This window comes from Pseudomonas sp. NPDC096925, assembly GCF_044762545.1.
Taxonomy (GTDB): domain Bacteria; phylum Pseudomonadota; class Gammaproteobacteria; order Pseudomonadales; family Pseudomonadaceae; genus Aquipseudomonas.
On sequence record NZ_JBIWEM010000007.1, the window covers coordinates 1 to 113,545 of the forward strand.

103 protein-coding genes and 1 pseudogene (1 of these 104 cut by a window edge) are annotated in these 113,545 nt (G+C 63.5%); 57 read left to right on the forward strand and 47 right to left on the reverse strand.

Features of this window, described 5'->3' with window-relative positions; translation table 11 throughout:
• Together ACIQYU_RS18950 and ACIQYU_RS18955 are read right to left on the reverse strand one after the other, a co-directional pair.
• Window positions 1-6,575, reverse strand: a 6,575-nt coding sequence (locus tag ACIQYU_RS18950) for an Ig-like domain-containing protein (protein WP_402801473.1), incomplete at its 3' end; no start/stop codon positions are given.
• Between the two features lie 355 nt (window positions 6,576-6,930).
• A complete protein-coding gene (locus tag ACIQYU_RS18955) occupies window positions 6,931-7,275 on the reverse strand; it encodes a hypothetical protein (protein WP_207834881.1) in 345 nt (114 codons plus the stop codon).
• 756 nt (window positions 7,276-8,031) lie between these two features.
• Here ACIQYU_RS18955 and ACIQYU_RS18960 point away from each other — a divergent pair.
• Window positions 8,032-8,289, forward strand: a complete 258-nt coding sequence (locus ACIQYU_RS18960; protein ID WP_207834883.1) for a hypothetical protein — start codon at window positions 8,032-8,034, stop codon at window positions 8,287-8,289.
• A 73-nt stretch (window positions 8,290-8,362) separates the two neighbouring features.
• Here the strand turns inward: ACIQYU_RS18960 and ACIQYU_RS18965 are convergent, their stop codons facing one another.
• A complete protein-coding gene (locus tag ACIQYU_RS18965) occupies window positions 8,363-10,174 on the reverse strand; it encodes a DAHL domain-containing protein (protein WP_402801477.1) in 1,812 nt (603 codons plus the stop codon).
• On the reverse strand, window positions 10,171-11,097 hold the full coding sequence (locus tag ACIQYU_RS18970; RefSeq protein WP_207835127.1) for a cytochrome-c peroxidase: 927 nt from the start codon (window positions 11,095-11,097) through the stop codon (window positions 10,171-10,173). Before ACIQYU_RS18970 ends, ACIQYU_RS18965 begins: the two co-directional genes overlap by 4 nt.
• A gap of 171 nt (window positions 11,098-11,268) precedes the next feature.
• Between ACIQYU_RS18970 and ACIQYU_RS18975 the strand changes: the two genes are divergently transcribed.
• The 4 genes and pseudogenes from ACIQYU_RS18975 (at window position 11,269) to ACIQYU_RS18990 (ending at window position 15,954) form a co-directional block, all read left to right on the forward strand.
• Window positions 11,269-12,636 (forward strand): HD domain-containing phosphohydrolase, encoded by a 1,368-nt coding sequence (locus tag ACIQYU_RS18975; RefSeq protein ID WP_207834900.1) that lies wholly within the window; start codon window positions 11,269-11,271, stop codon window positions 12,634-12,636.
• Between the two features lie 63 nt (window positions 12,637-12,699).
• Window positions 12,700-12,906, forward strand: a pseudogene (locus tag ACIQYU_RS18980) (site-specific integrase); the annotation flags it as partial.
• 20 nt (window positions 12,907-12,926) lie between these two features.
• Window positions 12,927-14,513 carry an ABC-F family ATPase gene (locus ACIQYU_RS18985; RefSeq protein WP_075045122.1) on the forward strand — a complete coding sequence of 529 codons (1,587 nt, stop codon included), beginning with the start codon at window positions 12,927-12,929 and terminating at the stop codon, window positions 14,511-14,513.
• A gap of 247 nt (window positions 14,514-14,760) precedes the next feature.
• A complete protein-coding gene (locus ACIQYU_RS18990) occupies window positions 14,761-15,954 on the forward strand; it encodes an MFS transporter (RefSeq protein ID WP_207834913.1) in 1,194 nt (397 codons plus the stop codon).
• On the opposite strand, the gene ACIQYU_RS18995 is transcribed toward ACIQYU_RS18990, so the two are convergent.
• Window positions 15,916-16,962 carry a dienelactone hydrolase gene (locus ACIQYU_RS18995; RefSeq protein WP_233687402.1) on the reverse strand — a complete coding sequence of 349 codons (1,047 nt, stop codon included), beginning with the start codon at window positions 16,960-16,962 and terminating at the stop codon, window positions 15,916-15,918. The two genes, ACIQYU_RS18990 and ACIQYU_RS18995, sit on opposite strands and share 39 nt — an antisense overlap.
• Window positions 16,963-17,162: 200 nt before the next feature.
• On the opposite strand from ACIQYU_RS18995, the gene yghU reads away from it, so the two are divergent.
• From yghU to ACIQYU_RS19025, 6 genes are all read left to right on the forward strand, one after another.
• A complete protein-coding gene (gene yghU / locus ACIQYU_RS19000; protein WP_402801484.1) occupies window positions 17,163-18,005 on the forward strand; it encodes a glutathione-dependent disulfide-bond oxidoreductase in 843 nt (280 codons plus the stop codon).
• Window positions 18,006-18,274: 269 nt separating this feature from the next.
• On the forward strand, window positions 18,275-19,978 hold the full coding sequence (locus ACIQYU_RS19005; protein WP_063914811.1) for an amidase: 1,704 nt from the start codon (window positions 18,275-18,277) through the stop codon (window positions 19,976-19,978).
• A 184-nt stretch (window positions 19,979-20,162) separates the two neighbouring features.
• Window positions 20,163-20,837, forward strand: a complete 675-nt coding sequence (locus ACIQYU_RS19010; RefSeq protein WP_207834933.1) for a transcriptional regulator — start codon at window positions 20,163-20,165, stop codon at window positions 20,835-20,837.
• The gene (locus ACIQYU_RS19015; RefSeq protein ID WP_402801488.1) at window positions 20,834-21,751 is read left to right on the forward strand and encodes a pyridoxal-phosphate dependent enzyme; all 918 of its coding nucleotides are present in this window, start codon (window positions 20,834-20,836) and stop codon (window positions 21,749-21,751) included. Before ACIQYU_RS19010 ends, ACIQYU_RS19015 begins: the two co-directional genes overlap by 4 nt.
• Window positions 21,752-22,094: 343 nt before the next feature.
• The gene (locus ACIQYU_RS19020; protein WP_063914814.1) at window positions 22,095-23,192 is read left to right on the forward strand and encodes a carboxynorspermidine decarboxylase; all 1,098 of its coding nucleotides are present in this window, start codon (window positions 22,095-22,097) and stop codon (window positions 23,190-23,192) included.
• Window positions 23,193-23,223: 31 nt separating this feature from the next.
• Entirely contained in the window at window positions 23,224-24,468 is a 1,245-nt protein-coding gene (locus tag ACIQYU_RS19025) for a saccharopine dehydrogenase family protein (protein WP_402801492.1), read from the forward strand.
• A 142-nt stretch (window positions 24,469-24,610) separates the two neighbouring features.
• Here ACIQYU_RS19025 and ACIQYU_RS19030 read toward each other — a convergent pair whose 3' ends face one another.
• Window positions 24,611-25,657: a class I SAM-dependent methyltransferase gene (locus ACIQYU_RS19030; protein WP_207834936.1), complete on the reverse strand. Its 1,047-nt coding sequence runs from the start codon at window positions 25,655-25,657 to the stop codon at window positions 24,611-24,613.
• A 119-nt stretch (window positions 25,658-25,776) separates the two neighbouring features.
• Window positions 25,777-26,640: a type 1 glutamine amidotransferase domain-containing protein gene (locus tag ACIQYU_RS19035; protein WP_241106696.1), complete on the reverse strand. Its 864-nt coding sequence runs from the start codon at window positions 26,638-26,640 to the stop codon at window positions 25,777-25,779.
• 118 nt (window positions 26,641-26,758) lie between these two features.
• Between ACIQYU_RS19035 and ACIQYU_RS19040 the strand changes: the two genes are divergently transcribed.
• Genes ACIQYU_RS19040 through ACIQYU_RS19070 form a run of 7 tightly spaced genes read left to right on the forward strand, consistent with a single transcriptional unit; the run spans window position 26,759 to window position 33,605 of the window.
• The gene (locus ACIQYU_RS19040; RefSeq protein WP_333956577.1) at window positions 26,759-27,694 is read left to right on the forward strand and encodes a LysR family transcriptional regulator; all 936 of its coding nucleotides are present in this window, start codon (window positions 26,759-26,761) and stop codon (window positions 27,692-27,694) included.
• Window positions 27,695-27,742: 48 nt separating this feature from the next.
• The gene (locus ACIQYU_RS19045; protein WP_402801498.1) at window positions 27,743-29,080 is read left to right on the forward strand and encodes a UDP-glucose dehydrogenase family protein; all 1,338 of its coding nucleotides are present in this window, start codon (window positions 27,743-27,745) and stop codon (window positions 29,078-29,080) included.
• Window positions 29,068-30,042, forward strand: a complete 975-nt coding sequence (locus tag ACIQYU_RS19050; RefSeq protein ID WP_207834951.1) for an NAD-dependent epimerase/dehydratase family protein — start codon at window positions 29,068-29,070, stop codon at window positions 30,040-30,042. Before ACIQYU_RS19045 ends, ACIQYU_RS19050 begins: the two co-directional genes overlap by 13 nt.
• Before the next feature lie 34 nt (window positions 30,043-30,076).
• The gene (locus ACIQYU_RS19055) at window positions 30,077-30,820 is read left to right on the forward strand and encodes a glycosyltransferase family 2 protein (protein ID WP_207834953.1); all 744 of its coding nucleotides are present in this window, start codon (window positions 30,077-30,079) and stop codon (window positions 30,818-30,820) included.
• Window positions 30,817-31,089, forward strand: a complete 273-nt coding sequence (locus ACIQYU_RS19060; RefSeq protein ID WP_201201464.1) for a lipid-A-disaccharide synthase N-terminal domain-containing protein — start codon at window positions 30,817-30,819, stop codon at window positions 31,087-31,089. Before ACIQYU_RS19055 ends, ACIQYU_RS19060 begins: the two co-directional genes overlap by 4 nt.
• A 3-nt stretch (window positions 31,090-31,092) precedes the next feature.
• The gene (locus tag ACIQYU_RS19065) at window positions 31,093-32,649 is read left to right on the forward strand and encodes a glycosyltransferase family 39 protein (RefSeq protein ID WP_233687405.1); all 1,557 of its coding nucleotides are present in this window, start codon (window positions 31,093-31,095) and stop codon (window positions 32,647-32,649) included.
• On the forward strand, window positions 32,646-33,605 hold the full coding sequence (locus tag ACIQYU_RS19070; RefSeq protein WP_233694177.1) for an SdiA-regulated domain-containing protein: 960 nt from the start codon (window positions 32,646-32,648) through the stop codon (window positions 33,603-33,605). Before ACIQYU_RS19065 ends, ACIQYU_RS19070 begins: the two co-directional genes overlap by 4 nt.
• Window positions 33,606-33,807: 202 nt before the next feature.
• Here ACIQYU_RS19070 and ACIQYU_RS19075 read toward each other — a convergent pair whose 3' ends face one another.
• The 9 genes from ACIQYU_RS19075 to ACIQYU_RS19115 form a co-directional block, all read right to left on the reverse strand.
• A complete protein-coding gene (locus tag ACIQYU_RS19075) occupies window positions 33,808-34,065 on the reverse strand; it encodes a PAAR domain-containing protein (protein WP_207834959.1) in 258 nt (85 codons plus the stop codon).
• Window positions 34,062-34,877 carry a DUF6708 domain-containing protein gene (locus ACIQYU_RS19080; protein ID WP_325176032.1) on the reverse strand — a complete coding sequence of 272 codons (816 nt, stop codon included), beginning with the start codon at window positions 34,875-34,877 and terminating at the stop codon, window positions 34,062-34,064. The genes ACIQYU_RS19075 and ACIQYU_RS19080 overlap by 4 nt, the downstream gene beginning before the upstream one ends.
• Window positions 34,874-38,092 carry a T6SS effector BTH_I2691 family protein gene (locus ACIQYU_RS19085; RefSeq protein ID WP_402801506.1) on the reverse strand — a complete coding sequence of 1,073 codons (3,219 nt, stop codon included), beginning with the start codon at window positions 38,090-38,092 and terminating at the stop codon, window positions 34,874-34,876. Before ACIQYU_RS19085 ends, ACIQYU_RS19080 begins: the two co-directional genes overlap by 4 nt.
• The gene (locus ACIQYU_RS19090; RefSeq protein WP_233687407.1) at window positions 38,089-39,012 is read right to left on the reverse strand and encodes a hypothetical protein; all 924 of its coding nucleotides are present in this window, start codon (window positions 39,010-39,012) and stop codon (window positions 38,089-38,091) included. Before ACIQYU_RS19090 ends, ACIQYU_RS19085 begins: the two co-directional genes overlap by 4 nt.
• On the reverse strand, window positions 39,012-41,090 hold the full coding sequence (locus ACIQYU_RS19095; protein WP_207834971.1) for a type VI secretion system Vgr family protein: 2,079 nt from the start codon (window positions 41,088-41,090) through the stop codon (window positions 39,012-39,014). The genes ACIQYU_RS19090 and ACIQYU_RS19095 overlap by 1 nt, the downstream gene beginning before the upstream one ends.
• A 14-nt stretch (window positions 41,091-41,104) precedes the next feature.
• Window positions 41,105-41,980, reverse strand: a complete 876-nt coding sequence (icmH, locus tag ACIQYU_RS19100) for a type IVB secretion system protein IcmH/DotU (protein ID WP_207834974.1) — start codon at window positions 41,978-41,980, stop codon at window positions 41,105-41,107.
• 275 nt (window positions 41,981-42,255) lie between these two features.
• The gene (locus ACIQYU_RS19105; RefSeq protein WP_207834976.1) at window positions 42,256-43,227 is read right to left on the reverse strand and encodes a biotin-dependent carboxyltransferase family protein; all 972 of its coding nucleotides are present in this window, start codon (window positions 43,225-43,227) and stop codon (window positions 42,256-42,258) included.
• Window positions 43,224-44,111 carry an allophanate hydrolase subunit 1 gene (locus tag ACIQYU_RS19110; RefSeq protein ID WP_402801511.1) on the reverse strand — a complete coding sequence of 296 codons (888 nt, stop codon included), beginning with the start codon at window positions 44,109-44,111 and terminating at the stop codon, window positions 43,224-43,226. Before ACIQYU_RS19110 ends, ACIQYU_RS19105 begins: the two co-directional genes overlap by 4 nt.
• Window positions 44,112-44,169: 58 nt before the next feature.
• A complete protein-coding gene (locus ACIQYU_RS19115; protein WP_402801513.1) occupies window positions 44,170-44,928 on the reverse strand; it encodes a 5-oxoprolinase subunit PxpA in 759 nt (252 codons plus the stop codon).
• A 120-nt stretch (window positions 44,929-45,048) separates the two neighbouring features.
• Here ACIQYU_RS19115 and ACIQYU_RS19120 point away from each other — a divergent pair, with 120 nt between their 5' ends.
• The 3 genes from ACIQYU_RS19120 to ACIQYU_RS19130 all read left to right on the forward strand — a co-directional run bounded on the left by ACIQYU_RS19120 (window position 45,049) and on the right by ACIQYU_RS19130 (window position 47,459).
• Complete coding sequence (locus ACIQYU_RS19120) at window positions 45,049-45,966, forward strand: LysR family transcriptional regulator (RefSeq protein ID WP_063914826.1); 918 nt, start codon at window positions 45,049-45,051, stop codon at window positions 45,964-45,966.
• 152 nt (window positions 45,967-46,118) lie between these two features.
• Window positions 46,119-46,748: a riboflavin synthase subunit alpha gene (locus ACIQYU_RS19125; protein WP_207834989.1), complete on the forward strand. Its 630-nt coding sequence runs from the start codon at window positions 46,119-46,121 to the stop codon at window positions 46,746-46,748.
• A 9-nt stretch (window positions 46,749-46,757) separates the two neighbouring features.
• The gene (locus tag ACIQYU_RS19130) at window positions 46,758-47,459 is read left to right on the forward strand and encodes a YoaK family protein (RefSeq protein ID WP_233687409.1); all 702 of its coding nucleotides are present in this window, start codon (window positions 46,758-46,760) and stop codon (window positions 47,457-47,459) included.
• A 52-nt stretch (window positions 47,460-47,511) separates the two neighbouring features.
• Here ACIQYU_RS19130 and hemB read toward each other — a convergent pair whose 3' ends face one another.
• The 5 genes from hemB to glaH form a co-directional block, all read right to left on the reverse strand.
• Window positions 47,512-48,486: a porphobilinogen synthase gene (hemB, locus tag ACIQYU_RS19135; protein ID WP_013972900.1), complete on the reverse strand. Its 975-nt coding sequence runs from the start codon at window positions 48,484-48,486 to the stop codon at window positions 47,512-47,514.
• Window positions 48,487-48,693: 207 nt separating this feature from the next.
• Window positions 48,694-49,587: a PA4780 family RIO1-like protein kinase gene (locus tag ACIQYU_RS19140; protein ID WP_063914830.1), complete on the reverse strand. Its 894-nt coding sequence runs from the start codon at window positions 49,585-49,587 to the stop codon at window positions 48,694-48,696.
• Window positions 49,588-49,674: 87 nt separating this feature from the next.
• Window positions 49,675-51,066: a GABA permease gene (gene gabP, locus ACIQYU_RS19145; RefSeq protein WP_063914831.1), complete on the reverse strand. Its 1,392-nt coding sequence runs from the start codon at window positions 51,064-51,066 to the stop codon at window positions 49,675-49,677.
• Window positions 51,067-51,217: 151 nt separating this feature from the next.
• Entirely contained in the window at window positions 51,218-52,468 is a 1,251-nt protein-coding gene (gene lhgO, locus ACIQYU_RS19150; protein ID WP_207834993.1) for an L-2-hydroxyglutarate oxidase, read from the reverse strand.
• A 114-nt stretch (window positions 52,469-52,582) separates the two neighbouring features.
• The gene (gene glaH, locus ACIQYU_RS19155) at window positions 52,583-53,560 is read right to left on the reverse strand and encodes a glutarate dioxygenase GlaH (RefSeq protein WP_013972903.1); all 978 of its coding nucleotides are present in this window, start codon (window positions 53,558-53,560) and stop codon (window positions 52,583-52,585) included.
• A gap of 197 nt (window positions 53,561-53,757) precedes the next feature.
• Between glaH and csiR the strand changes: the two genes are divergently transcribed.
• The 3 genes from csiR (at window position 53,758) to ACIQYU_RS19170 (ending at window position 56,703) form a co-directional block, all read left to right on the forward strand.
• The gene (gene csiR, locus ACIQYU_RS19160; RefSeq protein ID WP_063914834.1) at window positions 53,758-54,453 is read left to right on the forward strand and encodes a DNA-binding transcriptional regulator CsiR; all 696 of its coding nucleotides are present in this window, start codon (window positions 53,758-53,760) and stop codon (window positions 54,451-54,453) included.
• A 200-nt stretch (window positions 54,454-54,653) separates the two neighbouring features.
• Window positions 54,654-55,334 carry a response regulator transcription factor gene (locus ACIQYU_RS19165; RefSeq protein WP_025338946.1) on the forward strand — a complete coding sequence of 227 codons (681 nt, stop codon included), beginning with the start codon at window positions 54,654-54,656 and terminating at the stop codon, window positions 55,332-55,334.
• Entirely contained in the window at window positions 55,312-56,703 is a 1,392-nt protein-coding gene (locus ACIQYU_RS19170) for a HAMP domain-containing sensor histidine kinase (RefSeq protein WP_207835002.1), read from the forward strand. Before ACIQYU_RS19165 ends, ACIQYU_RS19170 begins: the two co-directional genes overlap by 23 nt.
• Before the next feature lie 36 nt (window positions 56,704-56,739).
• Here ACIQYU_RS19170 and cysS read toward each other — a convergent pair whose 3' ends face one another.
• Window positions 56,740-58,122, reverse strand: a complete 1,383-nt coding sequence (gene cysS / locus ACIQYU_RS19175; protein WP_112253490.1) for a cysteine--tRNA ligase — start codon at window positions 58,120-58,122, stop codon at window positions 56,740-56,742.
• Between the two features lie 9 nt (window positions 58,123-58,131).
• Window positions 58,132-59,835, reverse strand: coding sequence for a glutamine--tRNA ligase/YqeY domain fusion protein (locus tag ACIQYU_RS19180; RefSeq protein WP_087500591.1), 1,704 nt, complete (start codon window positions 59,833-59,835; stop codon window positions 58,132-58,134).
• 248 nt (window positions 59,836-60,083) lie between these two features.
• On the opposite strand from ACIQYU_RS19180, the gene ACIQYU_RS19185 reads away from it, so the two are divergent.
• Entirely contained in the window at window positions 60,084-60,584 is a 501-nt protein-coding gene (locus ACIQYU_RS19185) for a peptidylprolyl isomerase (protein ID WP_087500592.1), read from the forward strand.
• A complete protein-coding gene (locus ACIQYU_RS19190; RefSeq protein ID WP_207835006.1) occupies window positions 60,581-61,303 on the forward strand; it encodes a UDP-2,3-diacylglucosamine diphosphatase in 723 nt (240 codons plus the stop codon). Before ACIQYU_RS19185 ends, ACIQYU_RS19190 begins: the two co-directional genes overlap by 4 nt.
• A 113-nt stretch (window positions 61,304-61,416) precedes the next feature.
• Here the strand turns inward: ACIQYU_RS19190 and ACIQYU_RS19195 are convergent, their stop codons facing one another.
• On the reverse strand, window positions 61,417-63,729 hold the full coding sequence (locus ACIQYU_RS19195) for an acylase (protein ID WP_402801528.1): 2,313 nt from the start codon (window positions 63,727-63,729) through the stop codon (window positions 61,417-61,419).
• A 196-nt stretch (window positions 63,730-63,925) separates the two neighbouring features.
• On the opposite strand from ACIQYU_RS19195, the gene ACIQYU_RS19200 reads away from it, so the two are divergent.
• Window positions 63,926-64,300 carry a fe2+ zn2+ uptake regulation protein gene (locus ACIQYU_RS19200; protein WP_207835010.1) on the forward strand — a complete coding sequence of 125 codons (375 nt, stop codon included), beginning with the start codon at window positions 63,926-63,928 and terminating at the stop codon, window positions 64,298-64,300.
• A 36-nt stretch (window positions 64,301-64,336) separates the two neighbouring features.
• Here ACIQYU_RS19200 and ACIQYU_RS19205 read toward each other — a convergent pair whose 3' ends face one another.
• Window positions 64,337-64,525, reverse strand: a complete 189-nt coding sequence (locus ACIQYU_RS19205) for a hypothetical protein (RefSeq protein ID WP_003248064.1) — start codon at window positions 64,523-64,525, stop codon at window positions 64,337-64,339.
• Between the two features lie 151 nt (window positions 64,526-64,676).
• On the opposite strand from ACIQYU_RS19205, the gene ACIQYU_RS19210 reads away from it, so the two are divergent.
• The 4 genes from ACIQYU_RS19210 (at window position 64,677) to ACIQYU_RS19225 (ending at window position 67,167) form a co-directional block, all read left to right on the forward strand.
• Window positions 64,677-65,135 carry a hypothetical protein gene (locus ACIQYU_RS19210; RefSeq protein WP_207835013.1) on the forward strand — a complete coding sequence of 153 codons (459 nt, stop codon included), beginning with the start codon at window positions 64,677-64,679 and terminating at the stop codon, window positions 65,133-65,135.
• Window positions 65,136-65,386: 251 nt separating this feature from the next.
• Window positions 65,387-65,728, forward strand: a complete 342-nt coding sequence (locus tag ACIQYU_RS19215) for a transcriptional regulator (protein WP_402801533.1) — start codon at window positions 65,387-65,389, stop codon at window positions 65,726-65,728.
• A 100-nt stretch (window positions 65,729-65,828) separates the two neighbouring features.
• Window positions 65,829-66,542, forward strand: a complete 714-nt coding sequence (locus ACIQYU_RS19220; RefSeq protein ID WP_402801536.1) for a DUF2589 domain-containing protein — start codon at window positions 65,829-65,831, stop codon at window positions 66,540-66,542.
• A 70-nt stretch (window positions 66,543-66,612) separates the two neighbouring features.
• A complete protein-coding gene (locus tag ACIQYU_RS19225; protein ID WP_233687412.1) occupies window positions 66,613-67,167 on the forward strand; it encodes a DUF2589 domain-containing protein in 555 nt (184 codons plus the stop codon).
• 18 nt (window positions 67,168-67,185) lie between these two features.
• Here the strand turns inward: ACIQYU_RS19225 and ACIQYU_RS19230 are convergent, their stop codons facing one another.
• The 3 genes from ACIQYU_RS19230 to ACIQYU_RS19240 are packed head-to-tail and all read right to left on the reverse strand — an operon-like array spanning window position 67,186 to window position 73,302.
• Complete coding sequence (locus tag ACIQYU_RS19230) at window positions 67,186-70,860, reverse strand: translocation/assembly module TamB domain-containing protein (protein WP_402801540.1); 3,675 nt, start codon at window positions 70,858-70,860, stop codon at window positions 67,186-67,188.
• Entirely contained in the window at window positions 70,857-72,599 is a 1,743-nt protein-coding gene (locus ACIQYU_RS19235) for an autotransporter assembly complex family protein (protein ID WP_135002720.1), read from the reverse strand. The genes ACIQYU_RS19230 and ACIQYU_RS19235 overlap by 4 nt, the downstream gene beginning before the upstream one ends.
• A gap of 52 nt (window positions 72,600-72,651) precedes the next feature.
• Window positions 72,652-73,302 carry an N-acetyltransferase gene (locus tag ACIQYU_RS19240; protein WP_196188811.1) on the reverse strand — a complete coding sequence of 217 codons (651 nt, stop codon included), beginning with the start codon at window positions 73,300-73,302 and terminating at the stop codon, window positions 72,652-72,654.
• A gap of 133 nt (window positions 73,303-73,435) precedes the next feature.
• On the opposite strand from ACIQYU_RS19240, the gene xthA reads away from it, so the two are divergent.
• Window positions 73,436-74,248 carry an exodeoxyribonuclease III gene (gene xthA, locus ACIQYU_RS19245; RefSeq protein WP_063914848.1) on the forward strand — a complete coding sequence of 271 codons (813 nt, stop codon included), beginning with the start codon at window positions 73,436-73,438 and terminating at the stop codon, window positions 74,246-74,248.
• 118 nt (window positions 74,249-74,366) lie between these two features.
• Here the strand turns inward: xthA and ACIQYU_RS19250 are convergent, their stop codons facing one another.
• Entirely contained in the window at window positions 74,367-75,119 is a 753-nt protein-coding gene (locus tag ACIQYU_RS19250) for an anti-sigma factor (protein WP_207835023.1), read from the reverse strand.
• Window positions 75,116-75,637, reverse strand: coding sequence for a sigma-70 family RNA polymerase sigma factor (locus ACIQYU_RS19255; protein ID WP_233694185.1), 522 nt, complete (start codon window positions 75,635-75,637; stop codon window positions 75,116-75,118). Before ACIQYU_RS19255 ends, ACIQYU_RS19250 begins: the two co-directional genes overlap by 4 nt.
• A gap of 124 nt (window positions 75,638-75,761) precedes the next feature.
• On the opposite strand from ACIQYU_RS19255, the gene ACIQYU_RS19260 reads away from it, so the two are divergent.
• From ACIQYU_RS19260 to ACIQYU_RS19275, 4 genes are all read left to right on the forward strand, one after another.
• The gene (locus tag ACIQYU_RS19260) at window positions 75,762-76,814 is read left to right on the forward strand and encodes a catalase family peroxidase (protein WP_207835130.1); all 1,053 of its coding nucleotides are present in this window, start codon (window positions 75,762-75,764) and stop codon (window positions 76,812-76,814) included.
• Entirely contained in the window at window positions 76,811-77,344 is a 534-nt protein-coding gene (locus ACIQYU_RS19265) for a cytochrome b (protein WP_241106636.1), read from the forward strand. The genes ACIQYU_RS19260 and ACIQYU_RS19265 overlap by 4 nt, the downstream gene beginning before the upstream one ends.
• Window positions 77,345-77,429: 85 nt before the next feature.
• Window positions 77,430-78,635: an MFS transporter gene (locus tag ACIQYU_RS19270; RefSeq protein WP_241106635.1), complete on the forward strand. Its 1,206-nt coding sequence runs from the start codon at window positions 77,430-77,432 to the stop codon at window positions 78,633-78,635.
• A gap of 81 nt (window positions 78,636-78,716) precedes the next feature.
• Window positions 78,717-79,262: a cupin domain-containing protein gene (locus ACIQYU_RS19275; protein ID WP_046616603.1), complete on the forward strand. Its 546-nt coding sequence runs from the start codon at window positions 78,717-78,719 to the stop codon at window positions 79,260-79,262.
• Window positions 79,263-79,356: 94 nt separating this feature from the next.
• On the opposite strand, the gene ACIQYU_RS19280 is transcribed toward ACIQYU_RS19275, so the two are convergent.
• Window positions 79,357-79,968, reverse strand: a complete 612-nt coding sequence (locus tag ACIQYU_RS19280; protein WP_207835027.1) for a 2-hydroxychromene-2-carboxylate isomerase — start codon at window positions 79,966-79,968, stop codon at window positions 79,357-79,359.
• Window positions 79,969-79,997: 29 nt separating this feature from the next.
• Window positions 79,998-80,729 (reverse strand): SDR family oxidoreductase, encoded by a 732-nt coding sequence (locus ACIQYU_RS19285; RefSeq protein WP_207835040.1) that lies wholly within the window; start codon window positions 80,727-80,729, stop codon window positions 79,998-80,000.
• 89 nt (window positions 80,730-80,818) lie between these two features.
• Between ACIQYU_RS19285 and ACIQYU_RS19290 the strand changes: the two genes are divergently transcribed.
• Both ACIQYU_RS19290 and ACIQYU_RS19295 read left to right on the forward strand, forming a co-directional pair.
• Window positions 80,819-81,382, forward strand: coding sequence for a TetR/AcrR family transcriptional regulator (locus ACIQYU_RS19290; RefSeq protein WP_241106634.1), 564 nt, complete (start codon window positions 80,819-80,821; stop codon window positions 81,380-81,382).
• Window positions 81,369-81,962 carry a DUF4157 domain-containing protein gene (locus tag ACIQYU_RS19295; protein WP_402801552.1) on the forward strand — a complete coding sequence of 198 codons (594 nt, stop codon included), beginning with the start codon at window positions 81,369-81,371 and terminating at the stop codon, window positions 81,960-81,962. Before ACIQYU_RS19290 ends, ACIQYU_RS19295 begins: the two co-directional genes overlap by 14 nt.
• A 139-nt stretch (window positions 81,963-82,101) precedes the next feature.
• Here the strand turns inward: ACIQYU_RS19295 and ACIQYU_RS19300 are convergent, their stop codons facing one another.
• Window positions 82,102-83,091, reverse strand: coding sequence for a bile acid:sodium symporter family protein (locus ACIQYU_RS19300; protein WP_207835046.1), 990 nt, complete (start codon window positions 83,089-83,091; stop codon window positions 82,102-82,104).
• A 119-nt stretch (window positions 83,092-83,210) separates the two neighbouring features.
• Between ACIQYU_RS19300 and ampC the strand changes: the two genes are divergently transcribed.
• Both ampC and ACIQYU_RS19310 read left to right on the forward strand, forming a co-directional pair.
• Window positions 83,211-84,353 (forward strand): class C beta-lactamase, encoded by a 1,143-nt coding sequence (ampC, locus tag ACIQYU_RS19305; RefSeq protein WP_402801556.1) that lies wholly within the window; start codon window positions 83,211-83,213, stop codon window positions 84,351-84,353.
• A gap of 301 nt (window positions 84,354-84,654) precedes the next feature.
• Window positions 84,655-84,987: a hypothetical protein gene (locus ACIQYU_RS19310; RefSeq protein ID WP_003253895.1), complete on the forward strand. Its 333-nt coding sequence runs from the start codon at window positions 84,655-84,657 to the stop codon at window positions 84,985-84,987.
• 46 nt (window positions 84,988-85,033) lie between these two features.
• Here ACIQYU_RS19310 and ACIQYU_RS19315 read toward each other — a convergent pair whose 3' ends face one another.
• The 4 genes from ACIQYU_RS19315 to ACIQYU_RS19330 all read right to left on the reverse strand — a co-directional run bounded on the left by ACIQYU_RS19315 (window position 85,034) and on the right by ACIQYU_RS19330 (window position 87,149).
• Window positions 85,034-85,345: a hypothetical protein gene (locus tag ACIQYU_RS19315; RefSeq protein WP_343582637.1), complete on the reverse strand. Its 312-nt coding sequence runs from the start codon at window positions 85,343-85,345 to the stop codon at window positions 85,034-85,036.
• A gap of 140 nt (window positions 85,346-85,485) precedes the next feature.
• Window positions 85,486-85,674 carry a hypothetical protein gene (locus ACIQYU_RS19320; RefSeq protein ID WP_003253897.1) on the reverse strand — a complete coding sequence of 63 codons (189 nt, stop codon included), beginning with the start codon at window positions 85,672-85,674 and terminating at the stop codon, window positions 85,486-85,488.
• A gap of 139 nt (window positions 85,675-85,813) precedes the next feature.
• Window positions 85,814-86,134, reverse strand: coding sequence for a YbjQ family protein (locus ACIQYU_RS19325; protein ID WP_207835052.1), 321 nt, complete (start codon window positions 86,132-86,134; stop codon window positions 85,814-85,816).
• 130 nt (window positions 86,135-86,264) lie between these two features.
• Window positions 86,265-87,149, reverse strand: coding sequence for an EamA family transporter (locus ACIQYU_RS19330; protein WP_233687418.1), 885 nt, complete (start codon window positions 87,147-87,149; stop codon window positions 86,265-86,267).
• A 235-nt stretch (window positions 87,150-87,384) separates the two neighbouring features.
• On the opposite strand from ACIQYU_RS19330, the gene ACIQYU_RS19335 reads away from it, so the two are divergent.
• Window positions 87,385-88,782 carry a cytosine permease gene (locus tag ACIQYU_RS19335; protein WP_233687419.1) on the forward strand — a complete coding sequence of 466 codons (1,398 nt, stop codon included), beginning with the start codon at window positions 87,385-87,387 and terminating at the stop codon, window positions 88,780-88,782.
• Window positions 88,783-88,866: 84 nt separating this feature from the next.
• Here ACIQYU_RS19335 and ACIQYU_RS19340 read toward each other — a convergent pair whose 3' ends face one another.
• Together ACIQYU_RS19340 and ACIQYU_RS19345 are read right to left on the reverse strand one after the other, a co-directional pair.
• Window positions 88,867-89,622 (reverse strand): class II aldolase/adducin family protein, encoded by a 756-nt coding sequence (locus tag ACIQYU_RS19340; RefSeq protein WP_207835071.1) that lies wholly within the window; start codon window positions 89,620-89,622, stop codon window positions 88,867-88,869.
• A gap of 23 nt (window positions 89,623-89,645) precedes the next feature.
• The gene (locus ACIQYU_RS19345) at window positions 89,646-90,689 is read right to left on the reverse strand and encodes an ABC transporter substrate-binding protein (protein WP_207835073.1); all 1,044 of its coding nucleotides are present in this window, start codon (window positions 90,687-90,689) and stop codon (window positions 89,646-89,648) included.
• A 176-nt stretch (window positions 90,690-90,865) separates the two neighbouring features.
• Here ACIQYU_RS19345 and ACIQYU_RS19350 point away from each other — a divergent pair, with 176 nt between their 5' ends.
• From ACIQYU_RS19350 to ACIQYU_RS19360, 3 genes are all read left to right on the forward strand, one after another.
• Entirely contained in the window at window positions 90,866-92,818 is a 1,953-nt protein-coding gene (locus ACIQYU_RS19350) for an FAD-dependent oxidoreductase (protein ID WP_207835082.1), read from the forward strand.
• Window positions 92,819-92,857: 39 nt separating this feature from the next.
• Window positions 92,858-93,457, forward strand: a complete 600-nt coding sequence (locus tag ACIQYU_RS19355) for a helix-turn-helix domain-containing protein (RefSeq protein WP_063914864.1) — start codon at window positions 92,858-92,860, stop codon at window positions 93,455-93,457.
• A 69-nt stretch (window positions 93,458-93,526) separates the two neighbouring features.
• Window positions 93,527-94,729: an NAD(P)/FAD-dependent oxidoreductase gene (locus ACIQYU_RS19360; RefSeq protein WP_207835084.1), complete on the forward strand. Its 1,203-nt coding sequence runs from the start codon at window positions 93,527-93,529 to the stop codon at window positions 94,727-94,729.
• Between the two features lie 54 nt (window positions 94,730-94,783).
• On the opposite strand, the gene ACIQYU_RS19365 is transcribed toward ACIQYU_RS19360, so the two are convergent.
• Window positions 94,784-95,395 (reverse strand): FMN-dependent NADH-azoreductase, encoded by a 612-nt coding sequence (locus ACIQYU_RS19365; protein ID WP_049277030.1) that lies wholly within the window; start codon window positions 95,393-95,395, stop codon window positions 94,784-94,786.
• A gap of 133 nt (window positions 95,396-95,528) precedes the next feature.
• Here ACIQYU_RS19365 and ACIQYU_RS19370 point away from each other — a divergent pair, with 133 nt between their 5' ends.
• Both ACIQYU_RS19370 and ACIQYU_RS19375 read left to right on the forward strand, forming a co-directional pair.
• Entirely contained in the window at window positions 95,529-96,431 is a 903-nt protein-coding gene (locus ACIQYU_RS19370; protein ID WP_207835094.1) for a LysR substrate-binding domain-containing protein, read from the forward strand.
• On the forward strand, window positions 96,424-96,783 hold the full coding sequence (locus ACIQYU_RS19375; RefSeq protein WP_207835096.1) for an MmcQ/YjbR family DNA-binding protein: 360 nt from the start codon (window positions 96,424-96,426) through the stop codon (window positions 96,781-96,783). The genes ACIQYU_RS19370 and ACIQYU_RS19375 overlap by 8 nt, the downstream gene beginning before the upstream one ends.
• Window positions 96,784-96,841: 58 nt before the next feature.
• Here ACIQYU_RS19375 and ACIQYU_RS19380 read toward each other — a convergent pair whose 3' ends face one another.
• Window positions 96,842-97,255, reverse strand: a complete 414-nt coding sequence (locus tag ACIQYU_RS19380; protein WP_063914868.1) for a DUF1294 domain-containing protein — start codon at window positions 97,253-97,255, stop codon at window positions 96,842-96,844.
• A complete protein-coding gene (locus tag ACIQYU_RS19385) occupies window positions 97,248-98,078 on the reverse strand; it encodes an undecaprenyl-diphosphate phosphatase (RefSeq protein ID WP_003258998.1) in 831 nt (276 codons plus the stop codon). Before ACIQYU_RS19385 ends, ACIQYU_RS19380 begins: the two co-directional genes overlap by 8 nt.
• A 299-nt stretch (window positions 98,079-98,377) precedes the next feature.
• On the opposite strand from ACIQYU_RS19385, the gene mcpP reads away from it, so the two are divergent.
• From mcpP to ACIQYU_RS19440, 11 genes are all read left to right on the forward strand, one after another.
• A complete protein-coding gene (gene mcpP / locus ACIQYU_RS19390) occupies window positions 98,378-100,012 on the forward strand; it encodes a methyl-accepting chemotaxis protein McpP (RefSeq protein ID WP_207835106.1) in 1,635 nt (544 codons plus the stop codon).
• A gap of 259 nt (window positions 100,013-100,271) precedes the next feature.
• Window positions 100,272-100,838, forward strand: a complete 567-nt coding sequence (gene pnuC, locus ACIQYU_RS19395) for a nicotinamide riboside transporter PnuC (RefSeq protein ID WP_402801575.1) — start codon at window positions 100,272-100,274, stop codon at window positions 100,836-100,838.
• Entirely contained in the window at window positions 100,835-101,404 is a 570-nt protein-coding gene (locus ACIQYU_RS19400) for an AAA family ATPase (protein WP_402801578.1), read from the forward strand. Before pnuC ends, ACIQYU_RS19400 begins: the two co-directional genes overlap by 4 nt.
• A gap of 297 nt (window positions 101,405-101,701) precedes the next feature.
• Entirely contained in the window at window positions 101,702-102,136 is a 435-nt protein-coding gene (locus ACIQYU_RS19405) for a hypothetical protein (protein WP_233687424.1), read from the forward strand.
• A 1-nt stretch (window position 102,137) separates the two neighbouring features.
• On the forward strand, window positions 102,138-102,716 hold the full coding sequence (locus tag ACIQYU_RS19410) for an adhesin (RefSeq protein ID WP_233694195.1): 579 nt from the start codon (window positions 102,138-102,140) through the stop codon (window positions 102,714-102,716).
• A 49-nt stretch (window positions 102,717-102,765) separates the two neighbouring features.
• Window positions 102,766-104,076, forward strand: a complete 1,311-nt coding sequence (locus tag ACIQYU_RS19415) for a heme utilization protein (protein ID WP_207835116.1) — start codon at window positions 102,766-102,768, stop codon at window positions 104,074-104,076.
• A gap of 62 nt (window positions 104,077-104,138) precedes the next feature.
• A complete protein-coding gene (locus ACIQYU_RS19420) occupies window positions 104,139-104,819 on the forward strand; it encodes a C39 family peptidase (protein WP_144173672.1) in 681 nt (226 codons plus the stop codon).
• A 45-nt stretch (window positions 104,820-104,864) separates the two neighbouring features.
• Entirely contained in the window at window positions 104,865-105,617 is a 753-nt protein-coding gene (locus tag ACIQYU_RS19425; protein WP_207835119.1) for a hypothetical protein, read from the forward strand.
• Between the two features lie 46 nt (window positions 105,618-105,663).
• Window positions 105,664-106,944 (forward strand): hypothetical protein, encoded by a 1,281-nt coding sequence (locus ACIQYU_RS19430; RefSeq protein ID WP_207835121.1) that lies wholly within the window; start codon window positions 105,664-105,666, stop codon window positions 106,942-106,944.
• Between the two features lie 135 nt (window positions 106,945-107,079).
• Entirely contained in the window at window positions 107,080-109,281 is a 2,202-nt protein-coding gene (locus ACIQYU_RS19435) for an LTA synthase family protein (protein WP_402801586.1), read from the forward strand.
• 95 nt (window positions 109,282-109,376) lie between these two features.
• A complete protein-coding gene (locus ACIQYU_RS19440; RefSeq protein WP_233687427.1) occupies window positions 109,377-110,105 on the forward strand; it encodes a thioredoxin family protein in 729 nt (242 codons plus the stop codon).
• A gap of 145 nt (window positions 110,106-110,250) precedes the next feature.
• On the opposite strand, the gene ureG is transcribed toward ACIQYU_RS19440, so the two are convergent.
• The 5 genes in view from ureG to ureC are tightly spaced (at most 17 nt apart) and all read right to left on the reverse strand, a layout consistent with a single transcriptional unit that may run on beyond the window.
• Window positions 110,251-110,874 carry an urease accessory protein UreG gene (ureG, locus tag ACIQYU_RS19445; RefSeq protein WP_010953755.1) on the reverse strand — a complete coding sequence of 208 codons (624 nt, stop codon included), beginning with the start codon at window positions 110,872-110,874 and terminating at the stop codon, window positions 110,251-110,253.
• Between the two features lie 11 nt (window positions 110,875-110,885).
• Window positions 110,886-111,560: an urease accessory protein UreF gene (locus tag ACIQYU_RS19450; RefSeq protein WP_241106630.1), complete on the reverse strand. Its 675-nt coding sequence runs from the start codon at window positions 111,558-111,560 to the stop codon at window positions 110,886-110,888.
• Window positions 111,560-112,105 carry a HupE/UreJ family protein gene (locus ACIQYU_RS19455; protein WP_207838014.1) on the reverse strand — a complete coding sequence of 182 codons (546 nt, stop codon included), beginning with the start codon at window positions 112,103-112,105 and terminating at the stop codon, window positions 111,560-111,562. Before ACIQYU_RS19455 ends, ACIQYU_RS19450 begins: the two co-directional genes overlap by 1 nt.
• 17 nt (window positions 112,106-112,122) lie before the next feature.
• Complete coding sequence (gene ureE, locus ACIQYU_RS19460) at window positions 112,123-112,620, reverse strand: urease accessory protein UreE (RefSeq protein ID WP_207838012.1); 498 nt, start codon at window positions 112,618-112,620, stop codon at window positions 112,123-112,125.
• Window positions 112,621-112,630: 10 nt separating this feature from the next.
• Window positions 112,631-113,545: the 3' portion of an urease subunit alpha gene (gene ureC / locus ACIQYU_RS19465; RefSeq protein WP_063913453.1), read on the reverse strand. The gene runs 789 nt beyond the window's last position; the window shows 915 of its 1,704 coding nt (coding positions 790-1,704); its start codon lies off the right edge, out of view; the stop codon is at window positions 112,631-112,633.

The window sequence follows — 113,545 nt, forward strand, 5'->3', positions numbered from 1 at the left end:
GGGGTCGCAGGCGTGAAGGCCCAGTTGCCGCTGCCGTCGGCGGTCGTCTCGCCGATCGGATTACCGCTGCCGTCGGTAAGGATCACCTTGGCCCCCGCTTCAGCGGTACCACTGATCACCACCCCGTTGCTCGGGTTGATGATGGGTGCGGGCGGCGCGACGGCGTCAACAGTGACACTGGTCGGGCCGCTGGTATTGCCGGCCGGGTCCTGGGCCACGGCATTGATCACCGTGCCATTGGCCAGCGGGGTCGCAGGCGTGAAGATCCAGTTGCCGCTGCCATCGGCGGTGGTCTGGCCGATCGGGTTGCCGCCGCCGTCGGTGAGAATGACCGTCGCGCCGGCTTCGGCGGTACCGCTGATTTCCGTGCCATTGCTCGGCTCGACCACTGGCGCCGCCGGCGCCACGCCGTCCACGGTAATGACCGCCGGTGCACTTTCGGTCCCACCGGGGTTGCGCGCCACCGCGTTGACCACGGTGCCATCCGGCAGCGGTACGCCGGGGGTAAAGCTCCAGTTGCCGCTGCCATCGGCGGTGACCTGGCCGATCGGGTTGCCGTTGCCATCGGTGAGGATAATGGTGTTGCCCGCATCGGCGGTGCCGCTGATCACCGAGCCGTTGCTCGGCTCGACCTGCGGAATCGACGGCAGCGACGAGTCCACGGTAGTGCTACCGGGGTTGCCGGTATTGCCGGCGGCATCGGTCGCCGTGGCGTTGACCACGGTGCCATTGGGCAGCGGCGTGCCCGGGGTGAACGTCCAGTTGCCACTGCCATCGGCCGTCACCTGGCCAATCGGATTACCACTGCCGTCGGTGAGCGTCACCGTGCTGTTTGGCTCGGCGGTGCCGTTGATCACGGCGCCATTGCTCGGGTTGACCACCGGCGCAGCGGGTGCGAGCGCATCCACCGTGGTGCTGCCCTGCGGGCCGGTATTGCCGGCCGGGTCCTGGGCCACGGCGTTGACTACCGTGCCGTTGGCCAGCGGCGTACCGGGCGTGAAGGTCCAGTTGCCGCTGCCGTCGGCGGTGGTCTGACCGATCGGGTTGCCGCTGCCATCGGTCAGGATGACGGTGCTGCCTGGCTCGGCGGTGCCGCTGATTTCCGTGCCGTTGCTCGGCTCGACCACTGGAGCAGCCGGAGCCACCGAGTCCACCGTGGTGCTCGACGGCGCGCTGGTGTTGCCGGTCGGGTCGGTTGCCGTGGCGTTGATGACGGTACCGTTGGCCAGCGGCGTGCCGGGGGTAAAGCTCCAGTTGCCGCTGCCGTCGGCGGCGGTCTGGCCGATCAGGTTGCCGCTGCCATCGGTCAGGGTGACGGTGCTACCCGGTTCTGCGGTACCACTGATCGTGGTGCCATTGCTGGCGTTGACCACTGGTGCGGCCGGGGCCTGCGAATCCACTGTGGTGCTCGACGGAATACTGCTGTTGCCGGCTGCGTCCTGGGCCACCACATTGATTACTGTGCCATCAGCAATCGGCGTGGCCGGGGTGTAGGTCCAGTTGCCACTGCCATCGGCCGTCACCTGGCCGATCGGATTACCGCTGCCATCGGTGAGGGTCACCGTGCTGTTTGGCTCGGCGGTACCGCTGAGGCTGCTGCCGTCACTCAGGCTGACGGTGGGCGCGCCTGGCGCCACAGCGTCCACCGTGGTGCTGCCCTGCCCGCTAGTGTTGCCAGCTGAGTCGGTCGCCGTGGCATTGACCACCGTGCCATTGGCCAGCGGCGTACCAGGAGTGAAGCTCCAGTCGCCGTTGCCGTCGGCAGTAGTCTGGCCAATCGGGTTGCCGCTGCCATCGGTCAGGGTCACGGTGCTCCCTGGCTCGGCGGTGCCGCTAATCATGCTGCCGTTGCTCGGCTCGACCACCGGCGCAGCTGGAGCCACCGAGTCCACCGTGGTACTCGACGGCGCGCTGGTGTTGCCGGTCGGGTCGGTTGCCGTGGCGTTGACCACGGTACCGTTGGCCAGCGGCATGCCGGGGGTGAAGCTCCAGTTGCCGCTGCCGTCGGCGGTGATTTGGCCGATCGGGTTGCCGCTGCCATCGGTCAGGGTCACAGTGGCGCCCGCTTCAGCCGTACCGCTGATGGTTACGCCGTTGCTCGGATTGATAATCGGCGCAGCCGGCGCGCTGGAATCGACGGTGACCGTCGCTGCCGGGCCGGTATTGCCCGCCGGGTCGCTCGCCGTGGCATTGACCACCGTGCCATTGGCCAGCGGCGTCGCTGGAGTGAAGCTCCAGTTGCCACTGCCATCGGCCGTCACCTGGCCAATCGGATTACCGCTGCCATCGGTGAGCGTCACCGTGCTGTTTGGCTCGGCGGTACCGCTGAGGCTGCTGCCATCACTCAGGTTGACGGTGGGCGCGACTGGCGCCACAGCGTCCACCGTGGTGCTGCCCTGCCCGCTGGTGTTACCAGCTGGGTCGGTCGCCGTGGCGTTGACCACCGTGCCATTGGCCAGCGGCGTACCAGGAGTGAAACTCCAGTCGCCGTTGCCGTCGGCGGTCGTCTGGCCGATGGGGTTGCCGCTGCCATCGGTCAGGATGACGGTGCTGCCTGGCTCGGCGGTGCCGCTGATTTCGCTGCCGTTGCTCGGCTCGACCACCGGCGCAGCCGGGGCCACCGAGTCCACCGTGGTGCTCGACGGCGCGCTGGTGTTGCCGGTCGGGTCGGTTGCCGTGGCGTTGACCACGGTACCGTTGGCCAGCGGCGTGCCGGGGGTGAAGCTCCAGTTGCCGCTGCCGTCAACGGTAGTCTGGCCGATCGGGTTGCCGCTGCCATCGGTCAGGGTCACGGTCGCGCCCGGTTCTGCGGTGCCACTGATCGTGGTGCCATTGCTGGCGTTGACCACTGGTGCGGCCGGGGCCTGCGAATCCACTGTGGTGCTCGACGGAATACTGCTGTTGCCGGCTGCGTCCTGGGCCACCACATTGATTACTGTGCCATCAGCAATCGGCGTGACCGGGGTGTAGGTCCAGTTGCCACTGCCATCGGCCGTCACCTGGCCAATCGGATTACCACTGCCATCGGTGAGGGTCACCGTACTGTTTGGCTCGGCGGTGCCGTTGAGTACGGCGCCATTGCTCAGGTTGACCACCGGCGCAGCGGGTGCGAGCGCATCCACCGTGGTACTGCCCTGCGGGCCGGTATTGCCGGCCGGGTCCTGGGCCACGGCGTTGACCACCGTGCCATTGGCCAGCGGCGTACCAGGAGTGAAGCTCCAGTCGCCGTTGCCGTCAGCGGTGGTCTGGCCGATCGGATTGCCACTGCCATCGGTCAGGATGACGGTGCTGCCCGGCTCGGCGGTACCGCTGATTTCCGTGCCATTGCTCGGCTCGACCACCGGCGCAGCCGGGGCCACCGAGTCCACCGTGGTGCTCGACGGCGCGCTGGTGTTGCCGGTCGGGTCGGTTGCCGTAGCGTTCACCACGGTACCGTTGGCCAGCGGCGTGCCGGGGGTGAAGCTCCAGTTGCCGCTGCCGTCAACGGTAGTCTGGCCGATCGGGTTGCCGCTGCCATCGGTCAGGGTCACGGTCGCGCCCGGTTCTGCGGTGCCACTGATCGTGGTGCCATTGCTGGCGTTGACCACTGGTGCGGCCGGGGCCTGCGAATCCACTGTGGTGCTCGACGGAATACTGCTGTTGCCGGCTGCGTCCTGGGCCACCACATTGATTACTGTGCCATCAGCAATCGGCGTGACCGGGGTGTAGGTCCAGTTGCCACTGCCATCGGCCGTCACCTGGCCGATCGGATTACCGCTGCCATCGGTGAGGGTCACCGTGCTGTTTGGCTCAGCGGTACCGCTGAGGCTGCTGCCGTCACTCAGGTTGACGGTGGGCGCGCCTGGCGCCACACCGTCCACCGTAATGCTGCCCTGCCCGCTGGTATTGCCAGCTGGGTCGGTCGCCGTGGCGTTGACCACCGTGCCATTGGCCAGCGGCGTACCAGGTGTGAAGCTCCAGTCGCCGTTGCCGTCAGCGGTGGTCTGACCGATCGGGTTGCCACTGCCATCGGTCAGGATGACGGTGCTGCCCGGCTCGGCGGTACCGCTGATTTCCGTGCCATTGCTCGGCTCGACCACCGGCGCAGCCGGGGCCACCGAGTCCACCGTGGTGCTCGACGGCGCGCTGGTGTTGCCAGTCGGGTCGGTTGCCGTGGCGTTGACCACTGTACCGTTGGCCAGCGGCGTGCCGGGGGTAAAGCTCCAGTTGCCGCTGCCGTCGGCGGCGGTCTGGCCGATCAGGTTGCCGCTGCCATCGGTCAGGGTGACGGTGCTACCCGGTTCTGCGGTACCACTGATCGTGGTGCCATTGCTGGCGTTGACCACTGGTGCGGCCGGGGCCTGTGAATCTACTGTGGTGCTCGACGGAATACTGCTGTTGCCGGCTGCGTCCTGGGCCACCACATTGATTACTGTGCCATCAGCAATCGGCGTGACCGGGGTGTAGGTCCAGTTGCCACTGCCATCGGCCGTCACCTGGCCGATCGGATTACCGCTGCCATCGGTGAGGGTCACCGTGCTGTTTGGCTCGGCGGTGCCGTTGAGTACGGCGCCATTGCTCGGGTTGACCACCGGCGCAGCGGGTGCGAGCGCATCCACCGTGGTGCTGCCCTGCGGGCCGGTATTGCCGGCCGGGTCCTGGGCCACGGCGTTGACCACCGTGCCGTTGGCCAGCGGTGTGGCCGGGGTAAAGGTCCAGTCACCGTTGCCGTCGGCAATAGTCTGGCCGATCAGGTTGCCGCTGCCATCGGTCAGGGTGACCGTGCTACCCGGTTCTGCGGTGCCGCTGATTTCGCTGCCATTGCTGGGGTTGACTGCCGGTGCCGCCGGGGCCTGCGAATCCACTGTGGTGCTCGAGGGCATGCTGGTGTTGCCGGCTGCGTCCCGAGCCACCACGTTGACCACTGTGCCATCAGCAATCGGCGTGGTCGGGGTGTAGGTCCAGTTGCCACTGCCATCGGCCATCACCTGGCCGATCGGATTGCCGCTGCCATCGGTGAGGGTCACGGTGCTGTTCGGCTCGGCGGTGCCGCTGATCACGGTGCCGTTGCTCGGATTGACCGAGGGGGCCGACGGCGCCACGCCATCGATAATGGTGCTGGCGGGCGGGCTGCTGTTGCCGGCGGCATCCTCGACCACCGCGTTGACCACCGTGCCATCAGGCAGTTGGCTATCCGTGGGATACGACCAGTTGCCATTGCTGTCGGCTGTAGTGTGGCCGATGGGATTGCCGTTGCCATCGGTGAGGACCACAGTGCTGCCTGGTTCGGCGGTGCCGCTGAGGCTGCTGCCATCGCTCAGGTTGATGGTGGGCGCGCCCGGGGCCACGCCGTCCACGGTGGTGCTGCCCTGTCCGCTGGTATTGCCGGCCAGGTCGGTCGCAGTGGCGTTGACCACGGTACCGTCAGGCAGCGGTGTCGCGGGGGTGAAGCTCCAGTTGCCGTTGCCATCGGCGGTCGTCTGGCCGATCGGATTGCCGCTGCCATCGGTGAGGGTAACGCTGCTGCCCGGCTCGGCGGTACCGCTGAGTTCGGTACCGTTACTCGGGTTGATCACCGGTGCCGACGGCGCCACGCCATCGATGATGGTACTGGCGGGCGGGCTGCTGTTACCGGCGGCATCCTCGACCACCGCCTTGACCACCGTGCCATCTGGAAGCCGGGTGTCCGGGGTGTATGACCAGTTACCGTTGCCGTCGGCGGTAGTCTGGCCGATAGGGTTACCGTTGCCGTCGGTGAGCACCACGGTGCTGCCCGGCTCGGCGGTACCGCTTAGGCTGGAACCATTGCTCGGGTTGATCTGCGGCGCATCAGGAAAGTCAGGGGCCTGCACGGTCACGGGCGGGCTGCTGTTGCCGGCCGGATCGGTCACCACTACAGAAACCGTTTCGCCGTTGGTCAGTGGCGGGTTCAGCGGAATCTGGAAGTTGCCATCAGGGCCGACCACCACGCTTACATCCGTTTGCCCGTCGCCGTTGCTGTCGACGCCCACGGTGGCGCCCGGCTCGGCCTTGCCGCTGATGCTGCTGCCATCCGTGGCAATCTGCAGGCCGCTAGCCGGGGCCGGGGCCGTGGTGTCAGGCGGCACGCTGCCTTCACCACTGCCACCGCCACCACCACCATCGTTGCTATTGGCGATCGCAACGCCGCCACCGATGATCGCTGCGCCGGCCAGCAGTGCACCGCCAGGGCTCAGCCCGGCAACGGTGCTGTCGGCAGCAGTGAGCGAGTCGAACCCGGCAAGGCTTTCCTGGGGCACATAACCCGCCACCAGCGGCCCATCGGCAGCAACCGGCGGCAAGTCGACGGCCAGTAGTTTGTCCCGGTCAACCAGGTACAACTGGCTTGCAGGCTGCCCCTCGACATAGAAGTTGGCAATGCGCAGGCTTTCGCCGGACTTCAGTTGTACGATCAGATCGGGACCGCTTTTTGTGTAGCCCGTCACGCTTTCAGGAGCAATATCCAGAACAACGTTACTGCTCTGGGTGAGTGTCAGTATTCCGTTGTTGGGGATTGCGATGGGGGCGGCAGAAGAAACACTTTGAGCGAGGGGAGATACCTTGGCCTGAATCGACATACCTGACAGTCCCTTTGTCAACAGCACGACCGAGCAGTCGCACTCGTATATCCAGAAATAGCATGCCCTCCCTAAAACGCCAGTCGGTTTTCTATAAATAACTCGGAAAGACTTACAACGCTGACGACTACACCAACACGGCGACCCGAGTGTCCTGCTATTCCGAATTAAATAGTCACAAATAGTTTCTTGATCAATAAAATAAAGTTGACCTTATTTGGGAAAGCGTACGTAAAAGTACCTTCGGCCATGTTGATGGATGCAAACGGATGGCACTTCCCGGTCAGACCCACTCAACTGGACGCAGGCAAAAAATTGGCAGTCTCCTGGCCAAACTTGAGTTTGGCCACTTTGTTCAGAGACCAGCCACTGGTTTTGAACACATCAGCGCGGCGTCCAGCAGCCTGCCGTGGTCGTACCAGGCATCGCGTTGATAAGCCCTGAACTGTTGCCGGGCTCCCGTGCCCCGCACCTCGACCAAGCCACCCGCCTTGTTGGGGTCGGTGCTATCGACGAACAGTTTGACCGAGTTGTCACCATCGACCTGGTAGGTTTTCACACGCCCTGGAAGTTCGCTTTTGACGCACCCCAGGTACGCCGGCGTACTTCTTTCCGTGGCTCCGGACGCATACCCATGGCCCTCACGCACATCGGGGTCATGTGCGCAGCCTGCCATGAACAGTGTGGCGAAAGTAGACATCAGTATTGCGCCTGCTACCGACCTTGAGCTCTTCACGCGACACACTCCTGCTACCCCATCGAGTAACCTGGTAAAGTGTTGCCAAGCCGCATGCCCTTTTTTTGTTTTGGTTTGCCCATGTTACTGCTCAATGTCACCCGGGCATTAGGCTTGTTTGCTATATCGGTTCAAGGGGCGGGCTCTCCCCGCGAAGATAACCTGGTTCGTGGGTTACTCGGCATGTTCCAGATCGGCCAGCCTGGGCGAGCTTCCCTTGTTTTCCAGTGGGCTCGCACAGGCATGGCCGCAAGCGCATGGTCTTCTTGCGCGAGATTTCAGCTGGCGCTCGACTCGGGGCCTGCAGTGCCGTGTGGCCATGAACCCGACAGAGAGCGGGCAAGGCTTGCCCGAGCCGGGTTGTCACCCTGCCGAAGCCCCCGATTTCGGGTGCAACTGGGCCCACAAACGGGGATCAGGCGATGGCCTTCAGAAACACAAACGTCGCTGCCAGATCCAGGACCAGCACAGCAACCACAACGAAGATCATGTAGTAGCGGTCATTCTGAGTCATTTCTGCGTACCCCGCATGATCGATGCCTCAGGGTCGCAGCAATTCCCGTTCCAACATCCTGACACTGGACTGTCCCGCAAAGCGCTACATACAAGCTAAGCTCCACGTTCGGGCGCTTTTTCGATGGCCTCAGTACCCTGCATCTGCATCGTCGCTCTAGCGATCCATACCATCTGGCCAGAACCGGCCTTGAAGAGGATGCACCCATGGCGACAATCGAGACTCAAGCCCTAGCACAAGGGCTCTCGCAAGTAGAAAACAGCTGGCAAAAATATGTAGTTTCCCAAAAAAAAGCTGAAGGCCTGAACGGAGACGAGCTGAAGGCAGCCCTGAAAGCAAGTGCGCAGAACTATAAAAGATTCCAGAATCACAGCCAGCAATTTTATGCCGAGGTTCGCAAACGGGTGACGGATGCCGAAAAGCTGGAACACGACATGAAGCTTTATCCTCACCACTACACTTAAAGGGTTTGTTTGCGCTTATGTCCCAGGGGGCACAGCATTTTGCATTCCCTCCCTGGTGCCCTCGGGGGCGGGTTCAGGCCGACCTGGCCTGACGGATGGGCAGTTCGACCCTGAATGTCGTACCGACACCCACCTCGCTGTCTACGCGGATCTCGCCACCATGACGCTTGATGATTCCGTACGAAAGTGACAATCCCAGCCCGGTGCCCTGGCCGATGGGCTTCGTCGTGTAGAACGGATCGAAGATCTTTTGCAGGCTTTCGGCAGGAATGCCACACCCATTGTCTGCAACTTCGATCCACACCCAATTGTCACTGGCGCCGGTTCGCAGGGTAATTCTGCCACGCTCGGCGCCCATCGCCTGGGTGGCATTAACCAGCAGATTCATGATTACCTGATTGATCTGCGAAGGCAGGCACTCGACCTGCGGCAATGCGCCGTAATTCTTGACAAGGTCTGCCTTGTGCCTGAGTTCGCTGGCAACAATGTTCAATGTTGACTCTATGCCTTGATGCAGGTCTGCCAGTTGCCAGTCATGGCTGCTGTCTACTCGTGAAAAGTCCTTGAGGTCCTTGACGATCCGCGCAACGCGGCTGATACCGTCCTTGGATTCGCGGATCAGCGCCGGAATGTCCTCCAGCAAGTAGTCCAGCTCGATTTCCGTGCGCAATTTCGCCAGCTCCGCGCTGAGCCCGTTCGGAATCAGGGTATTTTCCGCGTCAGCATATGCCTTGAGCATGTCCTGCAAACGGTTGAAATAATCATCCAGTGCGCCGAGGTTGGACGAGACAAAACCAATCGGGTTATTGACCTCATGGGCGACGCCGGCTGCCAGCTGACCGAGCGAGGCGAGCTTTTCCGACTGGACCAACTGGTTTTCGAGTTGCCGGCGTTCATCCACCTCGCGCTGCAGTGCAGCGCTGGCTTGGGTGAGTGCCTGGGTGCGCCGTTCAACCCGCTGTTCCAATTCGTCGTTGGCGCTCACCAGCGCTCGGTTTACACGGTTAATTTCGGCATAGCTGCGCATTAGCCATATCCCCATGTACAGCAACAGCAACACCAGCAGGGTGGAAAACACCAGCAGGTAGAAATGGTATCGCTGAGCCGTTAGCGCTGCTGCTTGCTCGTCGCGGTCCAGCATCAGGGCAATGGCGTCCAGGCGCTCGGCGATCGGAACCGCCTCGATCGCTTCAAGCAGCTGATCGACCTTGGGTTGCTCACGAAGAATCAACTCTATGTGTTTGCTGATGGTATCGATAGGCACCTGAAAGTCGACAGACAAGCGCTCCTTGTTGACCGAAAGATTGTTGAGTCCAACCAGGATGTCGGCAGCTTTTTCATCGGTTGTGGTCTGGGCAAACTCAAGGCTGCTTAGCATCAAGTCATAGGTATCGCTGGTGATTCTGCGCAGGCGCAGTGTATCGGCATCGACCAATTGACGAAGGTGCACCTGTATTACATCCGCTGCAGCCGGGAGAAAAGCCAGGGAGTTTCGCAGGATCGCATTGTGCGACTTGAAGCGCGAGACCAGCAGCACCTTGTCGTCGAAGGCTTGTTGGTAATCGCGAAAGGCCGTTTGCCAGGCAAGCATATCTGTTTGCGGGTGACGCCCCTCCAGCGTGCCGAATTCCCGCCAAAGACGTTTCATTTCCAGCAGCGGCAGCACCAGCGGGTCATAGTTGTAATTGGTAGTGGTGCGCGACTTGAGCACTGCGCCTTCCCACTGGGCATCGTACTGCTTGATCTGGCGAATCAGATCACGCGCCTGGGCGTAGGTACCATTCTCATCGGATTTGGACATCCAGTACAAATAGACCAGCACCGACGCCAGCGACATGGCACATGTAGCCAACAGCAGAAGACTGCGCCGCGCGTTCAATCTCATAGCGGCTTACCCTCCCACTGGCCAGTGAGCGTCCGCAGAAACTTGATGATCAGCGCTTTATCATCGTCGCTCGGATTACGTCCCAACTGATAATGAAACATGGCATCGACAGCGGCTTCCAGGGTAGGCGCCGAACCGTCATGAAAGTAAGGGGCAGTGACCGCTACGTTTCGCAGGCTGGGAACTTTGAACAGATAGAGGTCATCCGGATCACCGGTCACGTTGTAGTGCCCCCGATCCGCCTCGGCAACATTGCCACGGTTGGCGAAGTAGTCATCGAAAACACCGAACTTCTGCAGCATATTGCCGCCGATGTTCACGCCCTGATGGCAGGCTATGCAACCGTATTCCTGGAAGCGCTGATAGCCATGCTTCTCTTCCAGGCTGAGGCTGCTGGTATCTCCCTTCAGATAGCGATCGAAGCGTGAATCGGGTGTCAGCAAGGTACGCTGGTACGTGACGAGGGCATCCCTGGCATCGAGGGTAGTCACTGGCTTGCCATAGGCTTGGGCAAAACCAGCCTGGTAGGCCGGATCGCCAGCAATTCGTTGAACCACGGCAGACCAGCCATCTCCTTTGTCGTCCGCACTACCGGTTGCCAGGTGCACCAGGCCGTCAAACGATTGCGCACGCCCATCCCAGAACTGCAGGAAGTTCAGGCTGGCGTTGAAAACGCTGGGGGTGTGAACTGCCAAGGGCTTGCCATCTACACCAGGCGAGCGCACCTGCCCGTCCGCGCCACCACGGTCCAGGCGATGGCAATCAGCACAGGACTGGCTGTTATCAGGGGACAAACGCGGGTCATTGAACAGTTTGCGTCCCAGCTCCACCCGGGCAGGGTCAAGCTCAGGCACCGCCGGCAATGGCGTCAACGGCCCACCGATGCTCTGGGCAAACGCCAATGCTGGCAAAACCACAAGCATCGCGGAAACGATGCGAACCTGCAGACAGATCGGCACAGCGCAACCCTCCCTGGCGAGAAGCACCTGTCTCCGAGCATAGTGAGGCCAACCGACAAAAGCTAACAGCCGGGGCAAATATCATCTAGGCTGTGGCCAGGGACTAGTCTGGCTGAGACCGGCAAGGAGGGACCCATGGAGCTACCCGTTACCGATGGCACAGCAGACAAAGCCGTGATACTTCTGGTTGACGACGAACCCTCGATTCTCAACAGCCTTCGACGTCTGCTACGCAACCAACCCTACGAACTCCTCCTCGCTGAAAACGGCGCCGATGCCCTGCAGTTACTCCAGCAGCGCCCGATCAACCTGGTGATGAGTGATGCACGCATGCCAAACATGGACGGGGCCACGCTATTGGCGCACGTACATGAGCGTTTTCCCGACACGTTGCGCATTCTGCTTACGGGTTACGCTGACACGGACACCATCGCAAAAGCCATCAATGATGGGCATATCTATCGTTACATCAGCAAACCCTGGAATGATGAAGAGCTGGTGGTCACCTTGCGCCAGGCGTTGGCCCACCAACATTCGGAAAGCGAACGTAAGCGCCTGGAACAGCTCACTCAGGTTCAGATCAAGCAGCTCAAGGCGCTTAACGAAAGCCTTGAACAGCGTGTAGCGGCGCGCACCGCCGAGCTGCAACAAACTGCCGACATGCTTGACCTTGCCTATGAAGAACTCAAGCGCAGTTACGTGACCAGCACCGAGTTCTTTTCGCAGTTAGGCAACATGCGCCTGCCCAAGGCCAAGCAGACCAACCGGCAGGTCATAGAATTGATACGGGTGTATTGCGCCAGCCATGGGCTGGACGAAGGTACCTGTCGCAACCTGACCATGGCTGCAGCCCTCTACAACATCGGCAAGATGAGCTGGACCGACAGCATGCTCACCTGCCCTGCCGATCTCATACCTCCACAAGAGCGCGAACTATACCGGTCATACCCGAAACAGAGCGAAGCGCTGGTCATGACCCTGGAGCCAATGAAGGAGGCCGCACAACTCATACTTCACCACCAGGAACGCTGGGACGGCAGCGGTTTTCCGGGCCACCTGAAAGGCGCGGCAATTCCACTGGGCGCCCGCTGGCTGAAAATGGCCGTGGATTTCATCGAATTGCAGCGCGGACTGGTCCTGGATCGCCAGCTCAACAGCGATGAGGCACTGCTCTACATACGCAAATATTCTGGAAAGCTGTATGACCCAGACCTCGTGGAAGACTTCGTCAATGTCTGTGCCGAGTACATGCGTGACATTACCTTGACCGACCCGGCGATCAAGGTATTGAGCACCCACGAGCTGGCAGAGGGCATGATACTGGCGCGCAACCTCAATGCCGACAACGGCATGCTGTTATTGAATGCCGGCAAGGTACTGAGCGGTCTGCTGGTAAAAAAACTGATTGCCTTCGAAGAAATGGAAGGTGGCAAATACAGCGTGTTCGTCAGGATTCCCGAGCAGTCAGCCAGCCTGCAGCCGGCGCCCGCAGCGGCGGGCTGACCCGGTTGCGGGCAGGCGCTGAATCCGTTTGACCAGCATCGTGGCAAGCGCGGTGCCTGGCCGCCCCCGTATGACTGCCGTCTCACATATGCGACAATAGGTTCAATGTCTGGTCTCAACCCCCGCATTTATCGCCCAACAGCTCGGGCATGGCGTGCAGATGCTCTATCGACTTATGCGCGCTGGATTAACTCGTCCAACGACTGGCAGGAGCCGGAAAAGCTCCAGATTGGTCCGAAATTGGTCCGCAGCTGCGAAGAAGCCACGTAAGTTATTGATAGGTAAGCTCCTTGATCTCCACCGCCAACATCACCATGCAGTTCGGCTCCAAGCCGCTGTTCGAAAACGTTTCCGTCAAATTCAACAACGGCAACCGCTACGGCCTTATCGGCGCCAACGGTTGCGGCAAGTCGACCTTCATGAAGATCCTCGGCGGTGACCTGGAGCCGTCCGGTGGCCAGGTCATGCTCGAGCCAAACACTCGCCTGGGCAAACTGCGCCAGGACCAGTTCGCCTACGAGGAATTCACCGTGATCGACACGGTGATCATGGGCCACGGCCAGCTGTGGAAGGTCAAGGCCGAGCGTGACCGCATCTACTCGCTGCCGGAAATGACCGAGGAAGACGGCATGGCCGTCGCCGAGCTGGAAACCGAATTCGCCGAGATGGACGGCTACACCGCCGAATCCCGCGCCGGTGAACTGCTGCTGGGCCTGGGTATTCCGCTGGAACAGCACTTCGGCCCGATGAGCGAAGTGGCACCGGGCTGGAAGCTGCGCGTGCTGCTGGCCCAGGCGCTGTTCTCGGACCCGGACGTACTGCTGCTCGACGAGCCGACCAACCACCTGGACATCAACACCATCCGCTGGCTGGAAACCATCCTCACCGCGCGTAACAGCACCATGGTGATCATTTCCCACGACCGGCACTTCCTCAACAGTGTCTGCACCCACATGGCCGACCTGGACTACGGCGAGCTGCGCGTGTTCCCGGGCAACTACGACGAGTACATGACCGCTGCCACCCAGGCCCGCGAGCAACTGCTGTCGGACAACGCCAAGAAGAAAGCCCAGATCGCTGAACTGCAGACCTTCGTCAGCCGCTTCTCGGCCAACGCCTCCAAGGCCAAGCAGGCCACCTCGCGGGCCAAGCAGATCGACAAGATCCAGTTGGCCGAGGTCAAGCCGTCGAGCCGGGTGAGCCCGTTCATCCGCTTTGAACAGACCAAGAAGCTGCACCGCCAGGCCGTTACCGTCGAGAAAATGGCCAAGGCCTTCGACGACAAGGTGCTGTTCAAGGACCTGGGCTTCACCATCGAAGCTGGCGAGCGCGTGGCGATCATCGGCCCCAACGGTATCGGCAAGACCACCCTGCTGCGCACCCTGGTCGGTGAAATGACCCCGGACAAGGGTGAAGTGAAGTGGACCGACAGCGCCGAAGTGGGCTACTACGCCCAGGACCACGCCCACGACTTCGAAGACGACATGACCTTGTTCGACTGGATGGGCCAGTGGACCTCCGGCGAACAGGTGATCCGCGGCACCCTCGGGCGCATGCTGTTCTCCAACGACGAGATCCTCAAGTCGGTGAAGGTGATTTCCGGTGGTGAGCAAGGCCGCATGCTGTTCGGCAAGCTGATCCTGCAGAAGCCGAACGTACTGGTGATGGACGAGCCGACCAACCACCTGGACATGGAATCGATCGAGGCGCTGAACCTGGCGCTGGAAAACTACCCGGGCACCCTGCTGTTCGTCAGCCACGACCGTGAGTTCGTGTCGTCGCTGGCCACGCGCATCATCGAGCTGTCGGCTGATGGCGTGGTGGACTTCAGCGGTACCTACGACGATTACCTGCGTAGCCAGGGCGTACTGGTCTGATTGACAGGGCGGCCTGGCCATGTTGTATGGCAGGGCCGACCTCTTCGCGGGTAAACCCGCTCCCACAGGGACTGCGTAGCATTTGAGGCCTATGCAAATCCTGTGGGAGCGGGTTCACCCGCGAACAATCCACCGTCAATCCCACAGTCTGGCACTGCCCGACGAATAATTCGTTAGCCTGCTTTCATTTCCTTCACGCAACGGCCATGATGGGACCACGCCCAACCGCCCGCCCGCGAACGAGCCCATGACCGCGCAACAGCCCGTCCCCGCCAGCAACACGCTGCAAATCACCCTGCAGATCCTGTCGATCGTTTTCTACACCTTCATTGCCTTCCTCTGCATCGGCCTGCCCATCGCCGTGCTGCCCAGCCATGTGCACGACCAGTTGGGCTATGGCGCGGTGGTCGCCGGGCTGACCATTGGCCTGCAATACCTGGCCACCCTGCTCAGCCGCCCGTTTGCCGGGCGCGTGGCGGATACCTTGGGGGGCAAGCGGGCCATTCGCTTCGGCTTGCTGGGGATTGCCGGCTGCGGGGCGTTGACCCTGCTATCGGCCTGGACCCTGACGCTACCGCTGCTGAGCCTGGCGCTGTTGCTCGGCGGGCGCTTGCTGCTGGGCATCGCCCAAGGGCTGATCGGCGTGGCCACGCTGAGCTGGGGTATCAGCCAGGTCGGGCCCGAGCACACCGCCAGAGTGATTTCCTGGAACGGTATCGCCTCCTATGGCGCCATCGCCATCGGCGCACCGTTGGGCGTACTGGCCGTGGACGGACTGGGCTTCAGCGTGCTGGGGCCGGCATTGCTGGTGCTGGCGGTATCGGCCCTGCTGGTGCTGCGCAGGCGGCCAGACGCGGTGGTGGTGCGCGGCGAGCGCCTGCCCTTCTGGTCGGCCTTCGGCCGCGTCGCACCGTGCGGCCTGGGCCTGACCCTGGCTTCTATCGGCTACGGCACCCTGACCACCTTCGTCACCCTGTATTACCTGGAGCGCGGCTGGGTGGGCGCGGCCTGGTGCCTGAGTGCCTTTGGCGTGTGCTTCATCATTTCGCGGCTGCTGTTCGTCAACGCAGTCAACCGTTTTGGCGGCTACAACGTCGCGGTCACGTGCATGGCCACTGAAGTGCTCGGCCTGAGCCTGCTGTGGCTGGCACCGTCGCCATCGTGGGCGCTGATCGGTGCCGGGCTTACTGGGTTCGGGCTGTCGCTGGTATACCCGGCGCTGGGGGTGGAGGCGATCAAGCAGGTGCCTAGCAGCAGTCGTGGCGCAGGGCTGGGCGCCTACGCGGTGTTCTTCGACATCGCCCTGGCCATCGCCGGGCCGGTGATGGGCGCGGTGGCCGTGCACCTGGGCTATGCCTCGATCTTCTGTGTGGCGGCCCTGCTCGCCCTGGCCGGTGTCGGCCTAACGCTGTTGCTGGCGCGGCGCGCTGGTCGCGGCTGAACGCTCGGCCGGCTGCGGCGCGCCCAGCGCCTGGCTGAAGAACGCCGCGGTTTCACGCTGCAGTGAATGATGGATATGACGGCGGTCCACGCCTTCGGCGTCCTTGCACAGCGCTGGCATCCGCATGTACTGCTCGGCATCGCAATGGGCCATGAACACGAAGTGCCCGGCACCGGCCAACAAGCGGTAATCCGGTGTGACAGGCAGCTTGCGGGCCAGGGCTTCGGCGTTACGGTCCACAGCCACCAACTGGTCACTGTCGCCACTGTAGATCAGCGCCGGCACCTGCACTCCCGCCAGGGCATGGCGCCCGAACAGCAGGCTCAGCGGTGCCATCAGCATCACCGCCCCCACCCGCTGGTCGGCTTCGGGCACCAGTTCGCTGCGATCGGCAATCAGCACACCGTGGGTCTTGCAGGCGTCGGCGTCATTCGGGCGCTCCAGGCAATACTGACGCAGGCGGTCCAGGTCAGGGCGCGCGCCGGAGAGAATCAAAGCGGTTTCACCACCGGCCGAGTAGCCGATCACCCCCACCTTGCCGTCGTTCAGGTAGGGCCCCAGCAAGGCATCAGCGCGAGCGGCCGTGATGGCGGCACTGACTTGCAGCGGCCGGCCATACAGGTTGCTCAGGGTGCCCAGGCGACTGTGGTCGCGGGCGTTGTCCCCGGGGTGTACCACCGCCACCACGATAAAGCCCTGGCGCGCCAGCGACGTCGCCAGGTAGTGCAAGGCCAGCGGGCTGCCAGTGTTGCCGTGGGACAGCACCAGCAACGGGAACTGGCCCAACGCTACCGGCGCCTCTTCAGTCACGTTGACCGGGTAGCCGTCGATGCGGCTGGTGCGGGTTTTGCCAATGGCCGGGTAGAACGCCAGTGCCTGCATGGGCCGGGCGTCGACCGGGTCGGCCAGGGTCATGTAGTGCAGGCCGGCAACCCAGGGCGCGGCCTCGGCGTGGGCCAGCAGGCCGCCGAGCAAGGCCAGCGCCAACACGCAGCGTGCAAGAGTCATCGGCCGGCGGTTCCTTGCAGGGCGAAGAGATAGCCCAGCATAGAACCGGCCTGGCCTGCGCCGGATGAAACCTGGATGAAACCGAAGTCATGCACTTCACGCTCGCACCCTATGCATTTGCGCTATTCGTCGAACCCGTGGCATAGATGCAGACCCACGTTCTTACGTGACCGTTTCGCGCCATTGAAGGAGATTCATGCATGAGCAAGCCCGCCTACGTACCACCCAAGGTCTGGCGCAACGACGCAGCGTCCGGCGGCCAGTTCGCCAGCATCAACCGCCCGGTTGCCGGCCCGACCCACGACAAGGACCTGCCGCTGGGCAAGCACCCGCTGCAGCTGTACTCCCTGGCCACGCCCAATGGCGTCAAGGTCACCATCGCCCTCGAAGAGCTGCTCGCGCAGGGCCACCAGGGTGCCGAATATGATGCCTGGCTGATCCGCATTGGCGAGGGCGAGCAGTTCTCCAGCGGCTTCGTCCAGGTCAACCCCAACTCGAAAATCCCCGCCCTGCTCGACCGCAGCGTCGAGCCGCCGGTGCGGGTGTTCGAGTCGGGTTCGATCCTGCTGTACCTGGCAGAAAAATTCGGCGCCTTGCTGCCGAAAGCGCCAGCTGCACGCACCGAGAGCCTGAACTGGCTGTTCTGGCAGATGGGGGCGGCGCCTTACCTGGGCGGTGGCTTTGGCCACTTCTATGTGTATGCGCCGGAAAAGTTCGAGTACGCCATCAACCGTTTCACCATGGAAGCCAAGCGCCAGCTGGATGTGCTCGACCGGCGCCTGGCCGAAAGCCGCTACCTGGGCGGCGAGGAATACAGCATCGCCGACATCGCCGTGTGGCCGTGGTATGGCCAGCTGGTGCGCGGCAACCTGTATGGCGCGGCGGAGTTCCTGGCGGTGGACGAGTACCGACATGTGCAGCGCTGGGCCGAGGAGATTGCCTTGCGCCCGGCGGTACAGCGCGGCACCCGGGTGAACCGGACCTGGGGGGATGGAGCCAGCCAGGTGCCGGAGCGGCATGCGGCGGCAGACCTGGACGGTTGACGCGCCCCCTTGTGGGAGCGGCCTTGCGTCGCGAAAGGGGTGCGAAGCGCCCCCAGGGTCTTCGTATCACTGTGAAATCGCCGGGGCCGCTCTGCGGCCCTTTCGCGACGCAAGGCCGCTCCCACAAGAGTCCGTGCAGTGCTTGGGAAGGCCCCGACAATGCCCGCCTGCAAAAAACCATTTGCCCCCGCGCAAACCTGCGCCCGGCAAGCCCTTCTTGTACACTCCTCGCATTAGCCCCCACCTGCACATTTTTTTTTGGTGAACGCATGATCGAGGTAACCGAGGTTTCCATTGCCGAGCTGCGCGACGCGCTCGAATCGGGTCGCACGACGGCGGTCGAGCTGGTCCAGGCCTACCTGGCACGCATCGACGCCTACGATGGCGCCGACACCGCCACTGCCCTGAACGCCGTAGTGGTACGCAACCCCGAGGCACTGAAAGAAGCAGAGGCCTCCGACGCCCGTCGTGCCAAAGGCCAGGTCCTGAGCCCATTGGACGGCATCCCTTACACCGCCAAGGACAGCTATCTGGTCAAGGGCCTGACCGCTGCATCGGGCAGCCCGGCCTTCAAGGACCTGGTGGCCCAGCGCGACGCCTTCACCATCGAACGCCTGCGCGCCGCCGGCGCCGTGTGCCTGGGCAAGACCAACATGCCGCCCATGGCCAACGGCGGCATGCAGCGCGGCGTATATGGCCGCGCCGAAAGTCCGTACAACGCCAACTACCTGACCGCACCGTTCGCCTCGGGCTCGTCCAACGGTGCCGGCACTGCCACCGCCGCCAGCTTCAGTGCCTTCGGCCTGGCCGAAGAAACCTGGTCCAGCGGCCGCGGCCCGGCGTCCAACAACGGCCTGTGCGCCTATACCCCGTCGCGCGGGGTGATTTCGGTGCGTGGCAACTGGCCGCTCACACCGACCATGGACGTGGTGGTGCCCTATGCCCGCACCATGGCCGACCTGCTGGAAATTCTCGATGTAGTCGTAGCTGACGACGCCGACAAGCGTGGCGACCTGTGGCGCCTGCAACCCTGGGTGCCCATCCCGGCGGCTTCGACGGTGCGCCCGGCTTCGTACCTGGACCTGGCCGTTGATGCCAGCGCGCTCAAGGGCAAGCGCTTTGGCGTGCCGCGCATGTACATCAATGCCGATGCCGAAGCCGGTACTTCCGAAAAGCCTGGCATTGGCGGCCCGACCGGCCAGCGCATCAACACCCGCGCCACGGTGATCGACCTGTGGCAGCAGGCTCGCCAGGCACTGGAAGCGGCCGGTGCCGAAGTGCTGGAAGTGGACTTCCCGCTGGTGTCGAACTGCGAAGGTGATCGCCCGGGCGCACCGACCGTGTACAACCGCGGCATCGTCAGCAAGGAGTTCCTGCATGACGAACTGTGGGAGCTGTCGGGTTGGGCCTTTGACGACTTCCTGCGCGCCAATGGTGACCCCAGGCTCAACCGCCTGGCCGACGTCGACGGGCCGCAGATTTTCCCCCACGACCCGGGCACCCTGCCCAACCGTGAGGACGACCTGGCTGCCGGCATGGACGAATACGTCAACATGGCCAAGCGTGGCCTGAAGACCTGGGACCAGATCGAGACCCTGCCCGACGGCCTGCGCGGTCTGGAGCAGACCCGCAAGATGGACCTGGAAGACTGGATGGACAAGCTGGGCCTGGATGCGGTGCTGTTCCCCACCGTGGCCGATGTGGCCCCGGCTGACTCCGACGTCAACCCGGTATCGGCCGACATCGCCTGGAGCAACGGAATCTGGGTGGCCAACGGCAACCTGGCGATCCGTCACCTGGGGGTGCCGACCGTGACTGTGCCGATGGGCGTGATGGCCGATATCGGCATGCCAGTGGGGTTGACCTTTGCGGGCCGGGCTTACAGCGACAATGCGCTGCTTAGCTTCGGTGCAGCCTTCGAGGCGACCGGGTCGCGGCGGATGATCCCGCCGCGTACCCCGGCCCTGAGCTGAGGTCTGAAGGGGCTGCTTTGCAGCCCATTCGCGGGTAAACCCGCTCCCACAGGGCCCCCACAGTACTCAAGACCTGTGGTGAACCTGTGGGAGCGGGTTTACCCGCGAATAGACCTGAAAAAGCAAATCGCAAAATTCAACTTCATGTGTAAAAATACACAAAACGTTGATTTTGCGATCTGCCATGCCTATCACCCCCAGCGAAGAACGCCAGCTCACCCTCACCGTCCTCAAGGCCGCCATCCAGGCCCTGGGCAGCGTTGCCGCGCGCAACATGGAAATCCTTTTGCACGACCTCGACCACCCGGAACACTCCGTGGTGGCGATCGTCAACGGCCACCTTTCCGGCCGCAGCGTCGGTAGCCCGATCCTCGCCGCCCCGGAACAGGACCAAGGTTTCAAGGCACTGATGCAGGCGTCGGCCGACCAGCACGGCTGCGCGCCGGTAGTGCTGCCCGACTACCCTACCACCCTCAAGGGCCGCACCCTGCGCAGCGCCACGGCGATCTTCCGCGACCGCAGCGGGCACCCCTTCGCCAGCCTCTGTGTCAACACCGACGTCACCGGCCTCGACGCCGCCATGAGTTTTCTCCAGCAGTTCCAGCCGCTGGGGGCGGCGCCTGCCGTCAGTGAACCCGCCGACATGGAACTGCTGATGAGCGAGATAATCCAGGCATCCCTGCAGCGCAGCGGCCAAGGGCGGATGAACAAGCAGGCCAAGGTCGAGGCCGTACGAGTGATGCAGGAGCGTGGCCTGTTCATCGTCAAGGGCGGCGTGGAAAAGGCCGCCAGCGCCCTTGGCGTGACCCGCTACACCGTTTACAACTACCTTGAGCAACTGCGCGGAGCCAGCCAATGACCTTGCATATTCATACCCCCCTGATCGAATCCCGGCCGCTTTCGCTGGCCGCTGGCCGCAACGTCTGGCTCAAGCTCGAGGCCCTGCAGCCCTGCGGCTCGTTCAAGTTGCGCGGCGTAGGCCACGCCTGCGAGGTGCACCATGCCCGTGGCGCTCGGCATTTCGTGTCTTCCTCGGGCGGCAACGCGGGCCTGGCAGTGGCCTATGTCGGGCGCAAGCTGGGCGTACCAGTGACCGTGGTGGTGCCCGAGACCACCACTGAGCGGGCCAAGGAACTGCTGCGCCTGGAGGACGCACAGGTAGTGGTGCATGGCAGCTCCTGGCAAGAAGCCAACGCCCTGGCGCAGACCCTGGTCGGCCCGGATGACGCCTTCATCCACCCATTCGACGATCCGCTGCTGTGGGCCGGGCATGCCAGCCTGGTGGATGAAGTCGCCGAGGCCGGCGTGAAGCCGGATGCCGTTGTGTTGTCGGTCGGCGGTGGCGGTTTGCTCAGTGGCGTGGTCGAGGGGCTGCAGCGCAACGGCTGGGGCGATGTGCCGGTGCTGGCAGTGGAAACCGAAGGCGCTGCATCGCTGCATGCGGCCATCCAGGCGGGGCATTCGGTGGAGCTGGAACGTATTGCCTCGGTGGCGACGTCGCTGGGGGCCAAGCGTGTGGCTGACCAGGCGCTGGTGTGCGTGCAGCAGCATCCGGTGCACAGCCATCTGGTCAGTGACCGCGCTGCCCTGGAAGCCTGCGAGCGGTTCCTGCGAGACCATCGCGTGCTGGTGGAACCTGCCTGTGGGGCGGCGTTGGCACTGGCCTATGCACCAGGCGCCCTGGCGCAGTACCAGAATGTGCTGGTGGTGGTTTGTGGCGGGGCTACCGCCACGCTGGAGCAGATCCAGGCGTGGTTGAAGCAGGTTGATTGAGGTTACCTGTACCGGCCTCCTCGCGGGTAAACCCGCTCCCACAAGTACTGTATTGGCATCAAGGGTTGTGTAAGCTGACGCGGTTCCTGTGGGAGCGGGCAAGCCCGCGAACACCGGCGAAGCCGGTGCCATCCAATCCAACGCTCATCGGATTCTCCTTGAGACACACGGTTGCTGATTACGATAGTCACATGCCGCTGTTCTACTAAGCCCGCCGCAACCGGAAAAATCCCCTCGCAACGGCGTCAACCACGACGAAATGCGTAACCCACCCTTTCGGTCTGCGGCAAGTGAAGGCACAATGCGTGTCCTTTTTTTGGCCGGCCTGGCCGGGGGCCTTTAAATGATCAAGACGCCGTACTACCTCATCGATAAAACCAAGCTGCTGGGCAACATGGAGAAGATCGCCTACGTGCGCGAACACTCCGGTGCCAAGGCGCTGCTCGCCCTCAAGTGCTTTGCCACCTGGTCGGTCTTCGACCTGATGCAACAATACATGGACGGCACCACCTCTTCGTCGCTGTACGAGCTCAAGCTCGGCCGCCAGAAATTCGCCGGCGAAACCCACGCCTACAGCGTGGCCTGGGCCGACGACGAGGTCGAGGAAATGCTCGAGAACTGCGACAAGATCATCTTCAACTCGATCGGCCAACTGCAACGCTTTGCCGCTCAGTCCGAAGGCAAGGTCCGCGGCCTGCGCGTCAACCCGCAGGTCAGCAGCTCCGACTACCTGCTGGCCGACCCGGCCCGCCCGTTCAGCCGCCTGGGCGAATGGGACCCGGCCAAGGTCGAACAGGTGATCGAGCAGATCTCCGGCTTCATGTTCCACAACAACTGTGAGAACGGCGACTTCGGCCTGTTCGACAAGATGCTCACGCACATCGAAGAACGCTTCGGGCACCTGCTGCACAAGGTCGAGTGGGTCAGCCTCGGTGGCGGCATCCACTTCACCGGTGAGGACTACGCGCTGGACGCCTTCTGTGCGCGCCTGAAAGCCTTCTCGGAAAAGTACGGCGTGCAGGTGTACCTGGAGCCGGGCGAAGCGGCCATCACCAACAGCGCTTCGCTGGAAGTGACCGTGCTCGATACCCTGTACAACGGCAAGCACCTGGCCGTGGTCGACAGCTCGATCGAAGCACACATGCTCGACCTGCTGATCTACCGCCTCAACGCCAAGATGGCCCCCAACGACGGCGCGCATACCTACATGGTCTGCGGCAAGTCGTGCCTGGCCGGTGACATCTTCGGCGAGTACCAATTCGATCGTCCGCTGGCCATCGGTGATCGCCTGTCGTTCGTCGACGCGGCGGGTTACACCATGGTCAAGAAAAACTGGTTCAACGGTCTGAAAATGCCATCCATCGTGGTCAAGCAACTCGACGGCAGCGTCGAAGTGGTGCGCGAGTTCGGTTTCGAAGACTACGTTTCCAGCCTGTCGTAAGACCGGCTTTCAGTAAGGAGCAAGTGACAAATTGAAGAAGAACGTTCTTATCATTGGTGCAGGAGGTGTCGCCAAGGTGGTGGCCCACAAGTGCGCGCAGCATAACGACGAACTGGGTCGTATCGCTATTGCGTCACGGAACATCTCCAAATGCCAGGCCATCATCGACAGCGTCAAGGCCAAGGGTAGCCTCAAGGTACCCGCAGACATCCAGGCCTTCTCGCTCAATGCCCTGGATGTCGAGGCAACCAAGGCGCTGATCCGCGAGACCGAATCGCAGATCGTGATCAACGTTGGTTCCGCCTTCCTCAACATGTCGGTGCTGCGTGCCTGCATCGATACCGGTGCCGCCTATCTGGACACCGCCATCCACGAAGAGCCGGGCAAGATCTGCGAGACCCCGCCGTGGTACGGCAACTACGAGTGGAAACACCTCGAAGAGTGCCAGGCAAAGAACATTACCGCCATTCTCGGCGTCGGTTTCGACCCGGGTGTGGTGAACAGCTACGCCAAGCTGGCGCAGCAACAGTATTTCGACAGCATTGACTCGATCGACATCCTCGACGTCAATGCCGGTTCGCATGGCAAGTACTTCGCCACCAACTTCGACCCGGAAATCAACTTCCGCGAGTTCACCGGGCAAGTGTGGAGCTGGCAGAACAGCCAGTGGACCAGCAACACCATGTTCGAGGTCAAGCGTACCGACGACCTGCCGGTGGTAGGTTCGCAGAACCTGTACCTGACCGGCCACGATGAAGTTCACTCGATTTCGAAGAACCTCAACGTACCGAACGTGCGTTTCTGGATGAGCTTCGGCGAGCACTACATCAATGTGTTCACCGTGCTGAAGAACCTGGGCCTGCTCTCCGAGCAACCGGTGAAAACCGCCGAAGGCCTGGAAGTGGTACCGCTGAAAGTGGTCAAGGCCGTGCTGCCGGACCCAGCCTCGCTGGCCCCGGGCTACACCGGCAAGACCTGCATCGGTGATCTGGTCAAGGGCACCAAGGATGGCCAGCCGCGCGAAGTGTTCATCTACAACGTGGCCGACCACGAAGAAGCCTACGCCGAGACCGACAGCCAGGGCATTTCCTACACCGCCGGGGTACCGCCAGTGGCTGCCGCCCTGCTGGTTGCCCGTGGCGAGTGGGATGCCAAGCGCATGGTCAACGTCGAGGAGCTGCCAGCCGAGCCGTTCCTCAAGGCGCTGGACGTGATGGGCCTGCCGACCCGCGTCAAGGATGAAAAAGGTGATCGTCCTTGGGACGCTGAACCCTAAGCAGCAAGACAGAGGGGCGCCATCAAGGCGCCCCTTCTGTTTTTGCAGGCCCGGCCTCTTCGCGGGTAAACCCGCTCCTACAGACCTGTGAAATGCCTGTGGGAGCGGGTTTACCCGCGAAAGGGCCGGCACAGGCTTACCTCTATTTCCGAGCCTCCAGGATCAGGTTGAACGGCGTCTGCGTCGCTCGCCGGAACCGGCTGAACCCCGCCTCCTCGAACACCGCCCGCAACCGCGCTTCCCCGGCCTGCGCGCCCAGCCCGAGCCCCACCTCCTGCGACAACGAATTCGGCGTGCAAATAAACGTCGATGCCGCATAGAACAAGCGCCCAACCGGTGTCAGGTTGCCCTCCAGCGAATCCTCGGCGTAAGGCTCCACCAGCATCACCGTGCCGTCGGCCTTCAACGCGCGGTAAGCATGCTTCGCAGCCCCCACCGGGTCGCCCATGTCGTGCAGGCAATCGAAGAAGCACACCAGGTCATGGTCATGCCCCGGGTAGTCCTTGGCGCTGGCCTGCTGGAAGCTCACCCGTCCCGCCAACCCCGCCTCGCGCGCACGCTCGTTGGCGGTGGCGATGGAAGGCCCGTGGTAGTCGTAGCCAACGAAGGTGGATGCAGGAAACGCCTGGGCCATGACCAGCGTGGAAGCACCATGCCCACAGCCCACATCCGCCACCTTGGCGCCCGCCTGCAACTTGGCCACCACGCCCTCCAGTGCCGGCAACCATTCGGCCACCAGGAAGGTGCGGTAGCCCGGACGGAAGAACCGTTCGGTGCCGCTGAACATGCAGGGGTGGTGGTCGCCCCAGGCCAGCCCGCCGTCGCCGCGCATGGCCGCGACCAACTTGTCCTTGTCATGGAACAGCGCTGCCACCACCGCCGCACCACCGGCCATGTAGGCCGGGGAATCCTCCAGCGCCAGGGCCATGGCCTGCTCTTCGGGCAACACGAAACGGCCCTTGTCATGCACCATGTAACCCGAGGCGGCCTGGGCGCTGAGCCATTCGCGCACCAGCCGCGGGTGGCAGCCGGTCTTTTCCGCCAGCGCCTCGGGGGTGGTCGGCTGGCTGTCGGCCATGGCCCGATACAACCCCAGCTCATCGCCAAGAATCACGTTGGCCAAGGTCGCCGCAGCGCCCATGTCGCCCACCAGCTTGCCCATGAAGTCGTGAAGCCTTGCCTCGTCCATGACCTGCCCTCCTCTGCAAGAAGGCCATCGCCAGCGAGGGACATCCGCTCCGGGGAGGCGGTGGTCGATTGAATGGTGTGGGCCTGCCGAGCGTTGCCCAACGCAGGCCACTTGTAAGTCTAGATGCCCTGATCAGAAGGCTTTGCCTGCCCAGCCAACTTTTCCAGTAGCACCTTGGCCAGCGCCTTGTCCGAGAACGGGTTCTGCCCGGTGATCAGTTCGCGGTCTACCACCACATTGGGTTGCCAGGCCTTGGCGTAGCCCATGTCGCCCCCTGCCATTGCCATGGCATTGGCCGGGTAGAACAACAGCCGCTGGTCCTTGAGCGATCCCTCGAACACCTGCTCCTCCGGGTCGGAGAAAATGGTCATCTTGTAGCCCTTGTACAACCAGTCTTTGGCTGCCGGCTTTTCACCACGTGCCAGCGCCGACTGGTAGCTTGCCGGATCCTGCTGGGCCGAGAGCAAGGCGATGGGGCCGTGGCAGATGGCGGCTGTGGGCTTGCCAGCCTGGTGGAAATGCCGCAGCAAGGCGCCCACGTCCGGGTTGTTGGCCAGGTCGATCAACGGCGCATGGCCGCCGGGGATGAACAGCCCGGCATAGCGCCCCAGGTCACCTGCCAGGACTTCTTTCACCGACAGGGTATCGTCAATGCCCGGCAGGCCTTGCACGACCTTCTCGATCCGGCGCATCTCCGCTGCATCACCGGCAAAGTAGCTTGGGTCGATCGAACGCTGGTCCACGCGCGGGGCATTACCCTTGGGGGTAACCAGCACCAGCTTGTAACCAGCCTTGAGCAACTGGTCGGCAGGCACGCCGAATTCGTTGAGGTAGTAGCCGGTGGCGTAGCGCTTGCCGTCCTGCAGTGGCAGCTGGTGCTCGCTGGACAACAGCACCAGCACTTCACCCTTGGGTGCGGCAAGGGCACCGGCGGCAAGCAGGGTGCCGGCAACAGCCAAGGCAAGCCGGGACATCTTGGTCATGCAACAATCTCCTGATCTGGCAAATAGGGCCTTCCGCTCACGTTGGCGGGATGCGTTCATGCTAATGGCAAGGCTATGATTCGATAATTCGAAAGCTCGCATGCCTGTGATCCAGAAAATGAATATCACCAGCAAGGACCTCAACCTGCTGTACCTGTTCCATGTGCTGTATCAGGAACGCAACGCCACCCTTGCCGCCCAGCGCATGGCGCTGAGCCAGCCCGCGCTCAGCCACAAGCTCAACAAGCTGCGTCATCAGTTTGGTGACCCCCTGTTCGTCCGCGCACCCAGGGGCCTGACCCCGACACCGCGCGCCCACGAACTGGCGCCCGAGGTAGAACGCCTGGTGGTGGGTCTGGAGGGATTCTATGAGCGCTGCGAAGGGCAGGATTTCCTCGCCCGCCCTGCCCGCCTGCACCTGTACAGCACCGACTATGTAGAACAGACGCTGTTGCCCAGGCTGCTGCCGATCCTGCGCAGCCAGGCACCGAACCTGACCCTGGTCACCCACAACACCCGTGGCCAGCTACCTCGCGAAGAACTGGAGAAAGGCACCTGTGACCTGGCCGTTGCCGGGTTCTACACCGACCTGCCAGAAACCTTCCACCAACAGCGCCTGCTCACCGAACACTTCGTGGTGCTGGCCTCGCGCAGCCATCCAGGCCTGGACAAAGGCCTGGACCTCGATACCTTCCTCGCCAGCGACCACCTGCTCACTACCCTCACCGGCGACCTCGATGGCCTGGTCGACCGCGCCTTGCGCGGCCAAGGAATGCAACGCCGGGTCGTGGCAGGCCTGTCGAGCTTCGTAGCACCCACGCGCCTGCTGCGCGGTACCAACCTGCTGCTCACCTGCCTTCGCTCGCTGGCCATCGAAGCCACCGAGCGTGATGACGACCTGCTCATGTACCCGCTGCCGCTGACACTGCCAGCAGTCGAGGTGATGCAGATCTGGCACGAACGCACCCATGCCGATCCTTTGCGGCGCTGGTTCCGCCAACAGCTTTGGCGCGTAGCCCAGGAGGCAGCGGCCGGCGCAAGTAACAATTTCTAAACAACAATGTGACATTTTTTTTCAGCTTTCTCGCCAAGGAGCTGTCAAATGAAGGTCACGGTTTTCGGTACCGGTTATGTCGGCCTCACCCAGGCAGTGTGCCTGGCACAGGTGGGACACTCGGTGTTGTGCATGGATGTCGACGCCGAGCGGGTCGCCAGCCTCAATGAAGGCCATTGCCCGATCTTCGAGCCCGGCCTTGCGCCGATGCTGGAGAAGAACCTGGCCTGCGGTCGCCTGCGCTTCACCACCGACGCCAGCGCAGCGGCCAACTACGCCAGGTTGCAGTTCATCGCCGTCGGCACCCCGCCACAGGCCGATGGCAGTGCCGACCTGAAGCACGTATTCGCCGTGGTCGACAGCATCCTCGAACATGCCGACGGCCCCAAGGTGATCGTCAACAAATCCACCGCACCGGTCGGCACGGTGCAGCGCATCAAGGCACGCATCGCCCAAGCCGTGGCCGATACCAGCCGCTTCCACGTCATCAGCAACCCCGAGTTCCTCAAGGAAGGCTCGGCAGTCGATGACTGCATGCGCCCGGAGCGCATCATCATTGGGGGCGCGGAACCCGCCGAGGTAGAGCTGCTGCGCGAGCTGTACCTGCCGTTCAGCCGCAACCGCGAAAAGCTCATGGTCATGGATGCGCGCAGCGCCGAGCTGACCAAGTACGCGGCCAACTGCATGCTGGCGACCAAGATCTCTTTCATCAACGAAATCGCCAACCTGGCCGAGCACCTGGGCGCCGACATCGAAATGGTGCGCCGCGGCATCGGCTCGGACCCGCGCATCGGCTACGACTTCATCTACGCCGGCTGCGGCTTTGGCGGCTCGTGCTTCCCCAAGGACCTGCAAGCCCTGCGCCGCAGCGCCGAGTCCGAAGGCTTCGAGCCGCAGTTGCTGCGTGCGGTGGAGTCGGTCAACGAGCAGCAAAAGGGCCGGCTGTTCAGCAAGATCCAGCGCCACTACCCACGTGGCCTGCGGGGCAAGGTCTTCGCCTTGTGGGGGTTGTCGTTCAAGCCCAATACCAACGACATCCGCGAGGCCTCCAGCCGGGTCCTGCTGGAAGCGCTGTGGGCCGCCGGTGCGCGGGTGCAGGCCCACGACCCGCAGGCCATGGAAGAGATCCAGCGCCACTATGGCCCGCGCGCCGACCTGCAACTGGTGCCGTGCAAGGAGGATGCGCTGCGCGGCGCCGATGCCCTGGTGATCGTCACCGAATGGCAGGACTACCGTGTGCTCAACCTGGACAAGGTGCCGCAACAACTGGCCGACCGGGTGGTGTTCGACGGGCGCAACCTGTTCGAACCCGAGCACATGGCCGCCGCCGGCCTGACCTACTACGGCATCGGCCGTGGCCAGGTACAGCCAGCATGCCCGTACTGATTACCGGCGTGGCCGGCTTCATTGGCTACCACGTTGCACGGCGCCTGTGCGAGGCAGGCATCGAAGTGGTCGGCATCGACAACCTCAACGCCTACTACAGCGTCCAGCTGAAACTGGCGCGCCTGCAGCAACTGTTCGGCTTTGCCAATTTCCGCTTCCACACCCTCGACATTGCCCACCCGAGCGAATTGCAACAGCTGTTCGCCGGGCAGGCGTTCAGTGAAGTTATCCACCTGGCGGCGCAGGCCGGGGTGCGCTATTCGCTGGACAACCCTGGTGCCTATGGCCAGGCCAACCTGGTCGGTTTTCTCAACATCCTCGAAGCCTGCCGCCAGCAGCCCCCCCGCCACCTGATCTACGCCTCCAGCAGTTCGGTGTACGGCGCCAACGCCAAGCTGCCGTTCAGCGTCGACGACCCGGTCGAGCAACCGGTGTCGTTGTATGCCGCCAGCAAGCGCGCCAATGAACTGATGGCGCACAGCTACGCACACCTGTACCGGCTACCGACCACCGGCCTGCGCTTCTTTACCGTCTACGGTCCCTGGGGCCGCCCGGACATGGCGTTGTTCAAGTTCACCCGCGCCATGCTCGAGGGCCGACCGATCGAGGTCTACAACCACGGCCTGATGGGGCGCGACTTCACCTACATCGACGACATCGTCGAGAGCATCGTGCGCTTGCGCCTGAAGCCGCCACTGCCGGCTGAGGGGCAACCGCCCTGCCAGCTGTTCAACATCGGCCGAGGCCAGCCGGTACGGCTGCTGGACTTCGTCGAAAGCCTGGAGCGTGCACTGGGCATCAAGGCCCGGCGCGACTACCTGCCGCTGCAAGCGGGTGACGTGCTGGAAACCTGGGCCGACGTCGGTTCGCTGGCGCGCTGGATCGACTACACCCCGGACACATCGCTGGAACACGGCGTCGACGCCTTCGTTGGCTGGTACCGGGATTTCTACCGGGTTTGAGCCGTGCAATCACCACAAGATCACAGGTAGCCTCATGACAGATCCACTTGACCTCTCGGTACTCATCCCCGCCAAGAACGAGGTCGACAACCTGCCATCACTGCTGATGGAAATACGCACCGCGCTGGCAGCTGAAGACTATGAAGTGCTGGTGGTCGATGACGGCAGCAGCGACCGCACCCTGAGCGTACTGCAGCAACTGAAAAGCCAGGGTTACCCGCAACTGCGCATCCTCCGCCACGAGCGCTCGCTGGGCCAGAGCACCTCACTGTGGCATGCCGCCCAGGCGGCACGCGGACGCTGGCTGGCGACCCTGGACGGCGACGGTCAGAACGACCCGGCAGACATCCCCGGCATGCTGGCCCTGGTGCGCGCCAACCAGGGCCTGGCCGGTGGCGTCACGCTGGTGGCCGGGCACCGGGTCAACCGCCGCGACAGCGCCAGCAAGCGCTGGGCCTCGCGCCTTGCCAACGGCCTGCGCAGCCGCCTGCTCAAGGACGCCACACCAGACACCGGCTGCGGGTTGAAACTGATCGAGCGCGCGGCCTTCCTGCGCCTGCCCTATTTCGACCACATGCACCGCTTCATCCCGGCACTGATCCTGCGCCACAACGGGCGTATGCTGGTGCACCCGGTCAACCACCGGCCACGTCACGCCGGGGTGTCCAAGTACGGCAACCTGGACCGCGCCCTGGTCGGTATCCTCGACCTGTTCGGGGTCTGGTGGCTGATCCGTCGCACCCGCCTGGACACGCATCCCCAGGAGCTCGAAGGATGACCCGAGAAACCCTGTGGTTGATCATCGGCTTCGCCGGCCAGGCCGTGTTCACCGGGCGCTTCGTGTTGCAGTGGCTGTACAGCGAGTTGAAGCGACGCAGCGTGATCCCGGTGGGTTTCTGGTACCTGAGCATGCTCGGCAGCGCACTGCTGCTGACTTACGCCATCTATCGCCAGGACCCGGTGTTCATCATCGGCCAGAGCTTCGGCTTCCTGGTCTATCTGCGCAACCTGCAACTGATCGCCCGCCACCAGGAACAGAAGGAATAGCCCTTGCCAAGGTTCAAGACGCTCAGGGCCGAACGCCTGGCCCTGATTGCCCTCGCGGTGTTGCTGGTAGGCGCGGGCATCGGCTGGCGCCAGCCGATGAATGTGGATGAGGAACGCTTTCTCGGCGTCGCCCTGGAAATGCTGCAGAGCGGCAACTGGTTCATTCCGCACCGGGCGGCGGAAATCTACGGCGACAAGCCGCCGCTGTTCATGTGGACCGTGGCCCTGTTCAGCCACCTGACCGGCTCGCCCAAGGTTGCCCTGTACCTGCCGGGGCTGCTGTCGGCGGCGACCATCACCTGGGTGCTGCATGACCTGGGGCAACGCCTGTGGCACCGGCGCATCGGCGTGATTGCCGCCTTGCTGTTCCTGGCCACCTACCAGAGCTACAGCATCCTGCGCACCGGGCAGATCGACAGCTTTCTGTGCCTGTGGGTGGCGCTGGGTTTCTACGGCATGGTTCGCCATCTGCTGCTGGGGGCGGCCTGGGGCTGGTTCTACCTGGCCTGCGCGGCCATGGGCCTGGGCATGATCAGCAAGGGCGTGGGCTTTGTGCCGGCGCTGATGCTGCTGCCCTATGCCTGGGCGGTGCGCCAGCGCTGGCACGGGGTGGTGGCCATGCCCGGCCAGGGTTGGCGCTGGAGCCTGGGGCTGCTGTGGTTGCTGGCCGGTTGCGCGGTGTGGCTGCTGCCACTGCTGATATCGATCGCCCATGGCGGTGGCGCGGCGGAGCTGGCCTACCTGAAGGAAATCCTGCTGCGCCAGACCGCCAGCCGTTATGCCAATGCCTGGGACCATCGCGAACCGTTCTGGTACTTCTTCGTCATGGTCATCCCCAAATACTGGCTGCCACTGGTGCTGGCCCTGCCCTGGCTGGTGCCGGCCTGGCGCCGGCAGCTGCAAAAACGCGACGGGCGCTTCCTGTTGCTGCTTGGCTGGGTGGCGCTGGTGCTGTTGTTTTTCAGCCTCAGCAGCGGCAAGCGCAAGCTGTACATCTTCCCGGCGCTGCCGGGCCTGGTGCTGGCCATCGCGCCACTGCTGCCGTGGCTGCTCAAGCGCTGGCTGCAGCGCCGACCGGCTTGGCGCAGGGCGTTCACTGCCGTGGCCCTGGCATGGTTCGCGCTGTGGTTCGCGCGCGGCTTCGTCGAGCCGCTGAAGGAAGGCCGCAACCCGCATGAGACCTTGATGAGTGAAGCCGCACGGGCCACCGGCGGCGCCGACTTGGTGCTGGTCGACTGGCGCGAGGGGCATTGGCTGTTTGCCCGGCAACCCATCGTGCACTTCGGTTTCACCGGCCAGTCCAAGGCAGATGCGGCCGCCTACTGGCTGCGCCACAATCCTACGGCCTTTGCCCTGATCCCGGCTTCGGAACTGGGCCGCTGCTTCGCTGCCGACAAGGCACGCAGGCTGGGCGAGACCTCGCGCGCCGAGTGGTATGTGGTCGGCGCCGATGCCGATAATGGCCAGTGCCAGGCCACAGCCCCAAGTCACGTCTACCACTTCGCCTGGGCGCACACGCCCGGCAACCTGCAAACCGCCGCGGAGCACCCCGGGAAATGACCAGCCAGACCCTGCCGGCCCAGCGCCGGCGTTGGTGGCAGCGGGTAAACCGCTGGCGCCAGGTAGCCGCCGTGACGCTGCTGGCCATGGGTGTGCTCGGTATCGAGGCCGCCCGCTCGTTCTGGCCCCAGCAGCTCTACGCCCACCTGAGCAACCGCTGGAGCGGCGACACCGCACCCGGCCAGAACATCTGGCTACCGGCCTACCAGCTGGCGATCGACGCCAAGGTGGTGGAACAAGGCCTGGGCAACCTGTCCGGGATCACCTACGACGATGACCACGACCGCTTGCTGGCCATCACCAATAGCTACCCCATGGAGCTGCTGGAGCTGAGCAAGAGCGGCGACATCCAGGCCCGCTACCCGCTGGTGGGCTTCGAGGACGCCGAGGGGCTCGCCTACCTAGGCAAGGGTCGCCTGGCCATCAGTGACGAGCAGCTGCAACGGCTAAGCGTGATACCCCTGCCCGACCACCCGCAGCCAATCGACGCCAGCCAAGCCCAGTGGATCACCCTCGGCATCAACCCGACCCACAGCAACAAGGGCTTCGAGGGCGTGACCTACGACCGCCAGCACGACCGTCTGTACGCCATCAAGGAACGTGCCCCACGGCAGCTGTTCGAGGTAACCGGCCTGGTCGATGCCTTGAATGGCGGGCCCTTGCACCTCACCGTCAATGACCGGCGTCACTGGGTCAAGCGCAGTGTTTTCGCCACCGACCTGTCTGACGGCTACTACGACGCGCGCACGGGCCACCTGCTGCTGCTCAGCGACCAGGCGAAGAACATCAGCGAACTCGACAGCGATGGCCGCTTCGTCAGCATTCGCTCGCTGCGCGCCGCTATCGGTGGACTGGGCCGCGATGCACCGCAGCCCGAGGGCATCACCATGGACAATGCCGGCAACCTGTACGTGGTCAGCGAGCCGAATTTGTTCTACCGGTTCAGCAAGCCTTGAGCTTGATGCCTGTCAGTCAAGCGAACTGGGGCCGCCTTGCGGCCCATTGTCGACAAGCCACCCACCTTGTGGGAGCGGGTTCACCCGCGAGGAATTCCACGCGGTGCATGGCACCGGCTACGCCGGTGTTCGCGGCCGATCCCACAGGGATCTGGGCAAGCTGCCAGATTTTGCACAAGATACAGAGCCTGCGCTGTTTTCATCAATCCAACATCCACCCGGCATCGCCCTCCTCCAGCACACCACCGTGATCCGTCCGGTCACCTTTACGCGCCACGGCCGCGCCTTCGATCAGGAAATGCTCCGCTCCACTCTCGATCACGGCGCCGCACGTGGTCCGATCACCCACCCTGGCAACCGCCCTGCCATTGAAGGTGTACGTGGCACTGCCACTTTCTACCTGGTTGATGCCATGTAACGGGCAGACATGGCGATGGCCTACAAGTACGACAGGGTTCATTGGGCTTCTCCTTTTGATGGCCCGGTACGAGATTCACGGTCTATCTCCTCTGGCCAATGAACCTTCGGTGCCAGGCAGTGCATGTGGCTCAGGCCATCGTCATCGTTCCAGTCACGGGGTGGGTGGGCGAACTTCGGCAGGGCTTCGGGGCCTTGCTGCATGAATAGCCGGGCGATGGCCCAGTAGGCTTCGCCTTTGTAGAGGTCATAGGTGAAGAACACGCGGTCGATGACTTCGTTGGTTTCCGGGTTGCGGATCGACAGCATGACGTTCTCGATCAGGCCACCGTGGCCGGGGGCGTAGACTCGGTAGACTTCGGCGGTTACGTCGTCCCAGTTGTAGGCGACCGGTTTGACGCCCCAGCGTTTGCGGCTGAAGATGAATATGCGGTCATATCGAAACTCGTAAATATATATCTTTTGGCGAAGCCGATTGAAGCGAATTGGTTCATCTCTAGGGGCAACGAGATCAAGCTTGATGTCAGGAATCAAAACCCATAGTAGTGCTGGGCCGATAATTACCAATGATAGGCTCAACAACCAGTCGTACCGCCAATCGTCATATAACAAATCCCAGTACAAGTAAAGCGTCATTCCAAAAAGAAAAAGCAGACCCGGAACACCGATTAGGAATATAACGCCTCGAAGGATGGTGCTGCTCCGCGGCAACTCGAGATAAACATCATCGAAATAGTTGGGTGACGGCTTGACACTCGCCCACACTTCCCGCCACTTTGGCACTTCATGCACCTTGGGAAGGTCATGGCTCCAGCCCAAAGCACGCTCCCACAAAACTTTACCATCACGCTTCACTCGTTAATCTCCCTGACACAAACCTCAACGTAGCCACTTGGTAGGCTCCTATCCGGCCAGTACATTACCAACAGCGTAGCCGCCAAGATTGTGTGTTTCCCTGTAGTCGCCATGAGCGATATCGAGCCAGAAATCTCTAGCTGACAGAGTCCAGTAGAATAAGGTTTTCGCTTCTCGTTAATAGAATATTTGCGGTCGTGGTCGGGGATTCGTGGTGATGTAAAGCTCGAAAATGAAGAGAGCGGCGATAGAGGCTCTTCAGAGTTCGCAAAAAAATTGCCCGAAGCAATAGTTTCCCCACCATCGTAATCAGGGTGATTGCCGTCACCGTAACGATGCACTATCAATTTCCAACGATATCCCGAGGACCGCTCATCGTACATTGGCAAAGCGATTAATAACTTTAGCTTCCTAATTGTTTCGACACTAATCAAGCCACCGATTTTCGGAAGTCCTGGATCAGTTGCCAAGCGCGACTCAAAACTTAACTTCGCCTGAACGCCTAGCGTGGCAGCATTGAGTTCGGCAAAAGCGATATCCGCATGTTCTGGAGCATTCCAATGAATGCTCGGCTTTTCGTCTGCTTTTCCAAAGCAGCACCGCCTTACCCACCGCTCCAGATCAGTTGATTCATTTTCCTGAGCCCGTTTGCTTAGTTGATAAGCAGCAAGCGTGAGGGCTATCGCCAGTCCCAGCGGGCCGAAAAACAAGGGCTTGAGTACTGCAACACTAAACACCATAGTGCCCGAGCCATATAAGAGGAATGAAAAGAAGTGTTGGTTCCTCGCTGCATCATCACCCGCAGCGGCGGTGCGCCTCATGGCATTGATTGCTTGAGCCGTATCAAAGCCCCCTGCAACCGAACTCACCAAAGCACCAAGCCTTATCAAGGCTCCCCCAGTGACTGCGACACCCTTTGCCGACGCCAAATTCAGTGGACCAGCGCTTGATCTCAAAATGAGCCCAACCAACTCGACTTGCCCTCCCAGCACGCCCAACTGAGATCCTTGCAACGCCAACTTGGCCTCATACGCCTTCGGCCCAATCTCCGTTTCCGCCTTTTCCTGATTCCTGCCCAGGCTATCCTGCTGCAAATACAACCCGCCTATCGCCAGCAGGACCTCCCAGCTGCCAGCAATCCCGCGCAACCCGGAAAAACCGGTTTTTACCAATCGGGCCGCCTGCTGCGTCGTGATCTTCATCCCGTGCAATAACCTGCGCGCATCGGTTTCCAACGTCCCCGCTGCCACCGAGATATCCAGCAGGGCAAGCTGCGCCGCGCTGCTCGCCTGGGTCACCCCCATGTTGGCTTCCTTGAACAACCGGCCGTGCACCTCCTCGGCCTTGCCTTCGACCCACACCGTCACGCTGATCATCGTATTGGTGAACCGCGGGTCGAGCACTGCCAGGCTCATCAGCCCGTGCTGGATAATCGGCTGTACTTTGCGCATCGACTTCATCGAGCCAAACTCGAAGTCATCGATATTGCGGCGCATCCGGTCCCGCGCCTCGGCGATCGACGCATTGGCCTTGTGCTGCAACTCCCGGAGGTGGGCACTCTGCAAGGCGTAGTACTCGCCCAGCTTCATCTTCACTTCCAGCTCGATCAGGTGCACGCCGTTGTAGAGAAACTGCGTGGCGCTGTTCAGGTGCCGCACGGCCTTCTGAATGCCAGGCGACAGACATGGCGCCAGCCGCTGACTGGCCGCATTGAGCGCACCCTGCGTTTCAGCAATGGCCTGCTTGAGGGTGTTGCGCATGCGCAGGCCGGCGTCATCGCTGGCGATGATCTTGCTCAGCATGCCGTAGAGCTTGTCGCTGTCGTTCCAGTTGATCGCTTCTGTGGCGGAGAAACTGGGCAGCAGCCCGGCCAGCAATGACTGGTCGCGCATCAGCAAGGCGCGGTAGGGCGGGCTGTCCGGATCCTGCAGCCATTTCAACCAGAGCAGTTCGCTGGTGCCGGATGCGGGAACATGCGGTTCAAGGCGGAGGACGACAGCTTCCGTAACGCCGCCACCCAGGCACAGGGCCATGGTCTTGGCATAGGCCACCCCGGACTCACGATCGTTACCGTCGTAGTCGTACGCCTCGGCCACCTTGAACATGGGCGTATCGAACAAGGCAGCGTACGCCTTTGCATCCTTGTCGATGTAACGCTGAAACTCGCGCTCCTGCTGCTCATATTCAGCCTGGAACGCGGCCCGCTGCGGTTCGTGGTAGCGCTCTTCAAGCCGCTCGTCACTCTCCTGCTGCGCACGCTCGACCAATAGCTGCCGCTCGACTGCCGGGTCGGTGAACACCGGCGGCCCATCGCCCGTCATCGGTTCCAGCGACGGCACCTTCTGCGCCGCCCATTCCCTGTGCGTGGCACGAATGATCTGCAGGATCTGCGAGGTCTGCAGTTGATAGGCCCGCATCGGTTCTTCACGCCAGGCCTGACGCTTCAGTACCCAGTTCAGGCGCTGATGGTTGTACTCCTGAATCAGCCCGACGGTGTCGTCGAGCACCACCGCCAGCACGCCGTTTTCCAGCTTGTGCCGGTTGATCGCATTGACCAGATACCCACGCAGGGCGAACCGGCGCAACCAGCGGCTGTGGAAGCCATGCGCACTGTCGAAGGGGGCACAGCCATGCTGGGCATACTCGAACACCTGCTGGTCGACCCCAAGCTTATCGGGCGTCATGGCGATGCCTAGGAGTTCGGGATTGCTGCGTGCCTGAATCAGGTCCAGGCCCTCGAAGCGATGCGCAGGCGACGCGCCGCTCTTGTAGGCGTTCAGCACGCTCACCGGCCAAGGATCGCTGGAGAAGGCCAGCCAGGCGCTGGCGTACCTGCTGGTATCGATGTTGAGAAAGGCCGAAGGAATGTCGTGATCTGCGTTCACGCATTTTTCGGGCAGCGGCGAAGGCGGGCCGTCTGGCGGCTCATAAGGATTAAAGCGGCGCAGATGACCTTGCTCGCTGACGGCATAGGCGTGCCAGACCTGCTGGTCGAGCAGGACATACAGGTAGCCCCTGCGCAAAGTGCGCAAGCCGATCTTTGTCGAGATATGCCGGTTATCCGCCACGGTGGAGACACACCCGGGGCGGGTATCCGGCACCAGGGCGCGACGCAGCGGCAAGATCGGCAGGCCCTGCCGCTCGCAGGACATGCACTGGTCGTGTGGCAGCCCGGCTTCGGCGATCGCGAGGGCAATACGTTGGCTGATGGTCATAAACGACTCTCGGATTTCGGCAGGCATTCGATCAGTTGGCGCCATTGCGCCTCGGAGTAGCGGGCGAGCAATGCGGCAAGAGGCGCCTGACCTCTGGCAGCTGCGTCGATCATTTCGCCCACCACAGGTACGGTATGCAGCCTAGGGTGAATGCACAGGTGATGGAGAGCGAAGGCCACGATGTCCTCCATCTCGCTCAGGCCCAACCTGCGTGCATCATCGACATGGTTCGAAGCACGCACCGCAGCAAACGGTGGAATCTGACACTGATTGATATGCTGCGAACCCGCCCGCAACACTCTCCAGGTAGCCAGCACACGTTCGATCAGCCCCACGTCATCCTGAATTCGCCGCGCAGGGGGCGGCAAAGGGTGTCGCTGCCCGCTCTGCCCTTTCAGGCTTGCCAACCTCCCACCGCTACTCAGGAACAACCAATCACTGATCGGCCACCATGGGCCTTGTTCAAGCCGCTCGAACGTCGCCGCCAGCAACTCCAGACGGACGGGTTCGTAGACCGGGTAGCAGCCAAATTCCCGATTGGAATCGGGCAGCCGACACAAGGCCGTGAGATGGGACGCGACAGCGGCCGAAGGTGCCTCACTGAACAGCCAGCCACACAGGTAACGCCGTTGCTGAAACAACGCCCTCTGCGCTGCCCGGGCGGTCAGTTCCAGCAAACGGCGACTGGGGACAGTGCCGGGCGAAGCCAGGCAGACCAGTACGGGATGCAGTTGGGGGGCATGGGCCAGGTCGGCCCGGTACACACGGGCCAATGCCTGCTCACCCAGGGCATTGCGCAGCGGGGCAAGCAAGGCGTGGTCGCCATCGTGAGCAGTCGCAAGCGGGTCTATCAGCACATGGCAGTACAAGTGCGCCCGATGGTGGCTTTCGATGAGCCTGACCAAGTCATCAGTGTCCATCAGACCTTGGCCTCGCACTTGTTGCTGGCGTCAGGGGTAAGCATGAGTGACTGGCTATTTCCAGCCCCTGACGTAGCCGCGCTGGTTGGCCCCAGCAGGTCGAGTTTCAGCCCATTGATGGTGATGCCCTGCTCATCCAGTACAATGCTACCGCCCACGGTTCTGAACTCGATGCGCTCACTGGCGCGCACCTGATAGGTCGTCGTACGTTGCTCCATGCCCTGCCCGACGGTGACCTTTTGCACACCTTTGACGACAAGCTCGGCGTCCTTTCCGACAAAGACCTGGTGATTGGCCCCCGTTGATTCGCTACGGTCGTTGCCTACCTTCTCGATCAGGTCATGCTTGATGTCTACGCTGCAGGTTTGCCCGATGAGCTGGGTATGGTCACGCCCGGTTTCCTGGCGGAAGTCATTGCCGATATTCAAGTGCTCATCATTGCCGACCTGCTCGACACGATTACGCCCGACACGCGTGGTCTCATCATTACCGACTACATTGTTCTGGTCCCGCTGGGCATGGATGAACACTTCTTCCTTGCCCAGTTCGTCCTCGAAGCGCAGCTCGTTGAAGCCATCGCCCTTGTGGGTCTGGCTCTTGATGGTCATGCGAGTCTTGTGTTCGGGCAGGTCGTACGGCGGCAACTGGTTGCCGCAGTAGGTACGCCCGGTGATCATCGGCTGGTCGGGGTCGGCGTTGACGTACTGGATGATCACGTCCTGGCCGATGCGCGGAATGGCCATCGAGCCCCAGCTGCCGCCGGCCCAGCCTTGCGACACGCGCACCCAGCAGGAGCTGAATTCGTTGTTCTCGCTCTCCCGATCCCAGGGGAAGCTGACCTTGACCCGGCCCCACTCGTCGCAGTAGATCTCTTCCCCGGGCGGCCCGACGACGGTGGCCATGTGTGGGCCGTCGATGCGTGGCTTGGGCAACGGCGCCGGACGCCATTCGATCCGGCCGGGTACCAGCACGGCTTCCTGCGAGTAGCGCGTTCCTTGTTCGGCTCCGGCAGCTTCTTCTTGCAAGCTGGTGAATTGGCTGCCCTCGTGATGTATACGCATCACACGCCAATGTGCGTTGAGGTCTTTGCGCGGATGTTCGATGAGGGTGAAGCTCAGCCCCGGTTGCAGGCGGACATCGTCACCCTCGACTTCGGCAATATGGGCGTCATGGCGCAGGGCCGTTAGACGGGTGGCGGTGAAGGGTACACCGACCGCATCGCGCTTGTAGCGGCCGGGGTAATCGAAGCGCTCATAGTCCCGGGACTGATGGGTGATGCCACTGTCACCTGCGCGGTGTTCCTGCCGGTACTGCGGATTGGTGAAGGTGTAGTCCCGCTGCACCTGGCGTGCGGTGCGCACCTGTTCGCTGTAACGCAGGCGGCGCAGGCAAGGCCTGGCCTGGTCGCCACCGCTGTTGGCGCGGTACAGCACCTGGTCGGGGCCGATGTCGCCTTCATCGAAGAAGACATCATCCTCGTCGTCGGCCTTGATCGCGCTCCGGCTGATCTGCCCCAGCGCCAACAGTCGGTCAGTGATGACCAGTTGGTGGTGTTTCGGCGTGTGCTCGAAGCGATAGACGAAACCCTCTTCACCAGCCAAGCGGGCGATGAAGTCGAGGTCCGTTTCACCGGCCTGTACGCAGAACTCGCGCACCTGATGCTCGCCCATACTCTTGATTTCGAAACGGGCAATGCCCTGGCGCTTGAGCATCAATTCGAGAATCTGCGGCACGGTTTTCTGCTGGAAGATGCGCCAGTTCGAACGCAAGCCGGCACGGGCCAGCACGGGCTCGACCAAGGCGCGGTAACGGGTGCGATAGAACCCCGTCTCACCCTGGCTGAAGCTGCTGACCAGGCCGTGCACATAGCGCAGGGGGCGCTCACCGCGCCAGATCGTGAACAGCACCGGCTTGTCGAGCAACTGGCCGAAGTCGACATCGTCTTCGAAACTGATCAACTCCAGCTTCAACTGGAACGGTGTGCTGATGGCTTCGTCGAATTCGAACGAAACCACTTCGAACTCATGCTGGCCAGCCAGCGGCTGGAAGGTAAAACGCAAAGCGGATTGGCTAGGCATGTGGATTCCCCCTGCTACTGCTGCAAAATGCCGTTGAGCGATTCCAGAACCTCGGCGGTGATCAAGCTCAGGCGGTAGCTGTAGTAGCAGTAGGCGCAGACCATGGCGATAGCAGAGATCACCAACGGGCTCCACCAGGGCCATTCCCACCGCCGCATGCGGTGTGGGCGATGGACGACGTTGGTATAGGGATCGTCGCCCGGGAATTCCGGCGCGGGGCCGCGCAGTTCACGAATGACCCTGTGCATCCGCGAAATCAGGGCGTTGATGATTTCATCGCACTTTGGGTCTAGGGCGTACTTGCCCTTCAGGCCCAGGCAAAAGCAGAAGTACAGGAACTCCAGCACATCCTGGAATTCCTCGGGCGACTGCATCATCCGCTCCAGCAACAGGAAGATCTTCTCGCCACCGTGAGTTTCGTCATGGAAGATGCTGAGCAGTGGTTCTTGGCTCCAGCACGAATTGTTGCCCCAGGGTCGGCTCATCACGGCCTCGTCCAGATACAGGCACAAGGCATAGGAATAGACTTCGAGATGCGCAGTGGAATAACCGTGCTGCTGTATTTCCTCGCGGATGGCGCTGACCTGGGTCTGCAGGGTCTTGTGCACGTATTCGATGTTGGGCAAGTCATCCAGCGTGCGCAGGCGCATGACCAGGCCGAACAGCGGGTTTGCCGCGTCAAGCATCAGGTTGGCGAAGCCGCCGCGTAGCTGGAAGTCCGGGTCGGCCGGATAACCCTCATGACCTGCGCGCCTGCCCTGACCGGGCGGATAGGGTGAATCGGTGCCCTCCGGGACATCGAGCATGGCATGCAGGCTGTTTTCAGTTACGTCATGGGCAGTGTTGGCTGACTGGAATTTTCCAGGAGGAACAGCAGATGGGCCGGGCATGAAGAGGTCCTTGTCTTCCAGTAGACTGAAGACATGAACACTATCGGGGAATCAATTCTTCGAGGAGCTTGGGGCGTCCCAAAACGTTGTAGGAATTTTCTCCTTTTCTCCTTTTCTGGACGCCTCAGCAGTTGATCGGTTACCCCGAGTCCCAGCAATTGTCGCCGTGATGCCGGAATTCTGGGGCCGCTTTGCGGCCCTTTCGCGACGCAAGGCCGCTCCTGCAACGACTGCGCCAGCCCTCGTGTGGGCGGTGCAGCGCCGCAACCGTTCAATCAGCCAAACAACCTGGCCAGAAAACCCAGCTTCTTCTTGTACGAGCGCCGTGCTTCCAGCGCATCCTCCAGGCTCACCGCCAGGAACCGCGCCTGCTGGTTGGGCTGCATCTGCCCGATCAGGTCCAGGTCGGCGCTGATCACCGTGCCGATCATGGCGTAGCCGCCACCCGACACCGCATCACGGTGCAGGATGATCGGCTCCAGCCCCGCCGGTACCTGGATCGAACCGATCGGGTAGCAGCTGTCGACGATGTTCGAAGGGTCCGAGCCGGCCCCGAACGGCTGCTCCCGCGGCTGAAAGCTCAAGGCACTGCCGCCCTTGTAGCGATAGCCAATGCGGTCTGCCTCGGAACCGACCGTCCAGGCCTCGGTGAAAAAGCTCTGCGCCGCAGCCTTGGTCAGGCGGTGAAAATACAGCCCCGGCACCACCCGCAGCACCACCTCGCCCCCCAGGGCCTGGCGCAAGGCCATCGGCAGGCTTGCACCAGCGCGGGTCTTGCCGCTGGCTACGCCGACCGGCAACAGGTCGCCCGCCATCAGCTTGCGCCCATGGAAGCCACCCAATGCACCCAGCGCATAGGTTGAGCGGCTGCCGAGCACCTCGGGTACATCGATACCACCGGCCACCGCCAGATACGCCCGGGCGCCTGCGGTAGGAAAGCCGAAACGCAACACCTGCCCGGCACGCACGGCAAATGCGGTGTCCGGGCGTTGCTCGCGGCCATCGAGCAAGGCTGGCATCTGCGCACCGCACACCGCCACCAGTGCATCCTGCTGAAACTCCAGCTCCGGCCCCACCAGCGCGCACTCCAGGCCCGCGGCGCCGGCCGGGTTGCCCACCAGGTGGTTGGCCGCCCTCAGGGCGTACTGATCGAGCGCGCCGGACGGCGGGATGCCAAGGTGGTAGTAGCCTTCGCGGCCCAGGTCCTGCACCGAGGTAGCCAGGCCGGGTTTGAGTACCTTGATCATGCCAGCACCTCTTGCAGGGTCCGTGGATAGCCGACCGGGTCGGCGAGGAACGCGTCCAGGGAGAAATCCACCGGGCGAATGCGCAGGTCGAAACGGCCTTCTTCTACATCCGCCACCGCCTGGTCGTAGGTACGGCGATCGATGGGCTTGAACTGCACGATGTCTCCCGGGCGGAAGAACACCATATGCTCCTTCAGGTAGTTCAGTGTCTGCTGCGGGTCGTAGATCGGCGCCGGGGTCACGCCGAACATCTGGTAGCCGCCGGCCCCGCGCACGGAATAGATGCACCCGAAGCAGCCGCCATGGCCGAGGGTGAGTTTGGGGGTGTCCGTACGCGGGCGCAGGTACTTGGGCACCTGCAGTTGCCGCTCGCGCTCGACCATCTGGAACATGAACGGCAGGCCAGCGACGAAGCCCACCATCGACACGAACCACGGTGCGCCGCTGTGTGCGGCAATGAATGCCTCGACATCGGCCAGGCCGTTGACCCGCGCGGCGTACTCCAGGTCGGTACTGCCCGGGTCCTGGTGGCGGTCACGAAAACGCATCAGCGTTTCATGGGTCCAGGGGTCGTTGTACAGCACCGGAATCTCGATGATCCGCGTCTGCAACGAGCGCTCGGCCACCGCCTGCGCTTCAGCACCGCGCACCGCTGCCAGCAGCGCCTGCGGGGCGATACGGTCCGGGTCGAAGCGGATCTGGAACGAGGCGTTGGCCAGGCACACATCCAGCACGCCATCCAGGGCCAGCCGTTCCACCGCACGGGTGACGGCCATGCCCTTGAAAAAAGCCTCCAGCGACATGCTCTCGCTGACTTCGGCAAACAGGTGCTCGTCGGCGCCAAAGCTGTAGCGGATCGGGGTTGTAGCAAGCGGTTCGGCCATGACTGTTCCTTTTCTTGGAGTCTTTATAGAAAGGCAGGCGAAAGCAAACTGCACAGGCTCAGCGTGGCGCGCGTACCACGATACCGGCAGCGTCCAGCGCCTTGCGCGTGGCCTCCACCAGGTCGAGCGCACCTGGGGTATCACTGTGCAGGCAGATGGAATCGAACGCGATGGCCAGGTCCTGCCCCTCGACCGTGCGCACCACGCCTTGCTGGCAAGCCCGCAACACCCGCTCAGCAACGGCCCTGGGCTCGTAGCCCCGCACATTGCGGGTAAACACGATCGACCCGCTCAGGTCGTACTCGCGGTCGGCGTAGAACTCGCGAATCACCGGCTGGCCCAGTGCCTGGGCAATGCGGCAGATCACCGAACCCGGCATGCAGTACAGCAGCAGCTCCGGCTCGATCACCCGCAGGTTTTCCACCAGCAGCCGCGCGGCTTCTTCGTCACGTGCCAGATGCATGTAAAGCGCACCGTGCGGTTTGATGTGCTGCAGGCGCACGCCTTGGGCGCGGGCAATTTCACGCAGTGCGCCGAGCTGGTAGAGCATGTCGTCGACCAGTTCCTGGGCCGGGGCATTGATGTGCCGGCGGCCGAAGCCGACCAGGTCGCGGAACCCAGGGTGCGCCCCCACAGCAACGCCTAGGGCCTTGGCCCGCTGGACGGTGCGGCGCATGATGCCGGGGTCACCGGCATGGAAGCCGGTGGCGATGTTGGCCGAGCTGATGTAGCCCATCAGCTCGTTGTCGACGCCGTCGCCAATGGTCCACGGGCCAAAGCCCTCCCCCATGTCCGAGTTGAAATCCACCACCTGCATGACTGTCTCTCCTGGCGCTTGTGACTGCATGCAAGCCACGTTAGATTCTCCGCACCCCCTTGGGAAGATTTATAAACAGATGGGGTGTCTTCGGAAAATCAGATACCCAGGGAGCCTACCGTGTCACTGACCCTGCGCCAGGTCCGCTACTTCGTCGCCACCGCCGAGATCGGCCAGATTTCCCAGGCGGCGATCCACCTGAACATTTCCCAGTCTGCCGTGACCACGGCGATCAAGGAGCTGGAGGCGATGCTCGGCGTGATGCTGTTCCAGCGCTCGGCCCAGGGCATGAGCCTGACCGAGGCCGGTCGGCACTTCCTGAACCGCGCCTACGTGATCCTGCGCAGCGTGGACGATGCGCTTAACAGCCCGCTGCCGGATGTGCGCGCCAGCGGCCTGCTGCGCCTGGCAGCAAGCTATACGGTGATCGGCTACTTCCTGCCGCATCACCTGCAACGCCTGGAACACTGGCACCCGGACGTGACCCTGGAACTTTACGAACAAGAGCGCAGCGCCATCGAGCAAGGCCTGCTGGAGGGGCGTTTCGACATGGCGGTGGTGCTCACCGCCAACCTCACCCACCCGGACATCGTCTCGGAAACCCTGTTCAACTCCGAACGCCGCCTGTGGCTGCCCGGCCACCATCCGCTGTGCGAGCGCTCGGCGGTAAGCCTGGCCGATGTGGCTTGCGAGCCGTTCATCCTGCTGACCGTGGATGAAGCCGAGCAAAGCGCCATGCGCTATTGGGAACAGGCCGGGCAGCGGCCGAAAGTGCGGGTGCGGACCAGTTCGGTGGAAGCCGTGCGCAGTATGGTCGCCAATGGCAGCGGTGTGGCGATCCTGTCGGACCTGGTGCACCGCCCGTGGTCGCTGGAGGGCAAGCGTATCGAGACGGTGACCATCAGCGACCCGGTGACGCCGATGAGCGTGGGGTTGGCCTGGCACCGGGAACGGGCGTTCAGCCCGGCGATGCAGGCCGTGCGCAATTACTTCCATGATGCATTTCTGGCGCCGCAGCAGTTGTCGGCACGGCGCTGACCAGTTTTTTGCCGGCCCGGCCTCTTCGCGGGCATGCCTGCTCCCACAGGGGCCGCGTGGCTTTCAAATATCCAGACCAAGGCCGGCTTGCTTTTACCGCTCCACGGGCATAGCGTTCGGGAGTTTTCTTTACTGTGCCCAGGAGCAACTCCATGTACACCGGCATCGTCCAGGCCGTCCGCCCTCTGCTTGATGTGACCACCTACCCGGGCCACAACCAGTTCACCATCGACCTCACCCCGGAACTGCTCGACGAGCTGAAGATCGGCGCCAGCGTCAGTGTCGAGGGCACCTGCCTGTCGGTCACCGAAATCGACGGCACCCAGGTCAGGTTCGACGCCATGACCGCCACCCTCGAGCGCACCAACCTGCGCAACTTCAAGGCCGGCCAGGGCGTCAACATTGAACGCTCGGCGAAGATGAACGCCGAAGTCGGTGGCCACCTGATGGCCGGCCACATCGCCACCACCGCCGAAATCGTCGAGCTGTCGATCAAGGAAACCGGTGCCTTCATCAAGTTCCGCATGCCACCGCAATGGGGCAAGTACGTGTTCCCGCGCGGTTTCATCGGGGTCAACGGCTGCAGCCTGACCGTCGCCGATGTCGAGGACAACGTGATCACCATCAACCTGATCCCGGAAACCCTGCGCCAGACTACCTTCGCCAGCTACAAGGCCGGCGAGCTGCTCAATATCGAAGTGGACCACCAGACCATGGTCCTGGTCGATGTGGTGGAGCGCACCATCAAAGGCACCCTGGCCCGCGAAAAACTGCTGCCCTGAGACCCGCCCATGCTGCCTACCGCCCTCCCCGCACGCACAGCCAAACGGCTGCGCCTGCAAATTCTGCGTGGTCGTGTCGGCCTTGGCCTGGTCGCCGGCCTGTCGGTGCTGGCCGGCATGACCGATGCCATTGGCCTGCTGGCCCTGGGCGACTTCGTATCGTTCATGAGTGGCAATACCACGCGCCTGGCCGTCGCCATCAGCGAGGCGGACCTGGCCCTGGTGCTGCGCCTGAGTGCTGCGGTGCTGGGCTTCGTCGCTGGCAACGCCCTGGGCGTGCTGCTGGCGCGCGGCTTCCGCCGTCGGGCCTGGCCGGTGCTGCTGGTGGTCGCCGCCCTGCTGGCCTTCGCGGCGGCATGGCCCTTGGCGGTCACTTTTCCGGCGTTGCTCGCGGCCACACTGGCCATGGGCATGATCAATGCCGTGGTCGAACAGGTGAATGGCCTGCCTATCGGCCTGACCTACGTCACCGGTGCCCTGTCGCGCTTCGGTCGTGGCCTGGGGCGCTGGCTGCTGGGCGAGCGGCGCAATGGCTGGCGGGTGCAACTGGTGCCTTGGGCCGGCATGCTGCTGGGTGCCGCGCTGGGTGCCTGGCTGCAACACCACCTGGGCCTGCTGGCACTGACCGGCAGCTGCGCACTGGCCTGCGTACTGGCCATGGTGTCGCGGTTCATCCCGGGCGCCTGGCAGCGCGGTTACATGCCGCGCTGATCACCTGTGGAAGCTGGTTGGCGATGCGCCGCGAAAGCGGCGCGCACTGAAATCAGATGCCTTCGCGGGCCAGGTCCATGGCGAAGTAGGTGAGGATCAGGTCGGCACCGGCACGCTTGATCGCGCCAATGCTTTCACGCACCACCCGGCCTTCATCGATGGCGCCAGCCAGGCCGCCGAACTTGATCATCGCGTACTCGCCGCTCACCTGATAGGCCGCCAGCGGCAGGCGCGATGCTGCGCGGATATCGGCGATCACGTCGAGGTAGGCACCGGCCGGCTTGACCATCAGCACATCCGCCCCTTCCTGCTCGTCGAGCAGCGACTCACGCACGGCTTCGCGGCGGTTCATCGGGTTCATCTGGTAGCTCTTGCGGTCGCCCTTCAGCGCGGTACCACCGGCTTCACGGAACGGGCCATACAGCGACGAGGCAAACTTGGTGGAATAGGCCATGATCGCGGTATCGTGGAAACCGGCACCATCCAGCGCGCTGCGAATGGCCTGGACCTGGCCGTCCATCGCCGCCGACGGGGCAATGAAGTCGGCACCGGCAGCGGCGGCGATGACTGCCTGCTTGCCCAGGTTGGCCAGGGTGGCGTCGTTGTCCACGCCATGGTCGTGCAACACACCGCAGTGGCCGTGGCTGGTGTATTCGCAGAAGCAGGTGTCGGACATCACCACCATTTCCGGCACGGTGTCCTTGCAGATGCGCGACATGCGCGCGACCAGGCCGTTTTCGTTCCAGGTGTCGCTGCCAACGGCGTCCAGGTTGTGCGAAACGCCAAAGGTCATTACCGACTTGATACCGGCGCGGGCATAGCGCTCGATTTCCTGGGCCAGCAGCTTCTCGGGGATGCGGTTGACGCCCGGCATGCTGGTGATCGGCACGAAGTCATCGATGCCCTCTTCGACGAAGATCGGCAGGATCAGGTCTTCAAGGCGGAACTCGGTTTCCTGGAAGATCGTGCGCAGGGACTCGTTCTGGCGCAGGCGGCGTGGACGAACGGACGGGAATTGGTTGGACATGACAGCTCCAGGGAATTTGAACGGCGTATACCTTATGCCTGTCTCGCCCCAGTGAAAAGGCCAGATGACGAGATATTGTCTTGCGTCAAAGGCAATGGCTGCATTTTTCCTGGGCCGGCCTCTTCGCGGGTAAACCCGCTCCCACAGGATTCGCGCTGTACTTGTAGGAGCGGGTTTACCCGCGAAGAGGCCACTGCAAGCAACCTCTTACTGCAGCCAGGGCGGCGCAGGCTCCTCTGCCCTGGCCACCCCATGCTCGGCCTCGACCCGCGCGGCACGTCGGCGCGCATCATCCAGCCGCGCCGCATCGATCTCGCGCATCACCCCGGCCACGTCAGCCGCCTGCTCGTCATCCTCGAACAGCCCCGTCAGCGGGCTGTCCGGGCGCAGTTCGCCCGCCTCGTACAAGGCCCACATTTCCTGCGCATACCGGGTACTTTTCAGCTCCGGCGCAAAGCGCCCGAAATAGTGGGCCATGTTGGCCACATCGCGCTGCAGCATGCTGAAGGCATGGTTGTTGGCCGCTGCATCCACAGCCTGCGGCAAGTCGATGATCACCGGCCCGTCCGGGCCAAGCAGCACGTTGAACTCCGACAGGTCGCCATGCACCAGTCCGGCACACAGCATCAGTACGATCTGGCGAATCACGAAAGCATGGAACGCCCGGGCATCCTCGGCGTCGAGGTGCACGTCGTTCAAGCGAGGGGCCGCGTCACCGTCGGCATCGGTCACCAACTCCATCAACAGCACGCCGTCCTGGAAGTCATAGGGCTTGGGCACCCTCACCCCGGCACCGGCCAGGCGGAACAGCGCCGCCACTTCGGCATTCTGCCAGGCGTCTTCGGCTTCCTTGCGGCCGTATTTGCTGCCCTTGGCCATGGCCCGGGCCTGGCGGCTGTTGCGCACCTTGCGGCCCTCCTGGTACTCGGCGGCCTGGCGGAAACTGCGCTTGTTGGCTTCTTTATAGACCTTGGCGCAGCGTACCTGGCTGCCGCAGCGCACCACATACACGGCGGCTTCCTTGCCACTCATCAATGGCCGCAGTACTTCATCGACCAGGCCGTCTTCGATCAGGGGTTCGATTCTTTTCGGTGTCTTCATCAGGCTGCGTTCGGGGTCCTGGCTGTGTTGGCGGACATCCTCTCACAGCCTGATGCGACTTGCTCGTCTGTCTTCAGAGCGAACGACTCAGGCGCCCTGCCCTACACTGCCAACCGCCACACCGCGCGCCCGACGCCGTGTCACCAGCAGCCCGGAACACACCACCAGCACCGCCAGCACCATGGTCGATACCACTTCCAGGCGGTGGTCCGGACGGAACAGCATCAGCACCAGCACACCGCTGATGAACAGGATCACGCCCCAGGTCAGCCACGGGAACAGCCACATGCGGTAGCCCAACGTCTTGCCCTGTGCGGTCAGGCGCTGGCGCAGGCGCAGCTGGGAAACGGCGATCACCAGGTACACCAGCAAGGCAATGGCGCCGGAGCTTGCCATGAGGAAGCCGAACACCTTGGCCGGCACCAGGTAATTGGCGATCACCGCCAGGAACGCCGCACCGGTAGACAGCAGCACCGCCACCACCGGCGTGCCACTGCGGCTGGTCACCTGGGCGCAGGCAGGGGCGTCACCGCGGCGGCTCAGCGAATAGACCATGCGCGAGGCGGTGTACAGCGAGGAGTTGAGGCAGCTGGTCACCGAGGTCAGCACCACGAAGTCGATGATGGCCTTGGCATTCGGTACCCCGAGGGTGTCCAGCACCGTGACATACGAGCCTTCGGTGGCCAGGCGCGGGTCGGTCCACGGTACCAGCGCGATGACAATGAAGATCGACAGGATGTAGAACAGGGTGATCCGCCAGATCACCGAGTTGGTGGCCTTGGAAATATGCTTGCCTGCTTCGTCGGATTCGGCCGCGGCGATGGTCACCACCTCGGCCCCGAGGAACGAGAACATGGTAATCAGCATGGCGCTCAGCACGGCACCAAAACCATTGGGCATGAAACCGCCGCTATCCCACAGGCGCGACACACCGCTGACACCGGAGCCTGGCAGCAGGCCAAAGATGGCGCACACTCCCAGCGCGATGAAACCGACGATGGCCACCACCTTCACCAACGCCAGCCAGAACTCGAACTCACCATAGTTCTTCACGCTGAACAGGTTGGTGGCGGTCAGCAACAGGGTAATCACCAGCGACAATACCCAGATCTCCATCTGCGGGACCCAGGAATTGATGATGGTGGCGGCGATATTGGCCTCGATGGGGATGATCAGTACCCAGAACCACCAGTACAGCCAGCCGATGGTGTAGCCGGCCCACTTGCCAATGGCGAGGTCGGCATAGGTAGAGAACGAACCGGTGTCCGGCGAGGCAACGGCCATTTCGGCCAGCATGCGCATCACCAGCACCACCAGTGCGCCGGCCAGGATATAGGCCAGGATGGTGGCGGGCCCTGCTTCGGCAATCGCACGGCCGGAGCCGACGAACAGGCCGGCACCGATCACGCCGGCAATGGACAGCATGGTGACATGCCGTGATTTCAATCCATGACTCAAATTGTTCTTGTGGGTTTGCATGGCGCTACCTTGTTGTTTTTGTCATGCCCACGCGGGGGCCGCCGGCTTGCACGTCACCGACGCAGGCGCGAAAAAGCCCGCCCTGCCCTAGATGGTGAGTAGGGCAGTACGGGTTGAGTAAAACGAAACCGCAGAACGTATTACCGCTATGTCAGCCGGCAGCCCGCTGCCGGGGCGCCAGGTCGGCCTTGGGGAACCCGCTGCCCTGGCGGGCAACCTGCTCACAGACCTTGTCGACGATGTAGGCACCGATCGGGATGGCGGAGGTGGCGGCCGGCGACGGCGCGTTGCACACATTGACGCTGCGCGCAGTGTTGACGAACAGGAAGTCGTCGATCAGCTTGCCGTCACGCGACACGGCCTGGGCACGCACGCCGGCCGGGTAAGGCGTGAGATCGGCCTTGGTGATGCTCGGGCAGTACTTCTGTACCTGCTTGAGGTAGCCGCCCTTGAACAGCGAGTTCTTCATCTCGATCAGGCCCGGGCGGAAGTTCTTCGCCAGCACCTTGAGAATGCCGGGGGTGGTCAGGGTCTGGAACAGGTCGCTGGGGCTGATGTCGCTCTTGCGATAACCCTCACGCTTCATCGCCAGCACGGCGTTGGGGCCAACGGTGACGGTGCCGTCGATCATGCGCGTCAGGTGCACGCCCAGGAACGGCATGGACGGGTCGGGAATCGGGTAGATCAGGTGGTTGACGATCTGGTTGTGCTGTTTGGGCAGCAGGTAGTACTCGCCGCGGAACGGGCAGATGACGAACTCGGTACGTAAGCCCAGCATGCTCACCACCCGGTCGGCCATCAGGCCCGAGCAGGTCACCAGGAAACGGCTGCGCAATTCGTCACCCTGCGTGCGCACGATCACTTCGCTGGCCAGTTCCTGCAGGCCGACCACCTCGGCGCCGTAACGGATTTCGCCGCCGGCGCGCTGGAACTCGGCGCCCATGGCCGCAGTCACTTCGGCGTAATTGACGATGCCGCTGGAGGGCACGAATATGCCGCCCATGCCGACGATATTGGGCTCGCGCTCGCGCAGTTCGGCCGCCGACAGCCAGTAGCGCTCCAGGCCATTGGCCGCGGTGCGCTCCCACAGCGCTTTCATGCGCTGCATTTCCAGGTCGTTGGTGGCCACCAGCAGCTTGCCGCACTCATCGAAGCGGATGCCGTGCCGGGTGCAGAAGGCCTTGGTGGCCTTGTTGCCTTCCAGGCAGAAGCGCGCCTTGAGGCTGCCGGGGGTGTAATACACGCCGGCGTGGATCACGCCGCTGTTGTGGCCGGTCTGGTGGCGGGCCGGGCCGGACTCTTTCTCCAGCAGGAGAATCTTCGCGTCCGGGTAGACCTTGATCAGGTGCATGGCCGTGGACATGCCCACAATGCCACCGCCAATGATGATGAAATCGTACACAGCCTTACCTCACACGCAGGCATTGCCTGACTGGCTCACCATGGCCCGCACGGGTCATGGTGGCATCGTTTTGTGCAAAGGCGCGTGGGCGGGCGCCCGCCCCGCGCCCTGTCATTATTGCCCGCGCTGGTACAGCGGTTTGGGGAAGGCGACGTAGCCGCGCTGGCGCATCAGCTCGCGGCGCAGGCCTTCGTGCGGCGTAAAGCGGTCGCGGCCATGCAGCCAGAACAGATTGTTGATCAGCAGGAAGCTTCCCACGCCCACCGGTACCGACAGCTTCTTCTCGCTGCCTTCGAGCGATTCGGACAAGGCGTTCAGCCAGATGCCCTCCTCGTAGTTCTCCGGCTGCACGAACTGGTCGATGTAGCGCATGGTCGGACGGCCTTCGGCATCGGTGTCGAACACCGAGTGGAACACATCCTCGGACACCTTCTTGCTCGGTGGTGCGGTCCAGCGCATTTCCCGACGGGCCAGCGGGTGGCGGAAGAATTCGTCGCACTGCTCCCAGTCGTCCAGGTGCAGCAGCAGCGAGTTGCCGCCTTCCATGTTCTTTTCGTCGATCTTCAGCATCAGCACGTAGTCGGTGATCTGGTTGACGAAGGTGCCATCGTTGTGCAACTCCATGACCCTGTGCGGCTGACGCAGGTAGCTGTCGGAGTTGTCGGTGTTGACCACCACGAAGCGGGCATAGAACTGGCCGCTCATGGCGTCGTAGTTGGAGCGGCCGATCAGGTGTGCGCAGGCGGTGGTGAACTTGACCATGTCCTCGGCCTGGCTCACGTCATCCAGGCCGACCGGGGTGATCAGCATGCCGCCGCTGGCGCGATTGAGGATGGTATTGAGCAGCACCGGCCGCAGGGTGCCCTGGCACAGCTCGTCGAGGATCTCGCCAACCCGGAAGCGCAGGAACGACTTGTACTCCAACGCCTGCACCGGCCACTGGGCAACGGCCTGGACGAACGCTTCGACCGTTTCGCGGGCAAAGGTGAGTTCAAGCAGGCGCGGCGACTGTTTCGAGGGGGCGATGGTGTAACCACGCGGTTCGAGCGGCAGTGGCATCACAAGTTCGTCGATCTGCGTAAAAGCGTTCATGGCAGTGTCCTGGCAGAAAAAAGTGGGGTGGCGCCGTCCGGGCATGAGCTGGATCAGTGCGGGCGAGGTAAAAATATCGCCACAAACTAAAAATGTCTACATTTTTGTTGTTCGACGACAAAACGTTTGTTTGTCCATTGTTTTTCGCCAGCGAACGCTTTCGGTATGATCGACAAAACCGTTTGAGGAACAGGATCTTGGAAGCGCTCGCCCCCCGACAAAACTCAGCATTCAGCGGGTATGAGAGGCTCAAGAAGGACATCATCCGCGGCGTCTTCAAGCCCGGAGAAAAGCTGTTGATGAGCACCCTGAAGGACCGCTACGACCTGGGCGTGGGCCCGCTGCGCGAAGCGCTGTCGCAGCTGGTGGCCGAGCACCTGGTCAACGCGATCAGCCAGAAGGGCTACCGCGTGGCGCCCATGTCGCTGGACGAGATGAACGACATCTACGATGCCCGCGCCAACCTGGAGGCGATGATCATCACCCTGGCCATCGAGCGTGGCGACGACGCCTGGGAGGCGTCGGTACTGGCCCACTCGCATACCCTGGCCAAGGTGGTGGAAGTGAAGACCCGCGAGCAGCGCCTGGATGTGTGGGACGAACGGCACAAGGCGTTTCACACTGCCATTGCCTCGGGCTGCGGCTCCAAGCACCTGCTGCAGGCGCGCACCTACCTGTTCGACCAGGCCGAGCGCTACCGGCACCTGTGGCTGACCCAGACGGTGTTTTCCGAACAGGCGCTGGAGCTCAAGCGCCAGGAGCATGCAGCACTGGTCGAAGTGATTCTGGCCCGGGACGCCAAGCGCGCCAGTGCCATGATGCGTTCGCACCTGATGACCCCGGTGCCGATCATTGCGCAGATCATGCATGCCGAAGGGATTGGCGCACGCTGAAACACCACGGCGCCTGCTTCGCGGGTAAACCCGCTCCCACAGGGATGTCACCGCTCTTGGGGGCGACGCTGCACCTGTGGGAGCGGGTTTACCGGCCAAGAGGCCAGTGCAGGCCAAAGACGCTAGATGAATTTTTCTTAAATCGCCGTTTGGCTATTCTTTGGCACAATCAAGTCTCCATTAGATGCCCGGAAACCAGCATGCCTCGCGTACTGACCATCGAAGACGACGCCGTCACCGGCCAGGAAATCGTCGCCGAACTTACCAGCCACGGCCTGGAGGTGGATTGGGCCGACAATGGCCGTGAAGGCCTGGCCAAGGCCATTGCCGGCGGCTACGACCTGATCACCCTCGACCGCATGCTGCCCGAGGTCGATGGGCTGACCATCGTTACCACCCTGCGCAGCCTCAAGATCGCCACACCGATCCTTATGATCAGCGCCCTCTCCGATGTCGACGAGCGGGTACGCGGCCTGCGTGCCGGGGGTGACGACTACCTGACCAAGCCGTTCGCCTCCGACGAGATGGCCGCACGAGTCGAAGTACTGCTGCGCCGCAACAGCGTGCCCATGACCCAGACCCGCCTGCAGGTCGCCGACCTGCAACTGGACCTGATCAGCCACGAAGCCCGCCGCGGCGAACAAACCCTCAACCTGCTGCCCACCGAGTACAAGCTGCTGGAGTACCTGATGCGCCATAGCGGCCAGGTGATCACGCGGATGATGATTTTCGAGGAAGTCTGGGGCTACCACTTCGACCCGGGCACCAACCTGATCGACGTGCACATCGGCCGTCTGCGCAAGAAAATCGACTCACCCGGCCAGTCGCCGCTGATCCGTACGGTACGGGGCTCCGGCTATGCCATTGCTGAACCCGTCTAAGGGCTGGAGCTCCTCGACCAGCCGCCTGCTGGCGCTGTACAGCTTTCTGTTCGTGGCCTGGAGCAGCATCCTCATGGGGGTGCTGTACTTCGAGGTGTCCAGCTACCTGAACAAACTCACCCGCCATTCCATGCTGCAGCGCCAGCACCTGTTCGCACACATGAGCGGCAAGCAGCTGGATGACGCCCTGGTTGCCAGCCAGGCCTTCGAAGAACGCAGCTTCGACGCCTATGGCCTGTTCGACAACCAGCTCAACCCGATCGGCGGGCGCATTCGTGCTGTCCCGCCAGAGCTGGGGCTGGACGGCAAGGTTCACGAACTCAAGCGCTGCCTGGACGCCGACGACCCGCACATGCCGCGTGACAGCTGCGACGCGGTGGCGATCAAGGTGCAGGATGGCCGCTGGCTGGTGCTGGTGCGCGACAACGGCTCGCTGTTCGTGGTCACCCGGATCATCCTGCATGCCCTGCTCTGGGGGATCTCGCTGACCCTGATCCCGGGGTTTGCCGGCTGGTACCTGCTAAGGCGCCGGCCGCTCAAGCGCATCCGCGCGATCCAGGCCCAGGCCGAACTGATCGTCGCCGGTGACCTTACCCACCGCCTGCCGCTGTCGGCCCGGCGTGACGAGCTGGACATGCTGGCGGCCATCGTCAACGCCATGCTCGACCGCATAGAGCGGCTGATGCATGAGGTCAAGGGCGTGTGCGACAACATCGCCCACGACCTGCGCACCCCGCTCACGCGCCTGCGCGCCCAGCTGTACCGCATTCGCCAGCAAAGTGACGTCGACTCCACCCAGGCAGAGGCGCTGGACCAGGCCATCGGCGAAACCGACACCCTGATGGCGCGTTTTCGCGGGTTGTTGCGCATCAGTGAACTGGAAGATCGCCAGCGTCGGGCCGGTTTCGTCCAGCTTGACCCGCACGAACTGCTGGTGGAGTTGCACGACTTTTACCTGCCGTTGGCCGAAGATGGCGGCATTCGCCTGGAACTGCAGCAGCCAGCTGAACTGCCAGCATTGCACGGTGATCGCGAACTGCTGTTCGAGGCGCTGGCCAACCTGGTGGGCAACGGCATCAAGTTCACGCCTGAGGGTGGGCGGGTGCGGATTGCTGCCACCCAGGATGACAAGGGCCTGCACCTGGCCATCGAGGACAGCGGGCCGGGTATTCCGCAAGAGGAACGTGCGGCAGTGCTGAAGCGCTTCTACCGTAGCGATGAAGGCCACCGCCATGCGGGGTTCGGGCTGGGGTTGTCGATCGTTGCGGCGATCGTCGACCTGCATGGGTTCGGGCTGGAGGTGGGGGAAAGCGAATTGGGTGGGGCCAGGTTGGTTCTACATTGCCCATTGGCTGGACTGGCCAAATAAAAGCCGGGGCCGCAAAGCGGCCCCCCTTGAAGCCGATCAGTCAGCCAGACGCCAGGTAGTCCCACCCTTGCTGTCTTCCAGCACCACACCCATGGCGGTCAGCTGGTCGCGAATACGGTCGGACTCGGCCCAGTTCTTGTCCGCACGCGCCTGCAGGCGCGCCTGGATCAAGCCCTCGACCTCAGCGGCATCCACCTTGCCTTCGGCACCAGCACGCAGGAAGTCATCGGCTTCCAGCTGCAGCACACCCAGCACATCACCCAGCTCGCGCAGGCGACCGGCAAGGCCGGCAGCGGCCTCCACGTCGCTGTCGCGCAGGCGGTTGATCTCGCGCACCAGGTCGAACAGCACGGCGCAGGCTTCGGGGGTGCCGAAGTCGTCGTTCATGGCCACGCTGAAGCGCTCGACAAACTCTTCGCCACCCTTGGCCGCCACCCGCGGCAAGCCGCGCAAGGCGTGGTAGAAGCGCTCCAGTGCGCCCTTGGCATCACGCAGGCTGTCTTCCGAGTAGTTGATTGCGCTGCGGTAGTGGCTGGCCACCAGCAGGTAACGCACCACTTCCGGGTGATACTTTTCGAGCACGTCGCGGATGGTGAAGAAGTTGTTCAACGACTTGGACATCTTCTCGCCATTGATACGGATCATGCCGCAGTGCATCCAGGCATTGGCGTACTGCTTGCCGGTGGCCGCCTCGCTCTGGGCAATCTCGTTCTCGTGGTGCGGGAACTCCAGGTCACTACCGCCACCGTGGATGTCGAAGCTTTCACCCAGGCAGCAGGTGGACATCACCGAGCACTCGATGTGCCAGCCCGGACGCCCCGGGCCCCATGGCGATTCCCAGCTCGGCTCGCCCGGCTTGACGCCCTTCCACAGCACGAAGTCCAGCGGGTCCTGCTTGGCTTCGTCGACCTCGATACGGGCACCGATGCGCAGGTCTTCGATCTTCTTGCGCGAGAGCTTGCCGTAGCCGACGAACTTGCCGACGCGGTAGTACACGTCGCCATTGCCCGGGGCGTAGGCGTAACCCTTGTCGATCAGGGTCTGGATCATTGCGTGCATGCCGGCGATATGGTCGGTGGCACGCGGCTCCTGGTCCGGCGGCAGGATGTTCAGGCGGCGCTCGTCTTCGTGCATCGCGTCGATCATGCGGGCGGTCAAGGCGTCGAAGCTCTCGCCGTTCTCGTTGGCCCGGTTGATGATCTTGTCATCGATGTCGGTGATGTTACGCACGTAGGTCAGCTCATAGCCGCTCTTGCGCAGCCAGCGGGTGACCAGGTCGAAGGCCACCATGCTGCGGCCATGGCCCAGGTGGCAGTAGTCGTATACGGTCATGCCGCACACGTACATGCGCACCTTGTTGCCATCCAGCGGCTTGAAGACTTCCTTCGCTTTGCTCAGCGTGTTGTAGATGGTAAGCACGGCGGTTCCTCAGCTGCCCCAGGAGTCACGCAGGGTGACAGTGCGGTTGAACACCGGGCGCCCCGGCTGGCTGTCTTTCAGGTCGGCGCAGAAGTAGCCTTCGCGTTCGAACTGGAAGCGGTCCTCGGGCTGCGCCTGGGCCAACGACGGCTCGGCACGGCAGCCGCTGAGCACTTGCAGCGAACCTGGGTTGATGTTGTCCAGGAAGCTGCCGCCCTCCTCGGTCTTTTCCGGGTTCGGCGAGCGGAACAGACGGTCGTACAGGCGCACTTCGCACTCGACGCTGCCCTCGGCCGGCACCCAGTGGATCACGCCCTTGACCTTGCGGCCTTCCGGGTTCTTGCCCAGCGTGTCCGGGTCGTACGAGCAACGCAGCTCGACGATGTTGCCGTCGGCATCCTTGATCGCCTCGTCGGCGCGGATCACGTAGCTGCCGCGCAGGCGCACTTCACCGGCCGGCTCCAGGCGCTTGTAGCCCTTCGGCGGCTCTTCCATGAAATCGTCGCGGTCGATGTACAGCTCACGGGAGAACGGCAGCACGCGCACGCCCATGTCTTCCTTCGGGTGGCGCGGCAGTTCGAGCTGCTCGACCTGGCCTTCCGGATAGTTGGTGATGACCACTTTCAGCGGGCGCAGCACGCACATGGCGCGCGGCGCGGTGCGGTCCAGGTCGTCACGGATGCTGAACTCGAGCATCGACATGTCGACCACGCCGTCGGAACGGTTGGTGCCGATCATTTCGCAGAAGTTACGAATCGAGGCCGGGGTGTAGCCACGGCGACGGAAGCCGGACAGGGTCGACATGCGCGGGTCGTCCCAGCCTTCGACGTGCTTTTCGTCAACCAGCTGCTTGAGCTTGCGCTTGGATGTGATGGTGTAGTTCAGGTTCAGGCGGCTGAACTCGTACTGGCGCGGGTGAGCCGGCACCGGCAGGTTGTCGAGGAACCAGTCGTACAGCGGACGATGCCCTTCGAACTCCAGGGTGCAGATCGAGTGGGTGATGCCCTCGATCGCGTCCGACTGGCCGTGGGTAAAGTCGTAGTTGGGGTAGATGCACCACTTGTCACCGGTCTGGTGGTGGTGGGCATGGCGGATGCGGTACAGGATCGGGTCGCGCAGGTTCATGTTCGGCGAGGCCATGTCGATCTTGGCCCGCAGCACGCGCTCGCCGTCCTTGAACTCGCCAGCCTTCATGCGGGCGAACAGGTCGAGGTTCTCTTCAACGCTGCGCTCGCGGAACGGGCTGTTCTTGCCCGGTTCCTTGAGATTGCCACGGTATTCCTTGGCTTGCTCAGGGGTAAGGTCGCAAACGTAGGCCTTGCCACGCTTGATCAGCTCGACCGCCCAATCGTGCAGCTGGTCGAAGTAGTCGGAGGCGTAGCGCACGTCGCCGGCCCAGTCGAAGCCCAGCCACTTGACATCGCTCTGGATGGCGTCGATGTACTCCTGGTCTTCCTTGGCCGGGTTGGTATCGTCGAAACGCAGGTGGCAAACGCCCCCGAATTCCTTGGCCAGGCCGAAGTTGACGCAGATCGACTTGGCGTGACCGATATGCAGGTAGCCATTGGGCTCCGGCGGGAAACGGGTGACGATGCTGCTGTGCTTGCCCGAGTCCAGGTCGGCCTGGATGATCGGCCGCAGGAAGTTCGCAGGGACAGCGGGGGCGCCTTTGGCAGCGGCGTTGGGCGCGTTGTCGGCAGTGGGCTTGCTCATAGGATCCTTGAATGCACGTGTCCGGCCTGGGTAGGCCGATTGAATCAAAGGGCCTATCATAGCCGAAGCAGTCAAGCTGCTGACAGCCGGGCCCGGACAAACTGGCGTGATTTATCACGGCTTTTTGCCGCAGCCTGGCAAAATGGCCAGTGCGCGCCATGTGTCGCGATCGCCTGATCCTGCGTCAGGTGGTAACCCGCGCCCTGCGCACCCTAATTCCCGATTGCCTTGAAAGAGCGAGTTTCAGCATGTCCAAAGTCAAACTGAGCACCAACCACGGCGACATCGTCCTGCAACTGGACGCCGAGAAAGCGCCGCTGACTACCGAAAACTTCGTTCAGTACGTCAAGGACGGCCACTACAACGGCACCGTGTTCCACCGCGTGATCAAGGGCTTCATGATCCAGGGCGGCGGCTTCGAGCCTGGCATGAGCCAGAAGAAAACCCGCGCCAGCATCCAGAACGAAGCCGACAACGGCCTGAAGAACAAGAAGTACAGCATCGCCATGGCCCGCACCATGGAGCCGCACTCCGCCTCGGCGCAGTTCTTCATCAACTCGTCCGACAACGACTTCCTCAACCACAGCGGCAAGAACGTGCAGGGCTGGGGCTATGCGGTATTCGGCGAAGTGATTGAAGGCCGTGAAATCGTCGACGCCATCGAAAAAGTCGCCACTGGCTCCAAGGCTGGCCACCAGGACGTGCCAAAAGACGACGTGGTCATCGAGAAAGCCGAGATCATTGAGTGATCCTGCTGATCTCCGATCTGCACCTGCAAGAAGAACGCCCGGACATTACCCGGGCGTTTCTTGATCTGCTCGATGGCCGTGCCCGCCACGCCCAGGCGTTGTACATCCTTGGCGACTTCTTCGAAGCCTGGATCGGTGACGATGCCATGACACCCTTCCAGCAGTCGGTCTGCCACGCCATGCGTCGGCTGAGCGACAGCGGCACGGCCATCTACCTGATGCACGGCAATCGTGACTTCCTGATTGGCCAGGCCTTTTGCGACGCTGCCGGCTGCACGTTGCTGCACGACCCCAGCGTGATCGAACTGGGCGGTGAACAGGTGCTGCTGATGCATGGCGATACCTTGTGCACCCGCGACCTGGCCTACATGAAAATGCGCCGTCTGCTGCGCAACCCGCTGAGCCTGTGGCTGTTGCGGCACCTGCCGCTGTCGGCCCGCTACAAGCTGGCACGCAAGCTGCGCAGCGAAAGCCGCACGCAAACGCGGATGAAGTCCACCGAAATTGTCGATGTCACGCCGGAGGAAGTACCGAAGGTGATGGCGGCGCATGGTGTGCGCACCTTGGTGCATGGGCATACCCATCGGCCGGCGATACACAAGCTGGTGGTCGACGGGCAACCGGCACGGCGTATCGTGCTGGGCGACTGGGACCGCCGGGGCTGGGCCTTGCAGGTTGACGAGCAAGGGTTTCAGCTGGCGCCGTTCGAGTTTTCCTGACCGACCGAGTCGCCTTCTTCGCGGGCACGCCCGCTCCCACAGGTACTGCACCAGGGCTACAAGCGCTGCGGTACCTGTGGGAGCGGGCGTGCCCGCGAAGAGGCCGGTATGCCTTACTGCTGGACCACCGCCCCCTTGTCCCGCTCACTGATCACCACTTCCCGGTACTCGGGATCAGCCTTGATCTGCGCCTCGGTAAACGGAATCACCGCCAGTTGCCTGGCCGCAAACGCCCTGGTCTGGTCACTGGCATGCACCGAAGCCGCTTCACTCGACTGGGAAAACGCCAGCAATCCACGGGCCTCTGGCCCCTTGTCGGTAAAGCTGACCAGCTGCAGGTAGCTGGTACCACTGACCACCAGCCGCTTGCCCTGCCCTTGCGGCACACTGTAGATCGCGTTGTACACACCCAATGCCTGCGGGCCACCCGGCACCGGCGTGCCATCGCTCGACTGTTGCACCTGCCCCCAACGCGCCTCCCCCGCTATGCCGCTGTCACTCACCTGCTTGAGCGAAGCCAGCGCGGCCTGGTGCAGCAGCTTGCGCACGGCCGCCTGCTCGACCGCCAGCCCACGCGGGGTGTGCTGCGGATCGGCCGGGTCGAAGGCCACCCGCCAGCTTTCCGGGTGCTCGGCCAGGGCATCGAACAGGTTCTGAAAGTGCACCAGGCCAATGCCACTGTCCAGGTCAGCCTTGCCATTCCAGGCCGCCAGGCTACTGCATACGGCACGCACATCCGCATCGGCGCCCTTGCACCATTGCAGCAGGTCAGGCAGTACCAGGCTGGCCAGGTAGACCTCGTCATCGGTCACCATGCGCAGCAGGTCGTCAACGTCCAACCGGGCCTTACCCTGCAGGCGTTGCAGGGCAAAGCGGCCACGCATGCCCAGCGGCTGGTCACTGCGGCTGACCAGCGGCGAATAACCGGTCAGCGGCTGCGCCGGGTTGGCCATCCAGGCCGGGTCGTTGGAGTTCTGCACGAAATCTTCGCGCTCCAGGCTCGGCAGCAGCCGTGCCGGGAAGATCCCCGGCTGCGCGGCCTGCGCATCGACCTTCCACTGGCATGCGCTGCGTGAACCATCCAGTATCACCAGGCGCCCTTGCGCCTGCGGGTTGCTGCATGCGCCCAGCAGTTGCTGATCCACATAAGGCACTACTGACTGGTTCAGGTACAGGGCCTTGCCAGCCTGGTCCACCGCCAGCGTGTTGACCCAGGGAATGCCTTGCAGTTGTTCGATAGAGCCTTTCAACGTCACCAGGCTATCGGCACGGTTGATCTGGTACCACTGCTGCAACACCCGGGTATTTTCGAGGTTGGCGTCGCGCAGGCTGTAGGCCACATGTGCATCCCAGTCCAGGCGCCCTGGCCATTGCACCACTGGGCCGAACTGCGAGCTGTAGACCTGGCGCTGTACCTGGCTCAGGCCGCCATCCTCGGCCTTGACCGCAATGCTGACGGTTTGCCGGGTCAGCGGAAGCGATTTGCCATCAAGCAGGTAGCGGGTCGGGTCCTTGGGGTCTAGTTGCAGGCGGTACAGGGTAAAGTGCTTCGACGTATCGACGGTGTGCGTCCAGGCCAGATGCTGGTTGAAACCGATGTTGACCACTGGCAGGCCCGGCAATGCCGCCCCCATCACATCGAGCTGGCCGGGAATGGTCAGCTGCATCTGGTAAAAGCGCAGGCCGCCCATCCATGGGAAGTGCGGGTTGGCCAGCAACAGGCCGCGACCATTAGCCGAACGCTGCGCCCCGACGGCCACTGCATTGCTACCGCGTTCCGTGGCAAAGCGTTGCTGCCGGGCCAGCGCCGTGGCAAACCCTGTCGGCGCTTGCTGGCTGGCCAGTGTTGGCGGTTGCGCCCCCGCCAGCGCTTCGACGAACTGCCCGACACCGCCTTCAGCCAGCAGCCGACGAGTCAGTTTGACCAGGTCCTCGCTGCTGATCGGCCGCAGCCACTCGCCGTTGCCACATTCGGCGGGCAACCCTTGGCTGCGGCGCTCGACCAGCGCCCGGTTGTAGCCGCTGGCATAGCCTGCCAGCAGTGCCTGTACCGGCACCGGCTGCGCCTGCAAGAACGCATCGACTGCCGCCGGCGTGTTGAGCCAGGTGAAGAACACATCACTGGCCAGGTTGTCACGCTGCTCCAGGGTCTTGCCCTTGGCACCGAAGTAGCGTGAGCGCTCGCCGCTCACGGTCAGCACTTCATTGGCCAGCAGGCACAGGTTGTCCTGGGCGTAGGCGTAGCCGATGCCGTAGCCCAGGCCACGCTCGTCCTTGGCCACGATGTGCGGCACTCCGTAACTGGTTCGGCGAATCTGCGCACTGGCATCGGCTGCGGCGGACTGCGCCGGCGCTGCACCGACGCTGAAGGCTATCAGGGCTGCGGCCAGGCCAGCGCAAGTCATGGGACGGGAAAGTGGAAACACGGGCACTCCTCGGCTTCGGGGTCATCCCGATCAGACGAATGGCCAGGTGAAAATTTTACGTACTACAAGGCAATGGAACGTCTTGAACAGAACCAGGCAATTTTTTTTGCGAGTGGGCTGCAGTTTTTCCGTTCTCATTCGTCCTAGTCAGTGAGGCACCCATATTTCGGGTTCGTCCACGAAAAGGAGCATTCACATGTACAACCCGCAAACCTCGATCCAGGCTGGGCGCGTCCCAGGCAAAGCACCCAAGGAACAGGGCGTATTTGCTGACGAACGCATCGGCAACGAACATATCCGCGAACTATTGCGCAGCTTCGGCCTGCGCACCAGCCTGATCCGCCTGAAGGTCATCGATGCCTTGCACGCCGCCGACCGCAATGGCCGCAGCATTGGCGTGCGCGGCGTGCACGCGCAACTGGAACAGCTGGATATCCCGCTGTCGTTCCTCAGCGTGCGCGAGGTGCTCAAGCGGCTGTGCGCCGAGGGCGTCATCCAGCTGGGCAGCGACAAATGCTACAGCCTCAACCCCCAGGCGCGCGCCGTGCTGGAGCAAACGCCTTCGCGCTGAGCGCATGGCCGGCCATGACTGGCCGGCCCGCCAGGCTCAAGGCTTGACCTTGCGCCGCAGAATGCCGTTGATCACCACGACCACCACGGCGATGGCGATGGCCAGCATCTGGAAGGTCTGCTCACTGATCGTGCCCTGCTTCTGCAGGTGGGACAGGCCCAGCATCAGGCCCAGTACCACCAGGATGATCAGAAGAGAATATTTGAGGCGCTGCACGTGTGTCATCGAAGGTTCCTTGCAACATCAGGGGCAAATGGCTCGCAACGAGCCGCGCCAATGATACAACGGCCACCAGCCCCGGCGCTGCATTTCCTGCTGGGTGAGGCGGCGACTGCCTGAAAGCATGGGGCTCCCAAGCACTCATGCCGGAGGCACCATGTACAAACCCCTGCTGTTCACATCGCTGTTTCTGACACCCTTTTCCCTTCATGCACTGGACACCCACCAGGTCCCGGCCGAGCAACTGCTCGAACTGGGCCGCGAACTGGCTGCCCATGCCGGTGCCAGCCAATGGCAACAACTCTGGCAGCGCGTGCGCCAAGCGGGTTATCTGCAGGCGCAGGGTGCTCCGCTGCATTTCAGCGCACCGCCGGCGCAACTACCCGAACTGGCCATGCAAACCCTGGCCCGGGCCGACCAGGTACAAGCGCTGCACCAGACCCAGGCACTGTACCGCCGCAGCTTTGCCGACCAGATCATCGGCCGGCGTGGCGGGCAGCCGCTGCATGCGCTGTGCCTGCTGGTCGATTGGCGCACGTTGCCACAAGGCATGCGCGACACGCCACAGGCCTATCTGCGCAGCGCCAGTCTGCTGAGCAGCTATCCGTGCGAATGAGGGTTACCAGACCCAGTACGCAACACAGGGAGAAACCAGATGGGAAATCACTCGCCACATCCAAATGTTGAAGCCATGTCCTACAACGCCGGATATCGCTGCCTGCAAAACCTGTTCGCTGAAGCTACAACCCCCAACCCATATGCCGCCTAGCGACGCGCCTCGGCTGTCACAGAAAATCCAGTCACACCTTCGACATAACGCCGCTGGTGATCGGGTAGCACAGCCCATCCGCCCCGAAGGAGCGCCATATGCAATTGCCAGACTTGAGCCACATCGATATCAGCCAACTGCCCCACTCGCTGCAGGCCCTGATCGACTGCATCGGCATCGACAACGCCTACCAGCTGACCTGCGCCTACGGCGGCAGGCCCAAGTACATCCCCAAGCACCGCGAGCGCACCAAGCTTGCCGACGTGCTGCCGGCCGAAGCGCTCGACGCGCTGATCAAGCGCTTTGCCGGTGTGGCCCTGGAAATCCCCAAGGCTGACCACTTCCTGCGCCAGTTGCGCAACCTGCAGATCCAGAAGGAAAGCGCCAGCGGCTTGTCCCGCAGCCTGCTGGCCGACAAGTACGGCCTGAGCCTGCGCTAGATCGGCAACATCCGTCGCCAGGAACCTTGCGCTCGCTGAAGCCCAAGCATCGTGGCCGCCATTGACGGCCACCTTACCCCACTAGAAAGAGCATCCCGATATGTCGATCGATAACAGCCTCATCGGCTCCGTAATCAATGCCCTGCCGATGGACCGCATGATCGCAGGCCCCCTGCAGGCCATGGTCCAGGCGCAGGTCACCGCAAGCAAGTCGTACGCTGACTTCCTGATGCAAGTGTGCGTCCAGGATGGCAAGGCCGTTGCCATCCAGTTCGACTACGACGAAACCATCGTCGACGAACAAGGCGAGTACAAGGGCGTGGTCAGCAAGACCATGAAAGTGCCGCTGGTGGCGGCCATCACCCACCCGAACATCGCCATCGAAGAGGGTAATGTCGAGTTCGAATTGACCATCAATCAGATGTCGGAAGACGTATCCACCAAGGACATGAGTGCAACCGCGACCGGTTCACTGGGCTGGGGACCGTTCCGGCTGAATGTCAAGGGCAGCATCAGCCACAAGTCCACGCAAACCCGCAAGACCGACACCCGCGCCCGCTATGCCTTCAACACCACGCTCAAACGCCAGGAACCGCCTGAGGCGATGATGCGGGTGATCGAATTCCTTACAGACGCGGCCACCAAACCGACCGTGGTCAAGACGGCAGCCCTGAAAAGCCCCGACGAAATCTCGCAGGCTGACACCCTGAATGGCAAATCAGTCGGTGCGAGCGCTGGTGCTGGTACTGGTGCTGGTACTGGTGCTGATGTTGGTGCTGGTGTTGGTGCTGATGCCGGAGCCGAAATACCTTGAACTGCTGCCACCTGCAAAGCAGCCCCCATTATGTGAATGGGGGCACCATCGGCACAGAGGAAGCAAGTGAATGGACAAAGCCCCCGCCCCCATGACCTCCATCGACCTGCGCGAAATCACCCGCGGCCTGCAGGAAGCCGCCAGCGCTACCAACAGCCTGATCGCGCAGCAGTACATCAACCTGTTCGACCAGTTCTTCGACTGTGACACCGAGGCGTTGGGCGCCCCGATGAAAGCCAAGATGGTCGAGGTGGCCATGGACGGCCAACACATCATGCGCGTGCCGCTGTTCGCGCTGGTGTCGCCCAAGGGCCTGGCCCTTGAACGCATGCAGGTCGACCTGTCGGTAAGGGTCAAAGGCACCGAAGCACAACAGGCTGTGCTGACCGAGGGCGAAAACAAGGCCGCGAGCTTCAAGGTCACCATTGGCGGCCAAGGCCGTCAGGGCGACAGCCGTGACCCTGATGAAGTGCAGATCCGCATGCAGTTCCAGGCCAGCGAACCACCAGAAGCCCTCAACCGGCTGATCGAGGAATACACCAGCATGATCGTCCCGGTACGTGCCCCCAGCCCGCCGCCCTCGCCCGATACCAATGAATTCATCGAGGCGGCCACCGTCCGCTGATGGCCGCCCCGCACCGGCTCAGAAGTCACGCTTGTAGAAGATGTCCAGTGAGCTGGCCAGCCCGCTGGCGGCCTCAAGGTACACTTTCTTGCTCAGCTTGTAGCGCAACGCAATGGTGTTTGCGGGCTCGAACACCCCTACCCCGTAGCGCAGGCTCAGTTTCTCGGTAAGGTTGCCGCTGGCGACCACGCTGGTGGTATTGCCCGAACCTTCGGTGTCCAGCTGGAAGTCGTCGATGCCCAGGTTCGAGGCCAGGCTGCCGGTGATGCCGGCGCTACCCGCCAGCCCCAGGCCCAAGGCCGCCTCGGCGAGCATGTTGTTGTCTTCGCCGGAGGCGCCCAGCGGCCGTCCCAATACCAGGTACGACAGCGCCTGCTCCTGGCTCATGGCCGGCTCGGAGAACACTTTGCTGGTGGGCTGTTCGGCACTGCCGCTCAGGCGGATACCGGCAATCACGTCGTCGACCTTGCGGATCGCCTCAATGTCCAGGTAGGGCTGGTCGATCGGGCCTGCGAACAGCAGCCGCGCACGGCGGATGGTCAGGCGCTGGCCGTAGGCACGGTAGCGGCCGTCGGCCAGGCTCAGCTCGCCACGGGTATCGAGGTTGTCGCCGATGTGCACATGGCCGAGCAGGTTGGCCTTGAGGCCAAAGCCACTGAACGAAAGCTTGTCGCGGCCCACTTCGACATCGATGTCCATGGCCATCGCCATGGGTGGCTTGCCCTCTTCGGTCTGGTGGCCGACGATCACCGTGTCATCCGAGACCTTGACAGTGGAGGGTGGCAGCTCGCGCACGGTGATCGTGCCCTTGGGCACCTGGACCTTGCCGGTCACCGCCAGCTTGTCATCGATCAGGCGCAAGGTCAGGTCGGGGGCGACCTCCAGCGTCGCATAGGGCTCGACCGTGACAGGCAGTTGCTGGCCCTGCAGACGCAGGTCCATGCCCAGTGCCTGGCCCCAGGTGAGGTTACCACTCAACTGGCCACGCCCCGCCTCGCCACTGCGCCAGCTGCCATTGAGCTGTACCTGCTCGCCAGCAATCGATGCCTGCAATGACAAGTCCTCGAGACTGACCGGCAGCTCGGCGCCACTGACTTCGCCGCCGCTGAGCATCAGGTTGCCGTTGACCTGCGGGGCCAGCAAGGTGCCCGACAGCCGGCCACTGCCATTGAGCTGCCCGGCAAGGCGCTCGACCATCGGCACGAACGGACGCGCCACTGACAGGTCAAGGCCGGCCAGGCGGAAATCACCCGACAGTGGCTTGTTCTTGCCCAGTGGGTCGAGGCGGGTGTTGACGTTCAGCTCGCCCAGGCGCTCGCCGCGGAACGCCAGCCGAGTATCGATGCGCCGCGGCGCCAGGGTGCTATCCAGGCGCAGGGCCTGGTACGGGAAGTCGAGCCAGCGGTCCTTGTCACGCACGCGCAGGGTACCGCCACTGGCGTCGACGACGATGCTGCCCTTGGGACCGCTGGCCGGGATGTCCAGATTGATGTCGGCATTGAGCAGGCCCAGCCAGGCAAAGTCCTTCGGCAGCCACTGGGCCAGGCTGTCCAGCGGAAATTGCTTGAGGTGGTAACGCAAGCGTGGCTCGGGGGCCAGGCGCTGGTCTTCACCACACAAGCTGGCCTGGCCGGAGCGCCAGCAGTGCGCAGCAAAGTCCAGTTGCCCGCTGGCCAGCCGCTGCAGGCGCGCCGGTGCCTGCAATTGCCAGTCCTGGCCGCCGGCCTGGACCCGTCCACTGGCCAGGCGCCCACGCCAGTCACCCTTGTTCAACTGGCCATCCAGGCCGAGGTCGAGCTTGAGTTGCGGGCCGTCCAGCGCCAGGGTCAGCGCTTGCTGGCGAATGTCGCCTTTGCCGTTGGCCTGCAAGGTGCCCAATGCCGTGTCACCCAGGTGAATGCCGCTGGCCTTGAGCTCGATCACGCCGCGCTGGGCGTTGTCCAGGCGGGCGTCCAGGTCCAGCTGCTGCAGGCGGTTTTCCGCCTGTGCCAGCCGCAGGCCCTGCAGGGTCAGCGTACCTTGCGGGGCCTGCAAGGTGCCGGCGACGTCCAGCCGGCCCTTGACCTGACCCTGCAACCCTGGCCACAACTGGCCCAGGCGCGGCAGGTCGAGGTCGAGCCGCCCGGCCAGGCGCTGCTGCAGGCTGCCACTGCCATTGATACGGTTATCACCCAACTGGACTGCCAAGGCGCCCAAGGTCCAGCTCTGCCCTGCCCCTTGGGCCTGCACCTTGAGCATTGCCGGCTGGCCGCGCAAACGGCCTTTCAGGTCAAGCTGGGCATCGAGGCTCACGGCGTCGCCTTTCATTTCGCCTTTGCTGCGCAGCGGCCCCGCCAGGGTACCCGGCAGCTCGGCCAGCCAAAAGGCCGGGTCGAGCGCCGACAGCTGCAGGTCGACATCCCATGCCAGGTTGTCGGCAAAACGCACGGCGACACTGCCGGCAGCCTTGCCTTGCCCGGCGGTCAGCGCCAATTGCGGCAGCTTCACCTGGCTCAGGTCACCCTCGAACGGGCTGGCCAGGCTGAACGCGCCGGCCGGGCCGATCAGGTCGCCATTGAAGGTGCCCTGGTAGTTGCCATCGCGATAATGCACCTGGGCCCCGAGGCGCTTGAGCGTGACCTCGGGCGGCGCCTCCAGTGGATACAGCCGCAGCCACGGGAAGTCCTGCCAGTCCAGTCGGGCATCGGCGACCAGGCCTTGCTGCCAGTCAGCCGTGGCCTGCAACTTGACCCGCTGGGTATCGCTGGCATTCAGGTCCAGGGCATCGAGCCTGACGCCTTTGCTGTCGACCAGCCCGGACAACAGCAGGGCGATCGGCGACTGCTCGGCCGGCAGGCTGGCCGCCCCCGACAGTTGATAGCCCTTGAGCAGGTCACCACTGGCATCGAGCTTGAGCTGGTTGAACTGCACGGTATCGGGCAACGAGCCAACCGGCTTGAATGCCTCGGAGCGGATCTGCAAGGTCGCCGGCAGGTGCTCGGCCAACGCCTGCAATTGCCCGCTCAACGTGGCGTCAAGGTAACCGCTGCTGGCGCCGGCAAGCTTCAGGGTTTTCTGTAACTCACCAGTGGCGGTCAGCGCCAGCTGCCAGGGTTTGCCGTCTACCGCAGGCAGTTGCAGCTGCGCCTGGAGTTGCACCGGCCAGTCAGCTTCGGGCTGCAGGTCGCCCTGCAGGTTCAATTGCAGGGCGTCACGCTGCAGGTGCAGGCTGTCGATGCGCAGCCCGGTGCTGGTCCAGTGCGCCGCCAGTTGCAAGTCGCCAAGCAGGTCACTGCCATCCAGGCGCAACTGGCCAACCTTGACCTCACCCAGTTCGATGTCCAGCGGCAAGCGCAGGGCCGGCAACTGCAGCAGGCCACTGTCGGCCGACTCGGCGCCGGGCGCAAAGGCCATGTCGATACGCTGCGCCTGCAATTGGTCAATGCACAAGGCAGAGCGCAACAGGCATGCCGGTGACCAGGCCAGCAGCGGTGCCTGCACCTCTACCGTGCTGCCACCATCGGCCCAGCTCAGCCGGCTGGCTTGCCAGCTACCTGCCAGGCGGCCCTGGAAGTCAGCGACCTCAAGCCCGGGCACCTTGCCCAGCACCCAGCGGCTGCCAGCCTCGGTCCCCAGCAGCAGGCCGAGTGCCAGGCCCAGGCTCGCAACGACCCCGAGCAGGCCCGGCAGAATGTACTTGATCACGCGTTTCACAACTCAGGCCCCATGGAAAAGTGCAGGCGAATTCCCCCTTCATCATCCAGCGCCTTGGCCAGGTCCAGGCGCAGCGGCCCGACTGGCGACACCCAGCGCACGCCAAAACCGACACCGGTCTTGAGGCTTGGCAGTTCCAGGTCGTTGAACGAGTTGCCCTGGTCGACGAAGGTTGCCAGCCGCCACTTTTCGGTCAACGAATACTGGTACTCGACACTGCCGGCCACCAGGTAGCGCCCGCCAATGCGGTCACCGTCGCTGTTCTTCGGCGACAGGGTCTGGTAGTCGTAGCCGCGCACGCTCTGGTCGCCACCGGCGAAGAAGCGCAGCGAGGGCGGAATGTTGTTCTTGAAGCCATTGGTCGCGCTGCCACCGAACTGCACCCGGCCAAGCAGGCGGTGGTCATGGCCAAGGGTGGTCAGGCCCTTGAGCAGCACGTTGCCATGCAGCAGGTTGGTGTCCGAGACCAGCCCTTCCTTGGCCGCCTGCACATCGAACTGCAGGCGGTAACCGTTATGTGGGTCGATGCGGTTGTCACTGCGCAGGAAGGAGAAACTCACACCCGGCATCAGCAGGTTGCTCAACCCGGAGTCATCACCCAGGCGGTATTCCTCGCGCTGGTACTTGAGGGAAATCACCCGCTGCCAGCCGCTGGCCAGCTTGCTGTGCCACTCGGGGCCCACCGTCAGCAGTTTGCTGAGGGTATCGGTGCCGGCAATTTCTTCGTTCTGGTAGCCGCCGGCAAAGCGCAACTTGTCGGTCAGCGGTGGGTCGAGGGGAATGTCGTACCAAAGACCGACGTTCTGCCGTGGCGCCGACAGTTCGGTTTCCCAGCCGTAGCTATGGCCCTGCGGGTTGACCCAGTGGCGGGTCCAGTTGGCCTTGCCGCGTGGCCCGACGTCGGTCGAGAAGCCCAGGCCCAGGCCCATGGTGCGCGGCTTGCGGGTTTCCAGGCGGACATCCACGGGGATTTCTTCGCCCACGGCGGCGGTGGGCGCCGCATCCACGCGCACGCCTTCGAAGTAGCCGCTCGATTGCAGGTCATTGTTCAGCTCGGCGATCAGTTCCGAGTCGTAAGGTGTACCCGGCTTGAACGAGACCATGCGTTGCAACAGGTCGTCGTCCAGCGGTGTGTCGCCACCAAAGGTGACGGCGCCCAGGTGATAGCGCGGCCCGCTCTGGTAGACCAGCTCGATATCGGCCACCCCGGCCTGGGGGTCGACCGCCAGACGCTGGCGGCTGAAGCGCCCACTGAAGAAGCCATAGCGCGACGCCTGGTTCTGGATCAGCCGCTTGGCATCTTCGTAATGGCCGTGGTTGAGTTGTTCGCCCGCGCGCAGGGCCTTGCTGTCGGGCACGCGAAAGGCCTTCATCTCGCTGGCGGGGCCTTCGATACGCACGGTCACGTTGCGCAGGCGAATGGGCTCGCCGGGGTCGATGGTGATGATCAGTTGCGGGGAACGGTCAGCCTCGCTGGCGGGCTTGACCTCGGTATCGATCTGCGCCTGGTAGTAGCCAAGTGCCTGCGCAGCTTTGCGCGCCTGCTCCTGGGCGCCGCGACTGAAGCGCAGCAGCGCTTCTTCATCGCGGTCGCCAAGGGTACCGATATAGCCTTCGACATTGGCCTTGAGCGCCTTGTTGGCCGGTTTGACCTTCACCAGCAACTCACTCTGGCCCCATGCTGCGAAACTGGCGACCCAGATAACCAGGCCCCAGGTCAATCTTCCTGAATACGTCATGCGGCGCATGCTACCAGAGCCGGGCGCTCAAGGGAGCCGCCGCACGGTCTGCTCAGGCAAAAGCAGAATTGGAAGAGACCGGATTGGGATGGAAGAACACCCTCTCCCGGATTGGTCCTACAGCTACCTCGCCAATTTCCTCATAGCCCTGGCGCTGGTAAAAGGCCAGGTAGTGCTCGTTGCCAGTGTCCAGCACCACACCTTGGGTGCCAGGGTCGTCTGCGCACCAGTCATGCACAGCTTGTAACAATTGCTCGCCGTAGTGCTTGCCCTGAAATTGCGGGTGCACGCCCAACAGCGGCAGCACATGCACCTGATCGGTGGGCAGGCAGGTGGCCAGGGCGGCCTGATAGTCCATGTAGCGACGCGTACAGCGCAGGCCGGTACCCAATATCATGCGCAGGCGCCAGGCCCAGCTATCGGCCACCCCCAGCCGGCGCAGGGGCGGCACGATCAGGGCCAGGGCGATCAGACGGTCCTCCACCAGCAGGCCGATGGCAGGCAACTGCAAGTAGAAATGCTGGCGTACCCATTCGCGCACCATCACCCGCAGGCGCTGCTCATAGCCTGGGCGTTGGGCCTCGAAGATATAGGCGAAGGTGGGTTCATGACGGTAGGCGTTGTACAACAGCGAACGCGCCTCGCGGCTGTAGCCGTCATCGAGCAGGCAGACTCGGGCCGTAACGGCAGTGGTTTCAGGCATTGCGGGCAGTCCTCCTGGAATGGGCGTACAAGTGCCCTGGCAAGGACGTTAGCAGCAGGCTCCCGAAGCCGCCATGCTGGTGATGGCAAGCGATGTCGGCTAGCATCGCGCCTTTTACCGGGATTATCTTTCCATGAAGATCGTCTGTTTCAACATCAACGGCCTGCGGGCCCGCCCGCACCAGCTGGCGGCGCTGATCGAAAAGCACCAGCCGGACGTGATCGGCCTGCAGGAAACCAAGGTCAGCGACGATCAGTTCCCGCTGGCCGACGTGCAGGCGCTGGGCTACCACGTGCATTACCACGGCCAGAAAGGCCACTATGGCGTGGCCCTGCTGTCGCGCCAGGCACCGCTGAGCCTGCACAAGGGCTTCGCCAGCGATGAAGAAGACGCCCAGCGCCGCTTCATCTGGGGCACCTTCGCCGATGCCGATGGCACCCCTATTACCATCATGAACGGCTACTTCCCCCAGGGTGAAAGCCGTGACCATCCCACCAAGTTCCCGGCCAAGCAGCGCTTCTACAGCGACCTGCAGGCGCTGCTGGAAGGCCAGTTCCGCAACGACCAGCCACTGCTGGTGATGGGCGACATGAATATCTCGCCGCAGGACTGCGACATCGGCATCGGCCCGGACAACGCCAAGCGCTGGCTCAAGACCGGCAAGTGCAGCTTCCTGCCGGAGGAGCGCGAGTGGATGGAACGTTTGAAAGGCTGGGGCCTGGTGGACAGCTTCCGCCACCTGTACCCGGAGGTGAGCGACCGCTTCAGCTGGTTCGACTACCGCAGCCGCGGCTTCGAGGACGAGCCCAAGCGCGGCCTGCGCATCGACCTGATCATGGCCTCGCAGCACCTGGTGCCGCGGATCAAGGCGGCGGGTGTGGACTATGAACTGCGCGGGATGGAAAAGCCGTCGGACCATGCGCCGATCTGGCTGGAATTGAGCTGAATTTGGGATGAGCCACTAGACTTGGGTCTTGTGTTGCCTGTGGGATCGAGCGCCGCGCGGGCGGCGCTCGATCCCACAGACACCACAAGACCCATGGCATGCCCCTTGAGCCTCCTGCTCACAAACCCAACCGCAACGCCTCCCCCACCCCCGCCCCGCGCACATCGTCCGCTGCGCTGACCAACGCAAAGTTGTAAGCCCCATGCGACCAGTACCGCGCCTCCAGCTGGCCATCCACCCGCTGCCCGTCAGGCATGCGCCGGTACTGATCGCCCGGTGAGCGCAGGAACAGGCTGATGCGCTGGCCCTTGCCATCCTCGAACACCAGCAATGCCGCCGGCCCTCGCTCATTGCTGAGCAGGCGCGCACCCACCGGTTTGAAACCGTAGCCGGCCAGGTCCGGCAACTGGCCCACGCTTTTGAAGTGGCGCCCCAGCCAGTCGCGCAACTGCTCCGGGTCGCTGGCCTGAATATCCAGTGCCTCGCTGCCGGCAAACAGGCGGTGCGCCTGAACCGCATCGGCCATCGGCAGGTCGGCACGCGCCAAGGTGGCATCGCGCACCTGCCAACCACCCAGGCCACCCACGCCCAACGCCAACAACAATACCGCCGCCGTGGCCCAGCGGCGCTGGCGGCGTTGGCGCAATTGCCGGCGCAACTGCCCCAGGTCCAGCTGCGCAGCCCCGGGCACTTCGCCAAACCCGGCCAACGCCGCACGCAGGCGCCGGGCATCGGCACGCCAGCCCTCGACCTTGGCCGCAGCCTGCGGATTGGCCGCCAGCCAGGCCTGCACCTCGGCCCGGCGCACAGGCTCCAGGCGCTCGTCGACATAAGCGTGCAGTTCGTCTTCGCTGGGGATCAGGCGCGTCATTTCAGTCTCCGCAAGGCCGGGGGCTGGGGGCTGCCCTCGGTGAGTTCGCGCAAGGCATTGCGGGCGCGCGACAGGCGCGACATCACAGTGCCGATAGGGATACCCAGGGCCTGGGCGGCCTCCTTGTAGCTCAAACCTTCGATGCTGACCAGCAGCAGCAACGCACGCTGTTCTGCCGTGAGCCGGGCGAAAGCCTGCAGGTCGGCCTGGGCCAGGACAATGGCCTCGAGGTTGTCGCCAACCGGCTCGTCGTCGCGCTCGCCGCGGCCGAACCAGGACAGCCAGCGCGCATGCAGGCGCTCGCGGCGCTTACCGTCGAGGAAAAGCCGATAAAGGATGGTGAACAGCCAGGCCCGCAGTGCATCGGCGTCGCGTTGCTGGTCGCGCCGGCTCAAGGCCCGCTCGACCGCGGCCTGCACCAGGTCGTCGGCACTGCCCGGCTCGCGGGTCAGCCACACGGCAAAGCGGCGCAGGCGGGCCAGTAGCTCGCGCCACTGGTGGTCGTCCAGATCATGCATGGCAAAGTCCCGGCCTCTGGGGTTGTCAGTGTAAAAGGCTGACGCCTGTGAGGAAATTCTATTCCCGAAAAGGGAATAAGTTTTTCCCTGCACCGTCGTACCGGCACCTTCACTGAACCGGACAATCACCATGAACTCACCCCTGCACGGCCCGGCCAAGGCCCTGCGCCTGGCCGCCATCGGCGCCGTGATGCTGGCCGCGGGCGCCGGCTTTGCCTATGCCGCCGGCTGGTTTGGCGAAACCCGCCTGACCCCACAGCGCATCATCGACACCTTCGAAGCCCAGGCCGGGCATTACCCGGGTTACCGGAAAAACCACGCCAAGGGCCTGTGCGTCAGCGGCTACTTCCAGCCCAGCGGGCAGGCCGCCAGTCTGTCCACGGCGCGGGCGTTCAGCCAGCCGCGGGTGCCAGTGATCGGCCGCTTCGCCATTGGCGGCGCCAACCCGTTCGCGCCGGACACCGGCATACCGGTGCGCAGCCTGGCCATCGAGCTGAGCACCGACGACGGGCAGGTCTGGCGTACTGGCATGAACAACCCACCGGTGCTGGCGGTAAGCACGCCGCAAGCCTTCTATGAGCAGGTACTGGCGGGAGCACCAGACCCGGCCACCGGCAAACCGGACCCGGGCAAACTGCAGGCATTTTTCGCCGCCCACCCGGAAAGCGCGGCGTTTCGCCAGTGGGCGGCGGGCTACACGCCCAGCAACAGTTTCGCCAGCACGCAATACCACAGCATCAACGCCTTCCGCCTGATCGACGCAAGCGGTGCGGCCCACCCGGTGCGTTGGCAACTGGAGCCGCAAACGGCGTTTGCCGCCCTGCCTGCCCAAGTCGATGACAAACAGTTCCTGCAGCACGACCTGCAGCAACGCCTGGCCCAAGGCCCGCTGCGCTGGACGCTGCGCCTGGTGCTGGCGGAGCCTGGCGATGCGGTGGACGACCCTGCCAGACCCTGGCCTGCCGAACGGCGCAGCGTGGACGCCGGCACGCTGGTGCTGGAGCAGGTCGACGGCCCCGAGCAAGGGGCCTGCCGCGACCTCAACTTCGACCCGCTGATCCTGCCCCGGGGCATCCAGGCCTCCGCCGACCCAATCCTCGCGGCCCGTTCGGCCGCCTACTCAGAATCCTTCAACCGCCGCAGCCGCGAATCGCTCGGCACCGGAGCCCGCCCATGAAAACCGACACCTTCCACCCCCTTGCCCGCCTGTTGCACTGGCTGATGGCCGTGCTGATCCTGGCCATGTTGTTCATCGGTGTGAGCATGGTCGCCGACCTGTCGCCACGCCACCCCGTGCTGATCGGGCTGCACAAGGCCACCGGCCTGGCCCTGCTGGTACTGGTGTTGCTGCGCATCGGCGTACGCCTGGCCCTGCCCCACCCGCCCCTGCCGCACGACCTGCCCACACTGCAGCGCTGGGCCGCCGGGGCCTCGCACCTGCTGCTCTATGGCCTGATGCTGGCCATGCCGCTGCTGGGCTGGGCCATGCTGTCGGCCGGTGGCTACCCACGCCCGTTGGGTTTACCGGCCATCGCCCCCCATGACCTGCAGTTGTACGCCGTGCTGCGCCAGGCCCATGGCTGGGCTGGCTACCTGCTGTTCGCCACGGTGCTGGTGCATGTGGGCGCGGCCTTGATGCACGGGTGGGTGCGCCACGACGGCGTGTTGCGTAGCATGTGGCCAGGCCCACTGCGCCGCAGCGAATGACGCTCGGCAACCCAGGGCCTCGACAATCGATAATAGTTCTTATCATTTTCGGCTTTTTATTTGCCGCACCGCCCTGGACTGCCCTATGAACGTCGCAAAGGATCCTGCCACCCTTACCCCCGCCAGCACCCTGGACCTGCGTCCCCTGCTGCTGGCCAACATGGCCTGTACCATGTCGATGATGGCCTTCGTCGCCCTGATCGGCCCGATCGCCCGTCAGCTCGGCATGGCCACCTGGCAAGCCGGTGCCGCCGTTACCGTGGCGGGCGTGGTCTGGGTGCTGCTGGCCCGGCCCTGGGGGCGCGCGGCGGACCGCCTGGGCCGTCGGCGCATCCTGCTGCTGGGCAGCGCCGGCTTCACCCTGGCCTATTGGCTGCTATGCCTGTTCGTCGAAGGCGCACTGCGCTGGCTGCCGGGGGCGAGCCTTGCCTTCATCGGCCTGATGGTCGCGCGCGGCTGCATCGGCGCCTTCTATGCGGCCATTCCGGTGGGCTGCAATGCGCTGATCGCCGACCATGTCGAACCGCAACGCCGGGCCCGGGCCATGGCCTCGCTGGGGGCGGCCAACGCCGTTGGCCTGGTGGTGGGGCCGGCGCTGGCGGCGCTGCTGGCGCGGCATAGCCTGAGCCTGCCGTTCCATATCATGTCGCTGCTGCCAGCCAGTGCCTTCCTGGTCCTGCTGTTCACCCTCAAGCCGCAGGCGCTGCCGCACAGCCATGCCCCCAGCCCGGTGCGGCTGAACGACCCGCGCCTGCGCCGGCCCTTGCTGGTGGCGTTCAGCGCCATGCTCAGCGTCACGGTGTCACAGATCATCGTCGGTTTCTTCGCCCTCGACCGCCTGCACCTGGGCCCGGCCCAAGCGGCCCAGGCCGCCGGCATCGCCCTGACCACGGTGGGCGTGGCACTGATCCTGGCACAGGTGCTGCTGCGCCAGCTGGAATGGCCGCCGCTGAAGATGATCCGGGTCGGCGCCACGGTGTCGGCCTTGGGCTTTGCCTGCGGCTCGCTCGCCACCACGGCACCCTGGCTGTGGGCTTGCTACTTCGTCGCGGCGGCGGGCATGGGCTTTGTCTTCCCGGCGTTTTCGGCGCTGGCAGCCAATGCCATGCACGCCTCCGAGCAAGGCGCCACGGCCGGCTCCATCGGTGCTGCCCAAGGCATGGGCGCAGTGATCGGACCACTGGCCGGCACCCTGGTATATGCCATCGATCCACGCTTGCCATTCCTGGCGGTGGCAGCGCTGTTGCTGCTGGTCGGGTTATGGCCGATACCGCGCGATCAGCGGGCCTGACAAGCACAGCGCGCAAGTGTGCAGAGTGTGTTTTAATGCGCATCGCTCATTATTTTTGACACCTCTGATTACAAGGCGGCTATGGACACGGGGACGCGACTCAAACTGGTGCGTGAACGCAACAACCTCTCCCAACGGGAACTGGCCCGCCGCAGCGGGCTGACCAATTCGACGATCTCACAGATCGAGCAGAATCGCGTCAGCCCTTCGGTCAGCTCCCTGAAAAAACTGCTCGAAGGCATTCCGATGAGCCTGGCGGAGTTCTTCAGCTTCGACGAGCCGGTGCGCGAAGAGCGCTACGTGTTCCGTGGCAGCGAACAACCAGACCTGGGCCGCAACGGCCTGCGTATGCTGCTGGTCGGAGCCAGTGTCGAAGGCCGGCAGATGCGCATGCTGCGTGAGCTGTATGCACCGGGTGCCGATTCGGGCGAACCGATCGTGCATGCCGAGGGTGAAGAGTGTGGCCTGGTCACCCGCGGCACCGTCGAGTTGTGGGTCGATGGCCAGGTGAGCGTGCTCAACTCGGGCGACGGGTACTACATTCCCACTACCCTGCCGCACAGTTTCAAGAACATCGGCCCGGACGAGGCCGAGATCATCAGCGCCAACACCCCGGCTAACTTCTGATTGCTTCATGCGTGGGGGATGGCACCGGCTTCGCCGGTGTTCGCGGCTAAAGCCGCCCCCACAGGTAAAGCGCCAACCCTGTGGGAGCGCGCATTCAGGTGGGGCTGCCGGCGCCCTGACGCAGAGCCTCTTCGACAAAGTCCAGGCGGTCCTGGCCGAAGAACATCTCGTCACCGACGAAGCAGGTCGGCGCGCCAAACACCCCGCGCCCCACTGCCTCTTCGGTCGCGTGCCTGAGCGCAGCCTTCACCTCGTCATCACCCGCCAGCGCGCGAAATGCTTGCGGGTCGAAGCCGCCCTGGCTGAGCGTCTCGTCGAGGACGGCGCTATCGCCCAGGTTACGGCGCTGCACAAACAGCCCGTTGAACAGCACCGCCACTAACGCCTCGAACCGTTCCGGCGAACGCAGCTGGGTGCCCATTGCCCCGCGCATCAGGGTCAAGGTATTGACCGGGAAACCCGGCGGCAACTCGAACGGAACCCCATAGCGCGCGGCGAAGCGCGCCAGGTCGGTGAACATGTAACGACCCTTGGCCGGAATCATGACCGGCGAGGCGTTGCCGGTGGCCTGGAAAACCCCGCCCAGCAGCATCGGCCGGTAGCGCAGCGTGGCACCCTGGCGGGCACACAGGCCAGGCAGTCGGGTCCATGCCAGGTAGCTGGCCGGGCTGCCCAGGTCAAAAAAGAAATCGACAGTCTTGTGCATGGTTACGGTCCTTGCTCGGTGAAAGGGGTTTACCAGCGTTCCATCCAGGGGCGCAGGTCCAGCTCGAAAGTCCAGGCGTCGCGGGGCTGGGCGTGCAGGAACCAGTAGCTGTCGGCGATGTGGGCCGGGGCGAGGATGCCATCCTGGTCCTTGAGGGCGTAGCGGTCAGGGAAACTGTCACGAATGAAAGCAGTGTCGATAGCCCCGTCCACCACCACATGGGCGACATGGATGTTCCGCGGCCCCAGTTCGCGTGCCATGCTCTGGGCCAGGGCGCGCAAGGCGTGCTTGGCCCCGGCGAAAGCCGCAAAGCCCGCCGCGCCACGGGTGCCGGCGGTGGCACCGGTGAACAGAATGGTGCCGCGCTCGCGCTGGACCATGCGCCGGGCCACCGCCTGAGCGGTAAGGAAACCGGCAAAACAGGCCATCTCCCAGATCTTGAAGTATTTGCGCGGGGTTTCCTCAAGAATGCTACAGGGCACATTGGCGCCGATATTGAACACAAATGCTTCGATCGGGCCGATATCACGCTCGATGGTTTCGACCAGCGCGGCCACCTCCTCCTCCTTGCGCGCATCGGAGCCAAAACCGTGGGCCTGGCCGCCGGCAGCGCGGATTTCGTCCAGCAGCGGCTGCAACTTGTCAGCCTGGCGCCGGGTCACACAGGCAATGTAGCCCTCGCGGGCAAAGCGCTTGGCGATCTCGCCACCGGTGGCATCCCCCGCACCTATCACCAGCACTACTTTTTGTTGTTCTGCCATGCCTGCCTCCATAGGTAAATGATCGTTTAGTAAACGAACGCTATGTTATGATCGCCGCCACCGTCAAGCCCGCCTGCAGAGGCAAGTGAATGCGCTACACCAACGAACACAAGCAGCAAACCCGTCAGCGGTTGCTGGCCAGCAGCGGCGCGCTGGCCAAACGAGGGGGGTTTTCCAGCACCGGTGTGGCCGGGCTGATGAAGGCAATCGGCCTGACCGGTGGCGCCTTCTACAACCACTTCCCGTCCAAGGACGACCTGTTCACCGAGGTAGTGCGGCAGGAACTGTGCAACAGCCCGCTGGCGCGCCTGGCCAACCAGGCGGCCAGCCGCGAACGCCTGGGCCGTTGCCTGCAGCAGTACCTGAGCCTGGCCCACCTGCACAATGCCGAAGGTGGCTGCCCGCTGCCGCCGTTGGGAGTGGAGATTGCCCGGGCCCAAGCCCCCGTGCGCGCGGTGGCCGAGCATTGGCTGGTGGAACTGCACCGGGCCTGGAGCGCGACCCTGGAGGACGACGAGTTGGCCTGGGTGCTGATCAGTCAGTGCGTCGGCGCCTTGCTGGTCGGGCGCATGCTGGCCACAGAAAGCGTGCAGTCGCAGGTACTGGACGCCAGCCGCCACTTCGTCGAGAAGGCCCTGCATGAAGCGGATTAGCCTCCTGCTGGGGCTGCTGCTGGCCCTGCCTGCCCTCGCCGAACAGGCCTGCCCGCCAGGGCAGTACCAGGTGTGCCTGATGGGGTGTTTCTGTGCGCCCATCGACCCCGGGCAAGCCGGGCAGATTTTCAAGGACGTGGAAGTGCTGGCTTCGTCCAGCCTGACCTACGCCTTGCACCAGGCACGCGACGAAGCCACTGCCAGCGGCGTCGAGCCGATCCCGTTGCATATCCGCGCGCAACTCGAACCCTGGTACGACTTTGCCGTACTCGACGTGGCACGCTTCCGGGTAGGTGACGAACAGCAGATGAGCGCGGCCAATGCGCTGCTGCAGAACCCCGACGTGAACGCCGTGACGCTGATCGACACGATCATCTTCCGCCGCCCCGCCGATGCCGAGGACAACGTGGCGTTGTGGGCCCACGAGCTCAAGCATGTGCAGCAGTATCAGCAGTTGGGTGTGGAAGAGTTCGCCCGGCGCTATACGCGCAACTACGACGACCTGGAAGCGCCGGCCTACAAGATCGAGGCCGAGGTCAGCAAGGCGCTGCGCGAGCGTGGTTCAGGGCAGGCGAGATAGTAGCAGCGGCGCTTTACCCTGTGGGAGCGGCCTTGTGTCGCGAAAGGGCTGCGCAGCAGCCCCCTGAGTTCGGCGTGGGGCATATATTGCAGGGGCCGCTTTGCGGCCCTTTCGCGACACAAGGCCGCTCCCACAACCGTTACGCCGCCGAAGCTTCTTCAGCCACCTGCTCACGGCTGGCATAACGCTGCGCCAGCACCGCACAAACCATCAGCTGGATCTGATGGAACAGCATCAGCGGCAGGATCATCGCACCTATGCCACTGCCGACGAACAGTACCTGGGCCATGGGAACGCCAGTGGCCAGGCTCTTCTTCGAACCGGCGAACAGGATGGTAATGCGGTCCTCCAGGTCAAAGCCCAGCAGCTTGCCGAGCAGCCGGGTACCGAACAGCACCACCGCCAGCAATATCCCGCACACGGCAAACAACCCGGCCAGGTGCTGCGGCGATACCGTGTGCCACAGCCCGGTAACCACCGCCTCGCTGAACGCGGTGTAGACCACCAGCAGGATCGAGCCCTGGTCCACCACCTTGAGCCAGCGCGCATTGCGCTTGACCCAGGCGCCGATCCAGCGCCGGGCGACCTGCCCGGCCACGAACGGCACCAGCAGCTGCAGGGTGATCTTCAGCACTGCATCCAGGCCAGAACCGGTATCACCGCTGGCCCCCAGCAACATCATCACCAGCAACGGCGTGAGGAAGATGCCCAGCAGGCTGGATGCCGCCGCGCTGCAAATGGCCGCTGGCACATTACCACGCGCCAGCGAGGTGAAGGCGATGGCCGATTGCACGGTGGCCGGCAACGCACACAGGTAGAGCACGCCCAGGTACAGTTCGTTGCCCACCAACGGCACGAACAGCGGCTTGAACGCCAGGCCCAGCAGCGGGAACAGCACGAAGGTGCAGGAAAACACCAGCAAATGCAGGCGCCAGTGCCCGGCACCGGCGATGATCGCCTCGCGCGACAGCTTGGCGCCGTGCAGGAAGAACAGCAGGCCGATGGCCAGGTTGGTCAGCCAACCGAAATACACCGCGCCGTCGCCCGAGCAAGGCAGCACGGTGGCTATCAGCACCACCCCGAGCAAGGCCAGGGTGAAATTGTCGAATAACATGCGCAAATACTTCATCACAGTTTCCGTCTTGTCATTGTGCAAGGGCAGACGATAAGGTCTTCGGCTTTTCGCCGCTAACGCCGGAACCCCCACCGGTATCGCTCAACGGACACGCTCCAGCACAGGACCCGCCCATGCCCCTCTCCCGCCTGGCTGCACTTGCTGCCGCCCTCACCCTCACCTTGGGCCACAGTGCCGCCCACGCCAATGACCGGTTGCAGGCCAAGGTCGACCAGATCATCCGCCCGCTGATGCAGGAGCAAGGCATCACCGGCATGGCCGTGGCGATCTATGCTCGCGACCACGCGCACTACTTCAGCTATGGCGTGGCCAGCAAGGCCGACAATGTGCCGGTCAGCCGCGACACGCTGTTCGAGATCGGTTCGCTGAGCAAGACCTACACCGCCACCCTGGCCGCACTGGCCAGTGCCGAAGGCAAGCTGGACCTCGATGCTCCGGCCAAGCGCTATCACCCAGCCCTTGCCGGCACATCCATCGGCGACGCGAGCGTGCTGGAGCTGGGCGCCTACAGTGCCGACTGCCTGCCGTTGCAATTCCCGGATGCGGTACAGACACCGCAGCAAGTGGTCGATTTCTTCCGCCACTGGCAACCCCGCGCCAAACCAGGCACCCAGCGCTGCTACTCCAACCCTAGCCTGGGTTTGTTCGGCGACCTGGCCGCCCGCGCGCAACATCAGCCGTTTTCCACACTGATGAGCGAGGGCCTGCTGAAACAGATGGGCCTGGAAAACACCTATCTGCAGGTCCCGGCGAGCGCCCAGGGGCTGTACGCCCAAGGTTACGACGCTGACGACAAGCCAGTGCGTGTCAGCCCCGGCCCTTACGCCGACGAAGCCTACGGCATCAAGACCAGCGCCAGCGACCTGCTGCGCTATGTGCGCCTGCACATGCAGCCGGAGGGCCTGCCCCCGGCGCTGGTGCAAGCCACGGCCATTACCCGGCAGGGCTACTTCCAGGTCGGCGCCATGACCCAGGGCCTGGGTTGGGAGCGCTACCCCTACCCGGTCACGCTAAGCACCTTGGTAGATGGCAATGGCCCGCAGCTTATCCGTGAACCGCAGGCAACCACGCGGCTGCAACCCGCCCAGCCTGCGCTGTCGGCAGCCTGGTACAACAAGACCGGCTCGACCAATGGTTTCGGCGCCTACGCCGCCTTCGTGCCCGCCGAACAACTGGCCGTGGTGTTGCTGGCCAACCGAAATTACCCGAACGAAGCCCGGGTGCGCGCAGCCTTCGACATTCTGTCCGGGCTGTAGTGCCGGCAACGATTGTCGAACAAAACGACAGAATGTAGTGAGAAAAAATATTCACTACAAAACGGTTGACGCCGTTCATCGCCCTTGGGCATGATGAAGCCGTCTCCCCGATCGGGAGCGGTGGCAAGGGTGTTCCAGACGGCCTGCGCGGTAACGCAGGCCGTCCGTGGAGAGGGAAACTGTCCAAAAGGCAGCGTGAGAAAGCCCCTGTTGCGATGCTGCTGTAGCAGCCTTGGTAGAGCGCTACACCGTGGTAGCGCCAACTGTGAAAAATCACCTATGAATGGGTAATGGGGGCTTTATGATGAACTTGAACAACAATCCGACTATCGACCAATTGGCCCAGCTGTTCGCCGTGCGCAAGGACAGCCTTGACGACCATTTGCTGTGGGTCAGCCAGACCGGTGAAGTGCGCCTCGACCGCCTGCCACCGAACACCGTCGAAGATGAATTCGAAGAGCACCTGCCCAGCATGCGTGCCCGCTTCAAGGTCTACCGCCGTGGCCAAGGCTACGTCGGCAAGAAGGCCGCCGCCGACACCGAGTTCGTTGGCCGCGTCCTGCAGACCCTGCAACAAGAATGGCCCGCTGCCCGTGAGCAGCAGGCAGTCAAGGTGATCGAACCGCTCAACTGAGGGTTCCCACCCTTACCTGAGCCCGGCCCGCATAGGCCGGGCTTTTTCATGCCTGGCGCCGCTGGCTGGGGCGTTCCGGCAGCGGCAAGGCGCCGGTTGCCATCGCCCGGGCGCGGTCAACACCCCACACCAGGGCGCGGGTCATGGTCTCGCCTGGCCGTGCGGGGTAGTACTCCTCCAGCAGTGCCCGCCCATCCCCGGCATACAGCCCCAGGAACAGTTGGGTCGCCCCCAGGCGCGACAAGCGAACCTGCACGTCCAGGGTGGTACCGTCACTGAGTGCTTCGTCGTGGCAGCGGCTGTGCAGCTGGGCGTCGGCCCACTGCCAATAGGTCTCTTCCCTGACTCGCATGCGCATTCAATCCTCCGTTGCTGGAATGCCGCGCCAGAAAACCACAGCCTTGGCCATCCTGCGAGCGCTACCCGACAATGCCATGAGGCGGATCAAGAAATGGCAATAAAAACCCCGCCATTCGGCGGGGTTGTGCTGGAGCGGGATCACTTCTTCAGCGGAACCCGCGGCATGAAGCGGCCTTTTTTACTGCGCTGCAGGTGTGCAGGCTGGAGCTGTTCGGAATCATCCAGCGTCATGTGGGCGAAGCCCAGGCGGAATGCCGCTTGGCCGCAACGCACCTGGCTGTTGATCGGGAACGCGTCGTTCAGGTCTTCGAAAAAGGATTCGCTCATGCCCTGTCTCCCTCCAGTGGCGGACGCGCCGGCAACCAGAACAGTTGCCCAGGTAAACGCGACCAGTGAAAGTGAGACTAGCTGGTCATTTGCAGACCGCCCAGGCTGATGCCCTGGACCCGACCAGCGGCAGAACGCTCTACTTCAGGCGCACCGCCGTGCCGGTAGCAAATACCACGACCATGCCGCCCTGTACCGACGGCATGCTGATCTCGAAATCCACCCCCACTACCGCATCGGCTTGCAACTGGCGTGCCCGCGCCTTCAGTTCTTCGGTGGCCTGTTCCCGCGCTTCGCGCAGTGCGCTTTCCAGGGTTTGCGAACGGCCGCCGAAGAAGTCGCGAAAACGTGCAAAGAAATCGCGCACGAAGTTGATGCCCTGCACCGATTCGGAACTGACCACGCCCAGGTATTCGGCAATCGGGTGGCCTTCGAGCTGGCTGGTGGTGGAAATGATCATGGGGTGCACTCCATTGGCCTGGCAAAAAAGGCCGATTCTAACAGAGCGCAATTCCCCTCGCGGATACGCCTCCATTGCGGGAGCGCGCAGTTTTTCAGATTTTCAGTCAGGCTGTGCTTGAAGGGGACAACTACGCGCTGACCGCGCGTAGCCGCTGGCCAATGCGGGCGCCGAACACGTTCACCAGCAACCCGGCCATTACCAGCAAGGCGCCCCAACCCTGGGTTGCAGTCAAACGCTCGCCCAGCAACAACGCCGACGAACTCAGGCCAATCACTGGCACCAGCAGCGAGAATGGCGCCACCTTGCCGGCCGGGTGGCGCGACAGCAGTTTGCTCCACAGGCTGTAGCCGAGCATGGTGGCGACAAACGCCAGGTAGGCCAGGGCCAATACCGAACTCCAGCTGATATTGGCCAGGGCATGGCCAATGCGCTCTGGCCCTTCCAGCCACCAGGAGAGTGCCAGGAACGGCAGTGGCGGGATCAGCCCGCCCCAAATCACCAGCGCCACCAGGTCAACCGAGCCAAAGCGCCGGGTAATGATGTTGCCCAAGCCCCACATGGCGCCGCCACACAGGGTCAGCACCAGCGCCAGCATCGGCACATGGCCACCGTCTTCGCTGCCGATAAGCGCCAGGCCACTGGCCGCTACCAGCAGCCCCAGCACGCTGGCCAGGCGCAGCCGCTCACCGAGGAACAGTGCGGCGAAACCCAGGGTGAAGAACGCCTGCGACTGCAGGATCAGCGAGGCCAGCCCTGGCGGCATGCCGCTGTACATGGCCTGGAACAGGAACGCGAACTGGCCCAGCGAAATGGTCGCACCGTAGGCGATCAGCCAGCGCCAGGGCAGCTTCGGCCGCTTGACCAGCAAGATCGCCGGAAACGCCACCAACAAGAAGCGCAATGCCCCCAGCAACATCGGCGGCAAGCCATCGAGGCCAACCTTGATGACCACGAAGTTGACTCCCCACGCGACAATCACCACCAGCGCGATGAGCAGGTCCTTGAGTGGCATTGCAGCTTCCTTCTTCAGGTTTTCTAGACATATTTCGTTACAGCATAAGGTTATTTCGTTGCCAGGGACCAGCACAGTTGCCGCCGATCATTGCGCAACAGCACACTGTTCAACTCCCAACACACTGCTTGACCCGACTTGTATATACATGCTCACATGATGACCAGGTCATCCGCCTCGCGTCCCCGCCGATGACTGACTCGCTTAGACAAGAACAATGAAGCGGAGCCACTGTATGTCCAGCAAACCCGTACTCGAGCGGCGCTCGATCGACTACATCCCCGAGACTGAACGCCATGGACGCGTGTACAGTCAGTTCACCCTGTGGCTCGGCGCCAACTTGCAAATCACGGCGATCGTGACCGGCGCCCTGGCCGTGGTGCTCGGTGGCGATGTGTTCTGGTCGCTGATCGGCCTGCTGCTCGGTCAAGTGATCGGCGGCGCGGTCATGGCCCTCCATGCCGCTCAGGGCCCTCGTCTGGGGCTGCCGCAGATGATTTCCAGCCGCGTGCAGTTCGGTGTCTACGGCGCGGCCATCCCGATGGTGCTGGTATGCCTGATGTACCTGGGCTTCACCGCCACCGGCACGGTGCTCTCCGGACAGGCGATCGGCCAGTTGCTCAACGTCAGCGACAGCACCGGCATCCTGATGTTCGCCAGCATAATCGTGCTCGCCACCCTGGCCGGATACCGGGTGATCCACTGGATCGGCCGAGTCGCCAGCGTGCTGGGCATCATCGCCTTCGTCTACCTGTTCAGTCGCATCATGCTGCTGGCCGACATCGGGCAGTTACTCGACAATCGCCACTTCAGTTGGGCATCGTTCCTGCTCGCCGTATCGCTGGCGGCGTCCTGGCAGATCGCCTTCGGCCCCTATGTGGCCGACTACTCGCGCTACCTGCCCAGTAACACGTCACCACTCAAAACCTTCCTCGCCGCGGGTCTGGGTTCGGTGATCGGCGCCCAGGCGTCAATGATCCTCGGGGTGTTCGCCGCCGCCATCGCCGGTGCCCGGTTCTCCGGTCACGAAGTGGCCTACATCGTCGGCCTGGGTGGCGCCGGCAGCACCGCAGCGCTGCTGTATTTCTGCATCGCCTTTGGCAAGGTGACCATCTCGACGCTGAATTCCTATGGCAGCTTCATGTGCATTGCCACCATCATCAGCGGCTTCCGTGGCCACCTGGCGATCAGCCGTGCACAGCGCCTGCTGTTCGTGCTGGGCATCGTCGGCGCCGCCACCCTGGTGGCTTTGCTTGGCCAGCATTCGTTTCTCAGCGCGTTCAAATCCTTCATCCTCTTCCTGCTGACGTTCTTTGTGCCGTGGAGCGCGGTCAACCTGGTCGACTACTACTTCATCACCAAGGAGCGATACGACATCCCCGCCCTTGCCGACCCGCAGGGCCGATACGGCCGCTGGAACTGGCCAGGAATCATCGTCTACACGGTGGGCGTGTTGATACAGATGCCGTTCATCGACACCAAACTGTACACAGGGCCGCTGGTCGCGCACCTGGGCGGTGTGGATATCTCGTGGCTGATCGGCCTGGTAGTGCCGAGCGTGCTGTACTACTGGGTGGCACGGCGGCGGGCGCAAGAGGCACCGGCAGCGATGATCGTGCCTGAGCTCCGCTAAGCCCCTCGCCGACAGCGTAGAAACGTCTTGCCCTCGCAAGCGCGATGCGAGGGCAAGACGGCTTTCACCGCGAGCGCGCCAATGTCAACGACGATAGTCCGGCGCGACTCGCTCCAGCATCCGCAACAACGCCGCCCACGCCAGCTGCAGCGCATCCGGATCCGTCAGCTCGCCCTGCTTCAAGCCCCGCCCCGGATCATTGAACTGCCGCTCGGTATGCGTACACACTTCGGCGGGCGGTAAAATCACCTGCCCGGCACTCTGTGCCGCCAACTGGATCTCGCAGGCCTTCTCCAGGTAGTACATGCGCAGGAACGCTTCGGCCACGCTGCGCCCGGTGGTCAGCAGACCATGGTTGCGCAGGATCATCACCGGCTTGTCGCCCAGGTCGGTCACCAGGCGTTGCTGCTCATCCATGTCCAGCGCAATCCCTTCGTAGGCGTGGTACGCCACCTTGCCGTAAAACTCCATGGACATCTGGTTGAGCGGTAGCAGCCCGCACTCCAGCGCGGCCACTGCGCAACCTGCCCGGGTGTGGGTATGCAGCACGCAATGGGCATCCTCGCGGGCGGCGTGGATGGCACTGTGAATGACGAAACCGGCCGGGTTGACCGGGTGCGGCGTCGGTTCGACCGGCCGGCCCTGCAGGTCGATCTTCACCAGGCTCGAGGCCGTGATCTCATCGAACAACAGGCCGTACGGGTTGATCAGGAAGTGATGTTGCGGCCCCGGCAGGCGCAGGGAAACATGGGTGAAGATCAGGTCGCTCATGCGCAAATGGGCGATCAGTCGATAGCAGGCGGCCAGCTCCTGGCGCAGGCTTTGTTCCGTAGCGTTCATCATCGTTGTCCCTGTGCAGAAAGCTACTTGCTGGCCCACGCATTGAAGCGCTGCTCCAGCTCTTCTCCATGGTCGACCCAGAATTCCACATTCATCGCCAACGCCCCTTGCAGGTTTTGCGGCGAAGTAGGCACCCAACTGGCCAAGGACGGGTCAAGCTTCGCTGCCGCCCGGGTGTTGGTCGGCCCATACGGAATCTGCTCCACATAGCGCACCTGGGTATCCGGCTGGTTGGCATAGGCGATCAGCCGCTTGGCCTGGTCGACATGCCGCGAGCCCTTGATGATCGCCCAGTAATCCATGCCATACAGGCTGCCAGGCCAGACCACCGCCAGCGGGCTGCCCTGTTGAGCCGCCACGGCGATGCGCCCGCTGTAGGTCGAGGTCATCACCACGTCACCCGCCGCCAGCCACTGGGCAGGCTGGGCGCCGGCGTCCCACCACTGGATATACGGCTTCAGTTCGCCGAGTTTGGCAAAAGCACGCTCGACCCCGGCCGGCGTGGCCAGCACCTGGTACACATCCTCGACCTTGACCCCGTCGGCCATCAGGGCGAACTCCAGGTTGTACACCGCACGCTTGCGCAGGCCGCGCTTGCCCGGGTACTTGTTCACGTCCCAGAAGTCGGCCCACGACGCCGGCGCCTGGGCCAGCTTGCTGCGGTCATAGGCGATGGCCACGCTCCATACCAGCGCGGCCGAGCCACAGGCCTGCGCAGCATCGGCAATCAGTTCGCCCGCGTGCCCCAGGCGCTGCCAGTCCAGCTGCTCGTAAATACCCTCGTCGCAGCCGCGCATCAGGTCAGGCCCTTCGATCTGCACCACGTCCCAGTCGACATTGCCGGTATCTGCCATTACCTGGATCCGCGCCATTTCACCGTTGTACTCGCTCTGGATCAGCTTGCTGCCATCCTGGGCACTGAACGGCTTGAAGATCGCCTCGTCCTGGGCTTTCTGGCCTGCACCACCGTAGCCGACCACGACCATCTGCGGTGCCGCTTGCGCACTGCCCAGGCCCATGGCCAGCAACGCTGCGCAAAAGCCGCTTACACGTGGGAATACCTGCATCGTAGTTGCCTCCTGCCGGTGCCCGAGGGGCCCGTTTTCTTGTTGTAGTGAGGTCACGCCCTCGCCACGAGGGTGAGAAAAACCTAGTCGCCGAGCAGTAAAAAAACAAGTTGATTTTTTACTGGAGCTACACTTTCATAACAAAACAAGAACAACACCGCACCGGAGCCGCCTGTATGCAGACCGCCTTCCCTCACCTGTTCGACGCCTTGCAGATCCGCGGCAAACGCTTGAAAAACCGCATCATGTCCACCGGCCACGACACCTGCCTGCCCACCGACAACCTGGTCAACGACAAGCTCATCGCCTACCAGCGCGCCCGCGCTGCCGGTGGCGTCGGCCTGATCGTGCTGCAGGTGGCCGGGGTTCATGACAGCGCCCGCTACACCTCGCATGTGCTGATGGCCACCGACGATGCCTGCATCGAGGGCTACCGCCAGCTTGCCGAGGCCTGCCATGAGCATGGCACCGTGGTGCTGTCGCAACTGTTCCACCCTGGGCGGGAGATCATGGAATCGGCGGACGGCTTGCTGGCGGTGGCCTACTCGGCATCCGCGGTGCCCAATGAACGCTTCCGGGTGATGCCGCGCGCACTGGACCAGGCAATGATCGACGAGATCGTTCAGGGCTATGCCAGCGCTGCACGCCGCCTGCACCAGGCCGGGCTGGATGGCGTTGAAGTGGTGGCCAGCCATGGCTACCTGCCTGCGCAGTTCCTCAACCCGCGGGTAAACCAGCGCACAGACGGCTACAACGGTGAACTGGAGCAGCGCCTGCGGTTCCTGCGCGAAGTGCTGGCCGCCGTACGCGCGGCCACCGACGAGCAGTTCATCATCGGCCTGCGCATCAGTGCCGACGAGCGCGACAGCCAGGGGCTGAGCGAGGACGAGTCGCTGGCCGCAGCGGTTGCCCTGCAGGGCCAGCTCGATTACCTGCACATTGTTGCCGGCACGTCGGCGTCCCTGGGCGGCGCGGTGCATATCGTGCCGCCGATGGCCATCGAGCCGGCATACCTGGCCCGTGAGGCCGGCACCTTCAAGCAACACCTGGATATCCCGCTGTTCGTCACCGGCCGTATCAACCAGCCACAGGAAGCCGAACTGATCCTGGCCCGTGGCCAGGCCGATGTCTGCGGCATGACCCGTGCGCTGATCTGCGACCCGCAGATGCCGAACAAGACCGAGCAGGGCCAGGTCGAGGACGTACGTGCCTGCATTGCCTGCAACCAGGCCTGCATCGGCCATTTCCACCGTGGCCTGCCCATTTCCTGCATCCAGCGGCCGGAAACCGGCCGCGAGTTGCAGTACGGGCAGCTGACACCCACCCCCCATCCCAAACGTATTCTCGTGGCCGGTGGCGGGCCCGCCGGCATGAAAGCCGCCGCAGTAGCCGCTGCGCGCGGGCATCAGGTCACGCTGTACGAAGCGGGCCCGCAGCTCGGCGGCCAGGTGCTGCTGGCCCAGTTGCTGCCACGGCGCAGCGAGTTCGGTGGCGCCAGTACCAACCTGCAACGGGAAATGGCCCTGGCGGGCGTGGAAGTGGTGCGCAACACCCGGGTCGACCGCGCACTGGTCGCGCGTGAACGCCCCGACCTGGTGATCGCGGCCACCGGTGCCACCCCCTACTGGCCGGCGTTCGAGCGTACCGGTGATCTACAGGTAGTGGATGCCTGGCAAATACTGCGCAATGAAGCAAAACCGGGGCGCTCGGTGCTGGTGATCGACTGGCGCTGCGACTGGATCGGCCCAGGCATCGCCGAACGCCTGGTGCGCGAAGGCCACCAGGTACAACTGGCGGTCAATGGCACCCATTGCGGCGAAAGCCTGCCGCTGTACGTGCGCGACCAACTGGCCGGCGAGCTGCATCGCCTGGGCATCCCCATCACACCCTATGCCCGCCTGTATGGCAGCGACGACAACACGGTGTACCTGCAGCACACCGCCAGCGGCGAACCGATGATCTTCGAAGGCATCGACACCCTGGTACTGTGCCTGGGCCATCAACCGGAAGACCGCCTGGCCATGGAGCTGGCTGGCCTGGTGGAGGTGCGCCGCGTTGGCGACTGCCTGGCGCCGCGTACCGTCGAAGAAGCGATTCATGATGGCCTGACGGTTGCCTGGGCGCTCTGAGGCTGTACATACTGCAGCTTTTACGATGGACCGACGTGCATGAGCCAACTCCCCCAGCCCCCCACCAGCGAAGCCGGGGGCGCCGCGCCGCAGTTTCTCGGCAGCCGCATTCGCGGCCTGCGCAAGCGCCGTGGCATGACCCTGGCGGAGCTGGCCACGCACAGTGAACTGACCGCTGGCTACATCAGCCAGCTGGAGCGCAACCTCTCCTATCCGTCGATCCCGGCGCTGTTCAACATCGCCCGCAGCCTGGGTGTAACCATCCAGTGGTTCTTCGCCAGTGAAGCCACCACTGCGCCCGAGGACCAGGGCTATGTGGTACGACGCAACAGCCGCCTGAGCGTGCACTACGAAGATGGCATCGTCGATCAACTGCTCACGCCCCAGCCCAACCGCCAGCTGGAAATCCTGCATTCGCGCTTCCCACCGGGCAGCTACAGCCAGCAGAGCTACAGCCATGACGGTGAAGAGGCTGGCTACATCCTCAGTGGCAGCTTCGAGCTGTGGGTGGGCGAACGGCATTTCCAGCTGGGTGAGGGGGACAGTTTCAGCTTCTCGAGCCAGGAACCGCATCGCTATGGCAACCCCGGCGAGGTGGATGCCGTGGTGATCTGGGTAATCACGCCGCCAACATTCTGAAGCATGCTCGCTCCCCAATATCCAGCAACAGGGTCTACCTTGTTAACCGAACTTTAGAGGAGCACCACCATGAAGCAGATCCTGATCATTGGCGCGGGCTTTGCCGGCCTGTGGAGCGCGCTCAGCGCCGTCCGCCAGCTTGACCTCCATGGCCGCAAGGATGTCGAGGTCACCTTGCTTGCCCCCCAGGCCGAGCTGCATGTGCGCCCGCGCTTCTACGAACCCGACGTACACACCATGGCCGCGCCGTTGCAGGAGCTGTTCGATGCCGTCAACGTCCGCTTCGTGCAAGGCACGGCCTTCCACATCGATGAAGCGGCCCGCCGCGTCAGCTACCGCACCCGCAGCGGCACCCAGTGCGCCCTGCCCTACGACCGGCTGATCATGGCCTGCGGCAGCGAGCTCAACCGGCCTGACATGGTCGGCATCGAGCATGTGTTCGATGTCGACAAGCTCGACAGCGCCGCGCGCCTGGAAACCCATCTGAAATCACTGGCCAGCCTGCCCGACACACCGGCACGCAATACCGTAGTGGTGGCCGGCGGTGGCTTTACCGGCATCGAGACCGCCACCGAACTGCCGGCCCGCCTGCGCGAAATCCTCGGAGAGGGCCCGGCGTTGCGCGTGGTGGTGGTCGACCGTGGGGCGAGGATTGGCGCATCCCTGGGTGATGGCATCCGCCCCGCCATCGAGCAGGCCTCCGAGGCCCTGGGCGTGGAGTGGATCTGTGGCGCCACGGTAGCCTCGGTGGACCCTGCCGGCGTGCAGCTGGACAACGGCCAGCGCATCGACGCCAGCACGGTGATCTGGACCGTGGGCTTCAAGGCCAACCCGCTCACCGAACAGATCAGTGGCGAGCGCGACCGCCAGGGCCGCTTGCATGTCGATGGCAATCTCAAGGTGGCAGGCAATGCTGCCGTGTACGCAGCGGGTGATGTGGCCTACGCCGCCTGCGACGAGCTTGGCAACTACGCGGTGATGTCCTGCCAGCATGCGATTCCGTTGGGACGTCATGCAGGCAACAATGCGGCGGCCGAGCTGATTGGCGTGGCACCGAAGACCTACAGCCAGCCCAAGTACGTGACCTGCCTGGACCTTGGGGCCTGGGGAGCGGTGTATACCGAAGGGTGGGAGCGCACGGTGTCGCCACCGGAGGACAAGGCCGAGGCCAAGGTGTTGAAGGCGCAGATCAATACGGTGTGGATCTATCCGCCAGCAGCCGATCGTGCCACGGCGCTGGCGGCGGCTGACCCTGCTATTCCAGTGGCCTGAGGCCGCTCCCACAGAGTTCGCGCAAGCCTTAGAGGCTTGCGCAAGACAGCAGGATCAGGCAGCAGCAAACAGCTCGTTGGCAATCTGCGCCTGGGCAGCATCGATCGCCTGGCTGCGGTGCTCAGGGCCATAGGCCAGGCCATGGGCACGGACGATTTCCAGGTCGGTGACACCGATGAAGCCCAGGAACACCTTGAGGAAGTCCTCATGCCCGGCGCCAGTCGGCTGGCCAGCGTGCAGGCCACCAGCGGTGGAAACCAGCACTACCTTCTTGTTGCCGCACAGGCCTTCCGGGCCGGCTTCGGTGTAGCGGAAAGTCTTGCCGGCGACGGCGACGCGGTCGATCCAGGCCTTGAGCTGGGTCGGCACGGTGAAGTTGTACATCGGCGCACCAATCACCACGGCATCGGCAGCCAGGAACTCTTCCAGGGTTTCCGCGCTCAGCTTGGCTTCGAAGGCCTGGGCTGCGTCGCGCATGTCTTCCGGGGTACCAGCCGCTACCAGGGTAGCCGCAGAGAAGTGGGCGATGGCATCAGCGGCCAGGTCGCGGTACACCACTTCCACGCTCGGGTCGGCGGCTTTCCAGGCTTCGACCACTTCGCGGCTCAGTTGGCGGGAGGCGGAATTGTCGCCCAGGATGCTCGAATCGATATGCAACAGTTTCATGGGACTCTCCTGTGAATGAAGACCGCGATGTTGGGCGATCACGATGGGGAGAATCCTACCGACCTCACCAATGGCTGATAAGTCGGCAAAAATGCGTTAGTTTGTCCCACAGATGGAACAGTGAGACATTCCCATGCAAGACCTCAACGACCTCTTCTACTTTGCCCGCGTAGTCGAAGCCGGTGGTTTCGCCGCTGCCGGCCGCCAGCTGGGCATCCCCAAGTCGCGCCTGTCGCGGCGTATCGCCGAGCTTGAAGAACGCCTGGGCACACGCTTGCTGCAACGCACCACCCGGCAACTGAAGCTCACCGCGGTGGGCGAGCGCTACCTGCACCACTGCCAGGCCATGCTGCTGGAAGCCGAAGCCGCCGATGAAGCCGTGGCCAGCATGAGCAGCGAACCGCGCGGGCGTTTGCGGGTGTCCTGCCCGGTGGCATTGGCCCACGCCTTCCTGCCAGATGTGATCAGCCGATTTCTCGCGCAGTACCCGCTGGTGCAACTGGACATGGTGCTGCTCAACCGCCGGGTCGACCTGATTTCCGAAGGCATCGACGTAGCCTTGCGCGTGCGCGACCTGGGCGATGAAGACCCGGCCCTGGTCACCCGCCGCCTGCGCCAGGCACAGATGCAACTGGTTGCCGCGCCTGGTTTCGCCGACCACATCCGCGAACCGGGCGAACTGGCCTCATTGCCGGTGCTGGGCGCCGCCGAGGCAGACCGGCTGGTACACTTCCGCCTGTTCGGCCCCCATGGCAAGCAGCAGGAAATCGCCCTTGAACCGCGCCTTGCCATCGATGATTTCGTAGTACGTAATGCTGCTGTACGCGCTGGCCTCGGGTTTACCGCGCTGCCCAGCATGTTCTGCGAGGAAGAGCTGGAACGCGGCGAACTGGTGCGCCTGCTGCCCGACTGGTCGCTACCGGGTGGCTACTTGCAGGCGGTGTACCCGCACCGGCGCGGTTTGCTGCCTGCGGTACGGGTGTGGATCGATCATCTGGCGACGTCGTTCGAGGCCTGTGGAGAAAAGTATGTCTGAGCGAACCATGAGCGAAGCCGAGGTGGCGGCGTTTTGCCTGAGCCTGCCGGGTGCGCGGGAAGACTACAAATGGGGCGGCATTCGGGTGTTTTCGGTGGCAGGCAACAAGATGTTCGCGGTGCTCGACCTGGCAGGTGCGGGGCTGTCGTTCAAGGTGGCCGACGAACTGTTTCTCGGCTATTGCGACCGCCCGGGGGTGCGGCCTGCGCCGTACCTGGCGAGGGCGCGATGGATCAGCATGGCGCTGCCCTACCCCATGGGGCGTGATGAGCTGTGTGATGCGTTGCAACGCTCGCACCAGCTGGTGGTGCGGCGGTTGCCGAAGCGGTTGCAGGTGGGGTTGGTGATCTAGATACCCTGTGCCGGCCTCTTCGCGGGCTTGCCCGCGAAGAGGCCGGCACAGCCACCTGTCAACCAAAAGCCAGATAGCGCCCACCAAGAAACAGCCAGTCCGCCCAGAACACCTGGTGCACTAGGACAATGCCCCAGAACACCAACTGGTACGACACCTTGCGCGTCTTGTGCCGATACAGCTGCTGCGCCAGCAGCGCCCCCGGCCAGCCGCCCAGCAGCTCACTGGCATGCAGCACTTTCTCGGGCGTTCGCCAGGCCTGGGTACGCGCCTGCTGTTTATCCTGCCAATACAACAGCAGGCTGATCAGGCTCATTGCCGGGTACAGCGCCAGCGGCCACCAGGCCTGATCGACCCAGGCCATGCGCGCCGCGCCCAGACCCGGCAGCAGGCACAGCAGGCCCAACACCAGCAGCTTCAGGCGCACATTACGTACGCCCTCCCCCCTTTGCCCCCGTGCGGCCTCAGCCATGAGCCGTCGCCCAGTCAACCCAGCCAAACTGCCAGGTCGCCAGAATCAGCAGGCCAAAGGCAATGCGATACCAGGCGAACGCCGCGTAGCTGTGGTTGGCAATGAACTTGAGCAGGCCACGCACGGCAATCATGGCAAAGATGAACGAGGTCACGAAGCCAATGGCAAAGACCGGCAGGTCGCCGGGCTGGAACAGGTCGCGGTACTTGTAGCCCGAGTACACCGCAGCACCGACCATGGTCGGCATCGCCAGGAAGAACGAGAACTCGGTCGCTGCCTTGCGCGACAGGCCGAACAGCAGGCCACCGATAATGGTCGAGCCGGAGCGCGATGTGCCCGGGATCATCGCCAGGCACTGGATGAAGCCGATCTTCAGCGCGTGGCTCCAGCGCATGTCGTCCACGTGGTCCACCTCCACGCGGTGCTCGCGGCGCTCGGCCCACAGCATGATCACCCCGCCCACCACCAGCGCCGCCGCCACGGTGATCGGGTTGAACAGATATTCGTGAATCAGGTCGGCGAACAGCACACCCAGCACCACTGCCGGCAGGAACGCCAGCAACAGGTTACCGGTGAAACGCCGCGCCGTGGGCTGGCTGGTCAGGCCGAAGACCACGTCGAAGATCTTGCCGCGAAACTCCCATACCACCGCCAGGATCGCCGCCAGCTGAATGATGATGTTGAAGGCCATGGCCCGTTCGCCGCCAAACCCGATCAGGTCGGCGACGATGATCTGGTGGCCAGTACTGGAGATCGGCAGAAACTCCGTCAGCCCTTCGACCACGCCTAAGATGATTGCCTGGAAGGCAGTCCAAAAATCCATCGTTCCCCCGATGGAGCGCTGCTCGTTGCAGGCCCCTTGTTCTTGATTTGCTTGAAATTGCCGCACGCGGCCCGGCTGTTTTACAGCGACTGTTGGGCGCAATGCCAGTAGAAAAGTTCACGCCGCCTAAAGGTTTCATCTGGCGCGGCCGAAATCCTAGCAGAGCGCCTTTGCAAACGCCTTGTACAACCTGCTGCAGACTATTGGATGGATAGCACTTAGCCATTAGTCGGGTGGGGGCCAGACGCAAAGCATGCTTGGATGCGCCTGAATAAAAAGAACAATGCGGGAGCTGTGGGATGAAAACCCTGAGATCGATGTCTATCAGCCGCCGTCTGTGGCTGATCCTTTTGGTGGCGGTGGCCATGCTGGTGGTATTGGGCCTGCTGATGCTGCGCCAGATCCACGGTGACCTGTACCAGGCCAAAGCGGAAAAGACCCGCCACGTGGTGCAGACCGCAGCCGGTGTGCTGGCCTATTACCAAGGCCTGGAGGCGGCCGGCACGCTCAGCCGCGAAGCCGCCCAGCAACAGGCACTGCAAGTGGTACGCGCGCTGCGCTACGACCACGATGACTACTTCTGGATCAACGACCTGGGGCCGAAGATGATCATGCATCCGGCCAACCCCAAGCTCGACGGCCAGGACCTGTCGGCCATCCGCGACCCCGATGGCTTTGCCGTCTTCAACGAGATGGTCGCCCTGGCCCGACAGCAGGATGCCGGGCCGGTCAACTACCGCTGGCCCAAGCCCGGTGCCAGCGAGCCGGTGGCCAAGACGTCCTATATCCAGCTGTTCAAGCCGTGGGGCTGGATCATCGGCTCAGGCGTGTACGTCGACGACGTGCAGGCCGAATTCGCCCGTCAGTTGCGCGATGCCTCGCTGGTGGGCGTGGCCATTGCTCTGCTGATGGCGCTGGTGGTCATGCTGATTGCCCGCAGCATCGCCCGCCCGTTGCAAGAGGCAGTGCAGGCCATGGGTAACATCGCCAGCGGCGAAAGCGACCTGACCCGGCGCCTGGACACTCACGGTCGCGACGAAATCACCCAGCTGGGCGAGCACTTCAACCGCTTCAACGGCAAGCTGCAAGGCGTGATCGGCCAGTTGCAAGGGGCAGCACATGCCCTGGCCCAGTCCGCCGGACATGTCGGCGACAATGCCGGGGCCGCGCAACAGCACAGTGCCCAGCAATCGTTGCAGATGGACCAGGTGGCCACTGCGGTCAACGAAGTGACCTACGCCGTGCAGGACGTGGCCAAGACCGCCGAGCAGGCTGCCGGGGAAATGCGCACCGCGCAACAGCAGGTGGCACACGGTCAGGAGGCCATTCACGGCAGCCTGGCGCAGATCGACCGGCTGTCGCTGACCATCGACCAGGCCGTGCAGGTGATCCGTGACCTGGCCGGGCACAGCACGCGCATCGGTGGTGTGCTGGACGTGATCCGCTCCATCGCCGAACAGACCAACCTGCTGGCGCTGAACGCAGCCATCGAGGCGGCGCGGGCCGGCGAGCAAGGCCGTGGCTTTGCCGTTGTCGCCGACGAGGTCCGCCTGCTGGCCCAGCGCACGGCGCAGTCGACGGCCGAGATCCATACCATGATCGAGCACCTGCAAAGCCAGTCGGACGCTGCGGTCAAAGCCATCGACACCAGCAGCGAGGCCTCGCGCCAGACCGTCGAGCAGGCCCACGAGGCCGGTGCCAGCCTGGATGCCATCAACCAGGCGCTGAACAACCTCACCGCGTTGAATGCCTCCATTGCCAGCGCCACCTTGCAGCAGTCGCATGTAGTCGAAGAGATCAACCGCAATGTGCTGGATACGGCGGGGTTGTCCCAGCAGACCGCCGATGCGGCGCGACAGTCCAGCGATGCCGGGGTGGCACTGGGGCAGTTGAGCGAAGAGCTGGAGCAGCTGTTGCGGCAGTTCCGGGTATAAGGCCAAGCCCCTGTGGTCGCGTAGATAACTGAAATTGCAAGCAATCCGCGTACCCTGTGGGAGCGGCTTTAGCCGCGAAGAATCCAGCGCGGTGTTTGCACCGGCTGCGCCGGTATTCGCGGCTAAAGCCGCTCCCACAGGCTCCCTGCTAACTCAATGAGTCATGTGCAGTCCTGTGGGAGTGGCCCCAACGCCCTACACCTTCCCCGGCCGACCCGCTACAATCGCGCCCCTCCCCCGTAGTCTCCAAGGATCGCCGATGTCCGGCCTTGAACTCATCGCCGCCGTCCTCGGCGTCACCGCTGTCTGGCTCACGGTCAAGCAGAACGCCTGGTGCTGGCCGATCGGCCTGGTCATGGTGCTGATCTATGGTTGGCTGTTCTACGAAGTCAAGCTGTATTCGGGCATGCTGCTGCAACTGGCCTACGCCATCCTGCAAGTTTACGGCTGGTGGCAATGGAAGCGCCCAGGCCATGCTGAAGACGCCCGCCAGGTCTCACGCCTGCAACGCCCGGCATTGTTCACCGGCCTGGCCGTCGGGGTGCTGCTGAGCGCCGCCCTGGGCGCGGTCATGGCCAACTGGACCGACGCCGCCCTGCCCTGGCTGGACGCCAGCCTGACCGGCTTCAGCCTGGTGGCACAACTGTGGATGGCGCAGAAGCGCCTGCAGTGCTGGCCGCTGTGGGTGGTGGTAGACATCGTCTACGTGGGCTTGTACCTGCACCAGCAGCTGTACTTCACCGCGGGCTTCTTCGCCGTGCTGACCCTGATTGCCGTGCGCGGCTGGCTGGAATGGCGCCGTGACCCGGCGCTGGTGCAGCCATGAGCGCGGCGCAGGCCATGAAAGTGGTGGTGCTGTGCGGCCCGGAATCCAGCGGCAAAAGCTGGCTCAGCGGGGTGATCCAAGCGCATTTCGGCGGCGTGGTAGTGGCCGAATACGTGCGCCACTTCATCGACCAGGAAGGCCGCGACACCTGCTACGCCGATATCCCCACCATCGCCCGCGGCCAGCTGGCCTGGGAAGACCACGCCCGCGAGCAGGCGCCGCCGCTACTGATTCTCGACACTCACCTGCTCAGCAACATGCTCTGGAGCCACGCCCTCTTCGACGACTGCCCTGCCTGGCTGGAACAGGCTTTGCTGGCGCGGCATTACCACCTGCATCTGTTGCTAAGCCCGCAGGGCGTGGATTGGGTTGCCGATGGCCAGCGCAGCCAGCCCGAACTGAGCGACCGCCAGCGCTTTTTCGACGACAGCCTGCACTGGCTGCAACGGCATGACCAGGCATACCAAATAATTGAAGGCAATTGGCCACAGCGCCAGTTGCTGGCACTGCAAACAGTGGCTAAGCTCATTGATGGCGATGCGCCATCCTGCCCCTCCGAATGTTAACCCACTGACACACTCCAAGGGGCAAAGGCCCCGAAATTGCGGGGTTTCCCCCTGCTTCGGGGGTAGTGTCAAGCCGCTGATACACCCTTGCAAAGACCCTTCCAATCAAGGCCACCACGGGCTTTGCCGGCAGCGCTCACGGCTGCCTGTTTCAACCCTGAGACAGAATACGCCGCAGTTTGTCAGGCATTGACCTTAAGCTGTTGATCTGAAAACGCTTCTCAAAAGCGGCACACCTTCTGCTCGCTCCTTCGTATCGCTGAACAGGGCCAGCGTTCTATAGAAGGAGTTGCCGTCGTGAGGAAACCTGACAAAGGCCTTTATTACCTGTTGCTGATGAGCTGTGTGCTGGGCTCGTTGAGCCTGACGGCCCAGGCCGACAACGGCATCATCGTGATAACCCGTGATGTGCAGACACGGAACGCCGTGGTCCCGCCGTTGCGACCCGACCCGAACCCCACCACCGCCAACGCCAACCCTTCCGCCCACATCCTCAAGCAAACCAGCGAACTGAGTGATGGCGACTTCGCCAACATCAGCAGCGGTGCGGGTATCAGCACGCTGATTACCCAGCAGACCAACAACCTGGGCGGCAACCTCAACAATCAGACCCAGTTGCCCAACCTGGCCGGTGGCCGTGGTACAGGCTCGGGCAGTGGCATCTCGAACATGGTCAATTCGAGTTTGCAGCGCGGCCTGGCGCCGCTGCAGATCCTGACCGGAGGCAAGTGAGATGAAGCACACGCTGCTGATCCTGGCCACATTGTGCAGTACTTCGGCCTTCGCGCAATCCCCGGTTCCGGTGATCAACAACGCAGACATCAATAGTTCGGGCAGCCGTTACCAGGGCAACCTGTCGGTCAACCAGGCAGCCGGTGACCAGCAGCAACAAGCCAACGCCCGCGCCTTCGCCGTGGGGCCCGGGGCCAGCGCCACTACGCTGATCCGCCAACGCCTGAACACCCCCGCAGCCCCGGCGATGGATGCCCGCTCGAGCATCCAGGGCAACGCCTTCAGCAACGGCAGCGGTGCCCTCGGGGTGAACCAGAGCGCCGGCGCCAACACCCAGCAAGCCAATGCACTGCGCATAAGCCTCAGTGCCCAGCCGCAAAGCATCGACGACAGCGTCCTCATGCAACAGAACGTGGCGCTGTTCAACAACTCCGATCCAGCTGACACCCCACCCGGCCATCGCCAGGTCACCACCAGTGACCAGGCATTCACCGGTGGCCGCGGGGTGATCCAGCTGAATCAGAGTGCCGGGGTGGGAAACCGAATGGCCAACACCTTGAGCATACGGGTCGCGGATTGACCCATCCAGTTAAGAACAACACTTAACCTATAAAGTACGGAGAATCACCATGAAACCCTCGATGGCAATCAAGCCTCTGGTTTTCGCAATTGCTGCGATCATGGCTGTTGCTGTACAAGCTGGGCAAAATGATCGGCGTAATGACCACCATAACGGCCACCACCATAACAATGGTCATCACACGCCTCCCCCAACCAAGATCCCTGTGTATGCAACGGCCAATGCCTGGGACAGTCAGAGCAGCACCGACAACACCATCACCAACCAAGGGACCATCAACGAAGCCGAGATGAACCAGTCGGCCGTTGGCGCCAGCGGTAACGTCGGTGTCAACGTTGCGGCCGGTAACGGCAACCAGCAGGACAACGCCGCGGCCATTGCCAACGCAGCGTCCGACTCGAGCCTGGACAACAGCTTTGTCTTCGGCACCGCCGAAGCCACCGCTGACGTTCGCCAGTACAGCAACGGCAACCGCGTCGACAACTGGTCTACCCAGTCTTCGGCGATCATGAGCGGCTCGGCCGACGGCGCTGAAGGCAACGTGGGTGTCAACATTGCTGGCGGCGACCTGAACCAGCAGAAAAACACCATGGCCATTGCCAACACCCACGCACCACTGGGTAACGCCACGGCCACTGCCTCTGCCGACCAGGACGGCCCAGGCCTGGTGGTGAACAACAGCGCCGACCGCACCTACCGGGTTGATACGCTGACCTTCACCAAATCGGCCAGCGGCAGTGCCTCTCGGGAAAGCGCGTCGAACCTGAGCATCGACAAGAGCTCGTCGTCGAGCTTCGAGAAGCGGGGCAGCAACAGCTGGGATGCCAGCGGCTCCAAGTCGGTGGATGTCAGCGGCTCGCGCAACAAGGAATCGAGCTCCAGCTACAACGCGACGCTGAGCGCGACCCTGGAAGCGGCCGCCGAAGCTTCGCACACCGTCACCCGCGACCATGGCCGTCACGACCACACTCGCAGCGAGTCTGTGGACGCTTCGCTGAGCGCATCGCTTGAGGCGTCCATCGAAAAAACCCGCGACAAGTCGTCCAGTTCGTCGTTCCAGAAGTCGTTTGACTCCTCGTTCGAGGAAGCTTTCGACTCCTCCTTCGAGAAATCGGGTAGCAAGCAGAAGGAGTCGTCGAAAGACGTGGTGAAGAGCTACAGCGAAAGCAGCTCGTACGACCTGAGCAATACCGTGTCCTTCCAGGTACTGACCCCGACCGGCTGGGCTAACCCTGTGACCAACACCGCAACCCTGAGCGGTTCGGTGAACGGTGGCAGCGGCAACCTGGGCGTGAACGTGGCAGCCGGTGTGGGCAACCAGCAGAGCAACTCGCTGGCCATCTCCAACACCTCGTTCTGATCGTTGTGCTTGAGGCCCCCTTCGGGGGGCCTTTCTTCAACAGAACCGGAAGGCATCCGACAATGCGCATTATTGCCTTGGCGTTTTTGCTGTGCCTGGCCAGCGTGAGCGAAGCGGCACAAATGCCGCTGTCCGTCTTGCCGGGTGGTGCCGTGGTGTTCAAGCCCATCCAGAGCGTACGCGAACGCAAGTTCGCCGACCTGGTGCAACAGAAGACCGACTTCAGCTGCGGCGCCGCCGCACTGGCCACCATCCTGCGCCAGGCCTACTGGCTGGATGTCGACGAACAACAGATCATCGAGGGCATGCTGGCCCACGCCGACCAGGACCTGGTGCGCACGCAAGGCTTCTCGATGCTCGACATGAAACGCTACGTGGAAAGCCTGGGAATGCGTGCCCGCGGCTACCGGGTAGCGCCCGAGACCCTGCACAGCGTGCGCATCCCGGTCGTGGTACTGATGGACGTGCGCGGCTACAAGCACTTCGTGGTCATGCAGAAGGTCGACAAGGGCTGGGTGTACATCGGTGACCCGGTACTGGGCCACAAGCGCTACAAGGTCGATGATTTTCTCAAGGGCTGGAACGGCATCATCTTCGCCGTGATCGGCCAGGGCTACGACAAGAACAACGTCTTGCTCGATCCGCCCCTGCCCCTGACCGCCAAGGGCCGGGTGAACAACTTCACCCCGGTGCAGGACGCAGAGCTTCTGGACTTCGGTTTCATCAAAAGCGACTTCTTCTAACGACGCTTGCAACGACAAGGAGCACGACGCTCCGGGGAGCACCCAATGAAGAATCCATTCTGGCTCGCTGTGGTTTGCCTGGCAGCCAGCCTGCCGGCCCACGCCGAAACGTTCAAGCCCATCGAACTGAAAGACCAGGAGTTGGCGAACTTGCGCGGGCGCTATGTGCTGCCGGGGCGCATCGTCAGTTTCGGCATCGTCATGACCAGCACCTGGCAGAACGCCAACGGTGAGGTGATCGGTGCGACTTCCACCCTGCAGATCCAGCAGTCGACCATCAAGCCACAGTTCTATGTGTCGCTGATCGACGAAAAAGGCAGCGGTTCGACCGCCGGCGGCGCTGCCTCCGCCGGCAACGGTACGGTCACCGGCGGCAGCGGGCTCAACAACACCGAAGGGGTGACCCAGGTGGTGCGCGCGGCCGGTGACAACAACACCGCCTACAACAACGTTGACATCAATGTGACCAAGGCCAACCAGGCACCAGCCACACAACCACAGGGCCAGGTACTGGCCGCGGGCCAGACCCTGGTCGGCGAAAACGGTGCAGGCTCGTTCAGCGTGTCGTCGACCGGTGTTGGCGTGCAACTCAACATCAATGCCAGCAACAACCAGGGTAGCAGCGTACAGCGCCTGGCCCAGGGTGGCCTGATGCAGAACTCGACGCTGCTTGGCAATGGCAACCACGTCAACAACGTCACATCCCTCAACGTGGTCATGCGCGAGAACGTGCCGACAGCCGCGTCGCTGAACGGCAGTCTCGACCAGCTCAAAGGTCTTCGCACTTTCGGATACTGATCTACGCTCAGTCTCATCAAAAGTAGTCGGCAGGGACGGCAATTCCATGCACCGATCTTTAACGCTACAAGCTTTTGTATGCTTGACTACCTTGGCCCCGGCCACATTGCTCTATGCAGCTGCCGACCCTCAGGTCGAGGCTCTCAAGCAGGAACTGAACGAGCTGAAACGGCGCTACGAAGCCCAGCAGCAAGCGCTGATGGTGCTGGAGCAACGCGTACGCCAGGTTGAGGAAACCCCGGCAGCGCCGCCACCCAAACGCCTGGTCAGGTCCCCCGCCGAAGGGGTAAAGGGCGCGCAGACAGTGGCCTCGGGCGCGCCGGGCACCACCGGCAGCTCCTATGGCCAGGCGCTGACCGCCGACGCCGAACCGGCACAGAGCGTATCCAACCTGTATGACGAGGCCAGCGGCTTCTTCGGCGGCGGCAAGTTCAGCTTCGAGACCGGCGTCACCTACACCCACTACGATACCCGGGCACTGGTGCTCAACGGTTTCCTGGCGCTGGACTCTATCTTCCTGGGCAGCATCAACCTCGACCGGATCAAGGCAGACAACTGGACCCTGGACATGACCGCGCGCTATAACGTGGCGCAGCGCTGGCAGTTCGACATCAACGTACCGGTGGTGTATCGCCAGTCCACCTATTCCTCCGGCGGCGCGGGCGGTGCCGGGCCGAGCACCTCCGACGAAACCGTCACTCGCGACCCGGAAATCGGCGATATCAACGTCGGCGTGGCCTACAAGTTCCTCGACGAATCGGAGACCTGGCCCGACGCCGTGGCTACCCTGCGCATCAAGGCACCCACCGGCAAGGACCCGTATGGCATCAAGCTGCGCGAAGTGCCCGGCAACGACAACCTGTCAGTGCCGGAAAGCCTGCCGACCGGCAACGGCGTCTGGTCGATCACGCCAGGCATCTCGCTGGTCAAGACCTTCGACCCGGCCGTGCTGTTCGGCAGCCTGTCCTACACCTACAACATGGAAGACTCGTTCAGCGACATCAGCCCGCAGGCCAACAGCAAGGTGCCGGGTGACGTGAAGCTGGGGGACTCCTGGCAGATCGGCGGCGGTATCGCCTTTGCCCTGAACGAGAAGATGAGCATGTCGTTCTCGGTGTCCGACCAGTTCGCCCGCAAGAGCAAGATCAAACCGGATGGCGGCGACTGGCAGTCGATCTCCAACAGCGACTACAACGCGGCCAACTTCAATATCGGCATGACCTTCGCCGCCACCGACAACCTGACCATCGTGCCCAACCTGGCCATTGGTCTGACCGATGACGCGCCAGACTTTTCCTTCAGCCTGAAATTCCCCTACTACTTCTGAGACTTGCCATCGGCGGGCCCGCGCGAACGGGCCCGGCTTTTGGTTACCAGCCTTGTCCCGGACCGCCTTCATTGCCCCGTCCTGTTATCATCAAGCACAGATGCATGACGTTTTAATGGCAAAAGGGATGTTTTTGTGAAGAACCTGTCAGACCACCCACGTACCCGGCTTGTCGCCTTGGCGACCCTGGTACTGGTGATCCCACTGGGTACGCGCGCCATGCTGGGTTGGTCCAACCCGCTCGGTTACCTGTCCGACCTTGCCCTCGGCAGCCTGCTGGTCTTGCTGCTGCACCGTCGGCCGTGGTGGCTGGCGCTGCCCGTATTGCTGGCCTGGGTGGCCCTCTGGGTGGCTTCGGCCGAATTGGTGAGCGCGGTGGGCCGCCTGCCCACCAGCGCCGACCTGACGTATCTGGTCGACCCGCAGTTCATGGGCAATTCGACCGGTGGCGGTCTGGCCCATGCCTGGCTGCCCTGGGCCATGGGCGCCGGCCTGCTGGCCTGGCTGGCCACCGCCTGGCGCAGCCGCACACAACGCAGCCAGCCACTGCCACGCAAGGCCTGGGCCATTCCGCTGCTGCTGTTTGGCGCCCATTGGGGCAGCCAGCAACTGGTACCTTCCGACGCCGACCAATGGCGGCAATACAACCTCACCCACCAACTGCTGTCGGCCGGGGCCGGTAACCTGCAACGCCAGGTCGAAGGCTGGATGGGCCGGACGCAAACCTTCACGCCCCTGGCCAGCACTGGCCTGACCCAGTCCGACCTGCATGGCCAACGCCTGCTAGCCGGCCCAGGTAACGCCCGTAACCTGCTGGTCATCACCGTGGAAGGCATCCCCGGGGCCTACCTGCGGCCCAACCGCCAGGCCCTGCACAGCCGCTTCGACGAAGAGCTGATGCCCAAGCTCAGCCAGTGGGCCGAGCGCGGCATGAACACCCCGGACTACGTGCTGCATACCCACCAGACCATCCGTGGCCTGTACGCGATGCTGTGCGGTGACTACGACAAACTGGCCAACGGCACGCCCAAGGGCATGGAACTGCTGACCCAGAACGAACGCAACCAGGCCTGCCTGCCGGCGCAGTTGCGCCAGGCCGGTTTTACCACCCACTACCTGCAAGGCGCCGGCCTGCGTTTCATGGCCAAGGACCGCATCATGCCGCACATCGGCTTTGACGCGGTGCACGGCCAGGAGTGGTTCCGCAACAAGAACTACCTGGAATTCCCCTGGGGCAAGGATGACCGGGCCTTCTTCGAAGGTGCGCTGGACTATGTCGGGCAGCTGCAAAAGCAGGACAAACCCTGGATGCTGACCCTGCTCACCGTGGGCACCCACCAGCCGTACTCGGCACCGGCCGAATACCTGGAGCGCTATGACACGCCGAAACAGGCGGCAGTCGCCTACCTGGACGACGCGCTCGGGGCGTTCCTCGACAACCTCGAACGCCAAGGCGTACTCAAGGACACCCTGGTGGTGGTAACTTCCGACGAGTCCCACGGCATCGACGGTGTGCGCCTGGCCTCGTCCTGGGGCTTCAACCTCACCCTGGCGCCGGAGCAGGGGCAGTTGCCACGGATCAAGCGCGGAACCTACGGCCATATTGACCTGGCCACTTCCCTGCTCGACTACTTTGCCCTGCCCATCCCAGTGGCGCTCGGCGGTCGCTCGCTGTACCGCGACTACGACAGCGGTCGCGAGATGATCTCCTACACCAACGGCATGCTGCGTTATCACGACGGCCAGGGCGTGTTCACCGAATGCGACTTCCAACAGCGCTGCCGGCGTTACGCCAGCGAGGGCTTCATCGCCGACCAGGCACGTTACCTTGGCCCTGGCGACAGCCTGCTCGGCCAGCAGATCGTTGCCCTCGCCGAGGTGCTCGACCAGTCCCTGCTGCAAACACCGCTCAACCTGCGTTACCAGTTCGGCGGCCCATCGCCGATCAAGCTGCGCAAGCGCATTCACGATGACTGGGCCGACAACCTGATCGGCGCCCAGTACCTGGAAATGCCCGAGGGCTCGCATACCCGCGTGCGGGTCAAGGTACGCTCGCTGGACCCTCAGCGCGCAGCCTATATCCAGCTCAAGGCCAAGCAGTTGGAGCAGGACGTACCGCTGGGCTTGCCTGACGAAGTGAAAGTCACCACCGATGAGCCGCTGGAGATGGAGTTCAGCTTCGACAACCCGACCGCACGCAAGGCGTTTTCCTTCCATTTGCTGGGCTATGGCGGTGGCCAGGTGGAAATCAGCGACTTCAGCGTGATCACCGCGCTGCCTGGGGAAGATGAGGCAGCGGATGAACTGAGCGAGGGGCATATCGCCCATTCGGGCTAAGCGCAGTACCGCTCATCGCCCGGCCTGCGCGGCCTGTCGATTCAACCCGCCCGTGCTCGACTAGTGTGTGAATCCCCCAATGTGGAGATAGCACCATGAGCACGAGCGAAAGCAGTCACCCGGTGGTTTCCCGCAGCCAGTGGCTGGCGGCCCGCCGGCAGCTGTGGCTGCACGAAAAAGCCTTTACTCACCACCGCGACGCGCTGGCCGCAGCCCGTCGCGCCCTGCCCTGGGTCAAGCTGGAGCACGGCTATCGCTTCCACGGGCCGGACGGCGAACTGAGCCTGGCCGACCTGTTCGCGGGCCGCAGCCAATTACTGGTCTACCACTTCATGTTCGCCGAGGGCTGGAGCGAAGGCTGCCCCGGCTGCTCGTTCCTGGCCGACCACTTTGACGGCGCCAACCTGCACCTGGCGCATCACGACGTGTCACTGGTGGCGGTGTCGCGGGCGCCGTATGCCGAGTTCCAGGCCTTCCGCCGGCGCATGGGCTGGCAGTTCCCCTGGTATTCGTCACATGGCAGCAGGTTCAACGAGGACTTTGGCGTCAGCGTTGGCAGTGAGGGCCAGCGGCAGTACAACTATGAGCCCTATGATGGCAACGAAAGCGAGCTTCCCGGGCTGAGTGCGTTCTACCGCGAGCCGGATGGCAGCGTGTACCACACCTACTCAACCTATGCCCGCGGGCTGGATATCCTGGTCAATACCTACAACTTCCTCGACATTGCGCCACTGGGGCGCAATGAGGGTGGGACCATGGACTGGGTGCGGCACCATGACCGTTATGAAGGGCAGCCGGACAAACCTCACTGCTGCCATACATAACGTGAGGCAACATATATCCCTGTGGGAGCGGCTTTAGCCGCGAAGAAGCCAACGCGGTGGGTGGCACCGGCTGCGCCGGTGTTCGCGGGTAAACCCGCTCCCACAGGAATTGCGCCATGGTCCAGACGGCGTTCAACCCGTTACATCACCCGCGCACGCCCAGCATCCCGCGCTCGACGATGAAATCGATCACCGCCTGCAGCCCCTCGCCCTTCTTCAGGTTGCTGAAGGTCCATGGCCGCTGTGGGCGCATGCGCTGGGTATCGCGCTCCATCACTTCCAGAGAAGCGCCCACATAGGGCGCCAGATCGGTCTTGTTGATCACCAGGAAATCCGACTTGGTAATCCCCGGCCCGCCCTTGCGCGGAATCTTCTCGCCTTCGGCCACATCGATCACGTAAATGGTCAGGTCGGCCAGCTCCGGGCTGAACGTGGCACTCAGGTTATCACCGCCGCTTTCGACGAAGATCACCTCAAGGTTGCCAAACTTGCGCGCCAGTGCTTCGACCGCCGCCAGGTTCATCGAGGCGTCTTCACGAATCGCCGTGTGCGGGCAACCGCCGGTTTCCACCCCGACGATGCGCTCCGGCTCCAGGGCCCCGGCTTCGGTGAGGATGCGCTGGTCTTCCTTGGTGTAGATGTCGTTGGTGACCACAGCGATCTGGTAGTGGTCGCGCATGGCCTTGCACAAGGCCTCGAGCAGCGCCGTCTTGCCGGAGCCGACCGGGCCGCCGACACCGACGCGCAGGGGTTGTTGATAGCTTTGCATGCAGGCAGTCCTCAGGAACGGAACAAACGGGTGTATTGGGTTTCGTGACGCGATGAGGCAATGGCCAGCAACGGCAGGCCGCCGCCAAGCTGGTCATCGCCCAGGGCCAGTGCCTGGTCGAGGGCTGCAGGCAGCCCTGCCCCCAGGTCGCGCAGCAAGGTCTGGGCAGCCTGCTGGCCGAACGGCACCAGCTTGACCCCAGCCATTACCGCGCCCTCCAGCCAGGCAAAGCCATGACCCAGGGCCAACTGGCGCAATGGGATCGCCCAGTGCGCAGCCAGCCAGGCCATACCGCCCAGCTGGGTGAGTTCGAGGCTGGCACGCCAGGCCGGCGCCTGACCCAGTTGCCAGCCATCCAGCAGCCGTGCCAGCGCCGCGCCGCGCTGCTGCTCTTCCAGGCGCAGTTCGGCGGTTTCGCGGTTGGCCAGCAGAAAGCGGCTCCAGTGGCCGAAAGCCTCGGCGTCCTCGGCCTGGCAGGCACGGTACAGGCGCGCCAGCACCGGCCAGTCGAGGCAGGCCAGGGTGTCGTCGATCTGTTCGCGCTGCCAGGCAGCGAAACCATCCACGTCCCGTACCCAGCCGACTTCGACCGCCCACTCCAGGCCTTGCGAGTAGGTAAAACCACCCACCGGCAAGCCAGGGCTGGCCAGCTGCAACAGGCGCAGCAACGCCAGGTCGCTGTCCATCAACCGGCCAGTACCAGCGCGGCGCCGGCCAGCAGGCCGCCGCCAAAGGCTTTCTGCAAGCCACTATGCCTGCGCAGCAGACAACCGACCGCGAAGCCGGCCGCCAGCAAAAGGCCGCTGACCGTGACGAAGCCGGCACTGAATTGCCAGAACGCGCTTGGTGTGGCCTCCACGCCATGGGCCCAGCCATGGAACAGGGCGAACACCGGCATGGCCATGGCCAGCAGCAGTTGACGGCGAGGCAGCAGCACGGCCCCGGCAGCCACCAGCAGCGACACGGCAATCAGGGTTTCCATGCCCAGCACATCGCCGAACAGGTGGCCGCACACCGCGCCGCCGAACATCGCCGCGAGGGTTGCCAGGGGTAGCGTCAGGCTGCGCCGGGTCAACGCGGCGAGCACACCGGTGCCCAGCAGCATAAGCAGGTGGTCAAGCCCGGTCAGCGGGTGCAGCAGGCCGTCCTGCAGCGGGTTGGCGTCGTGCCCGGGGTGGGCGAAGGCTGGCAGCGCCAGCATCAGCAGAAACAGGGCGAAAGTCTTTTTCATCGGTTGCTCCAGGCAGTTCAGGAATGGGCAGGCAGGCGCACGAACGGATGATCGTGGCCGTGGGCATGGCTATGGCTGTGCGGCGCGCTTTGGTAGGCGCCCGCTTCGGGCTCGAAGGGTGCCTGTTCGGCTTCTACCGTCAGGCCCAGACCACGCAACATGTCGTCCAGCACATGGTCGTGCTGGAAGCGCAACAGGCCGGGTTCAATCTGCAGCGGCACATGGCGGTTGCCCAGGTGATAGGCCGCGCGGGCCAGCAAGTGCGAGTCGGCACAGCGCACCGTGGACACTGCTTCGGGTGCCGCCAGCACACGGATCAGCTGTGTACCCTCGGCATCGGCCAGCAGTTCGCCTCCGCGCAGCAGGTGGCCGCGCTCGAGCATCAGCCCGGCCTCGCGGCCATCATCCAGGGTCACCCGCAGGCGGCTCTTGATGCGGCTGTCCACGTCCAGGGTGACGGTACCGGTTTCGCCCAGCGTGCCGGGGTCGGTGATACGGCGGGTCAAGACAATCATCGATGCTCCTTCAGAACAGGAAGTAACGCTGGGCCAGCGGCAGTTCGCGGGCCGGCTCGCAGACCAGCAGTTCGCCGTCGGCACGCACCTGGTAGGTCTGCGCATCGACCTCGATCAGCGGCTGCAGGGTGTTGTGGACCATGTCCGGTTTGCGCACCCGGCGGCAGCCGTGGGCCACGCCGATCAGGCTGCGCAGGTTCAACTCCTCGGCCAGGCCGCGGTCCATCGCTGCCTGGGGCAGGAAGGTCATGCGCGTGGCATGCCGTGCCGCGCCCAGGGCGCCGAACATCGGCCGGTAATGCACCGGTTGCGGCGTGGGGATGGAGCCATTGATGTCGCCCATGGGCGCAGTGACGATCATCCCGCCCTTGATCACCAGGGCCGGCTTGACCGCAAAGAACGCCGGCGCCCACAGCACCAGGTCGGCCAGCTTGCCGACCTCCACCGAGCCCACTTCGTGGCCGATGCCATGGGTCAGTGCCGGGTTGATGGTGTACTTGGCGATGTAGCGCTTGACCCGGAAGTTGTCGCTGTAGCTGGTATCTGGCGCCAGTGGCCCGCGGCGCAGCTTCATCTGGTGGGCCACCTGCCAGGTGCGCAGCACCACCTCGCCAACCCGGCCCATGGCCTGGGAGTCGGACGAGGTCATGGCAAAGGCGCCCATGTCGTGGAGGATGTCCTCGGCGGCGATGGTTTCGCGGCGGATGCGCGACTCGGCAAAGGCCACGTCTTCAGCGATGCTCGGGTCCAGGTGGTGGCAGACCATGAGCATGTCCAGGTGCTCGTCCACGGTGTTGACCGTGTACGGCAGGGTCGGGTTGGTCGAGGACGGTAATACGTTGGCCTGCCCCGCTGCGCGGATGATGTCCGGGGCGTGGCCGCCACCCGCACCCTCGGTGTGGAAGGTGTGGATGGTGCGGTCGCC

Coding starts and splice junctions, on each gene's coding strand:
- ACIQYU_RS19300 (WP_207835046.1), bottom strand. CDS start 83,091: ATGAAGTATTTGCGCATGTTATTCGACAATTTCACCCTGGCCTTGCTC.
- ACIQYU_RS19210 (WP_207835013.1), top strand. CDS start 64,677: ATGTACAAACCCCTGCTGTTCACATCGCTGTTTCTGACACCCTTTTCC.
- ACIQYU_RS19205 (WP_003248064.1), bottom strand. CDS start 64,525: ATGACACACGTGCAGCGCCTCAAATATTCTCTTCTGATCATCCTGGTG.
- ACIQYU_RS19410 (WP_233694195.1), top strand. CDS start 102,138: ATGAAGCACACGCTGCTGATCCTGGCCACATTGTGCAGTACTTCGGCC.
- ACIQYU_RS18995 (WP_233687402.1), bottom strand. CDS start 16,962: ATGACTCTTGCACGCTGCGTGTTGGCGCTGGCCTTGCTCGGCGGCCTG.
- ACIQYU_RS19050 (WP_207834951.1), top strand. CDS start 29,068: ATGCCCGTACTGATTACCGGCGTGGCCGGCTTCATTGGCTACCACGTT.
- ACIQYU_RS19340 (WP_207835071.1), bottom strand. CDS start 89,622: ATGAACGCTACGGAACAAAGCCTGCGCCAGGAGCTGGCCGCCTGCTAT.
- ureG (WP_010953755.1), bottom strand. CDS start 110,874: ATGCAAAGCTATCAACAACCCCTGCGCGTCGGTGTCGGCGGCCCGGTC.
- ACIQYU_RS19270 (WP_241106635.1), top strand. CDS start 77,430: ATGAACGTCGCAAAGGATCCTGCCACCCTTACCCCCGCCAGCACCCTG.
- ACIQYU_RS19365 (WP_049277030.1), bottom strand. CDS start 95,395: ATGAAACTGTTGCATATCGATTCGAGCATCCTGGGCGACAATTCCGCC.
- ACIQYU_RS18970 (WP_207835127.1), bottom strand. CDS start 11,097: ATGCTTGTGGTTTTGCCAGCATTGGCGTTTGCCCAGAGCATCGGTGGG.
- ACIQYU_RS18990 (WP_207834913.1), top strand. CDS start 14,761: ATGACCGCGCAACAGCCCGTCCCCGCCAGCAACACGCTGCAAATCACC.
- ACIQYU_RS19285 (WP_207835040.1), bottom strand. CDS start 80,729: ATGGCAGAACAACAAAAAGTAGTGCTGGTGATAGGTGCGGGGGATGCC.
- ACIQYU_RS19215 (WP_402801533.1), top strand. CDS start 65,387: ATGCAATTGCCAGACTTGAGCCACATCGATATCAGCCAACTGCCCCAC.
- ACIQYU_RS19360 (WP_207835084.1), top strand. CDS start 93,527: ATGAAGCAGATCCTGATCATTGGCGCGGGCTTTGCCGGCCTGTGGAGC.
- ACIQYU_RS19355 (WP_063914864.1), top strand. CDS start 92,858: ATGAGCCAACTCCCCCAGCCCCCCACCAGCGAAGCCGGGGGCGCCGCG.
- ACIQYU_RS19380 (WP_063914868.1), bottom strand. CDS start 97,255: ATGGCTGAGGCCGCACGGGGGCAAAGGGGGGAGGGCGTACGTAATGTG.
- ACIQYU_RS19030 (WP_207834936.1), bottom strand. CDS start 25,657: ATGGACGAGGCAAGGCTTCACGACTTCATGGGCAAGCTGGTGGGCGAC.
- ACIQYU_RS19225 (WP_233687412.1), top strand. CDS start 66,613: ATGGACAAAGCCCCCGCCCCCATGACCTCCATCGACCTGCGCGAAATC.
- ACIQYU_RS19400 (WP_402801578.1), top strand. CDS start 100,835: ATGAGCGCGGCGCAGGCCATGAAAGTGGTGGTGCTGTGCGGCCCGGAA.
- ACIQYU_RS19095 (WP_207834971.1), bottom strand. CDS start 41,090: ATGCCTAGCCAATCCGCTTTGCGTTTTACCTTCCAGCCGCTGGCTGGC.
- ACIQYU_RS19335 (WP_233687419.1), top strand. CDS start 87,385: ATGTCCAGCAAACCCGTACTCGAGCGGCGCTCGATCGACTACATCCCC.
- ureE (WP_207838012.1), bottom strand. CDS start 112,620: ATGATTGTCTTGACCCGCCGTATCACCGACCCCGGCACGCTGGGCGAA.
- ACIQYU_RS19275 (WP_046616603.1), top strand. CDS start 78,717: ATGGACACGGGGACGCGACTCAAACTGGTGCGTGAACGCAACAACCTC.
- ACIQYU_RS19180 (WP_087500591.1), bottom strand. CDS start 59,835: ATGAGCAAGCCCACTGCCGACAACGCGCCCAACGCCGCTGCCAAAGGC.
- ACIQYU_RS19170 (WP_207835002.1), top strand. CDS start 55,312: ATGCCATTGCTGAACCCGTCTAAGGGCTGGAGCTCCTCGACCAGCCGC.
- ACIQYU_RS19185 (WP_087500592.1), top strand. CDS start 60,084: ATGTCCAAAGTCAAACTGAGCACCAACCACGGCGACATCGTCCTGCAA.
- ACIQYU_RS19070 (WP_233694177.1), top strand. CDS start 32,646: ATGACCAGCCAGACCCTGCCGGCCCAGCGCCGGCGTTGGTGGCAGCGG.
- ACIQYU_RS19240 (WP_196188811.1), bottom strand. CDS start 73,302: ATGCCTGAAACCACTGCCGTTACGGCCCGAGTCTGCCTGCTCGATGAC.
- ACIQYU_RS19075 (WP_207834959.1), bottom strand. CDS start 34,065: ATGAACCCTGTCGTACTTGTAGGCCATCGCCATGTCTGCCCGTTACAT.
- ACIQYU_RS19345 (WP_207835073.1), bottom strand. CDS start 90,689: ATGCAGGTATTCCCACGTGTAAGCGGCTTTTGCGCAGCGTTGCTGGCC.
- ACIQYU_RS19115 (WP_402801513.1), bottom strand. CDS start 44,928: ATGCAGGTGGTGGATTTCAACTCGGACATGGGGGAGGGCTTTGGCCCG.
- ACIQYU_RS19440 (WP_233687427.1), top strand. CDS start 109,377: ATGAGCACGAGCGAAAGCAGTCACCCGGTGGTTTCCCGCAGCCAGTGG.
- glaH (WP_013972903.1), bottom strand. CDS start 53,560: ATGAACGCTTTTACGCAGATCGACGAACTTGTGATGCCACTGCCGCTC.
- ACIQYU_RS19450 (WP_241106630.1), bottom strand. CDS start 111,560: ATGGACAGCGACCTGGCGTTGCTGCGCCTGTTGCAGCTGGCCAGCCCT.
- ACIQYU_RS19110 (WP_402801511.1), bottom strand. CDS start 44,111: ATGGCCGAACCGCTTGCTACAACCCCGATCCGCTACAGCTTTGGCGCC.
- ACIQYU_RS19290 (WP_241106634.1), top strand. CDS start 80,819: ATGCGCTACACCAACGAACACAAGCAGCAAACCCGTCAGCGGTTGCTG.
- xthA (WP_063914848.1), top strand. CDS start 73,436: ATGAAGATCGTCTGTTTCAACATCAACGGCCTGCGGGCCCGCCCGCAC.
- yghU (WP_402801484.1), top strand. CDS start 17,163: ATGAGCAAGCCCGCCTACGTACCACCCAAGGTCTGGCGCAACGACGCA.
- ACIQYU_RS19200 (WP_207835010.1), top strand. CDS start 63,926: ATGTACAACCCGCAAACCTCGATCCAGGCTGGGCGCGTCCCAGGCAAA.
- ACIQYU_RS19125 (WP_207834989.1), top strand. CDS start 46,119: ATGTACACCGGCATCGTCCAGGCCGTCCGCCCTCTGCTTGATGTGACC.
- icmH (WP_207834974.1), bottom strand. CDS start 41,980: ATGCCCGGCCCATCTGCTGTTCCTCCTGGAAAATTCCAGTCAGCCAAC.
- ACIQYU_RS19430 (WP_207835121.1), top strand. CDS start 105,664: ATGCACCGATCTTTAACGCTACAAGCTTTTGTATGCTTGACTACCTTG.
- ACIQYU_RS19280 (WP_207835027.1), bottom strand. CDS start 79,968: ATGCACAAGACTGTCGATTTCTTTTTTGACCTGGGCAGCCCGGCCAGC.
- ACIQYU_RS19250 (WP_207835023.1), bottom strand. CDS start 75,119: ATGACGCGCCTGATCCCCAGCGAAGACGAACTGCACGCTTATGTCGAC.
- ACIQYU_RS19005 (WP_063914811.1), top strand. CDS start 18,275: ATGATCGAGGTAACCGAGGTTTCCATTGCCGAGCTGCGCGACGCGCTC.
- mcpP (WP_207835106.1), top strand. CDS start 98,378: ATGAAAACCCTGAGATCGATGTCTATCAGCCGCCGTCTGTGGCTGATC.
- ACIQYU_RS19350 (WP_207835082.1), top strand. CDS start 90,866: ATGCAGACCGCCTTCCCTCACCTGTTCGACGCCTTGCAGATCCGCGGC.
- ACIQYU_RS19375 (WP_207835096.1), top strand. CDS start 96,424: ATGTCTGAGCGAACCATGAGCGAAGCCGAGGTGGCGGCGTTTTGCCTG.
- ACIQYU_RS19040 (WP_333956577.1), top strand. CDS start 26,759: ATGAATATCACCAGCAAGGACCTCAACCTGCTGTACCTGTTCCATGTG.
- ACIQYU_RS19425 (WP_207835119.1), top strand. CDS start 104,865: ATGAAGAATCCATTCTGGCTCGCTGTGGTTTGCCTGGCAGCCAGCCTG.
- ACIQYU_RS19020 (WP_063914814.1), top strand. CDS start 22,095: ATGATCAAGACGCCGTACTACCTCATCGATAAAACCAAGCTGCTGGGC.
- ACIQYU_RS19320 (WP_003253897.1), bottom strand. CDS start 85,674: ATGAGCGAATCCTTTTTCGAAGACCTGAACGACGCGTTCCCGATCAAC.
- pnuC (WP_402801575.1), top strand. CDS start 100,272: ATGTCCGGCCTTGAACTCATCGCCGCCGTCCTCGGCGTCACCGCTGTC.
- ACIQYU_RS19330 (WP_233687418.1), bottom strand. CDS start 87,149: ATGCCACTCAAGGACCTGCTCATCGCGCTGGTGGTGATTGTCGCGTGG.
- ACIQYU_RS19045 (WP_402801498.1), top strand. CDS start 27,743: ATGAAGGTCACGGTTTTCGGTACCGGTTATGTCGGCCTCACCCAGGCA.
- ACIQYU_RS19130 (WP_233687409.1), top strand. CDS start 46,758: ATGCTGCCTACCGCCCTCCCCGCACGCACAGCCAAACGGCTGCGCCTG.
- ACIQYU_RS19105 (WP_207834976.1), bottom strand. CDS start 43,227: ATGATCAAGGTACTCAAACCCGGCCTGGCTACCTCGGTGCAGGACCTG.
- ACIQYU_RS19310 (WP_003253895.1), top strand. CDS start 84,655: ATGATGAACTTGAACAACAATCCGACTATCGACCAATTGGCCCAGCTG.
- ACIQYU_RS19295 (WP_402801552.1), top strand. CDS start 81,369: ATGAAGCGGATTAGCCTCCTGCTGGGGCTGCTGCTGGCCCTGCCTGCC.
- ACIQYU_RS19325 (WP_207835052.1), bottom strand. CDS start 86,134: ATGATCATTTCCACCACCAGCCAGCTCGAAGGCCACCCGATTGCCGAA.
- ACIQYU_RS19455 (WP_207838014.1), bottom strand. CDS start 112,105: ATGAAAAAGACTTTCGCCCTGTTTCTGCTGATGCTGGCGCTGCCAGCC.
- ACIQYU_RS19315 (WP_343582637.1), bottom strand. CDS start 85,345: ATGCGCATGCGAGTCAGGGAAGAGACCTATTGGCAGTGGGCCGACGCC.
- ACIQYU_RS19085 (WP_402801506.1), bottom strand. CDS start 38,092: ATGACCATCAGCCAACGTATTGCCCTCGCGATCGCCGAAGCCGGGCTG.
- ACIQYU_RS19255 (WP_233694185.1), bottom strand. CDS start 75,637: ATGCATGATCTGGACGACCACCAGTGGCGCGAGCTACTGGCCCGCCTG.
- ACIQYU_RS19060 (WP_201201464.1), top strand. CDS start 30,817: ATGACCCGAGAAACCCTGTGGTTGATCATCGGCTTCGCCGGCCAGGCC.
- ACIQYU_RS19370 (WP_207835094.1), top strand. CDS start 95,529: ATGCAAGACCTCAACGACCTCTTCTACTTTGCCCGCGTAGTCGAAGCC.
- ACIQYU_RS18955 (WP_207834881.1), bottom strand. CDS start 7,275: ATGTCTACTTTCGCCACACTGTTCATGGCAGGCTGCGCACATGACCCC.
- ACIQYU_RS19165 (WP_025338946.1), top strand. CDS start 54,654: ATGCCTCGCGTACTGACCATCGAAGACGACGCCGTCACCGGCCAGGAA.
- ACIQYU_RS19090 (WP_233687407.1), bottom strand. CDS start 39,012: ATGGACACTGATGACTTGGTCAGGCTCATCGAAAGCCACCATCGGGCG.
- ACIQYU_RS19265 (WP_241106636.1), top strand. CDS start 76,811: ATGAAAACCGACACCTTCCACCCCCTTGCCCGCCTGTTGCACTGGCTG.
- ACIQYU_RS18965 (WP_402801477.1), bottom strand. CDS start 10,174: ATGAGATTGAACGCGCGGCGCAGTCTTCTGCTGTTGGCTACATGTGCC.
- ACIQYU_RS18960 (WP_207834883.1), top strand. CDS start 8,032: ATGGCGACAATCGAGACTCAAGCCCTAGCACAAGGGCTCTCGCAAGTA.
- ACIQYU_RS19010 (WP_207834933.1), top strand. CDS start 20,163: ATGCCTATCACCCCCAGCGAAGAACGCCAGCTCACCCTCACCGTCCTC.
- hemB (WP_013972900.1), bottom strand. CDS start 48,486: ATGTCCAACCAATTCCCGTCCGTTCGTCCACGCCGCCTGCGCCAGAAC.
- ACIQYU_RS19035 (WP_241106696.1), bottom strand. CDS start 26,640: ATGACCAAGATGTCCCGGCTTGCCTTGGCTGTTGCCGGCACCCTGCTT.
- ACIQYU_RS19235 (WP_135002720.1), bottom strand. CDS start 72,599: ATGACGTATTCAGGAAGATTGACCTGGGGCCTGGTTATCTGGGTCGCC.
- ACIQYU_RS19015 (WP_402801488.1), top strand. CDS start 20,834: ATGACCTTGCATATTCATACCCCCCTGATCGAATCCCGGCCGCTTTCG.
- ACIQYU_RS19220 (WP_402801536.1), top strand. CDS start 65,829: ATGTCGATCGATAACAGCCTCATCGGCTCCGTAATCAATGCCCTGCCG.
- ACIQYU_RS19415 (WP_207835116.1), top strand. CDS start 102,766: ATGAAACCCTCGATGGCAATCAAGCCTCTGGTTTTCGCAATTGCTGCG.
- ACIQYU_RS19140 (WP_063914830.1), bottom strand. CDS start 49,587: ATGAAGACACCGAAAAGAATCGAACCCCTGATCGAAGACGGCCTGGTC.
- ACIQYU_RS19055 (WP_207834953.1), top strand. CDS start 30,077: ATGACAGATCCACTTGACCTCTCGGTACTCATCCCCGCCAAGAACGAG.
- ampC (WP_402801556.1), top strand. CDS start 83,211: ATGCCCCTCTCCCGCCTGGCTGCACTTGCTGCCGCCCTCACCCTCACC.
- ACIQYU_RS18975 (WP_207834900.1), top strand. CDS start 11,269: ATGGAGCTACCCGTTACCGATGGCACAGCAGACAAAGCCGTGATACTT.
- ACIQYU_RS19420 (WP_144173672.1), top strand. CDS start 104,139: ATGCGCATTATTGCCTTGGCGTTTTTGCTGTGCCTGGCCAGCGTGAGC.
- ACIQYU_RS19385 (WP_003258998.1), bottom strand. CDS start 98,078: ATGGATTTTTGGACTGCCTTCCAGGCAATCATCTTAGGCGTGGTCGAA.
- gabP (WP_063914831.1), bottom strand. CDS start 51,066: ATGCAAACCCACAAGAACAATTTGAGTCATGGATTGAAATCACGGCAT.